Raw genomic sequence first — 115,343 nt, forward strand, 5'->3', positions numbered from 1 at the left:
CTATAGCCACTTTCAGTTCAAAATCCTCACCTCTAAATGTCTGCAGCTCGCTGTTCTTAATCTCGAAAGTGAATGGCGCTATGGGTGCATAAAATTTCTTATAGTGGATGATGCGCTCTGTGCCCTGCACAAAAATAGATGGATATACCAATGCAATTAATAGAGCAATAACAGCTGGCAAAGCCACATACTTAACTATAGGCTTATTCTCTTTATAGGTAACGGCATCTTTAAACCGGAAATGCAGCAACTGTCCTGTGCGTTGGTTTATACTTGCCGCGATAAGTTCGTTTGTTCTGTCTAGATTGTTTAATTGTATGGCATTCAGTAATTTATCTTTTATTTCGGGGTAATAACTACCAACACGTAAGGCTGCCTGCTCATCGGACAAAATCTTGCTTAAATTGGTGAGAGCTGCAACAGGCATGGCGATCCAGCGCACGAAAGCGTAGATGATAATGCCTATAAAAGAGAAGAGAAGTATAGCCCGGACTGCCTGCGGAAAGTAAAAGAGGTACTCGAGTAAACTATAGATGATATAAATGGAAAGTAACAGGCCGACAGCAAATAAGCTGCCCCGCAGCAACAGGTTCAGGTAGAATTTCTTCTTGAACGCCTGCAGCTGATGCATCAGTTGGGTAAGTGCATCCTGTTCTCTCATAGGTAGTTGTTACTATAACGCTAACGAATTTGAGCGGTTACAGCTATAGATAAAGCAAGAGCACCTAATTATCTGTATATGAAACTATAAGATTGATAATCAGGTGCTCTACATATAACTATAAAGTCAGGTACTTTGGTATGTGCCTCAGTCTATTTCCAGTAATACCGGGCAGTGATCAGAATGTTTGGCTTCGGTAAGTATAGCCGACCGTTTTAGCCTGTCACTCAGGTTAGTAGTTGCCATGTTGTAATCAATACGCCAGCCCAGGTTCTTGGTGCGTGCGCCGGCGCGATAACTCCACCAGGTATAGTTGTGCGGCTCTTTGTTAAAATGCCTGAACGTATCTGTAAAACCGCTATCAATAAATTTGCTGAGCCAGTTACGCTCTTCCGGTAAAAAGCCCGAGCTCTTGGCATTCGATTTCGGGTTATGGATATCGATGGGTTGATGGCAGATATTATAATCGCCGCTAACTATAAGGCCGGGCAGCGTTTGCTTCAGGTCGCCCATGTACCCATAAAAGTCATCCATCCACTGAAACTTAAAACCCTGACGCTCCTCCCCGCTCGAGCCGGAAGGCATGTATACGCTCATCACCGAATAATCGTCGTAGTCTGCACGAATTACACGGCCTTCATTATCATAGCAATCCATACCGCAGCCAATCTCTACATGGTTTGGTTTAGATTTTGAAAGTATAGCCACACCACTATAGCCTTTCTTAACAGCCGGGTGCAGGTACACGTTGTAACCAAGGTCTTCAAAAACAGCACGGTCAAATTTGTCTTCGCAAGCTTTTATCTCCTGCAGGCACAGCACATCAGGGTTCGCCGCTTTTACCCAATCCTGAAAACCCTTGCTAATGGCGGCGCGAATGCCGTTAACGTTGTAAGTAATAATCTTCATTTAAATCTTTGACTAGATGACAATGGACTTAATGACAAAAGACCCTTAACTATAGTTCTTTGTCTTTCATCAGGAAAATCCTTTGTCGAAAATTTTAAAGTTGATCTGCTTGGGTAAAATATTCCAGAATATGCCATTTCAGCATTTTTTCCTGCTCTTTAAGGTTGGCAAACGGAATTGGTTTTACAGCGCGGTAATGAGGCCAGCCATCTTCGTCAATCTTTTCCAGTTCGTAATACCCCGACAAGCTGAAAACCTTACAAGTGGCGATGTGCATCAGGTCCTGCTTTTCTTCTTTGGTAAAATCAGTAATGCCTTTGCCGAGCTCCTGTATACCGATTAGGAAAAGGATGGTGTTTAGGTCAGGCTTTTTCCCGAATTGCTTCATCATAAAAGCCCGAAGCTGCGTCCATCTATGTTCTAAGTTATCTGATTCTTCTATCATAAGTTAAATTGCTGCATGGCTAAATTGTTAAATGGTTTTATACTTTGGAGTTCAACAATTTAACCGTGCAACCATTACACAATTAAGCTTTTTGCGCTTTCAGTTCTTCCCAGTATTCTACAGCCCTTCTAAAGTGCGGGATCACGATGGAGCCGCCTACCAGGTTAGCGATGGAGAAAACCTCGAATACTTCTTCATCGGTAACGCCTTCTTCAAAGCTTTTGCCTAAGTGGTATTTAATGCAGTCGTCGCAGCGCAGCACCATAGAGGCAACCAGGCCCAGCATTTCTTTGGTTTTTACATCAAGTGCTCCTTCTGCGTATGTGTTGGTATCTAAGTTAAAGAAACGCTTGATCACTTTATTGTCGTATGACATGATGCGCTCGTTCATGCGCGAGCGATATTCGTTGAATTCTTCTATTTGACTCATTGTTGAAATTTAATTAGCTGAAAAAGCTTAAGTATAAGTATAAAATTACGGCAAAAAAATAACAATACCTTAACCACTAAGCCCCTACTATGTTTCAGGACCTGCTTGCGCTATTTTTCCCGGAAAGTTGCTTTGCCTGTAATAAAGTGTTGGTCAGGGGCGAGCAATTTATCTGTACCGATTGCAACATAAAGCTCCCCTACACAGACTTTCATGAGCATGGGGCAACAGAGCTAAACCCGTTGCAACGCAGATTTTGGGGCAAGGTGCCGGTAAGGTTTGCGTTCTCTTATTTATACTTCCGCTCGAAGGGGCGTGTGCAACGGTTGCTGCACCAACTAAAGTATAAAGGAGCAAAAGACCTTGGCGAGCATTTAGGGCAACGGTATGGAAGCATATTACAGGAATATCAGTATCACGACCAGTTTGATCTTATAGTTCCGGTGCCCCTGCACAAACTAAAACTTCGGAAGCGCGGCTATAACCAGTCGGAGCATTTTGCGGTGGGTTTAGCTTCCGCTATGAGCGTACCTACAAAAGCAGATGTATTGAAAAGAACTATAAACACCACTACCCAAACACAAAAAAACAGATTGAGTCGCTGGCAAAACGTGGAGCAGGTTTTTGAAGTTACCAAACCCGAACAGGTAAAAGGCAAACGTATACTTATAGTTGATGATGTGCTGACAACCGGAGCTACCCTGGAAGCCTGTGCTGTTACGTTATTAGCCGCCGGAGCCTCCGAAGTAAGTATCGCAACTATAGCTGCCGCTTAAACTATAGTTTTTGTCCGATGCCCTCGCTTGCGTCCCGCGAGTGTAAGCTATTTTGCGGACTCCGGCCGCTTTGTGCTATAGTTTACTTATTATACTTGCCAAGGAACGTGGTGGGACGCCACTGGTAACTCACACTCACGGGACGCGAGCGAGGACACTTTAGTCTTATGTCATCAAGTCCTTTGTCTGGTTGTCCAAATTATCCTTCCGTTTGTTTACGGTGCACGTCAGATAAACTAGGCTCGGCGTATTCTATCTTCTCTTCCCCTTCCAGTTTGTCCAGTTCGGTTTTTACCTGCTTATAGTCTACATCATCCGGAATATCCATTACAAAAAAGTCATCGTTCACTACTTCCGACACGCAACGCATCTTACTAAAAATATCACGTATATCGTCCATAGCTATAGTTTCATCGCTCATCACAACTTGTATAGTTGAGTGTCCACTGTAGCTAACTGTTTTCTGGTAAACCAGCTGTTTTGTTTCCGGGTCTATATCAGCAAACACAATATCGTTAGAAGCTATCAACGAAGTATAGAACGGAATACTATCGATCTGGTAAAGGCGGTTTTCCTTATCCAGCACAAAAGCCCAGAGTGGTTCTTCTATTTCCTGTTCCAGCAGGTCGCTAAAACTTTTAAAGATAATCTGTACGTGTTCAGTAGTTTCTTCTTTCATGGGATATGTATAAAGAATAAAGCCCGGATGTTGGTCCGGGCTTTAAAACTATAGTTTGGTTTGAATTACTTCTTAGTGGTTTGAACCAGCATTGATCATAGCGCAACGGAAACCGATAGTTGCAGTTGATGAATCCTGCGTCATGAAACGACGTGTGCCCGGAGATAACCAGTAAGCAACGTCTTTCCAGGAACCGCCTTTGTAAACGCGAACCTCATCGTTGATCAGGGAGTGGAAGTCTCTTGCATCTGAGTTAGCATAGTTCTCTTTCTCATCCAGGAAACCATCTCTACGGAATGGGTTCAGGTCTTCAACGTCTTCAAAAGAAAGCGGACGGTAAACGTCTTGCACCCATTCGTTTACGTTACCAGCCATGTTATACAGACCGAAGTCGTTTGGTGGGTAAGCATAGATATAATCTGTGATCATCGCACCGTCGTTCAGGGCACCGGCAATACCGGCATAGTCACCACGGCCACGCTTAAAGTTAGCCATAAACTTACCCATTTGTCTGCCATACGGGTTACGTACCTGGTGGCCATCCCAAGGGTAAAGTCTGCGGTTGTTCTGGTTTTCGTCTTCAGAATATTGTGTACCGATCATCGCCTGTGCAGCATATTCCCACTCCGCCTCTGTTGGGAGACGATAGTTCGGAAGCACGTAGCCCGACTCGATAGATGGTTTTGCGCCTTCAGCAGGTGCAGCTTCTTCGCCACCTTTCTTTCGGCCAAAAAGGCCTCTTCTGCCACCACCGCCTTCAGCTTCTTTAGCCAGGTTTTCATTAACCTTGGCTGTACGCCAGATGGCATAGTTGTTAGCCTGTAACCAGCTTACACCTACTACCGGGAAAAAGCGGAAACCAGGGTAACGCAGGTAATATGTTACATAAGGGTCGTTGAAAGAAAGCTGACGCGACCAAACAGTTGTATCTGGTAAGGCAGCCTGGTATACTTCCGGCACCGAATCCTGCTTAATGTAGTGCAGGTACTCCAGCCAGTGAATATTAGCTACTTCAGTTTCATCCATATAGAAAGATGCTACCGTTACTGTACGCTCGATATTGTCGCGCGTCATAGCAACGTCTTCTTCCATAGAACCTAGCACAGTACGGCCACCTTCAATAAAAATCAATCCCGGACCACCCTGAATATCAGCGTAATCCTCTACAGCGAAAGCTTTTTCATCTTCGCCATATTCTATACCTGTGGCGGAGCTGTAGTCTCCCGGGTTTGTGCTGGTAGGCTGTCCTCCTCTATTGCAGGCAGTGAGAAGCAAGCCTCCCATAACTACAGCCGATAAATACTTAGCAAATTTCATAAAATAGCACCCAATTTAGATAAGGTTCTTGTAACGTAATTTAATGTGCAATTATAATTAAAATTAGAATGCCGGACAAACAATGCCTTGGCTTATTTTTGACCGCGAGCGGCTTCGGAACACTTTATTTGTATCAAGTCGTTCAAAAATGATAGAAATTTCGGTGGCCCCTCCGCTTTGCCGGTAAAAATCGCTTATTCCAACGTCGTGGCTAAAGCCCACTTTTACCTGGTTTAGCTGCAGCCCTGCTATTACGGCAAGTGCTTTTTCATTGTTTGTGCCGCCAGTTAACGGTACTCCTTTATATAATAATCCTAACGAAACAGGAGAATAATTAGTGTATAAGCCCGCATCCAGCCGATTAAAATTTTTCTGATGTGTAAACGTAGCCGTCGGGGAAATGCTGAACGCTGCTGCCCTGTCGTTGGTTCGGTAGCTGCTAACGTAAAATTTGTAGCCCGTGTTTGCCGTAAAGCGTATTGGTAACGAAGTTTTTTCTCCGAAGCCGTAAGCAGGCTTGTTTAAATGCGCTGCCGAAAGGCCCAGCCATAGTTGGTTGGTATATAGTAAAGCACCGGTAGTAAAGCTAACATAATTTGTTGGCTCAAAGGAGTTTGCTTCTGCTGAAGTAACAGCTACCTGCCCGTTGTCGCTGAGCTGATCGCCGAAAACAAGGTTGTTATAGTTTATACTTAGGCGGGCCACAGTAGTTTGCAAGCCTGCTGACAAAGCCAAATTATTGGTTAAAGGTGTGTGGTAAGCATAGCCTGCTGAGGCAGCCAGTTTTTGTAATCCGCCAATGCCGGCCTTGTCCTGCTGCAGCACCAAACTAATTGCACTTTTTGTATTCGGGAGCAATAAATCGGCTGCTAACTGGTTGGTAACAAAGGCTCCGTTTAGTGCAGGCCATTGGGTGCGATGGTTTATGCTCACGCTCCAGTCGTGGTTTAAACCGGCAAAAGCAGGGTTTAGGTATAGGCGGTTAGCGTATTGCTGCGAGAAATGCACATCCTGTGCAGATGCCACAAAGCACCACAGGCAGGCTACTATACAAACGAACCGCTTTTTTAAAAACATACTTTATAGTTGATCAGAACAGGCAAAAACCGAAAAATTATGCGTTGCTATACTTTGCCTTTAAACTTTTGCATAGTTTTGGCTATACCTTTACAGTATACACATTATTAATAAGATACCCTTACCTATCCCGATATGAAAAAAGTAGTTATTGGCTTCTTTGTCTTTCTGGCGGTGTTGCTGGCTGTAGCAGCGTTAGTGCCTGTTCTGTTCAAAGATAAAATCAAACAAACCCTCGACAAAGAGATCGCAAAAAATATTAATGCCAACGTACTCTATCAGACCGATGATGTAAGCCTGTCGCTGTTCCGCGATTTCCCGGATGTGTCGCTGGGTGTAGAGAACCTGGCTATAGTTGGGATTGATTCTTTTGCAACCGACACCCTGGCACAGGTTCCGTCTTTTAGAATGGGCCTTGACCTGATGAGCGTGATTGCCGGCGACGAACTGGAGATTAACTCCGTAACGATGGACGAGCCAAAGATCAGGCTTATAGTTTTAAAGAGCGGCAAAGCCAACTGGGACATTATGAAGCCTGACACGGCCGCTCCTACCCCAACGGATACCACTGCCAGCGACTTTGCTATTGCCATTAAGAAGTGGGAAGTAACCAACGGTACGCTTTTTTATGATGACCTGAGCATTCCGTTTGGCATGGCTGCCTATAACGTAAACCATACCGGCTCCGGCGATTTTGCCAAAGACGTGTTTGATATGAAGTCGCAGACCACCTCAGACCGCTTTACCATGACCTACGATGGCGTAAACTATATAGAGAACGGAAAGCTGGATGCTGATGTAACTATGGCAATGGATCTAGCTAAATCGCTTTATACTTTTAAGGATAACAATATCAGGCTAAACGAGCTGCCTTTCCAGTTTGCCGGAACTATACTTATGCCCGACGAGGCTATGGACTTTGACCTGACCTTTAAAGCTACCGAAACTGATTTCAAAAATGTGCTGTCGGTGGTGCCGGGTATGTATACCGAGCAGTTCAAGGATATTAAAACGGAAGGTAAGCTGAGCTTTGATGGTTATTTTAAAGGCCGCATGATCGATACCCTGATGCCAGGCTTTGGTACAGAGCTGAAGATCATCAACGGTTTCTTTAAATACCCTGACCTGCCACAGGCTGCCCGTAACATTAACGTAGATATGCGCATCGATAACAAAGATGGCAATCCGAACAACACTATAGTTAATGTACGCCAGTTGCACCTGGACCTGGGCAAAAACCCTGTAGATGCCAAAATGCTGGTTGAAGGCCTGGAGCCGATGAAGGTAGACGGTAATGTAAAAGCAAGTATAGACCTGACCGAAATGACCAAAGTGTTCCCGATTGAAGGAATGACGCTGCGTGGTTTATTAAAGGTTGATGCCGATGCGAAAGGTGTTTATTCTAAAACGAGTATGCCTGTTATTGATGCCGACATGCGCCTGACCAATGGGTATGTAAAGTCCAAGGATTTCCCGGCTCCGATTGAGAACCTGAACATGGTAACCAACATCCTGAACAAAACCGGCAACACCGATGATACCCGCATTAATGTAGAGCGCTTTAACATGACCCTGGATGGGGAACCACTTTCGGGTAGAGCCTTAATTGCAGGTATAGATAAGCCGGCTTTCGATTTCGATATTAAAGGTATCCTAGACCTGACCAAACTGACCAAGATTTTCCCACAGGAAGGAATGACCGTTTCGGGTAGAATAAATGCGAATGTGGCGGCTAAAGGCAAACTAAGCGATGTGGAAGCGGAGAAGTATAACAACATCTCGGCAAACGGAACTATGGCTATAAGCAACCTTAACTTTGTGAGCACCGATTTGCCGCAGGGTATAAAAATCAGTAAAGCCAACGCTGTGTTTAACAACGAGCGCATAGAGCTGAAGGACATGAGCGGCTACCTTGGCAAAAGCGATATTCAGGCAAACGGCAGCATCTCGAACTACCTGGGCTATGCCTTAGCCGATAACCAGAGCCTGCGCGGTAACTTTAACCTGAGCTCCAACAACTTTAACGTGAACGAGTGGATGGTAGAAGAAACCGGCGAACCGGTAGCAGCTACTCCGGAAGCCGAAGGTGTAGTAGAAGTACCGGCAAATTTAGACATCACCTTAAATGTAAATGCCAAGCAAGTGCTTTATGATAACCTGAAGCTGAACAACATTAATGGCCGCGTGCTGGTTAAAGATAAAGTAGCCAAGCTAGATAAGGTTACCTTTAACACACTGGGCGCGACGTTTGCTACCAGCGGTACTTACAACACCACCGACATCTCTAAGCCCTTGTTCGATATGAACCTGGATATCCAGAACCTGAATTTCCGGCAGGCCTTTAATGCTTTTAATACGATTAAAGCCATAGCACCAATTGCTGGTTTGCTGGATGGTACCTTTAATACCAAGTTCAACTTTGCCGGTGAAATGGCCCCGGACATGACCCCGGTATTTAAGACCATGGATGGTGAAGGTATAATTAAGGTTTTAAAAGCTGCTGTGCGCGATGTGAAGATTGTGCAGCAGATAAGTACCCTGACGCACCTGGAGCAGTTGAAGAATTTTGTAGTGGAAAATAAAATGATAGATGCCCAGATCATAGACGGTAGCCTGGTTATTAAACCTTTCGATATGAAGATAGGCGATATGCAGATGACCGTTGGAGGTAGCAACAACGTGAACGGGCAAATTGATTATGTAACTGCCCTGAACGTGCCAACCGGTAAAGTAGGCCAGGAATTAAATTCGCGACTGGCCGGTATAGTTGGCGGAAACCAGTTAAAAGCAGCAGAGCGTGTAACCCTGAACCTGAAAATTGGTGGTACCCTTGCTGACCCACGGGTAAGTTTAGCTGGCGGAAGCGTAAAAGAGCAGGCAGCTAACCTGGTTAAAGAGGCAGTGCAAAGCAAGCTGAACGATGCCAAACTAAAACTGGACCAACGCAAACAACTGGCAGAAGACAGCATCCGGAACGAACTGAACAGAAGGAAACTGGAAGCTGAACAGAAAGCCCGCCTGGAACTGGAAAAGAAACGAAAGGAAGCTGAACTGAACATTAAGAAGCAGGCAACCGACAAGATTAATGATTTTCTGAAGCCAAAAACCAAACCGGCACCCAAGCCTACACCTACTGACACCACTAAAACAGGTGCAAAATAATGCAATTTATAGCAATGCTATAATATATAATTGTTGTATTTGAAGAAAGATGCCTGAAGTAGCTGCTTTAGGCATCTTTCATATATAGGCTTACGTAATTTCCTGCGGTTATCAGCGTTCTAACCCAACAAATGCTAACGTAGCATTACCGAACAACAAATATTCGGATATAAAAGATAGACTATTTCAGATCTTCATGTTGTCTTCATCTTTGTATCAGATATTTGAGCTGTAACTTTTAAATACAATAATTATGAAAAGAAAACTGATTATTCCTTTCCTTTTAGGAGCTCTTACTTTTGGCTTTAGCTCATGCGACAGCGATTCTGATACAGACGGCAGCGGCACTTCTAAACTGCAGGTACGCATGACCGATGCACCCGGCGACTATGAAGAAGTGAATGTAGAAGTTGTATCGGTGCAGGTAAACAGAGAAAACACAGATGGTGAGGAAGGCTGGATAACACTGGATGAAATTCATCCGGGTATCTATAACCTGCTTGATTTTGCCAACGGAAAAGACACACTGCTTGCAAGCGCAGAACTGCCTGCAGGTTCTATCTCTCAGATCAGACTTATACTTGGCGACGAGAACACAGTAAAGCTGAAAAGTGGCGAAGTGATCGATCTTAAAACGCCAAGCGGCCAGACATCAGGCGTTAAATTATCAGTAAATGCAACTTTGGAAGAAGATGTAACTTATGTAATGCTGCTGGACTTTGATGCTGCTAAATCGGTCGTGGCAAAAGGCAACGGCGGTTATAACCTGAAGCCGGTTATCCGTGTGATTTCGCAGGCTGTGGCTGGTGGCATTAAAGGTAAAGTAGCCCCTGCCGAATATAAGCCAGGCATCTACGTTATCTCATCTGCTAATGACACGCTGGGTGGTTTTGCTAACGAAGCCGGTGATTTTATGATCAAAGGTGTACCTGCCGGTTCTTACACGGTTAAATTTTATACCGAAGCCGCCGCGCACGACACGACACTTACTGACATAGTTGTATCGCAGGATGCGATTAAAGACTTAGGCACAGTGCAACTGCCTGAGTAAATAAACTTCTTCGGCTAAGTCCGGAAGATTTTAAATGAATTAATTTGTGAACCCCCATGTAAAAAGGAGCTCTTTCTGGAGCTCCTTTTTATTTGTAGTAACTATAGTTCGTTTGCCTATAGTTGTATTTATTGTGAGGTTTTAACCCACCCCTTACCCCTCCAGGGAGGCAGGGCCGTTAAGTTCTGCCGAGAACTATCCCCTTGAGGGGATTATAGGGGTGTTATTCAGGGCCAAAATGCCAATTGTTAGCCAGTTTTAAATTCACCCGCTAATGCAAACACCCCTCTGCGCTCCCCTCAAGGGGAGAATTTGCTAGAACTTAACGGCCCTGCCTCCAGGGAGGGGAATGATTATCTTGCAGTTTAAGAAATTATAGTTTCATAGATAGTATTTGCAGTAACTATATAACTATAGCTGAATGATAGCTTAAAGAGCAATTCCCCTCCTCGGAGGGGTTAGGGGTGGGTTGAATATTGATTGTCTATTGTCTTATTCACTCTTAGTATACCTGGCCCATCAGCTCACGCACGTAGGTCACATAATCGGTGTTTGGTGGCGTGTGGCCGTTTTTGCGCAGGTCGGTGGCAACCTGGGCGCGGTGGTAAGTAGCATGGTTAAAAGCATGCGTTAAAATATCGAGTACACGGGTGCTGTACTTGTTGCCCTGGCTGTTAGTATAATCTATCAGGCGGTTAAATTCGGCCTCATCAGAGTTGGCCACCAACTCGGCAATTTTGTAAGAGGCGCTTTTGTGAAGTTCTTTTAACTGCTCCAGGTTATGCTCCTGCCATACTTTAACCGGGCTTGTTGTGCCGGTGATGCGGGCGATCCAGATGGCCTGTGCGTTCAGGGCATGGCTCATCAGGCGGGCAGCATTGTTTGGTACGCTCGGTAAGCTGCTGAAAACATCCAGCATGGTCTGGTTTGCCCAGATGTTATATTCTGATAAGTTCTTTAATACGTCGTTTCCTGTCATTTCTAAATTAGCTTTCGCGTTTATCTTCCCAAATTATCGTTTCGTTTGTGCGCTTCTCAAAAAAGTCTGCGCAGCGGCCATCTCCCCTGCCTGTTATGCCGCCATCCGGTTCGCAAAGCTGGTTGCCATCGTTATCAAACAGTTTAGAAGGAATATCGCAGCAGCGGCTGGTCAGGTAATATACTTGCTGGCCGTTATAAGTATAGCTGTAAATTTTAGCGGGTGGGTTAGCGGGTGCTTCCTTTTCCAGTTGCTGTATCAGGTCGGTTAACCAGGGAACCTGCGCATTTGTTGTTTCCGGCGTAGCAGTTGGTTTGCAGGATACAGCCATGCAGAACAAAACTATAGGTATGATGCGGGTCAGTGTTGTATACATATCCGTTTTTTTGAAGCGGCTGCAAAGGTAACCATTTTAATTCTGAATAAAGAAGTACGCATAAACTATAGCTAAAGGTGTTTAACGGCTATAGTTGGCTACCCGGCATTTACCAGGTCCAGCACGTAAGGGGTGAAAATGAGGAGCCCAACTATAGCTGCCGTGATGGCGGCCACCAGAACAGCTGCCGCGGCCAGGTCTTTGGTTTTGCCGGCAAGCGGGTTGTGATGTGGTGATACCAGGTTGGTAAGTGTTTCGATGGCGGTGTTAAAGATCTCGGCTGTAATAACCAGGCCTATACTCCCGGCCAGCAGGCACCATTCTGTTGCAGTAACATCAAACAGGAGACCGGCAACTATAACTCCAATAGCTGACAACACGTGCAGGCGCATGTGCGGCTCCGACCGCACAGCCGAGTTCAGACCCTGTAAGGCAAACTTAAAACTGTTGTAGCGCTTCTTAAAGTAGCTGTCCAAGTGGGATGACTAATGTAGAATGATTAATGACTATAGTTCGTGTATTGGGTTTCGTGTTAATTCAAAAATACATTAGCAAAACGAAACACCAAACACAATATATTAAACACGATCAACTATACTCCGGCTTCAGTTTGTCTTTAAATACTTTCCGGAACTTGTCAACTTTGGGGCGCACTACAAACGCGCAGTAGGGCTGGCTACCGTTTCTCAGGAAGTAGTTCTGGTGGTACTTTTCGGCTGGGTAATAGTTGGTGAACGGTTCTATAGTTGTCACGATCGGGTCATCAAAAGCGCCGGATTCGTCTAAAGCCAGTTTATAGTTTTCGGCCAGCTGCTTTTGCTCCTCGTTGTGGTAGAATATGACCGAACGGTACTGCGGACCAACGTCGTTACCCTGACGATTTAAAGTGGTTGGGTCGTGGGTTTCCCAGAACACGCGCAGTAGCTCTTCATAACTGATCTGTTGTGGATCGTAGGTTATCTGTAACACCTCTGCGTGGCCGGTTGTAGCGGTGCAAACCTGCTCATAGGTTGGGTTTTCCACATGGCCGCCTGCATAGCCCGATTCTACTTTTTCCACACCTTTTAATTGTTGAAAAACTGCCTCTGTGCACCAGAAACATCCATTCCCGAACGTTGCTATTTCCATTTATCTGTTTTCTTAAGTAAGCTATAGTTTATACTTCAGCGCATCGGCATTTATGCAGTAGCGCACGTTGGTTGGTGTACGGTTATCATCAAACAAATGGCCCAGGTGCTGCTCGCATTGGCTGCATAACAGCTGTATACGCTCCCGGCCATACGTGTGTAAGGGGTTTTGCCGTACATTCTCCCCTACCTGCTTCCAGAAACTCGGGAAACCGGAGCCAACTTCAAATTTAGCACTCGCTTCAAACAAAACCTGTCCGCAACCGGAGCAAGTATAAAGCCCTCGCTCGTTTCCTGTCAAATCTATCTTCTGATTGCGTACGAATGTCATTTAATTTATCTGCAAAAGCTGTCATCCCCCTGCCCCCTTCCAAGGGAGACTTTGTCTACTAACGTCAAACTAAAAATGTGAATTACGCATTGCTGAATGTCCCCCTTGGAAGGGGGCAGGGAGATGATCTACGTTAACAGAAACTAATCTTCCTTCTCCAGGTCTTCCACCGGCACAAACTTCATCGAAAGCGAATTTACGCAGTGACGGATGTTCTTTGGTGTAAGATACTCGCCTTCGAACACATGGCCCAGGTGACCGCCGCAGTTGGCACACACAATTTCGGTACGGCGTCCATCTGCATCGGGAACGCGTTTTACGGCACCGCTTATCTCGTCATCAAAACTTGGCCAGCCACAGCTCGACTCAAACTTGTATTCTGAAGTATAAAGCGGGGCATTGCAGCGACGGCATAAATACACGCCTTCAGCTTTGTTCGTATAGTATTCGCCGGTGCCCGGGTATTCTGTTCCTTTGTTAACTATAATGCGGGCTTCTTCCGGGGTAAGTACGTTGTAATCGGATGGGTCTTTCGCTATTTTCATAATCTATAGTTGTGCTGTTTTCTGGTTATACGTGTGGTTTTAAGAACAGCGGAAAGGTAAGAAGGTTTTCGGGAAACCATGCTGCCAACTATAGCACAATTACTCTATCGCTGGTATAGGGCTACTAACTATAGTTTGATAACCTTCCCGGCGGTTGCCTGTTGTTTAAGAATATCGTAATCAATAAATCGACAACCTAAATTTAGTAAACAACATGAAGATAGGAATAACCGGAGCCACCGGGCAACTTGGCCGTCTTGTGGTTAGCAAGCTCAAAAATAAAGTATCGGCAGATAACATAGTAGCACTTGCACGCTTGCAGCAAAAGGGTGCAGACTTAGGCGTAACCGTGCGCGAAGCCGATTACACAAAACCAGAAACGCTAAACAAGGCACTGGAAGGCATAGACACGCTGCTGCTGATCTCATCGAGTGAAGTAGGGCAACGTGCCACGCAGCACCACAATGTAATTGAAGCAGCAAAAAAAGCAGGCGTTAAATGGATCGTCTATACCAGCCTGCTGCACGCTGATACGTCGTCGCTGAGCCTGGCAGAAGAGCATCGCCACACAGAAGCAGAGCTGAAAAAATCCGGTATTCCGCACACTATCCTCAGAAACGGCTGGTACACCGAAAACTATGCAGGCTCTATACCAGGTGCACTTGCCGGTGGTGCTCTTATAGGTAGTGCAGGTGAAGGCAAAATCTCATCTGCCTCGCGCGAAGACTTTGCTGATGCGGCAGTTGCTGTGTTGACCGGAGAAGGCCACGAGGGCAAAATTTACGAACTGGCCGGCGACGAAGCCTACACGCTCAGCGACTTGGCTGCAGAAATCTCCCGCCAAACCGGAAAAGACATACCTTACAAAAACCTGCCTGAAACAGATTATGCAACCGCGCTTGCCGGCTTCGGCTTACCGGAAGGACTGGCACATGCTATTGCCGGCTGGGATGTGTCTGCATCAAAAGGGGATCTGTATGACGACAGCCGCCAGTTATCGAAACTTATCGGCCACCCGACCACGCCTATGAAAGAAACAGTAGCGCAAGCGCTGAAAGCAACCTCAAATGCCGGGTAATTTTATAGTTAAACTATAGCTACTCCTGATTAATAAAAAGCTACTTCGGTAGCTTTTTGCTTTTGTACCAACGCTCAAACTATAGCATTACGACTATGGATTAACTATAGCGCCCATTAGTTTAAAGGCAGCCTTTCCTATGTTGTCATTTCGAACAGTGTGAGAAATCTAATTAAGCTATACCGGGGTGTTTTAAATAGATCTCTCCTTTTGTCGAGATGACAGTTTCAGTTGATGGCATTCTATAGCCGCCTGCTAAACTATAGTTAATGGCAATAAAAAATCTGGCAGCAACTATAACTATGGGTTACGCTGCTGCCAGATCTATATCAAAAGGTAATCTTAAAGGTTCTGATTCTCCTGGCCGTTTATCTTGTTTTCCTTTCTGGTTTTCAGGAAAGATAGCACCACACTAAACACCAGGATCAGCGCAATTACAAGCAGGGAGATGAATGTAGGGATCTTGTAAATATCAACCATTACCATTTTTAGCCCTACAAATACAAGTATAATGGCCAGCCCGTATGACAGGTAAACGAAGCGATCTACGACGTGGGCAAGGGCAAAATACAGTGAACGCAGACCCAGAATAGCAAACACGTTGGAGGTATAAACTATAAACTGGTCCTGGGTAATGGCAAGGATGGCCGGAATACTGTCGACTGCAAAAATAAGGTCAGTGGCTTCGATCAGTATCAGCACCAGGAAAAGAGGAGTTGCAAACCGTTTGCCGTCCTGCTTTACAAAGAATTTATCGCCGTGTAACTGATTGGTTACCGGCATTATTCGTCTGAAGAACTTTATAACCGGGTTGTTTTCAGGATCTATAGCGGTACCCTTCTCGGTAAACATTTTGTAGCCGGTATAGATCAGGAAGATACCGAAGATGTAAACGCTCCAGTGGAATTTCTGGATAAGGGCAACACCGGCGAAAATAAAGATGATTCTCATGACCAACGCGCCCAGGATACCCCAGAATAGGATCTTGTGCTGATAAATGGCCGGTATCTTGAAGTAGCCAAACACAAGCACGAACACGAAGATATTATCGATGCTCAGGGATTTCTCGATCAGGTAACCAGTCAGGAATTCTACCGCTTTAGCCTCCCCGAACCAGTAATAAATAAGCCCGTTAAAAATTAAGGCAAGACTGATCCAGACACCCGACCAGGTTAATGCTTCTTTTACCGATACGACATGTGCTTTCCGGTTAAATACACCTAAGTCGAGCGCAAGCATAAGAAGTACAAATGCATTAAACCCAATCCAGAATGTGGCATTTACTTCCATAAAGTGTTGCTATAGTTTGATTAAAATACAATTGTTGCCGGGTGTTTGTTATAAGTAAACCCGTTTTTAGTTACAAATTTAACCAGATAGCGTTCTAAGAAGTTAGTATGTTTAGCTATTGGCCTTAATACAAGATAGAAAGCATAATATGCAGCCCATACAACAGCTACTTTTCCTTTAACTGTAGTTCCTGTAAGTACCTGCCAGCACCGGTTCAGGGCCGCACCGCTACTAGTAACCCTGGTTTCCAGATGCCCGGTTAAGGATTTCCGTACATATTTGACTCGCCACCATCAATTGCTATAGTTTGCCCATTTACATAAGAGGCCGCCTCACTTAACAGAAAGGCTACTACTTTAGCTACTTCTTCGGGTAGGCCCAGGCGCCTGGTTGGGTTGTGTTGGGCATAGTCGGCCTCGGCAGCTTTGGGGTCTTTGGGGTTTACTTCTCTAAAGGCTTCGGCAACCATAGGCGTAAGGATGGCGCCTGGGGCAATGGCATTGGTTATGATGCCGTCTTTGCCATATTCCAAGGCGGCGTTTTTTGTCATGCCCGACACGGCGTGTTTGCTGGCTACATAGGCTACCTGGTTCAGCACACCCCGTATACCACCCACCGATGCCACATTTACAATACGGCCATACTTCTGCTTCTGCATAACCGGAATTACATAGCGCATGCCGTAATAAACGCCCATCAGGTTAATGTCGATCACCTTTTTAAACATCTTGATATCGTACTCGATCATAGGCGCCTGTTTGCCTTCTATTCCAGCGTTGTTATACAGGCCATCTATCCGGCCAAAAGCTTTCTCTGTTTCAGAAACATACCTTTTAACGTCTTCCTCATTCGATTCATCGCCCACCACTGTTATGATCTTTGAAGAAGAAAATTCTTTGGTCAGGTTGTTGGCCGCTTCCGAAAGCTGCTCTTTGTTGAAGTCCATTAAGGTTAGGTTCGCCCCCTGACTTGCGAGCTCCTTTGCTGCCGCCAGCCCCAGACCCATAGCAGCCCCCGTGATAATAATAGATTTCTGGTCGAATGTTTTCATAGTAACTTATAGTTAAGTGTAAAACTCGGTGCGTGAGGCAGGCTCCTTTATCTGCTTTTCAGAAGTGCAGTGTAGAAGCCCGAAAATAACCTGGGGTGATGAAGGGAAACTATAGGGATGTGTGAACTATGGAGTATACGATGGAAGGCAAGTTTCCGGTAGAGCAAACTATAGTTGGGCGCTTTGAGAGTAGTGTTGCGCAGCTATGAAGAGTACTCATCTCCTTGCCGGCCCATGTTGGCGCGAGCTTGTAGCTCGTGCCTTACTTTATAATGTAAATAAGTACGAGCTACAAGCTCGCACTAGCGGGAAAAGTAAGAACATGAAAAAGGTCAGTTACAAACTGGCTTCAAAGCTTACCCACAAGTTGCGCTGACGCTAAACTTGCAGGATGGGAATAACTGTAATTAAATCCTTGTAACCTTAAGCGTGTCAATTTTATTACTTTCTGCAATAGAGGCTATATCTTCTATTGAACCTATTTCTAAGATTAAAGGATGAGTTTCTTTTCTTTTTATGAAGAACCTAAACTCGCTTTGATAAGAGTAGCGAAGAGGTTTCTTGAAGACTGACCATTTCCCATGGAATTGTTTCAGATCAAAATATTCTACAGGTGAATAAATTAATTCGTACCCTGCGCTCTCAGCAGCTTTTTTAACTCTACTAATGAACTCGTTTATATCAAGTATGAAAACACATGTATCTCCAAACTTTTTACACTCCTCATCTATTTTTATATCTGTTAAATTTTCACGTGTCTTTAAAGCATACATAGAAAAGATATTTCCCATAGGCTTATCATACCAAAGCTGAAAAAGGCCTTTCTCAGCAACTCCTATTTTATTCTCCCCTAGGAAAATTCTAACATTATTAATCTCGCTTTGCTTGTATAAAGCTTCGTATTTATCCCCTCTTAAATCACCATCTTCAGTTTTTCTAAATACATCCAAGTTATTCATAAAGATGACTCCCTTCTCATAGAAGCTTTTCATATGAGGTTCTTCACCAAACTTAATTAAAGAGCAGACATCTATTTTCATGGTTGAGGCTTACCGGTTATTGATTATCAAATAAATATAACAAAAAAGCAGCCCCAAACGGAGCTGCTTTTCCTTTATGTATCAAGACGCAAAGCATTGCGGCTCTACAGTTCTTACTTCTTTAAGCTGCCGATCATGTCTTCCGGCTTCACCCACTCGTCATACTGCTCGTTGGTTAGCAGGTCAAGGGCGATAGCTGCCTGGCGAAGGGTTGTGCCTTCTTTGTGGGCTTTCTTCGCAATTTTGGCGGCGTTGTCGTAACCGATGTGTGGGTTAAGGGCCGTTACCAGCATCAGCGAGTTCTCTAAATTCTCTTTAATGCGGGCCGTGTTTGGCTCTATACCTATGGCGCAGTGCTTATCGAATGAGTCGCAGGCGTCGCCGATCAGCTGGGCGCTCATCAGCAGGTTAAAGATCATTACCGGCTTAAACACGTTCAGCTCGAAATGGCCGTTCATGCCACCAACCGAAATAGCCACATCGTTACCGATAACCTGAGCACACACCATGGTCATGGCCTCTGCCTGCGTTGGGTTAACTTTACCCGGCATGATAGAAGAACCCGGCTCGTTCTCAGGGATCAGGATCTCAGCAATACCGGAACGCGGACCAGAAGCCAGTAAACGGATGTCGTTGGCGATCTTCATTAAAGAAACAGCCAGTTGCTTCAGCGCGCCAGACGTCTCAACTATAGCATCGTGTGCAGCAAGTGCCTCGAATTTGTTTGGAGCTGTTATGAACTCATGGCCAGCGTACTGAGAGATCTTTTCAGCAACCAGTACATCGTAACCAGCCGGTGTGTTAAGGCCTGTACCTACTGCAGAACCGCCAAGCGCCAGTGTGCTCAGGTGTGGCAATGTGTTGCGAAGCGCCTTCATGCCATAATCCAGCTGGGCTACGTAACCAGAAATCTCCTGGCCCAGTGTAAGCGGCGTAGCATCCATCAGGTGCGTACGACCGATCTTCACCACATCCATGTAAGCTTCGGCTTTGCTGTTCAGCGTGTCGCGCAGTTTCTTAACTAATGGCAAGGTATGCTCTACCACTTTTTTGTAAGCGGCAATGTGCATCGCCGTCGGGAAGGTATCGTTAGACGACTGCGACTTGTTTACGTCGTCGTTCGGGTGGATCTTCTTTTTCTCATCCATCAGGTTGCCGCCCAGCAGTACGTGCGCGCGGTTAGCCACCACTTCGTTCACGTTCATGTTCGACTGTGTGCCCGAACCTGTCTGCCAAACTACCAGCGGGAATTCGTCAGCCAGTTTGCCCTCTAAAATCTCGTCGCAAACCTGCGAAATGATATCTGCTTTATCCTGAGCTAAAACGCCAAGTTGTGCGTTAGCCTGAGCAGCCGATTTTTTAAGAATAGCAAAAGCCTCGATCACTTCTTTCGGCATCAGTTGGCCACCGATGGTAAAGTTTTCTTTAGAGCGCTGCGTCTGAGCACCCCAGTATTTGTCTGCAGGCACCTCTACAGGGCCCATCGTGTCTTTCTCTACGCGAACTTGCATATCGATTTATGTTTGGTTTAATGGATCAGTTTGATTGCGGCAATATTACGAAAAAGAGTTAAGACTTATAATTTGTCATTACTCCCACATTTGTCATTTCGAGCCAAAGCGAGAAATCTTAATCGGATTTTATCTGAGATAGATCTCTCCTATCGTCGAGATGACATTAAAGGACTGCCAACTCGTAACTCAGCATTCGTGGCTAAGAACTATAGTTACTCTCCGAAAAAAGGTATCTGCCGTTGCTCTATTTTAACCGGTTTGCGCACCTGCTTGTTTACGTACTTCTTTTCCTGCTCAAAGGCTACAATCTTTAATGTTATATCCAGGCCGGTTACCGTGTTGCTGTTCCGGAAAGTGGCGTACAGCGTGCCGTCGGTAGTTTTAGGTGTTTCGGAGGACAATACTTTTTTATAGTCTGAGATAATGCCCGTGCCCTGTGCAAACGTGTAAGGTTTCCAGCCCTCCTCATCGGCCACAAACTTCTCTGCCGACTGCTTATTCATAAAGTAATAATCAATATTTCCGCTGGCGTTAACCTGTGGCAAACTTGGGATCAGTCCCAACCCAAACCCAACCACAGGGCTCACCGTGGAGGACGCAAGCACAGAAGCGCCTTTTGTAACCAGTTTAGTCATGTTCTTCAGGTCCTCAACCGACTGCTGTCCCACACCAACCCAGTAAACCCAGTGCACCGTATTGGCCGGTAACTTAAATGGCACCGACACACGGCTTGGGTTCAGGTTAGTCATAGAAGCCACCCGAAATGTTTTATCAACTATAGTTACCGGTGTCAGTTCACCTTTTACCAGCACTTTTTCGGTGGTAGTGGCCCAGGTGGTGTCGGCTATAGTTTGCCAGGTAATGTTGGAATTGAAGTGGCGGGTTTCGTTTTTTTCAGGAAGGCGTTTAATGCTTAGGCGGGCTGGAGTGGCCTTGTCGGAGGTGGATGAAACTATAAACTTATACACCAGCTTTTGCGGCAGGGTCAGCTTGAGTTCTTTCACCTTTTTTACCGGCTGCGAACTATAAACTATAGCCCCTGAAGTATACTCCTGCACTTCCAGGTTAATTGTTTGTCCGGGCTTGTCAGGTTCTATGGTTATAACCGCTACATCGCCCTTCTGGAAACCATAAAAGTACACTGCCTTCTGGCCAGCCGCTGGTATGGCTATAGTTTGCTCGGTTACCGTAATTGCTTTCTTCTGCGCTATAGTTGCCACGCTCCATAGCAACATCAGCATCAGTAATTTATATTTCATTTCAGATGTTCAGAAATCCGGGTGCAAAGATAAGCGGTAGGAATTTTAAGATGGAAATATTTTAAGAATTACCTCACCCCAGCCCTCTCCTTTTAAAGAGGGCCCCTACCCCCAAAACAGGAGAGGGAGTTTTTCTACTATTCCTTCCCCTTTTTTGTCATCCTGGAAGGATCTTGTGCGAAGGGGGAATTTAGCCTTTGCTTTAACACACCCCTACCCCTCTCAAGAGGGGACTTTCTGCCTCAGCTATAGTTACAGACCATGCGCGGACAGGTCGCGACCTGTCCCTACGAAACTATAGCCATGATAAAAGTCAAAGCGAAGAAAGTTAAAACGATAGCTACAGGTAGCTATCGAACTGATATCAGTCTTTGGGTTGAGCGCCTCGAGAGGTTCCGGTGCCGTTAGGCATTGCGACGTTAGGAGCAAAGGAAGCGAAAGCAGCGCGATGCCCGAAGACGGGGCCTCCCGGCCCGGGAGGGAGCCAAGGTAGAAATGAAACTTTAGGTAAATAGAGCTCCCAGGATTGAAAGAGACTATGGAACAACGGCTTGTTTCCAACAGTAGGCAAAGTTAACTATAGGACTTATAAGATCCCTCGACTAACGCTCGGGATGACATTAGTGGAAACTATAGCTTCAACTATTGTCTTAAATAGATTTCTCACGTTGTCCGAAATGACAAAAGAGAAACTTTACTCCTAATCCTTTAACGAATCACTTTTTTCCCTGATTTTTCAGATAGCAGCGCGATCATCTCTAATTGCACCGGCTTCAGATAAGTAGTATTGATGTTAGAGTTGTCGTTAAAAGTGATCAGGTACTCCCCTTCATTGCCAAGATATTCGATCTTATCTATCTGAGACATACTATAGCTGCGTTCTTCCGAAAGGATGTTGGTAACTGTAAGTGTGTTCTCAAAAATCCGGACATGCCATTGCATAACATACCATATAACTATACCAGATAAAGCCAGCATCACCAGAAAGAGAATCCGATATAGCTTGATGGAACCTCGTCCTTCGGATTGCAGCAGGTAGTTTTGGTACAGTTCATAATCGTGGCCTAGCAACGATCTTTGTACTAGCCTTAGCGGAAGCACAGCTAAAGTTAGGCCCAGAAGTAAGCCCGGCGCAAAAAAAGCCCTGAAGTTAGGAGTAAGCAGGTGAATCCACCCTCCGGTTGAAGCATGAATAATACTTGAGAACATAGCCAATATACCAGCACTGAACACGGCAAGCACGCAGGCAAAAAAGAAGTACGCAATGGTTAGTTTCCACTCCTTTTTCTGGATGTACTGTTGCTCGTCTCTGGTTAACTTTTCTCCTGTTGTACCGGTCAGCAAACGGCGCATTGCAAAACGCACAACAGGCAATAAAACAGCAATAGCAAAGAAGCTGATCAACAGGCTTCGTAAGATCTCAAGCATAAGCGGGTATTTTCTGCAAAGTTAATAGGGTATACCCAATTTCCGGTAAATAAAACCGAGTAACCACGCCGGGCCTATCAGTAAAAATTGCAGGTCTTTCAGAAACGACGGCTTTTTGCCTTCTACCTTATGTCCGTAAAACTGCCCCACCCAGGCCAGCACAAAAACAACAAGGCATACCAGCCATAAAGGCGTTTCCAGGTTTACGTCAACTACATACACCAGCCAAAGCACAAGGCTGCAAACTATAGCCATGCCTAAAAACATGGTAAACGATAGCCGCAGGTAAAAAAGCAGCCCCAGCAGTATAACTATAGTTCCGAAATGCACAAAAGGCCGCAATTGCTCCGGGAAAAGCATTTTAAGTGGTCCCGCTGGTATGCTTGCCAGCAACCCGACAATACTGAAGAAGATAAGCGGCACACATATCCAGTGGATCAGTTTATTTGTATGATTCTGGTGGCTCTGACCATATTCATCAAACCATTGTTGTATCGGTCTCATTTGTAGTTTTTAAGGATAGTAAGTTTCAGGTAAACAATGTAAACTTTTTATAGTTAAGTTACAAGATGTGCTTTTAAACCGTATGCTAAAGATAACTACAGCCTTGCAAGTGCTTTAAGTAGTAGCGCATGGCTTGTTTTTTTGTATATTTGAGTAAATACATACTTTACATTTTAACGTACTATTACAGCCTGAAGCAGACTACAAACTTTTGTATTGTTTGCTTTATTAACAAAAGCATATGAGAGCAGCAAAAATTGTTTCTTTTATCCGGGATCATATTATTGCTGTATCTTCCTTCCTGCTCATTTTTCTGGTAACCATCTTCCTGTATTCTGAAACAAAAAAGAAAGCTGCGGAGCGTAACGTCAAGTTATTTGAGCTGCGCGCAGACCAGGCCACACAGGATATAAAAACAAGGCTAAACGATTATATACAGATACTGGTAGGAGGCAAAGCGCTATTTACGGCATCCGATACTGTAGAGCGTAAAGCCTGGCATACCTACTACCAGGGGCTTGACCTTGAAAAGAAATATCCGGGTATACAAGGCTTAGGTTATACGCATTTTATAAGGCCTGATGAAATGCAGAAGCACCTCCAGCAAATACGTAACGAGGGGTTTAAAGACTATAAGGTTACACCCGAGGGCGACAGGCCAATCTATAGTTCCATCATTTACCTGGAGCCTTTTACCGGCCGTAACCTGCGTGCTTTTGGTTATGATATGTTCAGCGAACCGATCAGGCAGTCGGCGATGCGCATTGCCCGCGACACTAAACAGCCAACTATGTCCGGCAAAGTGCGCCTGAAGCAGGAAACAGGCAAAGACGAGCAGGCAGGTTTCCTGATTTACCTCCCGGTTTACCGTAACAACGCCGACCCCGAATCGATAAAGGACCGCCAGTACCTTATAAAAGGGTTTGTTTACAGCCCCTTCCGGGCCAAGGATTTTATGTCGTATGCCCTGGGTGCAGACTATAATGACATAGACATTGAAGTATACGATGGCACCACCATGAACGAGGAAACGGTGCTTTACAGTACCGATTCGGTATTACATTATAACAAAGATGAGAAGCGACTGCGCAAAATAAACACCATTACAGTTGGCAATGCTACCTGGCGCATTTTAAGCACGGCCAAACCAAAATTTGCACAAACCTCCGACGCAGGCCTGCCCTACTTTATTTTGCTTGGTGGTACCATCATCAGCTTCCTGATGTTTTTTATTATCTGGTCCTTGTCCAGCACGCGCCGCTCTAACCGCTTAAAACAAACTATAACAGATAACTCCACTGCTGCCCTGTTTATACTAGACCCACAGGGTTACTGCACGTTTATGAACCCCGCCGCCGAAGAAATGACCGGTTACATGTTTGAGGAGTTACAGCAAAAGACCCTGCATGAAATGGTGCATTATAAGCGGCCCGATGGAACAAGCCTGCCTGTATCAGAATGCCATATTTACAATGCATTAAAGTCAAGGCAACCGGTACGCGCCCTCGAAGATGTTTTTGTCCGGAAAGACGGAACATTTTTTAACGTGCTGTGTGCCGTGCGTCCTATTATTGAGAACGACGAGGTAAGCTATACGATAGTAGAGATCAGGGATATAACCGACGAAAAGCGCACCCAGCAGGCTATTATAGAAAGCGAAGCCCGCTTCAGGGCCATGGCCGATAACGCACCGGTAATAATTGCGATAAATGATGAGACCGGGCAGTTTGTATATGTAAACAAGCAGTGGATAGATTTTACGGGACATTCCCTGAAAACCACGTTAGGCATGCAATGGGTTAACTACCTGCACCCCGACGACAGGGAACTTGCCGCTCAAAAATATAAGAAAGCAGTTGATGAAGGTCGTAGTTTCAGGATGGAGGTGCGCATGCTGCGCCTGGATGGGCAATACCGTTGGGTAGCTACTACCAGCACACCACGTTTTGGTGGTAACGGCGAGTTTATGGGCCACATCAGCTCTATTATTGATATTTCGGAAATAAAGGAAGCCGAGCGCCGGGTAAAACAGAATGCCGAACTGTTGCAGAAACTCTTCCTGGAGGTGCCTGCCCTGGTGGGGCTGGTTCGCTCTCCGGACATGCAGTACGTGCTGGCTAACCCACTATACCGCAGCCTGTACGGCAACCGCCCCTTGGTAGGCAAAACCATTTACGAAGCACACTCCGGGCAGGAAGGCGATGGTTTCTTTGATAAAATAGAAGAAGTATTTAAAACCGGCGAGCCCTACATTGGTAACGAAGTGCCCGTAACTATAACCCCCGCTTTTGATGGCCCACCGATGCAGGCTTATTTTAACCTGGTATACCAACCCCTGAAAGATGTAAATGGCATTGTAGAAGCGGTATTGGTTTTTGCTATAGAAGTAACAGAACTGGTAACTGCCCGGTCGGGTTTGTTGGGGGCTAACGCAGAGTTGAGCGAAAAGAACAACGAGCTACTCCGCATCAACAACGACCTCGATAATTTTGTGTATACCGCCTCCCACGACCTTAAATCGCCGATTGCTAATATTGAGGGCCTGGTAACGCTGCTGCGCGATATACTGCAAGGCAAAATGGACGCTGAAGATGAAAGAGTGCTGGATATGGTAACCAACTCGGTTAACAAACTGAAGCAAACAATAGGCGACCTTACCGAGATAACAAAAGTACAGAAAGACCTGCAGTCTAAACTGGAGCCGCTTAAATTTAACGAAACGCTGCGCGACGTTCTCTCCGATATTAACGGCCTGGTATATGAGACCGGAACCCTTATTAAAACCGATTTTGAGGTGGATGCTATACTTTATGCCCGTAAGAACCTGCGCAGCATTATGTATAACCTGGTATCAAACGCAGTAAAGTACAGATCGCCGGAGCGAACACCCGAGGTAAATGTTAAAACCTACCGGCAGGATGGCTATATAGTACTGGAAGTGGCCGACAATGGGTTAGGTATAAAGCCCGAGCATCAGCACAAACTGTTCAGTATGTTTAAGCGCCTGCACACACACGTAGAGGGCACCGGTATAGGGTTATACATTGTAAAACGCATTATAGAGAACAACGGCGGCCGCATAAAAGTAGAGAGTGAACTGGGTAAAGGCACTACCTTTAGGGTATACTTTAAAGAGGTGCCCGTTGAGGCCAAAGTATAGATTTTACCTCCTGAAAAATAGTATATTTAAGCTGCAATTATTGACCGTTTTATACCCAAAAGTTGTTTTAGTCTGATGGGAAATAAATCCCTTTACCAACTATAAAAACAACGACAACCAACCTTAGATGGCTAAAATAAAAACATCCTACTTCTGCCAGAACTGTGGCGCCCAATCAGCAAAATGGATTGGCAAATGCCCGGCCTGCGGCGAGTGGAATACCTACGTAGAAGAAGTAGTACAGCGCGAAGAATTAACGCCAACCAGCATCTGGAAAGTAGGCAGCAGCTCGGGACAGGTGGCTAGCAAACCAAAACCTATCGCCGACATTACTTTTCAGGAGCAGCAACGCATTAACACCACCGACCAGGAACTGAACCGTGTACTGGGTGGTGGCATTGTGCCTGGGTCTATGGTACTGATAGGCGGCGAGCCAGGTATAGGTAAATCTACCTTGATGCTGCAGATAGCGCTGAGTTTGCGTAGCCTGCGCGTGTTGTATGTAAGCGGCGAGGAAAGCGAGCAACAGATTAAAATGCGTGCCGAACGCATTGGAGCCCCTACCTCCGACTGCTTTATACTTACCGAAACCGGCACCCAGAACATCTTTAAACAGATAGAGCAACTACAGCCACAAGTACTGATCATAGACTCCATCCAGACGCTGCATTCATCTTTTATAGAGGCGGGTGCAGGCAGCGTGAGCCAGGTGCGGGAGTGTACAGCAGAGCTTCTGAAATTTGCCAAGGAGAGCGGAACGCCTGTATTTCTGATAGGCCATATAACCAAAGAAGGAAGCCTGGCAGGTCCTAAAATACTGGAACACATGGTGGATACGGTGTTGCAGTTTGAAGGCGACCGCCATATGACCTACCGTATCTTACGCACTACCAAAAACCGCTTTGGCTCTACTTCTGAGCTGGGTATTTACGAAATGATGGGCGCCGGCCTGCGCGAAGTAAGCAACCCTTCGGAGATATTGATAACGCAGCGCGAGGATTCGTTTAGCGGCATTTCGATTGGTGGAACCCTGGAAGGCAACCGACCGCTTTTAATTGAGGTGCAAAGCCTTGTTAGTCCGGCTACGTACGGCACGCCGCAACGAGCCAGCACGGGCTTCGACGCGAAACGCTTAAATATGCTATTGGCTGTACTGGAAAAACGCGGTGGTTACAGATTGGGCGCCCAGGATGTGTTCCTGAATATTGCCGGCGGCCTGAAAGTGGAAGACCCTGCCCTGGATTTAGCCGTTTGTGCGTCTATACTTTCGTCGTTTGAAGATATGCCTATACCGGGTACGTCTTGTTTTGCAGCCGAAGTTGGTTTGGGTGGTGAGATACGCGCTGTAAATCGTGTCGAGAACCGCATCACCGAAGCCGAAAAGCTAGGCTTTACCGATATCTACATCTCCAAGTATAACAAGAAAGGCCTCGACTTCAGCAAGTTCAACATTAAAGTGCATGCTTTCAGTAAACTGGAAGATGTTTTCAGCGAACTATTTGGGTAACAGCTTGCAGTTATAAAAGAGAAACTATAGCAATTCTGGTTTTCTGAAGTAAAATTTATACTTCCCGGAATTTATAGGTAGGAGGTTGGTGTTCAGCTACATAACTTTTAATATCTTAAGGTTACGTAGCTTAACATTTCACTTCCTATCTTTTTTATGAAGCGCATACACTTACTGCTTTTGCTGGCTGCATTGCTTGTTGTGAACTATAGTTTCGGGCAAGGGAAAGCCGTTATTACCGGCAAAATAACCAATCCGCTCTCCGACGAAATTACGATTATCACCTATCCTAATCCGCTTATCCCGCAAGAAAAAGAAACTACAGTGGAGTTATCCGGAAATAGCTTTAAACTGGAGGTTCCGGTTACTGAAACTACCCTGGCGGAGTTGGTGCATGGCAACGAAGTGGTGCCTGTTTACCTGGAGCCTGGCTATAGTTTAGAGCTGAACTTTAACGGTGATAAATTCCTGAAAACGATAAAATTTGAAGGCAAAGGCGCTAACGAGAACAACTACCTGGCACAGTACACCCGACGTTTCGACGAAGTGGAAGATTACCAGGTGTTGCCTGAAAACATTAAACTGAACGAAAAGGAGTTTACCGAATTCCTGGATTACCGCAAAAAAGATCAGCTGAAGAACCTGGAGAAGTATAGCAGCAAAAGTCCGGTTTCAGATAAGTTTAAAACGTTTGCGCTTTCCGAGATCGAGTATGGTTATACCAATGATAAAGTAACATACCCGGCCTTGCGCCAGCGCGTGGGTGCCAGCAAAGGCTATGTTGCCCCTACCGCAGCATTCTATACTTTCCTGAACGAGCTGGATATGCAGAAAGGGTTGGCCATTAGCCCGGCGTATATCGCTTTTCTTCGCAATTATGTAGCACACTATACCCAAACCGCAGGCCTCTCTGAAACCGATAAACTATACTTTAAACAAAGCTATGCAATAGCCGCTCAAAAATTACAGGGTAATGCCCGTTTATTAGCGCAAGCCAATATTCTGAAACAAGCTATCCAGAAAGGTCACATCGGTTACACTGAGGAAATACTAAACAACTATAAAAACAGCGGCGCAAAACCTGAAGTAGTTACTTACCTGGAAAACTACATGGCGCAAAACAGCAAAAATGCGTTGGGTAGCCTGGCTCCGGATTTTAAACTGAAAAGTATAGATGGTACTGACGTTACCCTGAGCGATTTTAAAGGTAAGCTGGTATATCTTAATTTCTGGCAGGTTGGCTGCGGGTTGTGTATGATTGAATTGCCACATATACAGGCCTTAACCAAACAGTTGCAAGGTAAAAATGTGGTAGTAGTAAATGTTGGCTTGGATGAGGATGAAGCAAAATGGCGCAAAACGGTAACTTCGAAGCAACTGTTAGGCACGCATTTATACATGAAAGGTTTGGATGCAGAGCTCGTGAAAAAGTATGACCTGAAAGAAGTACCTGCCTATTTCCTGCTTGATGAAGAAGGCCGTTTTTTAACCACAAAAGCCCGCCGCCCCAGCGACCGCGAAGCTATAAATGATATTCTGCATCACCTGAACCAGGAACAGGCCAGTACAAAATAATACCAACTAACCCTTTAACCCCGTTCAACTGCCCGCTGCCTTTGGTTTCGGGCAGTTTTGTTTTAACTATAGTTAGAAGGATAATTCTATAGTTACCGTTGGTTCAACCAACTCCTCCTTGTCTAAGGCGGAGAGCTTTCTGCATTTACTATAGTTACAGTTATAGTTTCATAGTTGCTGCTGGTCATCCCCCTACCCCCTTCAAAGGGGGACTTTTCGGTCTTTACCACTTCACAAACTATAGTTTCATAATTATAGACCACGAATCGGACAGGTCGCGACCTGTCCCTACAGAACTATAACCACGATAATTCTCGAAGCGAGCAAGTTTAAACTATAGTTACAGGTCAATAGTAGAAAGATCACAGTCTTTGGGTTGAGCGCCTTTGACTTGTTGCGGTGGCGTGAGCCAATCCGAGGCACGAGGATAGCAAGAAGGCAGCAGCGCGATGCCCGAAGACGGGGCCTCCCGGCCGTGAGGGCACCAAAGCTATAGTTGAAACGATAGGTCAGTAAAGCTCCCAGGAATATAGAAAGTTTGAAAAGAAGGCTTGGTTTTGATAGCAAGTAAAGTCAACTATAGGCTGCGATAGATTTCTCCTTTCGTCGAAATGACAAAGAAGGAAATATAGGGCAATTAGGATACCTCGACTAACGAGTGGGATAACAATATAGAAACTGTAGAACTATAGTTCTGACGCTAGCAGGAGCTACGCACACTGCTAGGTCTTCGAAACCTCAGATTTCTCGCTGCATTCGAAATGACAGAAGAGAAACTATAAACCAACATTTAAATCCAAAATAACCGTTGCTACTGCTACTGCGTACTTAAAATTCACACCTCTGAAAAAATACGGGGGTTTTGATGAACAGAATTAGTACCACTATCAATTCTTAAAAGGCAAAGCATATGGCATTAATCCACAAAAAAGACATTGAGAAATTGCTCAATGTGCAGCATAACACGCAGAATGCACTGTGCATCTCTATTTTTATACCTACACACCGCGCCGGCCACGAAACCCTGAATGGCAACGACCAGATACTGTTTAAAAACAAGATAAGGGAAGCTAAAACGTTACTGGCAAAGCACGATGTGCCCGAAACAGAAATAGAGGCTTACCTGAAACCAGCCGAGGAATTATTGGCAGATGGGAATTTCTGGCGTCATCAGGCAGAAGGATTAGCGGTATTTATCACCAAAGGCTTCTCGGCGCATTATGTGTTGCCAGTTACGATGCCCGATGTGGTGTATGTACTCGACCAGTTCTACTTCACACCTATCATCCCGTTGCTGAGCCAGAATGGCCGCTTCTTTATACTTTGCCTGAACCGTGAAAAGATCGGTTTCTATGAAGCTACCCTTGATAAAATGCGCCCGGTAGATATCAGCGCTTTTGTGCCGGAAAGTATGAACAAAGCCCTGAAATTCGATATAAAAGGACACGACCAGGATTTCACGAACTCGACAGCTACGGTAAACGGCTCTAACATTGTGCACGGGGCAGGCTCTAATAAAAGCGACGAAGAATATGAGCGCGTACGTGAGTTTATGAATGAAGTGGACAAAGGCCTGCAGCAAATACTACACGACGAACATGTACCGCTGGTACTGGCTGGTGTAGACCATTACTGCAGCATATTTAAAGCCAACAGTAAGTATAAAAACATAGTACCGCAAAACGTGCATATAAACGAGAATGCAGATGCAGCCAATGGCAACGCCCTGCACGAAAAAGCACTGGCTATAGTTAAGCCACTAATGCAGCAAAGCCATACCGATTCGCTTTCGCGTTACGAAAATGTGGCAGGAACCGGCGTAACGTCCGAAGACCTGGCAACCGTAGCAGCCGAAGCGGTACATGGCCGCGTAGAAACCCTGTTTATAGCACCAGGCCAGCCGGTTTGGGGTAAATACGATGCAAAAAATGCCGTAGCGGTTATACACGACGAGTACCACCGCGGCGATGATGACCTTGTAAACCTGGCAGCCATGAAGACACTTGCGCAGGGTGGCAGGGTGTTCGTGAGTAGTTACAATGGCTTAACCGAAGGTGCAGAAGGCAGTGCCAACGTAAAAGCATTGTTCAGATACTAACTTGTAGAAATTGGGCTTTAAAGTCTAATAGTTTATCTTAGGGGCAGCCGGAAAAGGTTGCCCCTTCTTTTTTCGATCTGGTTACTGTGCAAAGCTACACCCATGAAACTATACTTGACAGACGGTTTTAATTTTTTGTCGAAGATGACGTGGAAGCGGGCGTTTAACGCAGTGCAGGTAGTAAGCAGTTATTTGTATGCCAAAGCTACAGGCAAAGCAGTGCACTGGGGTATGCCGGTCAGTATTTCCTTAGAGCCAACTACCTCCTGTAACCTGCGCTGCCCCGAATGCCCCAGCGGTCTCCGCTCCTTTACGCGCCCAACAGGCATGCTAAACGAAACGCTCTATCGCCACATTATAGACCAGCTACACAGCAAACTTTTATACCTGATCTTTTACTTTCAGGGCGAGCCATACCTGCACAAGCAGTTTTTAGAGATGGTGCACTACGCCAGCAAAAAAGGAATTTATACGGCCACCTCTACCAACGCACATTACCTGGATGATGAAACCGCCCGCAAAACTGTAGAGTCGGGGCTGGACAGGCTGATCGTATCTATAGATGGCACTACCCAGGAAACATATGCTGCTTACCGTGTAGGTGGCAAGCTGGATAAGGTGCTGGAAGGCACACGCAATGTGGTAAAATGGAAGAAAGCCCTGAAATCTAAAACGCCGCATATCATGTTCCAGTACCTGGTGGTCAGGCCAAACGAGCATCAGCTGGAAGATGTAAAAGTACTGGCTAAAGAGCTGGGTGTAGATGAAGTAGTATTTAAAACTGCTCAGATCTACGATTACCAGCATGGCTCCCCGCTTATTCCAACTATAGATTATTACTCGAGGTATAAAAATAACGGCAACGGAAACTATAGCATCAAAAACAAACTGCTGAATCACTGCTGGAAAATGTGGCACTCCTGTGTCATCACCTGGGATGGGTTGGTAGTGCCCTGCTGCTTCGATAAAGATGCCCAGTACCGTTTCGGAGACCTGAAAGAAGAGCAGTTTGGACAAGTATGGCGTGGGCCGAAGTATAGCCAGTTCAGGCAAACGGTGCTGCGCTCCAGGGCTGAAGTAGAGATGTGCCGTAACTGTACAGAGGGAACTAGAGTATGGGCTTAGATACCGTCACCATCCTCCGGTAAAAGACCTCTACTTTATGAATGACATTGACAAGGCCTTAGAACTGCTGCTTACCAAGCTGGAACTATGGGGCAGGCACCTGGTACTCATGCTCCCGAACCTGTTCCTAGCTCTTCTCATCTTAATTATTACCTTTTATGTTGCCCGGCTTATCCGGAACGGGCTGGATAAGGTAATAACCCGCTTTTCCCATAGCCCTGCCCTCAACAACCTGATCTCTACGCTGCTGTACCTGGCCATTGTAATGGTAGGCTGCCTGCTGGTGCTGAGCGTACTGAAGCTGGATAACGTGGTGGTATCATTGCTGGCTGGTGTGGGTATAGTTGGTCTGGCATTGGGTTTTGCTTTTCAGGATATAGCGGCCAACTTTATTTCGGGTACCATTATAGCCGTGCAAAAGCCGTTTGGCGTGGGCGATATGATCGAAACAAACGACTATTTTGGTGTGATAGAACGCATCACTCTCCGGACTATAAATATCCGGAAAGTGACCGGCGAACTGGTTATGCTGCCTAATAAAATGGTGTTCGAGAACCCGGTCACCAACTTTTCTTTCCACGGTATCCGGCGCATCGACCTGGACGTAGGCATTTCGTATGGCGAAGACCTGGAGCAGGTACAGCAAATTGTAATAGAGGCGCTGCAGGATGTAAAGAACCGTGTAAAGACCCGCGATATAGAAGTGATGTATGATGAATTTGATGAGAGCTCGATTAATTTTAAAGCGCGTTTCTGGGTAACCTACTCCCGGCAGTTCGATTATGTGAGTGCTAAAAGCGACGCCATTATCCGCATAAAAAAGGCTTTTGACGAACGAGGCGTTATTATCCCGTTCCCGGTTCGTACCCTGGATTTCAATATTAAGCGTGGCGAAAGATTATCAGATCACCTGGGTGCTATTAAAGTGGCGATAAGATCAGATGATACACCAAAAAAGGACTGAAGCGTAAGTGCTGCAAGTATAAAACAAAAGAGCCGGTTACTGCTAACCGGCTCTTTTGTTTATTTGTCTCTTTTGTCAAGGTTCTTACCTAAGTCCTCTACCTGTTTCAGGAAGCTGTCTACGCCGGTGTCGGCATACGGGCCGTAAGAGTTGGATATAGTACCTTTCAGGCCGCTGCTGGTTTCCACAGCATATAGTATCGACATATCATCTGGGTCGCTTTCACCTTCGAAACGGTAAAAGTCTACGATGCGCACCTGGTCTGGCCCAAACTCGTCTTTGTTATCCATGTTACAAAGCTTGCCCTCTCCGGATACTTTAAAATCATACTTGTAGCCATCTTTACGCAGGCGGTTAAGTACGTTTACCAGAGATCTTTCTTCTACTTTATCTTGCATAATATCTTCAGTTAAGATGATTAAATTCTATAGTTATGTTACAGATTGTGGCTATAGAACTATACGCAAAAAATAGCTTTGGTTATGTACTGGAGTATAAATTTTACGGATAGGGCAAAGTATAAACGTACCTATAAAAGAAAGGCGCCACCCTGTACGAGGTAGCGCCTTTTATAGTTTACAACCTAAGCTATAGTTTATACGTTGGGTAATGCAGCCTTTTTCCTGCGCTCCATCTCCTGCTCTATCTTTTTAAAGTCGATACCGCCACAAGCGCCGCAGCTTTTGGCACAACCTTCGGCTTTGCTGCTAAAGGTGCGGTAAAGCATACGAACCATGTACGCGACTGCAACTATAAAAAGTAGGAGAATGATGATTTGCTGTACCATATTGTTACAACTATAAGCAAGTATAAAAAGTTTAGGGTTGCGGCTTTTTCCAGTGCTGGGCTATAGTTTGCAGCATTTCGGAGTGTATGTTGCCGTTGCTGGCTACAATCTCCCGGCCAAAAACATAATCGCCGCCCTCGGTAAATTTAGAAAGTTTTCCGCCCGCTTCCTGCACTATAACTGCGCCGGCAGCCACGTCCCAGGCATTCAGGTTATACTCAAAAAAACCCTCGAAACGGCCGGCAGCTACATAAGCCAAATCTAAGGCGGCAGAGCCTATACGACGGACTCCATGCGAGGTAGCCATAAAAGCGCCCAATACCTGTAAATACTGTTGCGTCAGGCTAAAATCATAGTATGGGAAGCCGGTAGCGATCAGCGAATCTTTTAACGCAGGAGCATCAGATACCTTGATCTGTCTATCGTTCAGGTAGGCGCCGTTGCCCTTGGTAGCATAAAAGCATTCGTCCTGCATGGGGGCATAAATTACGCCCAGCACCATTTCATCTCCTTCCATCAGCCCTATACTTACGCCAAAGTGCAGCAAGCCGTGAGTAAAATTTGTGGTGCCATCCAGCGGGTCGATGATCCAGTTATAGGTTTCGCCGCGCTCGGTGGCTGTTTCTTCTTCGGTTATAAAGCCAGCTTCAGGCAGTAGTTTCTGCAGGTCGTTTACCAGTTGGGCTTCGGCCTGTTTATCTACATACGATACCAGGTCGTTAAAGCCTTTCATTTCTATTTTAGAGCGATCGAAGGTGGCGGCTTCCTGTTTAATAAAAGCCCCGGCGCTTCGGGCAATTTCAGTTACGCTTTGGCAAAGTTGCTGCAGATCCATAGTTTATAGTTTGGTTGGCAAAGCTTATAGTTACGTAGCTTAGGCGCGTGTTGCTACTTTTGCTGCAGGAGTTTGTTTTTTTCTGTTTACAAAACCGGCAACTATAGCCACCACAAATAGCAGCAATGCCAACCACAAAGCTGAGTTGCCAATGTACTCGCCCATGCGGGTATAAAAAGTAAGATCCGTGTTGGCAAGTATAGTTTGCGACAACGACGCCTGTACCCACCAGCCAGATCGGTCGGTTATCTCCCCTTTCTGGTTAATAAAGGCAGAGATACCGGTATTGGCAGCACGGGCTATACTTCGGCGTGTTTCGATGGCGCGGAGTGTGGCGTATTGTAAATGCTGTTTATAGCCTGGTGAGTCGCTCCACCAGCCATCGTTCGTGATCACAAATATCAAACTGGCCCCGTTCTTCACATACTCCGATACATATTCACCATAGATAGACTCGTAACAGATAACCGGCGCTGCACCTAAAGCTGCATTTTGTGAATGCTTAAACACATCGCGGGTTTCCTGACTTCCCTGGCTGCCAACTGTTCCGCCCAAGTCTATCGCTAATGGCCCCAGAAATTTGAAAACCTCCGGATAGGGCAGCTTCTCTACACCAGGCACCAGTTTAGACTTATGGTACAGATCTATCTCATTTTTGCGATTTATGTGCATGGCCGTATTAAAGGAGTCGTAGTACCCAAAGCCCTCCAAGTGGCGTATAGTTGGGCTGGCGTCCTTGTTATCGCCATAGAAAGTATAGCTATCTAGGCCAGTGACCAGTTCTATATCCGGGTGGCGCTGCACAAACTCTTTTAACTCTTGTATTGACTGATAACTGTGCAGTTGCTCTTCCCAGTAACCGTTATCCTGGCGCAAAGCTGTTTCGGGCCAGACCACAAATTTCGTTTTCGGCGTGATCTTTTGCTCCGAAAGGCTGATCATGCGCTGCTGCTGCTCCTCGTAAGGTATAAAGTTGTCGTGGCCGGAGAATTTCTCGTGATAAGGATCTATGTTCGGTTGTACCACCACTACTTCAGTAGGCGTACCTTTCTCTTCGTAACCGGCAAGTATAGCATAAGAGATAACGATAGGCACAACTATAAGCACCAATGGCAACCATAGCTTTTTAAACTCCACGCGTTGCTGAGGGTAATCTTTGATGATTAAAAAGATAAGCAGGTTAACCAGCAGCACCCATACCGAGCCTCCTAAAAAGCCAGTATACTCATACCATTGCACCCATGTGTTAAGCGTTGCAAAACCATTGCCCAGCGTAAGCCAGGGCCACGACAGATCCCAGTTCAGGTGAAATTGCTCGAAAGCTACCCAGTAAACTATAAAAGAAATGTAGCCAAGGGTATTGCCCAGGTATTTGCGGGTAAAGTAAAAGGCCGTTAGCGGAATGCACATCAGCAGCGCATTAAGCAACACGGCAAAAATACCTCCTGGTAAAGTAGAGTGCATCACCCACCAGGTTGTAAATAGGTTCCAGAGCATCATGGCCAGGAATGACCACTTAAAAAAAGTAAAGCCCGGCGATCTATACTTGCCACTTTCAACTATAAGCTTCTCCATGTAAAGCACAGGCACAAACCCGACAAACAGGAAAAAAGCCAGCGGCTTGGTAGGCCAGCCGAGCCAAAGTATAAGCCCTGATAAAAGAGCGAGGAACGGAAGTATATAAGGGCTATTTACTACCCTGTACAACAATGACGAATTCACCTTTGATTGCTTTGGTTGTAAAGATTTGTATTAGTTCGTCGAGGGTGCCGTTTATGGTCTCTTCGAACATTTTTGAGATTTCACGTGAAACGGAAGCCATGCGCTCGCCGCCAAAATATTCTTTAAACTGGGTTAAAGTCTTTAATAAACGGTGCGGCGACTCATAAAAGATCATCGTGCGCTCTTCTTCGGCCAGGCTTTGCAGGCGTGTCTGGCGTCCTTTCTTTATGGGAAGAAATCCTTCAAACGTAAACCTATCGGTGCTGAAACCTGATTTTACCAATGCTGGCACAAATGCAGTAGCTCCCGGCAAACATTCTACTTTCAAGTCGTTCTTCAAACACTCACGTACCAGGAAAAAACCAGGATCAGAAATACCCGGCGTGCCTGCATCCGAAATAAGGGCCATCACTTCTCCGGCTTTCAGACGGTCTATTAGATGTGAAGTAGCTTTGTGTTCGTTGTGCAGGTGGTGGCTGTGCATGCGTTTTTCAATACCCAGGTGCTGCAGCAGTTTGCCACTGGTCCGGGTATCTTCTGCCAGTATCACGTCCACTTCTTTCAGTATTCTGATGGCACGCAGCGTTATATCTTCCAGGTTACCAATAGGTGTAGGCACCAGGTATAGGTTTGTTTTTTCGGGTTCCTGCATGCTGCAAAGATACTACTTAATTGCTGATTGTTAATTGCTAGCTGCCAAAGCGACTGTAAGCGAAGTATAGCCATAATGTTTGTATTTATCCACAACTATAAACTATACCTCCAACTATAGCCTACTCCTCCGTAGCTGTCATCTGATCGTAAATCTCATCGATGCGCTGGGCAAGTTTCAGGTCTCGTTTGGTTACCGTATTACCGGCATCGTGGGTAGTCAGCTCAATTTCTATTTTGTTGTACACATTGCTCCACCACGGATGATGGTCCATTTCCTCGGCTACTTCGGCTACCTGCTGCATAAATGCCATCGCTTGTTTAAAATCTTTGAAGGTGAGGCTGCGGTGCAATTTATTGTCTTCTTCTTTCCACATAGTTTGTAGGTCTATAGTTGCTTATACTCTGTAACCTGATTTAACGATGAGTTTGCATCGCTGGCAACGCATTAAAAATGGCTGGCGTATAGCATAACGCAACATTTAACTGCATCTATACTTTGTTAAAGCTACTAAAACTATGGAAAACAAACCGAAAAAGCTGCCGGCACAAAAGCAGAAAACCCAGCCCGGCAAAGAGCATAAAATGACCCCGCAGCCCGAATTTATCCGGGACAACTATAAAGGCAGCGACAAGCTTAAAGATAAAGTAGCCCTTATAACCGGCGGCGATAGCGGTATTGGCCGGGCGGTAGCTGTACACTTTGCACGAGAAGGAGCCGACATAGCTATAGTGTACCTGAACGAAGATCAAGATGCTGAAGACACAAAAGAACTGGTGGAACAGGAAGGAAGAAAATGCCTGTTGATTTCAGGTGATATCGGGAATGAAAAGTTTTGCCAGAAAGCGGTTGACCAAACTATAAAAAAGCTGGGCAAACTGGATGTACTGGTTAACAATGCCGCCGAGCAACACGAGCAATCCGAGCTGCAGGATATTACAAAAGCACAGCTGGAGAAAACATTCCAGACCAATATATTCTCGATGTTCTATTTCACCAAAGCTGCTTTGGGACACATGAAAGAAGGCAGCGCCATTATCAATACTACCTCAGTTACCTCTTACCGTGGCAGCCATCACCTCATGGATTATGCCTCTACCAAAGGAGCCATTACGGCCTTTACAAGATCATTATCCGCTAACCTGGCCGAGAAAAAGATACGTGTAAACGGCGTAGCTCCCGGCCCTATCTGGACCCCACTCATACCAGCCTCTTTTGATGCCAAGGAAGTAAAAGAATTTGGCCAAAATGTACCACTTAAGCGCCCTGGTCAGCCTTCTGAAGTAGCTCCCGCCTATGTGTTACTGGCCTCTGAAGATGGCTCTTATATTACCGGGCAAATAATTCACGTTAATGGTGGCGAGCAGGTAGGCTCGTAGATTTTACTCAACCATAACTATAGAAATGGAGTAAAAAGAGTTATGCTAAAGAATACCTAAGACACATAAATTTGATTGATTATGGCTGATAATAAAGAAGATAAAAACTCGCAGAAAGATGTTGGGCATAACCGCCCGGTGCGGGTAATAGAAGACGATACAAGCGAACTGGAGATGCGCGCAGGGCACATTATACCAGGTGCAGATCCGCCAAAGAATGAGCACCAGCGAGGTGGCTTTGGTAACCGCGATGGCAAAGAAGGTTTTGGTAGCGATACCGCTTCCGAAGGTCCATCTGCCACAGGGGTTAACGACTTCGCTGACGACGGAACACCACCACCAGATAACATGCGCACCGAAGACGAAGGAAGAGGAACCTGATCTAGGGATAGATTTATACTTGCCGAATAGAAGTGGCGAGCAATTTTAAATTTAAAGAAGGAGGACAAGATGCCATCATATAAGCACACCAAACCAAGCGGTGAAAACAAAGGTAACCCGGCAGGCAAAGGCCAGGACAAAGCAGGCGTAAAACCAACTGGACAGACAGACGATAAGTTAAAAAATAAGTACACCGAAGGAGCAGATGAAAAAGCAGCTCAGACAGGTAACGTACTTAAAAACAACGACAACCGTAATACAAACAAGCCTGACCTGGATAAAGGAAAGTATAACTAAGCATAACTGATATGCATAAAAATAGCACCTGCCCACAACAGGTGCTATTTTTATGATACATTTGCTATACTTAACCTTATAAGTTTCTGATGGCCCGTTACGCCCTAACTGATATACACGGTTGCGCTCAAACACTGAAAGCATTGGTGCTGGAGCAACTTAAGCTACAGAAAAAAGACGAGTTGTATATTCTTGGCGACCTGGTAAATAAAGGCCCCGACAGCAAAGGCGTTATTGATTTTATAGTTCATCTACAAAAACAGAACTATAATGTGCAGTGCCTTCGTGGCAATCACGACCAAATGCTCTTGAAGGCTGCTACCAAAGGAGAAGCAGCCTTGAACCTCTCCCCCTCAGAAAAAGAATTAGCTCTGCAAAGCTTCGGAATACGAACATTCGAACACCTCTCTCCCAAATATGTAGCTTTCCTGAAAAACCTTCCCTATTACCTTGAGCTATCAGATTATTTCTTAGTACATGCAGGCTTCGATTTTAAGCAAACAGATATTTTTAAAGATAAAGAAGCCATGCTGAATATACGAGGCTTTAAACCTGATCCGGCCAAAGTAAATAACAAGAGGTTAGTACATGGTCACACACCAATTGCTTTGCATAGTATCAAAAAGGCAGTCGCGCATAATGATTATGCTTTGAACCTGGATGCTGGTTGTGTATATTATAAAAATGCGAGCTTTGGTAACCTAGTAGCACTTGATTTAGATACACAGGAGTTATTCTCACAGCCCAATATAGATCGCCCATATCCTGTCCGCAGGAAAAGCTAGGCTATGCAATAGTTTTTCCAGGTAGTGCACTTCTACCATAGCTAAATTTCATGATTTATGTTCACTCATTCTAAGAAGGCATACCTACAATTGGGTATAATCTCTTGCTATTTAGAATTGCATAAACTTTCTATACTACAATTCTATATTCAAAATTCATATTAAGATTTTTTTTTGTACTTTTTATGTTTCATGTTGTGAGATATTTTTTTTTACTTCTTTTCTAGGAGCTAAAGTAAGACAGCTAAAAGATTTTATTTTAATAGTTAATGGTTTGATACACAGTATTATGTAGTCTTTTATTAGTGGCTAATATAGCTGTTATATAATATGCTGTATAATATATATTAAATATTATACTTTGTCGCTATGGGGGTGGTTTGTATAAAAAAATAGTTATAAAGACTTGCAATGATAAGGAATAAATTATCTTATTTTGCAAATAATTATCCGATCATAAGAGGCTAACTGACAATAAATTAATACTTGCTACAATTTTCAAGCTATGGCACGTTTCTACACTCACCCTTTTAACTCACCGCTGGTAAGAACGCTGCTTATTACAGTCTTATTAATGTTTGTTGCAGGCGTAAGCTCATATGCACAAACTGTTACTTCTTTTACACCATTATCAGGGCCAGTAGGAACGGAGATTACTATAACTGGTTCTGGTTTCACAGAAGCTCATACAGTAGTAATAGGCTCAGGTTCTACTTATGATTTTACGATCGTTAGTGATTCTGAAATAAAAGTCAAAGTTCCAGCTTCAGCTTCCAGCGGTGTAGTTCGTGTTAGCTCTAATCAAGGTTCTGGCACAGGTTCAGGAACCTACTCAGTAGTTAATGCACCAGCAATCACTTCTATTACACCTTCCTCTGGTCCGGTAGGAACAGAAGTAACCATTACAGGTTCGAATTTTTCAACAGTAATGGCAGTTTCAATTGGTAGTGGATCTACGACAAACTTCACTAAAATTAGTGATTCTGAAATCAAAGTTACAGTTCCGTCTTCAGCTTCAAACGGAAGTATAAGACTAAGTTCAAGTCAGGGATCTAGTAACAATTCTTCAAGTTTTACATTAGTCAATGCCCCTATTATTACATCTTTTTCTCCTTCTTCGGGTCCTATCGGAACAGAGGTGGTAATTACCGGTACTAATTTTGCAGGAATTAGCCAAATTTATGTAGGCAATGGTCTTGTTTCAACTTTTACTGTTGAAAGCAGCACGCAGTTACGCCTTAACGTGCCTTCAACAGCTTCTATAGGAAAGATTCAAATACAGTCTGCTCAGGGTTATGCATACAGTTCTGGAATCTTTAATATAACAGGAGTACCTGTAATTACATCTTTTACTCCTGCATCAGGCCAAGTTGGAACAGAGATCACAATTATAGGGCAAAAATTTACTGGAACTAGTAAGGTTCATGTCGGCGGTTCTGCTACCAGCTTTACAGTAGTTAGCGACACAGAAATAATAGCAACAGTACCAACCACAGCTTCTACAGGAACAGTGCAGGTGCAAGCGCCAAACGGTATAGCTTACTCCTCGACCTACTTTACTGTTATAGGGGCGCCGGTGGTAAATTCTTATTCTCCGGCTTTAGGCCCTGTAGGCACTGAGGTAACAATAAAGGGTAGTAATTTCACAGGAGTAAGTAGATTATATCTGGGAAGTATATCAATATTGGCTAGCGCATTTAGTTCGTTAACTGATACAGAAATAAAGTTTAATATACCTGCCAATGCATCATCTGGCTATATAACAATATTTTCCTCCACAGGTAATGTGGGTGTAGGACAGTTTACTGTTACAGGCACACCAACTATAACATCATTTAATCCATCTTCTGGGCCTGTAGGTGCAGAAGTAACGATTCTAGGTACAAACCTTGCTGAGGTTTCCAGTATTTATGTGGGTGGAGCACTAGTAACTAGTTTCAATATAGTTAACAGTACTGAAATAAAAGCGATTGTTCCTGCAGCTGCTTCTACAGGTGCCATAAAATTATCATCTAGCAAGGGGGGGAGTACTAGTAGTAATATTTTCACCGTTACAGGGGCGCCGATGGTAAATTCTTATTCTCCGGCTTTAGGCCCTGTAGGCACTGAGGTAACAATAAAGGGTAGTAATTTCACAGGAGTAAGTAGATTATATCTGGGAAGTATATCAATATTGGCTAGCGCATTTAGTTCGTTAACTGATACAGAAATAAAGTTTAATATACCTGCCAATGCATCATCTGGCTATATAACAATATTTTCCTCCACAGGTAATGTGGGTGTAGGACAGTTTACTGTTACCGCACCTGCCATTTTTCTTACTGCAAGTGAAATCAACTTTGCAGACATTCCAGTTGGCAGTACACAGGTTAAAGAATACCAAGTAAGTGGCTTAGGTCTTAAGAATGGAGAATCTGTAACTATCAACTTAGGCGTATCGAGCCCTTATACTATTTCTACAAATGCAGGTTCAGGGTTTGGTAAATCTGTTACATTAAATACGGTTAGCAACAACAAGTTAAATGCTACATCTATTTTTGTAAAGTATACGGCAGCAATTGCTGGAGAAAACACTGATGTGATCTTACACCAGCAAGGATCAACAGCTTCTAAATCTCTTAATATTAGAGGTAATGCTATTTCTCCTCTCCCAGTAGAGCTCGTAGCATTTACAGCTAACTTGAAAAATGGTCAGGTTAACTTAAACTGGACCACCGCATCTGAAAGAGACAACTCTCATTTTGAAATAGAGAAAGCAGGTGGTTCTTCAAGTAACTTCAGAAAAATAGATACTGTTAAGAGTAAAGTAGGCACTAGCTTTACTACAACGAACTATAGCTTCTCTACTTATTATAACAGCAATGGTGCAACTGAATATTACCGTTTGAAGCAAGTAGATTTAGACGGTACTCCAAAGTATAGTAAAGTAGTTTCGGTTAAGCCTTCTGGTATTGTAAAACAGATGGAAGTAGCACCGAACCCGATAACCGAAGATTCTAAAATTTACTTTACTGCTGAGATTGAGGGCAAGGCAATTATAAGAGTTACTTCAGTTACTGGTAAGCAAGTCTACTTTGAGCAAATTGATGTGCATGGGGGAGAGAATGCAGTGCAGTTGTCTAAGTATAACAAACTTATGCCTAGTGTTTATATTGTAACAGTGGAACACGATGGAAAACGAGAATCAGTAAGAATAGAAAAGAAGTAAAAACAACTACATAACAAGAAAGCCAGGTACCTTAGAAGTGCCTGGTTTTTTGTTTTAGGGCAATCAACGTATAGAATACCCGATTTATAAAGCGATTAAATCCGATTGCTTTACTCGCAGCGTATATAAAGTTCTTAATCATTGGTTTATTGCGGGGCATGCTTTAATTTTGAATGATCATAATTCCACTAAAACGATGCAGAAAGACACCGCTATATTCGACCTTATTGCTAAAGAAAAAGCCCGCCAAATACATGGTATAGAGCTTATTGCCTCTGAGAACTTTGTTTCGGAACAGGTAATGCGTGCTATGGGCAGCGAAATGACCAACAAGTATGCGGAAGGCCTGCCTGGCAAACGGTACTATGGCGGCTGTGAAATAGTAGATCAGTCAGAGCAATTGGCTATTGACAGAGCAAAGGAGTTATTTGGAGTTGAGTGGGTAAACGTACAGCCTCACTCAGGGGCGCAGGCAAATGCAGCTGTTATGCTGGCTGTTTTGCAGCCCGGCGATAAAATTCTTGGTTTCGACTTGTCGCATGGTGGTCATTTAACACATGGTTCCCCGGTTAACTTCTCTGGTAAACTATACCAGCCTTCTTTCTATGGTGTAGAGCAGGAAACAGGCCTGATCGATTTTGACAAAGTTGTAGAAACTGCCAGAAGAGAAAAACCAAAACTGATAATCTGTGGTGCTTCTGCTTATAGCCGCGATTGGGACTATAAAAAACTGCGTGCCGCTGCAGACGAAGTAGGAGCCCTGTTGCTAGCCGATATCTCGCACCCATCAGGCCTGATAGCAAAAGGTTTGCTGAATAACCCGTTTGAGCATTGCCATATTGTTACAACTACTACCCACAAAACATTGCGTGGCCCACGTGGCGGTATGATTATGATGGGGAAAGACTTCGAGAACCCATTTGGCTTAAAAACTCCGAAAGGCGAAACACGCATGATGTCATCGTTATTGGATGGTGCTGTATTTCCGGGTACACAAGGCGGGCCATTAGAGCATGTGATTGCAGCTAAAGCAGTAGCATATTTTGAAGCTCTGTCTGATGACTATTTAGGTTATGTGAAGCAGGTGCAGCAAAACGCACAGGCTATGGCAAAAGCATTTGTAGAGCGTGGCTATAATATCATATCTGGCGGTACTGATAACCACATGATGCTGATCGATCTTCGCTCAAAAGGCTTAACCGGTAAACTAGCAGAGAACACATTGGTTAAAGCGGATATCACGATTAACAAAAACATGGTGCCGTTTGATGACAAATCTCCGTTTGTAACGTCTGGCATGCGTGTTGGTACGGCTGCTATAACTACGCGTGGTTTAAAAGAGAATGACATGATGCGTATAGTTGAGCTGATAGACGATGTGCTGATGAACCATGAAAATGAGTCGAAGCTTACCGCTGTTCGCAACGAAGTAAATAACTGGATGCAGCAATACCCGCTGTTCGCTTACTAATTACTGGATTCTAATTGATGGATCAACAATTCCTGGATGAGGAACCGAAAGAGATGTCCTTTGTGGACCATCTCGAAGAGTTGAGATGGCATCTTATAAGAGCGGTCGCCTCTATTGTAGTATTTTCGATTATTGCTTTTCTAGCCAAAGATATTGTCTTTCATGACATTATACTGGCCCCTGCCCGCACAGACTTTTTAAGCTATAGACTGCTGTGTGAGTTTGGCCAGTCGCTTGGCATGGATGCATTTTGTATAGACGAGATAGGCTTTACGTTGCAAAGCAGGCAAATGAGTGGGCAGCTGTCCATGCACATGCTTGTTTCGGGGGTAATAGGATTGGCTTGTGCTTTCCCATATGCTTTCTGGGAAATATGGCGATTTGTAAGTCCGGGGTTATATCAACAGGAGCGAAATAACTCGCGCGGTGCAGTTTTCTTTGTATCCGTTTTATTCATATTAGGTTTGCTGTTCGGATACTTTGTGGTGTCGCCCATATCTATCAATTTCCTGGCAGGGTATCAGGTAGACCCATCTATTGTAAACGAGTTTGACCTGAACTCCTATGTTTCTACGCTCACAACACTTTGCCTTTCTTGTGCGCTGATGTTCCAGATGCCGGTTATAGTATTCTTCTTTACAAAAGCGGGCCTGTTGTCGCCGGAAGTAATGAAACTATACCGCAGGCATGCTATTATCGTAATATTGGTTGTAGGCGCTATTATTACCCCTCCGGATGTTGTCAGCCAACTGCTGATATCTATACCACTGGTAATGCTTTATGAAGCAAGTATATTGGTGTCGCGCTATATCCGGAAAAGTGATTTAAAGAAACTGAACGAAAACAATACGATCTGATGGCTTATATTATAGCAATAGGTGGCGACCATGCTGGCTATACTTACAAAAAGATGCTGATTAAACTGCTGACTGAGCTTGGACACCAGGTGCAGGATTTTGGACCAGGTTCTGAGGCGTCTGTTGATTACCCGGACCATGTGCATCCTTTAGCAAAAGCTATAGTTAATAAAGAAGCGGATTATGGGATACTTATTTGCGGAAGTGGTAACGGAGTAGCCATGACGGCTAATAAGTACAAACAAATAAGAGCCGCCCTTTGCTGGAAGCCCGAGTTAGCTAAACTTTCGCGGGAGCACAACGATGCAAACGTACTATGCATACCGGCCCGTTTTGTTTCGGAAGAGGAAGCCGAAGAAATGGTAAGGGTTTTCCTGAGTACAGCATTTGAAGGTGGCCGACACCAGAACAGAGTAAACAAGATTGCCGACTGCTAAGCAGCGGCAATTATTGTTTTAGCTCATAAATGTTAGGCTGTGCGGTAGGGTTATACCTGCCGAAAACAGCTGGAATTTTATACTTCAGCTCTTTCATTAACCCAGCCTCATCTATAATGTAAGCTGGCATTTCTACTTTCAGGTTAAGGTAGATATTATACACCGCGTCATATTCGTTGAGGTTACCAAAGTCTTGTTGCGCCAGTTGCCAGTTCAGGTATGGAGTGGCTGGTTTATTTTGAAGGTAATACTTGGTCTGGTTTCCTAATACAAGTACAGATTGACCTTTTGGTGCTTCAGGTAAAGAGGTTTCGGTCAGTAACTGCGAATCGGAAAGCTGCAGCAGGTTGCTGATCCCAAACAGGTCGCGGTAGCGAATAAGCAGCGTGCCCACTAAAAGTAACACAAAAGCGACGCTAAGCATCCACTTCTTCACGCTGATGCTGAACAAATACTCCCCAAAATAAGCAATAGCAGGTAGCAGCAGTAAAAACGTGTTGGCTGAGATCTCATCGCGGGTAATGATGAGGATGATACTGACCAAGAGCCAGATCCACATTACCTGCTGGAATTTAACCTGGAACACCAATCGCTGCGGCAGCGATAAGCTTGATAAAACGGCAAACAGAAGAACGATTAAAGGTAACGCCATTAACTTGGCCAGATCAGCGGGTGGCAAGGCTAAGGCAACTTTAAACTGCCAGGGGCGCAGCAAGTGCATGGTGGCAAACTCATCCAGGGTGCCGGTGTAAAAATAAAAAGTAAGCAGCACGGCATACGGAAACAAGAACCCGCAAAGCATGAGCAGTATACTCCGGAAGGTATTAGAGGCAAAAAGCAGCACCGCAAAAACACCAACTGCCAGGTATAAGCCAAGCGGCAAATAACACAAAGCGGCCAGGCCAAGTATAAATCCGCCCACAAAAAGCCGGTTACTCTCAATCCCCTCTCTTGAAACTGTAATCAGATACGGCAACGAAAGTATAACAAAAGTATGGCCTATAAGCAGTGGTGTCAGCATCCCGAACTCATAAGTTATACTTCCGAGAACCAGGTATAGCAGGGCTGGTATATACGTGCGGGTGGCAAAAACCTGGTGGCGGTTAAGTATAAAGTTAAAAGTTAGGGCCTGCACCAACACTAACGTAAGCGCAACTATACGGTAAGCTAACACAGATCGTCCCGTTATCAGGTCTATAAGCCAGTAAACCATGGCAGAAAGCGGCGCCGTGTTATCGTAAATCTGCTGGTACATGGTATACCCGTCAGCCATGCGCTCGCCTATCAGCATGTATAAAAGCTCCTGTACCGTGCCAGATGTAAGCAACAGGTATAAAGGCAACTGAATAGCCAGAAACAGGAAAACCAGCGATGAAAGTCGGGAAAGTCGTACGCTTCTGAAGTAACTAACCAAGGAAAGAGAGAGTTAGAGAGAACTATAAACCTGTGCGCCCGAAATGAATAAGGCGCTTTTGGGGTAAAAATGCGAAATTAATATGATATTTGCATCTTCGTATGGAAAGTAAAAGACAACAGAAATTCTCACGCCTGATACAAAAAGAGATGGCGGAAATCTTTCAGAGAGAGACCACGCACCTTTTTGGCGGTGCCTACATCTCTGTAAGTACCGTTCGGGTATCTCCTGACCTGGGCCTGGCACGCATTTATTTAAGTGTAATGCTGGCACCTAACAAGGAGGAACTGCTGCAGGAGCTGCGCGTGAACACCAAAACAATTCGCCATTTTCTGGCACAGCGCATTAAAAGCCAGGTAAGGGTTATACCGGAACTGGTATTTTATTTGGATGACAGCGCCGATTATGCTGCAAACATTGATAAGCTTTTCACTGGAATCGAGATTCCGCCAGCAGATAAAGACTACAATACAGACGACTATATCGAGGACATCGATAACGACAAATAACAGCTATAGTTCCTACTCACCCTTATGCATTACGACCCAATAAAGCGGGTGCTTGGAGATGTTTTCAACAAAACTCCGTTCCTGCGTCGTGTATTTTTTAACCTGTTAGATTTATTGCTGCTGCGTACCTGGCATGTGCACAAAGAGCTGCGCCAGTGGGCCGGGAACCGCCGTAATCAGGAGCAAAACATTTTAGATGCCGGTGCCGGCTTCGGGCAGTATACGTACCATTTATCCAGCATGAGCCCGAAGTGGAACATACTGGCTGTAGATGTAAAAGAAGAGCAGGTGTCGGATAACAACCAGTTTATGCGCGCGCTTGGCCGCCAGAATGTGCTGTTCAAGATCGCTGATTTAGTGCACTTCCGCCAGCCCGAGAGCTACAATCTGATCCTTTCGGTAGACGTGATGGAGCATATCCTGGAAGATGTGGATGTGTTCAAAAACTTCTATAGTTCGCTAAAGCCGGGCGGCATGCTGCTGATCTCTACACCATCGGACCAGGGTGGCTCGGATGTGCACGGCGACGATGAAACATCTTTTATAGAAGAACACGTGCGCGATGGCTACAACATAAACGAAATACAGGATAAACTACGCACGGCAGGTTTCAGTAAAATGGAAGCACGTTACTCGTATGGCAAGCCAGGACAGATTTCCTGGAGGTTATCGATGAAGTACCCGATGCTGATGCTGAACACCTCGAAATTGTTCTTTATCCTGCTGCCGTTTTACTATCTTGTTACGTTCCCGTTCAGCCTGGTACTTAACTGGTTGGATGTGAATAATACCCATGCATCTGGTACCGGCCTTATAGTAAAAGCCTGGAAATAGATTTAATTGTTGAATGGCTGATTGTTAAATTGTTGATCGGGAATATTAGAAAGAGCAATTTAACAGTTTAACCATTTAACCATAGTTAACTAAATGAACGTCCCTTTTCTCATAGCAAAGCGCTACTTCTTCTCTAAAAAGAAGCGGAACATCATCAGCATTATATCTAATATTGCGATGATAGGCGTAGCTGTGGGCTCTATGGCGCTTATTATAGTTCTGTCTGTTTTTAACGGGCTCGAGGATCTCATCCGGAAAATATACTCCAGTTTTGACCCTGACCTGAAGATAACTATAGTTGAAGGCAAGGCTTTTGAAACAGACACCGAGTTTATGAACCGAATACGCCGGATGCCGGGCGTGGCGGTGGTTTCGGAAGTGATTGAAGATAATGCCCTGCTGCGTTACAACGACCGCCAGATGGTGGTGAAAATAAAAGGCGTAAGCGAGAATTTCTTTCAGCAGAACGATATAGATACTTCTATAGTTGAAGGTGATTACCACCTGATAAAAGACGACACCTACTATGCTTTGGTGGGCCGTGGGGTGCAATTCCAGTTATCTATAAAACCGGGCAGCCAGTTTGTGCCGATGCAGTTTTTATACCCGCGCAACACTAAGTTTAACCCCATGAACCCCGAAGGGGCCTTTAACAGCATTCCTATATTGCCGGGTGGGGTGTTTGCCATTGAGCGCCAGTACGACGATGCCTATGTATTTGTGCCCCTAAACTATGCTGCCGAGTTGCTGGAGTATGGCCGCAAGCGTACCGCCCTTGAGATTAAAGTAGAGGATGGCTACCGCATAGAGCAGGTAAAACAAGCATTACAGAAGCTACTGGGCGAAAAGTTCAGGATACAGAACAGCGACGAACAACATACCAGTTTGCTGCGGGCTGTTAAAGTAGAAAAGCTTTTTGTATTCGTGACGTTTGCTTTCATACTTTTCATTGCCTCGCTTAACATTTTCTTCTCCCTTTCGATGCTCGTGATAGATAAGAAGAAAGACATTGCTATACTTGCCTCTATGGGTGCAACGGCTACCACTATCCGGAACATCTTCTTAATGGAAGGCGCCTTGGTGGCTTTTATCGGTGCGGCTTATGGGCTGTCGATGGGTATGTTGATCTGCAATCTGCAGCAGACATTTGGTGTGATATCAATGGGGATGGCGACGTCGCTGGTTGAGGCCTATCCTATTAAAATGGAAATACAGGACTTTGTATTTACCGGTGTAGCTATAGTTGTGATTACGCTGCTGGTTTCTATCAGGCCGGCACGCAAAGCTGCTGCTATGTCTGTTACCGAAAATATTTAACCCCACCCCACTTACTTTACTATAGTTACTGCCCTGGCGGCAGGCAATTTTTAAACATTAGCCTGATACTTCAGGTTATTGACTGAAAAATTGCTTTCTGGCCCCTGAAAAGCCCGATTTTGATAGGTTATGACCTTTAAAATGGATAGATTCGTGGCCCGAAATAGAATCTGTAATGAAAGTTTTTACCACGCAGCCTTTTCAGGTAGTTTATTCCCTTTTCGAACACGAGTACCTGGGCTATTTGTTCGAGTCTTTTGTGGTGCAGATAAACTCGCGTGGGCAGCTTACTTTACAGCACCAGAACATATCAGCTAAAAACGCTTCAGAATTTGCCTCCCGCCTCGATGCAGATGACTTTAAGTTGATGCCACTGATTGACCAGATTCAGCAGGACGCCGTGCTTAAGCGGTTTTCGCCTAAAAAAATGTCTCCCGTAGATTTCTTTTTGAAAGTATACGACCCTGAAAAAGGAGATAAAGCTCTGCAGGAAACTATAAGCCACTACATACAAGGGCGCATGGGCAAAATACTGGAGCTGCTGCGTACCAAGCAGACCTTTATTATGGGCAAAGATGGCGAACCTACCTGGCGCAAAGTTTCTATTGCCCCCGAAAAAGCATCGGTGCTGTTCCACTTCCACCGGCAGCAGGATGGCAACACGCATTACTTCCCAACTATAAAGTATGCCGGCCAAAAGCTGGAGTTCATGTTTAAGAACGCCGCCCTGATCTGTTATGAGCCTGCGTGGCTGATGCTGAATGGCGTGATTTATAGTTTCGAGAAACCTATTGATGGGAAAAAGCTACAGCCTTTCCTGAATAAGCGGCAGATCATTATACCGCAAACTATAGAGGATAATTATTTTAGCAAGTTTGTTGCCCCACTGCTGGAGTCGTTTGATGTTTATGCCACTGCTTTCGAGATCAGGAAGGAAAAGTATAGCCCTACACCGCAATTAGTTTTCTCAACTATAAAAGCGGCCAACGTACCCGGCCTGCTTGCCCGAACCCAACCTGATACCAAAATAGACCGCGAGCCTGATAAGATACTGTTTGAGCTAAGCTACAAGTATGGCGACCAGGAAGTGCAGGCTGCTGAAAATAAAAAGATAAGTGTAAGCCTCGAAAAAACGGCTGGTAACTATGTTTTCCATAGGCTGGTGCGCGATGCCGTGCGCGAGAAAGAGCTTTGCAAAGAGCTTAATGCGCGTGGCCTGGAGCTGAAGAGTGGCAAAACAGTGCTGGAAAAAGGCGCTGCCTTTGCGTGGTTAGGCACTCATATTACTGAGCTGGAAGAGAAAGGCTATACGATAAAGCAGTCTGATGTAAGCGGTAAAAATTACTTTATCGGCGATGTGGCCGTGGAAGTAGGCATAACCGAGAAAAACGACTGGTTCGATATTTACGGCATTGTGCGGTTTGGGGAGTTCGAGATTCCGTTTATAAAGCTGAAGAATAATATCCTCACCAAAAATAACGAGTTCCTGTTGCCAAACGGGCAGGTCGCCATTATTCCGGATGAGTGGTTTACGCAGTATATTGAGTTGTTTGCTTTTTCGGAAGGCGAAGACCAACTGACACTGCGCAAGCACCACATGGCTTTGGTAAACGACCTTTATAATGGCAATCTGGCTACGGTAACTATGAGCCGCAAGCTGGAAAAGCTACGCGAGTTCGAAACCATAGAAGACCACCCATTGCCAGCAGGATTTAAAGGCGAGCTGCGCCCTTACCAGAAAGCTGGCTACAACTGGCTGCATTTTGTGCAGAACTATAAGTTTGGTGGCTGCCTTGCCGATGACATGGGTTTGGGTAAAACAGTGCAAACGCTGGCCATGCTGCAACACCGCAAAGAACATGGCGCTGAGTCGGCTACCTTACTGGTAATGCCTACCTCGCTTATCTATAACTGGCTGTCCGAGGCGCAGAAATTTACACCGGATTTGCGCGTGCTGAGCTATACCGGCACGTACCGCAACAAAGATATGGCGCAGTTCCAGGACTATGATGTGGTGCTTACATCGTATGGCATTGTGCGCCTTGATGCAGAGTTACTGAAACAATATTACTTCGATTATATTATCCTGGATGAGTCGCAGGCCATTAAAAACCCGGATTCGACAACGTCTAAAGCAGTTCGCTCGCTTAAATCGAAACACCGGTTGATACTTACCGGCACGCCTGTTGAGAACAGCACCATGGACCTCTGGTCGCAGATGTCGTTCATTAACCCTGGCTTGTTGGGTAACCAGCATTTCTTCCGGAAGGAGTTTTTGAAGCCGATAGAGAAAAATAAAGACGAGCAGAAAACCCGCAAACTACACGCACTTATCAAGCCATTTATACTTCGCAGGCATAAATCGCAGGTAGCAAAAGAATTGCCTGAAAAGATTGAGCATACTACCTTCTGTAAAATGACGGAAGAGCAGGAACATGCTTACGAAGAAACAAAGTCTTATTACCGCAACAAGATACTGACCAACCTGGAAGAGAACGGCCCAGCCAATACACAGTTTATGCTCTTACAGGGTTTGATGAAGCTGCGCCAGATCGCGAATCACCCCCTGATGGCTGACCCGAACTATGAGGGAGAGTCTGGCAAGATAAAGGAGGTGTTGCGTATGACAAAGAATGTAGTTGGTAAAGGGCATAAAGTTTTGATATTCAGCCAGTTTGTGAGGCACCTGGAGATTGTGCGCACTGCCCTGGATGAACGCGGTATAACCTATGCTTACCTGGATGGTAACACCCGCAACAGGCAGGAACAGGTTGCGCTATTCCAGAACGATGAAACTATACAGGTATTCCTGATATCGCTGAAAGCAGGTGGTGTGGGCCTAAACCTGACAGCTGCCGACTATGTGTTTATACTTGACCCTTGGTGGAACCCGGCTGTAGAGGCGCAAGCCGTTGACAGGGCACACCGTATCGGGCAGCAGAACACGGTATTTACTTATAAATTCATCACCAAAAACTCGGTAGAAGAAAAAATTCTGGCCCTGCAAAACCGCAAACTGCAACTGGTAAACGACCTCATCAGCACCGATGAAAACGTGATCAAGAGCCTGACCAGAGAAGATATTGATAACCTGCTCAGTTAAATTGATGATCTGATAAACAAAAAGGCCGCTGCAACTATAAATGCAGCGGCCTTTTTGTTTGAGTTAACTATAACTTTTATAGTTGCAGGTAGTTAATCATCAAATACCGTCATTTGTCATGTCTAGGTCAGGAGATATCTATTCAGAATTCTAATTACATTTATCGCAGCACTCGAAATGACAGATAAGCGATTGATAACCAGCAATCAGCCAGCACCAAATGCAGATCCATCTTAAAACCAACGTTGCGCAAAACTATAGGCAGGTGTTTGAGGCTTTTGATGAGCAGCTATTCCGGAAACTGGCGCCGCCTTACCCAAAACTGAAACTGATACGGTTTGATGGCTCGGAGCCCGGCGATGTGGTGGAAGTGGAGTTGCAGACAGGCATAAAATCTTTCCGTTGGACCAGCATGATAACCGAGCGAACTATAACTGAAAGAGAAGCCTGGTTCATAGATGAAGGCCAGATCCTTCCGTCTCCGCTCAAACTATGGCACCATAAACACCTGGTTACTGCTAACAGCACAGGCACTATAATCCACGACATTATAAACTATAGTTCAGGTAATAAGGTGTTAGATTTGGTGCTTTACCCTTTCATGGTGGCGGCATTTGGCATGCGCAAACCAATTTACCAGGGGGTATTTGGGAAACTATAAATCCCGAAAACCTTTCTGTTCTGTTTCAGTTTAGCACACAGGAAGTATAAATCTGTAAATTAAGGAATGGCAACAGCAGCAGTTATAGGGGCAGGCATTGGTGGCATTGCAGCAAGCATCCGGCTGGCTGTAAAAGGCTACGATGTTACTGTTTTTGAAGCCAACGAAAGCTTTGGCGGCAAGATGCACGAATTCTGGCTGGGCAACTATAGGTTTGATGCCGGGCCCTCGCTGTTTACGCTGCCGCATTTGGTAGATGAGCTTTTTACCCTTGCTAACCGAAACCCAGCAGATTATTTTACCTATACCCGTTTAGACCCGATCACGCATTATTTCTGGCCCGATGGCAGTACGTTAAAAGCCTACGCCGACCCTGAAAAGTTTGCTAGTGAAGCAGAAAAGCAACTAGGTGTACCGCAGCAAACCGTACGTCAGGCCCTGAACAAAAGCGCGCGGCTTTATAAAGGCACCGCCGATACCTTCCTGCACAAATCGCTGCATAAGCTGGATACTTACCTGAGTGCGGATGTACTGAAATCGTTGCAATGTTTGCCTGACCTGGGTTTGACAACTACAATGCACGAAGCCAACTATAGTTTGTTTAAAGATACAAGGTTTGTGCAGCTACTCGACAGGTTTGCGACCTACAATGGCTCTGACCCTTACCAGGCACCGGCTACACTCAATATCATTCCACATTTAGAGCATGGCATTGGCGCTTTTTACCCTAAAGGTGGCATCTATAGTATAGCGGCAAGTTTGGTAAAGCTAGCAGAAGAGTTGGGTGTGGAGTTTAAGTATAATGAGAAAGTAAAGCAGATTACAGTGCGTGGCAGCAAGGTAACTGGCCTGCAAACTGCAAAAGCAAAATATAGCGCCGATGTGGTTGTGAGCAACATGGATGTAATGCCAACATACCGCAAACTTCTGCCTGGCCAGCCAGCCCCCGAAACTACGCTGCAACAACCTCGTTCCAGTTCGGCGCTCATTTTTTACTGGGGCATAAAAAAAGAATTTCCGCAACTGCACCTGCACAACATCTTCTTTAGCCAGGACTATAAAACCGAATTTGAACATATTTTTCAGCACAAAACTATAAGCCCCGACCCTACGGTGTATGTAAACATTACCTCTAAACTGGAACCGCAGGATGCCCCAGCCGGCAGCGAGAACTGGTTTGTAATGGTAAACGTGCCACACAACCAGGGGCAGGACTGGCAAGAACTAACTGCCGTTATACGTGAAACAGTAATCCAAAAACTGAGCAAGCAGTTAAACACTGATATAAGAGCGCTGATAGAACAGGAACAGGTATTGGACCCGCTAACTATAGAAAGCCGAACTTCGTCGTTTGCAGGTGCGCTTTACGGAAGCAGTTCTAATAACAGGTTGGCAGCGTTCTTACGGCATCCTAACTTTAGCAATAAACTTAAGGGTCTATACTTTTGCGGCGGCAGCGTGCATCCGGGGGGTGGCATTCCGCTTTGTTTGTTGTCGGCTAAAATAGTGGCGGACCTGGCTCCTGCAATTAAACAACACGAATCATGATCAGAACGATAGAAGATAACGCTACAACTGTAACCAATAAGCCTGCTCGGGCGATAGGTTTCTGGGTTTGCCTGGCTGTGTTGGTTATTTTTCATGCAGTTGGTTTCTGGGGATTGATGTTCAGCGGGCGGCCTATGTACTTTCAGGAGCTTACACCGCTTAATCTGTTGCTTACCAATGCACTGCTTTTTAGCCTGCACCGCACCTGGAATGCGCAGTTTTTAGTTTTTGCCGTAGTCGTAACTATAGCCAGCTTTCTGGCAGAGGTACTAGGTATACATACCGGTCTGCTTTTCGGAAACTATAGTTACGGCGCCGCGCTGGGCCTGAAACTATGGGATGTGCCTCTCCTGATCGGGTTAAACTGGCTTATGCTGGTGTACAGCACCGGAACTATAGTTACTACTTTAAAAGTAAACCCGGTTGTAAAAGCGTTGGCTGGCGCAGGATTGATGGTGTTGCTTGACTTTTTCCTGGAGCCCGTAGCCATGCGTTTCGATTTCTGGGTCTGGCAGGACGGCGTTATACCTGTATCTAATTTTGTAGGCTGGTTTGGGCTGGCGTTTCTGTTGCAGCTATATTTTCATACTATTGCCGTATACAAGCAAAACCCGTTGACACTGTTTGTGTATTTGGTGCAGTTATTATTTTTTATCGGGTTGTACCTGATGCTTTAAACTTAAAGAAAGCAGGGTGTGTTGTGCGCTTGTACTTACCGCAAACTATATCTAATTTGCAGGCAGGTAATTATACCGGGTACAGTGTTCGTGCCTGCTTTTAATGACGATGCTAAATGCTTTTGCTGCTACAGATAAAGGAATGACATTTTTAGAAACAATACTGGGGGAAATACTGCAGCTTTTTAAACGTGAAGGAATAGAAGCTAATTCGGAAGCCGACATTATCCGGAAGCTGGATATCAGGCAATCTACCTACCACGAGCTTTTTGCCAGTAAGCAGGACATGGTTTTACAAGTAGTAAGGTATGATATTGAGCAGCAGAACCAGAAGCAGAAAGATCTACTGAAAACGGCAAATAACCCGGTAGAGGAAATTATGCTACTGCTGGCCGATGGTATTAAAAGCATGAAGGAGATAAGCCCGGTGTATATCGCTGACCTGCAACTATACCCTGAGGCATGGCGTGCAAGCCTGGAGAATGTAACTAATAATAACCAGCAGGTAAACGCTGAAATTCTGAACAGAGGTATTTTGCAAGGTTATTTCCGGAGAGATATCAACCTGCAGCTGGTAACCAAAATTATCCTGGAGCAATTCTTCATGATGATAAACCCAGTTGTTTTTCCGCCAGATAAATATGACCTAGCAGAGGTTTTCAGGAGCATTTACCTGTACTATGTGCGCGGTATCTGCACCGACCATGGTGGCAAAATAGCCGAAGAGTTTTTCGCCAAAAATAACTTATAATAACAAAGGCCCGGAAGTTAACCCCGGGCCTTTATTGTTATAGCATAAACAGGTTTTTAGCTGATAGAGACGCGTACCTTTTTAGTGTACTCGCGCAACGATGTTTTAAAGTCTTCGCCGGTATCCTGCATGTGGTTCAGAATCCAGATGGCGGCTAAAATATGTGTCAGCTGCTCGCCTTCATCCTCTCCTTCTACTTCAATCGCTAAAGGTTGCTCATCAATAATAGCAGCTTCTGCAGCCATTAACGCATCTACTTCCTGTGTTTCTACTAATTTTTTAATCGCGGGTATCTTCATAATCAAGCGTCCAGTTTATGAATAAGTGAAAGAACAGCCTCTTCTTTGCTGGCGGCTATAGTATCAACTAATTTACCATCTTTAAAAACGGCAAAGAAAGGCAAATTGGTAACGCCGGCCATTTTACGTGCCTCGGGGCTGGTTTCTGCATTCACATCTACAAAGGCAATGCTGTTAAACTGCTCATCGTCTGACAAACGCTTGAACTTAGGAGAGAACAAACGGCAGTTGCCACACCAATCGGCGTAATATTTTACCAGAACTTTTTTGTTTGAGCTTACAATGCTCGCAAAATCATTATCTGTTGCTTTTATAACAGCCATGTCGTATCGTTTATTTTTATGCGTAATTAGGTTTAAGACTACTTATAAACTCCTGTCAAAAGTAAATGTTTCAACTGAAAGTAAAGTAATAGGTTAGATAGATTTAATTTATGGCTTTATAGCTTTTGTCTATAATAGTAGTAGCTATAGTTGACAGTACCATTCTGAAACTATACGCAAGGGTTTAAAGTTATAGCTTTGAACTCATAATGATGTTACAATTACAGGATGTGGCAAAATGGATATAAAAATCTAGACGCCAATTTTGTATCTTTGCAGCCAATAACCAGAAAAACCCGATGTTAGATAAATTAGAAGCCATAAACCAGCGTTTTGAAGAGGTAAGCCAGTTGCTTATTCAGCCGGATGTGGTCAGCGACATGAAGAAGTATAAGGCGCTGAACAAAGAGTATAAAGACCTTGATAAGATTGTAGTTGAATATAAGAAGTACCTGAACATCCTGAGCAACATCGACAATGCCAAGCAGGTAATTGCTACCGAAAAGGATGAAGATTTCAGGGAGATGGCAAAGGAAGAGCTGGATGAGCTACTGCCGCAGCGTGAGGCGATGGAAGATGCCCTGAAAGAGCTTCTGATACCAAAAGACCCGAACGACAGCAAAGATATTATCATGGAAATACGTGCTGGTGCTGGTGGCGACGAGGCTTCTATTTTTGCCGGCGACCTTTACCGTATGTATACCCGCTTTGCCGAGAAAATGGGTTGGCGTACCGAACTGATCGATGCGACAGAAGGGACATCGGGCGGTTATAAAGAAATTATAGTTGGCATGTCGGGTGAGGACGTGTATGGCAAACTGAAATTTGAGTCGGGTGTGCACCGCGTGCAGCGTGTACCAGCCACTGAAACGCAGGGCCGTATCCATACATCGGTAGCTTCAGTGGTTGTATTGCCTGAGGTGGAGGAATTTGACATTGAGCTGGACATGAACGACATCCGTAAGGACCTTTTCTGTTCTTCAGGCCCGGGTGGTCAGTCGGTAAACACGACGTACTCTGCTGTTCGTTTAACGCACTTACCAACAGGCCTTGTAGCCCAGTGCCAGGACCAGAAATCGCAGCTAAAGAACTTTGATAAAGCATTAGCGGTACTTCGTTCGCGTATTTACGAGCAGGAGCTTGCCAAAAAGCAGGAAGAAGAAGGCGCGCAGCGTAAGTCCATGGTTGGCGGTGGCGACCGTTCTGATAAGATCCGTACCTACAACTATCCGCAGGGCCGTGTTACCGATCACCGTATCGGGTACACTGTTTACAACCTGCCAAACGTAATGGATGGTGGTATAGAGAACTTTGTAGAAGAGCTTCGTATTGCAGAAAACGCCGAAAGACTGAAAGAAGGCGCAACAGCAGAATAATTGCTGTAACAGCGATAAACTATAAAAGGATGCAGGAAGGCAGAATCGCCAAAACTGCATCCTTTTTCTTTTTAATTGTTAAATTGTTTGATGGCTAAATGGTTAAATTGCTGAACTGTTGTATAAGAATAGCTCTAAATCTATAGTTTGAGATAACGAATAAAGAATAACGAATAACGAACCTTGAGATACCTGCTCGCCATCTTGCCCCTGCTGTTTCTGCTCTCAATGTTTAGTTGCGAGCCGAAGGACGAAGTGCTGACGACAGACCCGGGCGCTATACTTGAGTTTTCGCAGGATACGGTTTTGTTCGATACTGTTTTTGTGACGCAGGGAAGTGTAACCAAGCGGCTGAAAGTTTATAATCCTAACAAAAAGGCTGTCCGCATCAGCAACATTACATTGGTAGGTGCTGCAGCATCTCCTTACAACCTCATCATTAACGGCCAGGAAACTATAGTTCGCAATAACCTCGAGCTACGTGGCAAAGACAGCCTGTACATTCTGGTTAAAGTAAACATCAACCCCAACGATGTAAACTTGCCATTCCTGGTAGCCGATTCTATCCTTTTCGAAACAAACGGGCAACGGCAAACTATAAAACTGGTAGCTTACGGGCAAAACGCCGTTTTCCATAGGAAAGAAACGATAGGAACCACCACCTGGACCAGCGACCTGCCACACGTGTTACTGGATACTGTTTTGCTGCGCGAAGGAGCGACACTAACTATAAATAAAGGCGCACGCATTGTGGCTGGTAGTAAAGGCGTGTTGCTGATTAATGGCACATTAAACGTAAATGGCACCCCTGAAGAGCGCGTAACATTTATTGGCTACCGTCGCGAGCCGGAATATGTACGGGCTCCCGGGCAGTGGGAAGGAATCCGGATACTGACCAAAAGCAGCAACAATAGCATTAAGTACGCTGATATCCGGAACACAACTTATGGATTGCGCATTGGTAACCCGGGTAAAGGCGGTACGCTGGTTGAAGGATGCATCATCTCACATGCGTTTCTGGATGGTATCATCGCGTTTACGTCGGATGTGCAGGTTATAAATTCGCTGATTTATAATTGTGGGCAGTTTGGTTTTGGTGGCTTGGGGGGTGGCAACTATGAAGTGCTTTACTCCACTATCGTAAACTATAACAACTCGCTTCCCCGCGAGAACTCTGCTTTTGTAGTTACAGATTACATCCCGGATACCGAGATAAAAGATAAACCCACAAGCCTGCGACTGGTAAATACTATCGTTTATTCAGATAACTTTAGTGCCGAAGATGAGCTGTTGCTGGACGTAAAAGAAGGTACAGGTCTAGACATTGCTAATAACCTGCTGCGCACCGCAAAGTATAAAGATGCGCTGAACAGGAATGGCAATATCCTTAACAAAGAGCCTAAATTTAAAGATATCGGCAAATTTATTTTCAGGTTAGATACACTATCGCCAGCCAGTAATGCAGCCAGGGTTTTGCCAACTATAACCAAAGATATTACCGGCACAAATCGCCATGCCACTACTCCGGATATCGGCGCCTACGAACGAACGATAGACTGATTTGGAGTTAGAAAGTTAGAAAAGGGTAAGTTAGAAAGTTAAAGACCCTCTAACTCAAAAACTATAAATCACTTTCTAACATTCTAACTTACCAACTTTCAAACTATAAAAAATGATTTGGCACCAGAAAGAGATACGATTACCGGCTGTGCAGCGGGGTTTCCATTTGATAACAGACCTGATAGAAGCCCAGTTGCCTGAGTTGGAGGATATTAAAGTAGGATTGGCGCACATCTTTATAAGACATACCTCGGCAAGCTTAACTATAAACGAAGATGTTGATCCCACTGTGCGCCAGGATTTTGAAAGCCACTTTAACCAAATGGTGCCCGAAAATGCCAGCTACTATCGCCACACCTCCGAAGGACCTGATGATATGCCTGCGCATTTAAAAGCAGCCATATTGGGTAGTTCGGTAACAGTGCCCATCACTAACGGGAAGTTTAACCTGGGAACCTGGCAGGGCATTTACCTGTGCGAGCACCGTAACCATGCCTCTAAACGCTGGATAGTCGTAACCTTAACCGGCACAACAGCTTAATTTACCGAACTATAGTTACTTTTTTAGTTTCTGTTCCTGCTGAGCTGGTAATGCGCATAAAGTATACACCACTTGGCAGGTTTGCTGTGCTCAGTTCGGCGGTTCTGGTTGTTACATCCTGGCTAAGCATTACTTTTCCTACCCTGTCTATCAGTTCCACGTGGCGCAGCTCTACATGGGCTGGCTGTTCTATTATAACATGGTCTTTAGCCGGAACCGGGTAAACAGTTACTTCAGTTGGAGTTACTTCAATAAACTGGCTTTTGGTTTCGGTGCTGCTCATCTGGGTGTTTGAGATGGTCAGGGTAACTTTATACTTGCCGGGTTTTTTGTAGGTAACAGTTGGGTTCCGGTCTGTAGATGTTGCCGGTGTGCCGCCTTCAAATTCCCATAACCAGGTTGTAGGCTTCACTCCGACTGATTTGTCCTGGAAGTTCATTGCTTCGCCGGCCTGTATCAAAGCTTCGGTAGCAGCTTCAAAGTCGGCACGCAGGCCACCGTTACAAGCCACCGATATCAGCAGTTTGCTCCTGGACGAATTTAGCACCGCCTGCATATAAGCGATCTGGTCATTGGTAAACATATTCATGCAGGCATCGTTGCTGTAATCCATGTAATTCTGCCACATATCGCCGTAAGGGCCGTTCTGGCACGAAACTATAGTTCCGGTTGGGCAGCCATAGTTTGGCTCGTACTGGTTTGGGGTGTCGTCTATGCCATCCGAATCGGAACAGGAAGCGTTGCCAGTGCCCCAGATATGCTGCAACCCAAGCCAGTGGCCAATTTCGTGTGTGGCAGTGCGGCCTTTGTTATATTCCCAGTTAAAGGGATTGTATGGGGCGGCACCAACTGTTTGGTAATGCAGCACCACACCATCGTATTGTGAAGAGGATAAAGCACCCGGGAAAGTAGCCCAGCCCAGCACATCGTCCGAAATATTGCCTACCCAGATATTCAGGTACTGGTCGCGGTCCCAGGCAGCGGCTCCGCCTCTATCCTGGCGCTTAATGTTATTGTTGGCAACACTAAAAGAACTGGCTGTAGTTTTGGTGCGGGTAATGCCATTGGTCAGTTCGCCGTTAGGGTCAGTAGAGGCCAGGCAAAACTCTATGCCGGCATCGCCAGCCAACGATGCAAAGTGGCTGGGAGTGTTTACTTTATCAGCATTCGTTCTCCTGAAATCGGCATTAAGTACAGCAAGCTGCGAATAGATCTGCTCATCCGAAATATTTTGGGAGGCGGCATTATACACCACATGGAACACTACCGGAATAGTAATGCTACCAGCCCGGCGCATTTCCTGCCCTTTCTTCTGTTTGCTGATGTAGTGCTGTGCGACCTCTCTAGCCTGCTGCTGTAGTTGCTTTATACCGGGCCGTAGTTGCTCCAGTGTTTCCTGGTAGGCATCAGTTGCGCAGGTGCGGCCTTTTGGCTGGGTAACAGGAGTAATTTGGCCAAACCCCGGCAATGCTGCAAATAACAGCAATGCAAAGCATACAAGTGCACGAAATCGCATGAGAGGAGTGTAAAAGTATAAAATAAAATACGGTTAAAACTGAAGCAGGATAAAGTACAAATCTATAAAAATTATAGTTGTTAGCGCGCTTTGTGCAAGGCTTTTATGTGTTTATAGATTAGCCTGAACGCTGTAATGCAACGAATCCCCGAAGATCAGTTTTTGTACGCCTGTAACCTGGTAACTTTCGAGGTTGCCGCTTTGCGGGTTTGCGTCAAGCATAGCTTTCCGGCGGGAGTAAAATAAAATGTTCTGGTCCAGTAATGTGGCTTCCAGGTGCTGTACTTTCTTTTCGGGGCTTAGAACTAAGTATAAATGTTCTACCGGTGCTTCAGCATCCTGCTTTTTAAAGTAGGTTACAGCTATGCTGCCATCTGGTAGGGACTCTTCCTCACGGGTGTAGTATTCGCGCAGGGTTGGCTTGCTGATATCGGCTTCTTCAAAAACGGTAAGCTCTTCATCCCAGTTCAGGCTGTCGGTCTGTAAGGTTTCGGCTGGTTCGTTTTCTGTCTGCACTGATTTAAGTACAGCAGGCTGCGTAGCCTGCAGGCGTTGCTTTTCCTGCTGTACATAAGCCGTCAGGTTATAGTAGTCATCGTCGGCAGAAGTACTGCGTGGCACAGGCTGCTCGCAGGCTACCAGCGCCAGAACTATACTTCCCAATAAGACTAAACTATAGTTTCTCACAGGTTTTAGTGTTTTATGAGTGATACACCGGTCATTTCGGCTGGCTGCGCAATCCCCATCAGCTCCAGTATAGTTGGGGCAATGTCGCCTAATTTGCCATTGTTCAGCTCACCTTTAAACGTATCACTTACCAGTATAAATGGTACCAGGTTAGTGGTGTGCGCTGTGTTTGGTGTACCGTCTTCGTTTATCATGCAGTCGGCGTTGCCATGGTCCGCTATAACTATAGTATCATACCCATTTTCGAGGGCGGTGGTTATAACGGCAGCGGCACAGGCATCTACCACTTCGCAGGCTTTTACGGCTGCTTCAAACACGCCGGTGTGGCCCACCATATCCGGGTTTGCAAAGTTAAGGCAAATAAAGTCGGCACTTTTCTGTTGTAGTTCCGGTACCAGTACATCGCGCAGGTCATAAGCACTCATTTCCGGTTTCAGGTCGTAGGTAGCTACTTTGGGCGATGGGCACAGCAAACGGCGCTCACCTTTAAACTCGGTTTCGCGGCCCCCTGAAAAGAAGAAGGTAACGTGCGGGTATTTTTCGGTCTCTGCAATACGGATCTGCGTTTTACCGGCTTTCTCCAGCACTTCGCCCAGCGTGTTGTTCAGATTATCCTTATCGAAAATCGGCGTTACATTCTCAAACGTGTCATCATAGTTGGTCATGGTAACGTAGTGCAGGTTTAGTTTGTGCATGTCCTGCTCCGGGAAGTCGCGCTGCGTTAATGCCTGCGTAATTTCGCGGCCACGGTCTGTCCTGAAGTTAAAACAGATCACCACATCGCCATCGTTTATAGTTGCTACCGGCTCCCCGTTATTATCTACGCGAACTATAGGTTTGATGAACTCATCGGTTACGCCATTGTTGTAAGACTCCAGTATAGAGCCAATTATGTTCTGAGAAGGAGTGCCCTCGCCTTTTACCATCAGGTCGTAAGCTAGTTTTACACGCTCCCAGCGGTTGTCGCGGTCCATGGCATAATAGCGGCCGATTACCGATGCTACTGTGCCGGTGGTGCGCTCCAGGTGTTCGCTCAGGTCGTTCATGTACTTTACGCCTCCTTTTGGGTCGGTGTCGCGGCCATCGGTAAAAGCATGGATGTATACATTCTGCAAACCAGCATCAAAAGCAGCAGTGCAAAGTGCTTTCAGGTGCTCGATATGTGAGTGTACCCCACCATCCGAAACTAAACCTATCAGGTGAGCAGGCTTCTTGTTTTCTTTGGCATATTGGTAAGCGCTTGCCAACGCAGGCATACTGCTTAGTTTGTGCTCGGCAATCGTTTTGTTTATCAGCACCAGGTCCTGGTACACAACACGGCCGGCGCCCAGGTTCATGTGGCCTACTTCCGAGTTGCCCATCTGCCCTTCCGGCAAACCAACTGCCTCGCCCGATGCCTGCAAGTGGGCGTGCGGGTATTTTGATAGGATAGAGTCGTAGAAAGGAGTATTGGCTTTATGGATAGCCGAAACTGCTGGGTTGGTGGCAATTCCCCACCCGTCCAGGATCACTAAAAGTACCTGCTTGTTCATGGTGCAAATATAAGTATAATATGGCAATGGCAGCTTAATTTAGGTATACCTCATAACTATAGCTTGTCGTATCTCAGGTATCAGGGCCAGCGAAATGTGGCGGATTGGCAAACGCGGTAATTTTATATATCTCTTAAAACATGCTAACTTTAACACCCTAAACTATTGTGCATTAGTTGGCATAGTTTTAGCTTTAGGTGTGCAAGGTTACAAACAACATTTATGAAAAATCTAAAACAGTTTGCTGTAGTATTCTTTTTGCTTGTAGGGGTTGTGTTTATGTCTGCTGGTCAGGCGGTAGCACAAGGTGGCGTAATGGATGGCGTAAAGTCTGCAATGAAGGCCGGCTCCTCTAAAGACCTGTCGCGCAACTTTAGTAGTGTGGTAGAACTAACCTTAAGCGGTAAGGATGCTACCAGTTACAGTAACACGCAGGCTGAGTTTGTGATGAAGAACTTTTTCAGCAAAAATGCGCCTGTCGACTTCACCTATAGCCATCAGGGGTCATCAGATAAAGGCCAGCAATACGCCATTGGTACCTATACTTCCAAGGCCGGAAGCTATACCGTGCTGGTGCGTATGAAGGATTCGAAGATACAATCGATGAATTTTATAAAAGATTAACTATAAAGTGGATATTTTTACAAAGGCTCGGGGTTTATCCCGAGCCTTTTTTTATTTTTGCACTGTGAGACTTACCTACCTGACCGAAAAAAGTATAAGCGATTTTATCGCGATGGCACTTGCCGAAGATATCGGCGATGGCGACCATTCGTCGCTGGCTTCTATTCCGGCCGATGCGCAGAACCAGGCGCGCCTGCTTGTAAAAGGAGACGGCATACTGGCGGGCGTAGAGCTGGCCGGTTATATTTTTAACGCCGTAGACCCTACCCTGCAGGTAGAAGTGCTGATGCAGGATGGCGCAACTATAAAACATGGCGATGTAGCCCTGACCGTTAAAGGCAAAGCGCAAAGCATACTTACCGCCGAGCGACTGGTGCTTAACTGCATGCAGCGCATGAGCGGCATTTCCACCTACACACATCATCTTACAGACCTTATTAAAGGCACCAACGCCAAATTGCTGGATACCCGCAAAACAACCCCTAACTTCCGGATCATGGAAAAATGGGCAGTTGTGATTGGAGGAGGCCATAACCACCGATTTGGTCTGTTTGATATGATCATCCTGAAAGATAACCACGTGGACTATGCCGGCGGCATTAAAGAAGCTATAGTTGCAACACAGCGTTACCTGCAGCAAAAAGGTAAAGACCTGCGCATAGAAGTAGAGACCCGCAACCTGGACGAAGTAAAACAAGCGATAGAAACAGGCGGCATTCACAGAATTATGCTCGATAACATGACCCCTGAAATGATGCGCGAAGCCGTAGCCATGATCGGTGGAAAGTTTGAAACAGAAGCATCGGGTGGCATAACTGAAACAACTATAAGATCTGTGGCCGAATGTGGTGTAGATTATATTTCGGTGGGGGCGTTAACACACTCTATTAAAAGTATTGACCTGAGCCTGAAGGCTTATAAACTATAATTTTGGCATCGCCCTGCAGCCAGAGAAAAGAAGCAGAAGAAACAGCAGGGCAACAAAATCTGATTTTACAAGAATGCAACAACCAAACAGAGGTGGCTTTCGGGCACAACAGGGACCTACCCCAGGCACGATCCGCACTAAAAAGTACCAGTTAGATAAAGACATGTTTACCAAGGTAGCCCTTGGCAAAGTATGGCGCCGCGAGTGGTGGTATGCCATGATCCCGTTTGTGCTATTAATGTTACCCGCGGTGTTCAGCTTTTCGTGGTGGTGGGTAGCAGCAGCAGTTATAGTTACTATTTTATTTGTTGCGCTTCGTTCGGCCCAGATAGTTGGGGTAACGCGTGTTGAGCAGGGTAACGTGTTGTTCGAGAAACTGACGTATGATATTGACTCGCGCCAGATAATTATGAAACGCAACGAGCGCGAAGGCATGACCATGACCTGGGACATGATAGAAAAAGCGGAACGTAATGGTGATGCATTTTTACTTTGGCTACAACCGCCAACAGCAGCACAGTTACCAGGTGGCTGGAAAGGCTGGGTAGCCCGCACGTTCCAGGCGCCGGTGTTCATACATTTGCCTTACCGTATATTTGTAGGTGCAAACGATGTAAAACTGATGGAAAGCCTGCTGCGCCGTAAAAACCTGCTGGCTTAACAAGTATAAAAACCTAAGCAGGTTAAAGAAGTTAAAGTATAAGATGTTGCTTGTTTTAATGCAGGCTCCATATCTATAGATGAAGTATAAAAACGTACAAAAATGAATAAGAACGTAATAGCAGTATTTGCCGCAGCGTGCGGTTTGTTTATGGCTTCGTGCGACACACCAAAGGACCAGAGACCAGGTGAAAAAGTATCTACAGACTATGTAGAGCCAGGTACCCGCAAAACTTTTAACGTATCGGATGCAGGTACTGCAGAAGTTGCTGAAGGTGGCGCTGTGCAAGGCGAAACTACCCACCAGGAAGTAATGCCAAACCATGATGCAGGTGCAAATACCATCCAGCCAGGCGACAGCGTAAGCGAAGCAGCTGAAACAAACACTGCTGCTGGTGCCATTAAGCCAGGAACTACAAAACCATAAGGTTACCCAACCTTCTAAAAGCAAAGTCTGCCGTTGCTGTATAATCAGTAACGGCAGACTTTTTTATATTATGGCCTGCGTATAGTTGGTCTACCTACGGGCAAATTCTGCGTAGTACCCACCATCAGATAATTTAGCCTATATTTGCAACTCATTTGCCTTTAGAACAAACTGCGATGGCCCAACCGGAACAAGAGTGGTTCAGTACCTGGTTCGACTCTCCTTATTACCATATACTATATAATAACCGCGACGAGCAGGAAGCAGAGCTGTTTATGGATAAGCTGTTAGCCTACCTGCACCCCAAACCGCACGAAAAGGTATTAGACCTGGCCTGCGGTAAAGGCCGCCACTCCGTTTACCTGAACCAAAAAGGATTTGATGTAACTGGTATTGACCTTTCGGAGCAAAGTATAGCCTATGCCAAGCAGTTCGAGAATGAACGCCTGCACTTTGCCGTGCACGACATGCGTGAAGTATACCAGCCCGAAACCTTCGATTTTATATTGAATATGTTTACCAGTTTCGGGTATTTCGAGAACGAAACGGAGAACGTAGTGGCATTGTGCGCGGTAGCCAAATCGCTGAAGTATGGCGGCAAGCTGGTGATTGACTTTATGAATACCGACCTGACCATCGCCAACCTGGTAGCTGAAGAAACGAAAGAAGTGCAGGGCATCACGTTTAACATACACCGTGGCGTAGAGAATGACTTTATAGTTAAAACGATCCGGTTTTCAGATAAAGGCAAGGATTATTGTTTTGAAGAAAGAGTGCGTGCCTTGCGCCAGGAAGATTTTATGGAATACTTCGGGATGGCACAGTTGCGCCTGGCCGAGGTATTCGGCGATTACGACCTGCAGCCTTTTAACCCGGCAAGCAGCGAACGTATGATATTTGTTTTAAAGAAATAAGCGCTCGGCATGTTTATAGCCATACTGGTTTTGTTTTTTACCGTGCTGCTATCGGGCTTCCTGGTTAAGCTTTTTCCGCCGGATAATGTGCGGTGGCTTAAAATGGCGCTGGCTTTTAGTGGGGCCTACCTGTTTACCATAACTATAACCCATTTGCTGCCTGATGTGCTGCTCAGTAACAAAGAGCCGCATGTGGTAGGTTACTGGGTACTGGCCGGATTTTTTCTGCAGCTTATTTTAGAGCTTTTCTCGCATGGGGTAGAGCACGGCCACATGCACACACACGCCCACGATCATCACACCGATACCATTCCGTTTCTATTGCTTGGCTCCTTGTTTGTGCATTCTTTTCTGGAGGGGAGTATACTGGTAGACCGCGATTACAGGGATGTTGGCCATATGCACCACCAGGGTAGTTTTTATTCTGTTTTACTGGGCGTAGCATTGCACCACGTTCCGGCAGCTTTTGCGCTTATGTCGGTGCTGTTGTCGCGGGTAAAGAACTTCAGAAAAGCGTTGAGTTGGCTGCTTATTTTTGCGGTAGGTTCGCCGTTAGGTATTCTGGTTAGTAATTCGCTGCTCGCACACGAGGCGCCGGGCGGCATGGTATACACGGCACTTACGGGTTTGGTAGCCGGTAACTTCCTGCATATTTCCACCACCATCCTTTTCGAGACAAGCCCGGAGCACAGTTTTAACCGCAACAAACTTATTGCTACGTTGCTCGGCCTGGTGCTAGCCCTGCTCACTGATTTTATATAAACCCGCACTGGCTCAACTATAGTTGAAAGTATAGTCGTAATTGTGTAAGTTGATAGTAATATACCTGATCAACTATGGCAGATGCATCTAAACCTGAGCGCTATACTTCGTTTCGTGCGTTTTATCCTTATTATTTATCAGAGCACCAGCATACCACCTCGCGGGTGCTGCATTTTACAGGTACAGCCCTACTGATTTTAGTGGCTATAGTTGCGTTAAGTACGGGGAGGTATAACTTGCTGTGGGCTCTTCCGGTTATTGGCTATGGCTTTGCATGGGTAGGGCACTTCTTCTTTGAGCGTAACAAACCGGCTACATTCAAATACCCGTTCTATAGCCTGGCATCAGACTTCAAGCTGTTTTTTGATATACTGACCGGGAAGGAAGGCTTCAGAAGCCGGAAATGAAACTATAGTACAGTGGATAGCAGCGTAGCAACAAGCGCCTTTACTGTATTAACTACGGTTGGGGAATCGCTGCTGTTACTGTCTTCTTCTGATGTGAATGCCTCTTTAAAGTAAGATAACGGGCTGTCTAAAACATCGGCATCCAATACAGATTTGTCTCTTGCTTTAGCTATAACAGGCTTGGCTTTCGTCTTGGTAGCAGCTTTTGCAGATGTGGCGTTATCTTCAGAGGTTACTGTGGCTTGTGTAGTAGCAGTACCGTTATGGGCTTCAACGGCAGGGCATGGCATCGAGAGCAATAGTGCTATAATCGCTACAGGTACTATCATCCGGATATGTTGCCACATATTTTTCACGCTCAAATGTACATTTAAATTCTCTGTAATACAATTACTGGATTGTATATTTTAGAGAAAGATTGTTTTTTTAAGGTTAACGTATTGTTACGTCAGGTAAGTATAGCTAAATAACTATTTATTTTTTGGCTGCTGGTTTTATCACTTTCATTTTAACCGGCGCTACACCGTTATCAATATAGCCCAGCTTTTTGGCTGCTGCCTCCGAAAGATCAACTATGCGGCCGCGTACAAAAGGGCCCCGGTCCGTAATCTTCACTTTCACTGATCTGTTGTTAGCCAGGTTGGTCACTTTTACTTTGGTGCCCATGGGCAGTTTTTTGTGCGCTGCTGTAAGCTTATGCCTTTTATAGGGCTCGCCATTGGCCATTTTGCGGCCCTGCAACTTTCGGCTATAATAAGATGCTTTGCCTTCTTCAGTGTAGCCCTTTTGCCCGAAATTAGCTTTGCTGCCGGCACACGACACCAGGCTAAGGCTGATAGCAAGTACAAGTAAACAGGTAAAGAAAGATGGTAAACGTGTTATCCTTAAAATCATACGGAATTAAACTGGTAAAAGGGCCGATACACTGGCCATAAATATATCAATCTCGTGCTTTAACCGGGTAATAGCTATCGTTTCCAGGGGATGTTGTGTGGCTGGTAAAACGATAAGGCGGGCATTGGGCAGGTTGCGGTATGCCTGTATAGTCTCTTCTATTGCAACCATGTTGTCCTGGTCGCCGACGGCTACCTGAACGGGCTGCGGTATGTGCGCAAGTATAGCTGTAGTTAGTAAAGGCTGGCGGCCAAGCTGCTGCATCATATCTGCGGTTTTATGCATTACCTGTTCCCACAGTTGTGGCGTATGCCGGTCGGCAAGCATGGCTGCAAAACGGGGTACTTTCTCTTTTATCTTTTCAGGGTTCAGGAGCTTTACTTCTTTAACAGCAGCTTCTTCAGACCACGCAAATTTAGTGGCCAGCGTAAAAACGCTCTTAATACGTGTTGGGTGCTGCTGCGCCAGGTATAACCCCACATAACCACCCATACTATAACCAAAAATGTGAGCCTGCTGCAGCTGGTGCTGTTCCATAAAGCTGAGTACATTTTGGGCAAACAGTTCTATACTATAGCCCTGTTCCGGAATAGCCTGCCCGCCATGACCAGCAAAATCTAAGGTATACACATGGTACGTGCCTGCTAATGCCTGTTGCAGCGCACCAAGGGTAGCCGCTGCGCCCAGCGCCCCATGTAACAGTATTAGGTTCTCCAAGGTGTTTAAAGTATAGCCGTTAGTTTCTGTAATGCAAAAAAGCGCAGTTTATTGTTGCACCTGGTAATTATAAACCTGCACTGCCTGCGTAAGCTTATCTTTCTGGAACAGGTTAATCACGAAATGAGCCCCCACTACACCGGCACCCACATATAACAGCGGCGATAGCTTAACCGAGCCATTAGGCGATTGCTGCGAGTTGATAACGCCCAGTGCCATAAGCCCTGCACCAACTATAGTAACCCCCGTGCTGATGTATTTTTCGCGTTTGTAGCGTTGTAAAAGCGTTAAGCTGGCAGCATTATCGCCGAGCGCTTCCTGCAGGTTTTCGTGGGTAAACAAGTATAAAGGACCACCATCTTTAGAGAAGTAGTAAATGCGCCGGCGGCTGGTGCGCGGCATACCGTAACCATAGCCATACGGCGAGTAGCCATAGTTCTCATAGGTAGTGCGCGACGTATAGAATTTTTCGACCCGAGGGCCTTCCAGGATGCGCTTGGCAAATGCCTCAGAACTGCTGCCTGGCTCTACACGTGCATAGTAGCCGTCTTCGTTCTGGTACGTGCTTACCTGTGCCGGGCTATACTTCAGCGTGTCGTCTACTAAAAAGTAATTTGATTTAAACAGCGGCGACTTAAACTGTAGTTTGTTGGCTTCTATTACTTCTCCGTTCTGTAGCTTTAAAAAGTAGCGTTGTGTGCGTTGTGCCGCTGCCTCTGCGCTGGTAAGCAGGCAAAATACAAGCAGCAGGTAAAGTTGTTTTCTCATAACATTAAAGTATAAACTATAATCCTTAACGAATATACGCAGCTATAGTAATATGTTAATTAAAAAGCAGGAGAAGCATAACCGGCAAACCGAGCAAAGCCATGTACACCCACCGCATTAGCTGGCCTCTGTGCTTGTTGGGCACCATGTTGCTTACTACCATAATAGCTATGAGCAGGCTTAGCAGGTATAAAAGTATAAAAACCACAGCTTTAACCCAGTTAGGCACCACTGTGTTTTCGGCCTGTAGCTGGTTGCTCTCGCCAAGTCCCGACAGCAGGTAGCTCAGCCCCATGTAAACCACTACCTCAAACAGGATAAAGTAAAAAAGCCACACCCAGAAACTATACTTGCCTTGCTCCATTACAGTGTTTTGTAAAAATGATAGCCCTTTATATGAAATCCTTCCCTGAAATAAAATTTATGAGCCGCTGCATTGGTAGCATAGGCATCGAGCATAATGGTTTCGCAGCCTTCCTGTTCAGCTATAGTATGCAACCAATCCGATAGTTGTTTACCCAGCCGCTGCGACCGGTAATTTGAGTCCACCACAAAGTTATCTATCTCCAGGTATTTGCCACTGTACAACTTTGTACCTATCCAGAAACCCGATAAGCCAACACACGCATCACCTGTAAATACAGCAGCCATGCGGTAGCCGTTCGGCAGCATCTGAAGCAGAAGCTCTTCGTACCGGGCCAGACTCATGGTAGGGTTAAGCTGCTGTATAAGAGCGTGCTGTGCAAGCATTTCAGGTAGTGTAACAAGCTCTCTTATAGTTGTTTCTGACATATAAGTTGCAAACTGGTATAGTTTATGATTTGTATTAAAAGCAAGGCAATAGGGTTGCTAATATAACTATATTTAAACGCTAACTATATAGGATTCAGGAGTATAATTATTTTTAGGAATGCCTTGTATATGTATGATATTTGAAACAATCTACCCGGTTATACCCGTTTAAAATACCAGATGATAGTAGGGATATGAGATTATTGCGAAATATTGAATTAGATAAATATAATTTTCTTGGAAATACAAGTAAGCGGAAGATCTATAGTATCGGCTATGAAGATCTGACGACGCTTATTTATTACCAGGATGCGAAAAGCAAGTTTACCCTGGTAGTTGCTAAAAAAGACGACCCGCCCCTGATTCTTGAAAAAAAGATATCCAGAGCGGAAGCATTCAGATTAATGAATACCCGGCCTTAAGTGCCGGGTTTTTTTATGATAATTAAACCAACCTATAGTTCTGGAATTTTAAGCAGTAAAGCGCCCTAACTTATGTCGTTTTATAGTTGTGCCTTTTATAGCTATAGTTTGCCTTTCTAATCCCAAGCAGTAAGCCTGTTTGCTGATTTTAAAAGCTTGCCTGCTAACCATTTAAACGGAATATTAGGTCTGGATGGCACTATTTTGGCAATTATGGGTTTATAGTATAAAACTAAAGCCAAAGTAAAAAACAAGTGCCTATGTCTGATCAGGAAATAATGACGGATGTAAACCATGTGCAGCACATGTTCCTGCACGTAGAAACCAGCGACTCGATCTGCATCCTGAATGTTGCGGGCCACCCGTATCGCCTGCGCGAGCTGATTTATATGATGGTAAATAATGGTTGCAGGGTATCTCAGACTACAGCCGACCAGTACAATACCTTCCCTTACGACCAGGAAACTGTAGAGGTACACGACTACATGACCTCTATTATTAAAGCAAAGTTTATAAAAGAGCAGCAGTAACTAGAGCAGCACTAACTATAAAAAAGAAGGGCTACCAGTTAGGTAGCCCTCTTTTTTATAGTTGCTTAATTTCAATCTCTTTCGGCCTGATGGCTGCATTGTGGTAAGGTAACCTTACCTGTATCCGGCCATCCTGGTAAACAGCCTCAATATTGCTGATGTCTACTTGTGGCGGTATTACAAACACGCGGTTAAACATAGGCACTGTCAGCTCTTCGTTATCATGGCTATGTAGCAGCGAGTAAATAGTAAGCTGGTTTTTATGTACCATTACCTTAAAAGACTCCGGGCTTACGCTGGCAGCCCATACCTGAATTACCGCTCCTTTTCTGTATTTGTCTATAGTTACGTTTGTCTCGCTTATACCGCCTGCAATGGTGTTAAACAGGTTCAGGTGCTGCGCTACATTCTTCAGGAAATCATTATTATTAATCAGGTTCATATCCTTCCTCCTCAAATCTTAATCTTTTAATACTTATACAAACCACGTGCCATACCTTACAAAGCTAATGGTGCTGTAAAGCATTGTCATTATGGCTTGTTAGCGTACAATGTTATCATAATTAAGAGCCATATTGGCAGCATTGCGAAACAATATAGTTCAATTTTATTAGAAACTAAACTTGCACCTGATGTTACTTTTATAAATACAATAACAGCTGCATTTTATAGTAAGCTCAGGGATAAAATCTATAGTTATTCTGGGCAAATCAGTTTTCCCGATTCCCAATCCTATTTCCCAATAATGGAAAAAATGTTTGGTTAGGTTATAACAACTATAGTTGGTTAAAAAGTTTTAAGGGAATAGTTTATAGTTGATACTTGTAGTTAAGGTGTTGATAATCAATAAGTATAAATTAATATATAGAGAAAAATAGAATTTGAGGAGTTAGAGAATAGCGCAGCAGTAACTAAAACATGCTGTTGGCACAGTTATTTCATAGTGCGTGGCAGTTAGCAGGTATATATGAAACAACTTTACACTACCCTTCTTACATTACTGGTTTTTACTTTTACAGCATCAGCTCAGGTGTTGCTTTACCACGAGAATTTTGTTGAAACTAATGGTAGCATACCAGGCGTCTTTGTAGAGCCGGCTGGTGCATGGGTGTTTTCAAATGCTGCTCCAACCAGTACATTATCTCAGTCTTCAAAAGGTAATTATGCCAGAACCTCAAACGATGTAACAACCAATGAGCGAAGGCTATTTATTGACGTTTCGACGTTGGGCTATAGTGCTGCAACTATAACTTGGGAGCAATTCCGGAATCCATTTAAAACGTCAGGGGCGCTTACAGCAGCAGTAGAACTACAGTATAGTATAAACGGTGGTGCAACCCGCACAACTTTTTATACCACCACCAATAACACCAACAACACCTGGAACAAAGTAAACAATGGTGCACCAATTGCCTTGCCTGCTGCTATTATGGGCTTGCCAACTGTAAGGCTGTATTGGAGAATAACGTACGCGGCCCAAAATAAGAATGAGACGGCTTATTACGCTATAGATGACATAACTATAACAGGAACTCCCGAAACCGGCATCTCTACTTTTGACTGGGCCACCCGCCCGCTTGACGAGAACCCTTTTACAGTTTCTGGTATAAACGCTGCCACTCCGTACATGGTAGATGGTGTAACCATGCGCTGGTCTTCTTCCCAAAGCGCAGGTGTAGCTTACGAAACGTCTAAAGTAGACGACAAATCTTATAAAACGAACACCAAATCTTTTACCCTGATCCAGACTGGCGCCTCTTCTACTTCTACTTCAGTAATACAGCTTGACCTTAACAAACCGATAGAGGACCTGACCTTTACTATTTTTGATATTGATGTGGCCGCAAACCAGTTCTCCGACAAGTTGGTGATTACAGGATACAATAATGGTACAGCGGTGCCGCTTGTTAAGAATAAGGTTAAAACAACATCTTATAACCAGTTTGCTTCCTCAACGCTTTCAGGTATCATAGCAAGCGACAATGCATCTAGCGAAGGCGATGTGACCATAACGTTTTCAAAGGCTGTTACAAAAGTAATTATCCAGTATAGCAACACGGCAACTATTCGTAACGCCAGCGGCCGGCAGGGTATCGCCATCCATAACCTTACCTGGAGAAAAGAGCAGGTAATTGCGCCGCTTCCGGTTGAGCTGGTATCCTTTAAAGTAGCCAACACAAACGGTACATCGGTGCTTAGCTGGAGCACAGCTTCTGAAAAGGACAACGAAAAATTTGAGGTAGAACGTAGCGTAGACGGCAAGCATTTCAGTAAGCTGGGTGAGGTTGCTGGCAATGGTACAAGCAGCAGAAAGCTAACGTACACCTTTACCGATAAGCGCCCAGCCAGCGGCAAGAACTACTACCGCCTGCGCCAGGTTGACTTTGATGGTACATTTGCTTACTCTAAAACAGTTACTGTAAACTTTGCTGCACCTAAAACCGGCGAAGCCATTGCGCAGGTTTACCCAACTATGGCTACCACCCAGGTAACTATAGGTTTAACTATAGCAGCCGGCCCCTCAGACATAACCATACAGGATGCAGCCGGTCGAACTATAGCCCGTTATGCACAAGTAACAGAAAGGGAGCAGCTTGTACCGGTTCAGGGCTTACAGGCAGGTATTTACTTTGTTACCGTAACCAACGGCCAGGTGCGCGAAACATATCGTTTCCTTAAGAAATAAGAAATCATCCAGAAACTAATCTATTCTATATATGGAAAGCCCAGGTTATTTTAGCCTGGGTTTTTTGTTCCGGTTAGTTTGTGTGTTGTGGTTGTCGGCAGCACCGTGCCCTTCCCCCTAAAGGTAAACCTGTTCTGCCGTAGCCTTATATGTTAGCAACTAACCGCATAACTTGTTTACCCGTAAAAGTTTTTAATTTCCCTGATTTACGCCATGTAGCCAGGTATAGCCCGATTTAAACGATGATACATACTTATTTCGAAAACGACGCTGCAAAAATAACTTTTGATGATGAGCTGCTGCTGGGGAGGTTAGTAGCACGTGGTTTTTTGAGTGGCCAATAGTTTCGGGAGGTAATTATAGCTGCGCTTAACGTACTTGAAGAGCATAAACCTCTTAGGTGGGTGGCTGATAATCGCAAACTAAGAGCCATACGGCAGGCTGACCAGGACTGGTTTTCCGAAACTGTCTTTCCGCGCCTGGCCGTTAGTTCTATCAGGCGCAATGCAACTATAGTTTCGGAAGATGTTTTTAATAAAATGGCTGTAGAGCAACTGTTAGAGCGCGCCGGAGACCTGGGTGATATGCTGTTAAAAGATTTTGAGAACGAAGAAGATGCGCTTTCCTGGGTTTGCGAACCGATTAGTATGCAAAAGCTGGGTTAGTTACACTATAGTTTGTTCGGTTTTAATGCCTGGCCGTTCCTCCCTTAAAATTATGTTACCTTATAGTTGGCTGCAAACAAGCTGTTGGCGTATTATGTGTGCGCACCTGTAGTTTGCGCACTTAATGCATAACTATAAAACTATGAAACGAACAGCACTTTGTATGGCATGTGCCATAACTATGGCTTTTACGGCCTGCAATAACGTAGACGAAAAAACTGAAGCTACTCATGATGAAGCTACTGAAGCAACCGCTGACACCGCTGTAGCTTTCGAAAACGAAAACTCTCCTGACTCTGCAGCGGATGGAACTATAGTTGACATAGATGCCAGTGGCGACGCCGACTGGAATAACCTGGACGCAGACCTGCCAACCGTAGACTGGCCCGAATTTAAAGATACCGATGTAGATGTGCGCAGCAACGACAAGTATAGCGTATATGCCTTAGGCGAAAACGTATTATTTGATACCGACAAAGCAACCATCAGGAAAAGTGCCGAAGCCAACCTGCAAAAGATAAGTGCCTCTATAGCACAGCGCAGCAAAGATGCCCCAATACGAGTGTATGGTTACACCGATGCCAAAGGCAGCGCCGGATACAACGAAGGCTTAGCCAAACAACGTGCCGAAGCTGTAAAGAACTGGTTAGTTAAGAACGGTAACATAGATGCATCACGTATTTCTGTTCACCCGGTTGGAGAGGCTAAGCCAGTAAGATCTAATGCAACAGCTGCAGGCCGCCAGCAAAACCGCCGTGTAGAAATTGCCGTGCGTAATAGCTAAGCAAGTATAAAGAGTATAGCTTGCAAAAAGGCACTTGGGAGATGTCTTGGGTGCCTTTTATTTTATAGCTCAGACGCTAGTAGGAGCTGCGCACGGTGCTAGCGTCTTTTATAGTTCGTCGTATTCAACAAGGGGAACTATACTTGCAAAGTCGGCTGCATTTTTTTTGCCCGCCGCTGTTGGTGTTTTCTCCAACAGCACTTCTGAAGAATTTAATCTAAATAATGCGTTAAGAAGCCGAAGTTATCTTTGTTGTTATGATAAAATTTGGCAGAAGAGTAAGAATAATCCTCAGGTAGAGCAGCTAATTGCCACTTCTCCTGAATTGGGTTATTATGTATATAAGCTAGCTTTTGCTCCGTAACAGCAACCGAATAGCAGTAGATTGAAAGTGGATTGCGCTCCCATAGTTGATATTGTCGGTCTTTCGCATTTACCCGGAATTTTTCCAATACTAGTGGGTGGTTTTTAACTAAATCATACTTTATCAGCTGTGCCGTATACTTTAGAAAATCCCGCTGTACATCTTCCCGCTTGTATGGTTCCTCCATTTTCCAGAGTAAGTGCAGGTGGTTTGGCATGATTACGAAAGCATAAACTTTTACCCGTTTCTGCTCTACCAGATAGCGTAAGCTATTGATGATGATTTGTTTATACTTGTCAGGCTTTAGCAGGTGCTTCCATTCAAGTATAGTAGCTGTAAAGAAGGCAATATGCTGTTGCTCATGCATCTGCTAACATACTGCTAAATATACTTTGGTGTTGTTTGGCTCTTCCCTGCTTTATTTGATGCTTTTTTCCCTCTATGCCGCTTGCCGTTGTTGGTGTTTTCACCAACAACCACTATAGGGTAGCTTATGGGACCAACCTATATTTCCTGAGGTGCGGAGTTTGTATGGCTTAGCTTCGTTGCTGGCGTTTATTTGTTGGTGAAAACACCAACAACGGCGGAAATAGAAGACGACGAACTATAGTTGCAACTATAGCCTCTCAGCACCCAAACCATAAATACAAAAAAGGGAAGCCTCGCAGCCTCCCTTTCCTGTTATCTATAGTTATACTTTATACTTTTTTACGATCCGCAAGCTTCGCAAGCGTCTGGATTGTCCAGTGAGCAGGCCATGTCGCTTCGGTTCTGGTCCTGGTTGTAAACCGGCGACAGGGTTTCGGCGGCTTGTTTCTCTACTGTAAACTTAATGGCATCTACAGCGGCTTTGGTACGCAGGTAATACATACCTGTTTTCAGGCCACGCTTCCACGCATGGAAGTGCATTGATGTCAGCTTACCGAAGTTCACGTTCATTACGTGCAGGTTCAGCGACTGGCTCTGGCAGATGTAAGCACCACGGTCGGCGCTCATATCAATTACCGTACGCTGGCTTATCTCCCAAACCGTTTTGTACAGATCCTTAATGTTCTGCGGAATGTTCGGGATATCCTGTACCGAACCGTTTGCAGCAATGATTGCATTCTTCATGTTATCATTCCACAGGCCAAGCGCGATAAGGTCTTTTAGCAGGTGCTTGTTCACCACCATAAACTCACCAGACAGCACGCGGCGTAGGTAGATGTTTGAAGTATAAGGCTCAAACGATTCGTTGTTACCCAAGATCTGTGCCGTAGAAGCTGTAGGCATAGGCGCTAATAACAGTGAGTTACGCACACCGTGCTCCATTACTTCTTTGCGCAGCTCTTCCCAGTCCCAACGGCCCGACTTAGGCGTTACACCCCACATATCGAACTGGAACTGACCTTTTGATAACGGAGAACCCGGGAAAGTTTCGTAAGCACCCTGCTTCTTAGCCAGGTCTTTAGAAGCTGTCATCGAAGCAAAGTAGATCGTCTCGAAGATATCCTCATTCAGGCGTTTAGCTTCTTCGCTCTCGAAAGGCATGCGCAGCGCAATAAAGGTATCTGCCAAACCCTGTACACCTAAACCAATAGGTCTGTGGCGCATGTTAGAGTTGCGGGCTTCCTCTACAGGGTAATAGTTAATGTCAATTACCTTGTTCAGGTTAAGCGTAACGTGGTACGTTACATCAAACAGTTTCTGGTGATCAAATATCTTATGGTTCCCGTTCTCTTTTACATAGCGTGGCAGGGCCAGCGAGGCAAGGTTACAAACAGCTACTTCGTTCTCGTCGGTGTACTCCATAATTTCGGTGCATAGGTTCGAGCTTTTTATAGTTCCCAGGTTTTGTTGGTTGCTCTTGCTGTTGGCAGCATCTTTATAAAGCATATAAGGTGTACCCGTCTCGATCTGCGACTCCAGGATATGGAACCACAGGTCCTGTGCTTTCACCGTTTTGCGGGCACGGCCTTCACGCTCGTACTTCTCATACAGACGCTCAAAATCCTGTCCCCAGCACTCAGCCAGGCCGGGTGCTTCGTTCGGGCAGAACAGGCTCCAGTCACCGTTCTCTTCCACGCGCTTCATAAACAGGTCTGGTGTCCAAAGGGCATAGAACAGGTCGCGGGCGCGGTTTTCTTCTTTACCGTGGTTCTTCTTCAGTTCCAGGAAATCAAAGATATCGGCATGCCATGGCTCCAGGTAAATGGCGAAAGCACCTTTACGCTTTCCGCCACCTTGGTCTACGTAGCGGGCCGTGTCGTTAAACACCTTCAGCATCGGGATAATACCGTTAGATGTACCGTTTGTGCCTTTAATATAAGAACCAGTAGCGCGAATGTTATGAATGCTCAGACCAATACCACCAGCGCTCTGCGAGATCTGTGCGCATTGTTTCAGGGTATCGTAAATGCCTGGTATGCTGTCGTCTTTCATGGCAAGCAGGAAGCACGAAGAAAGCTGTGGTTTAGGAGTACCGGCATTGAAAAGTGTTGGAGTTGCATGTGTAAACCACTTCTCCGACATCAGGTTGTAAGTTTCGATAGCAGACTCGATATCTTCTTTGTGTATACCAACAGCTACACGCATCAGCATATGTTGCGGGCGCTCCACAATCTTGCCATCTAAACGCAGCAGGTAAGAACGCTCTAGTGTTTTATAACCGAAGTAGTCGTAGTTATAGTCGCGGTCGTAAATTATAGTTGAGTCAAGGGTAGCGGCGTGCTTACGGATGATCTCATAAACGTCTTTAGCCAGCAGCGATGCATTTTCACCGGTTTTAGGGTCGGTGTAAGTATACAGGCGCTTCATTGTATTAGAGAACGACTTGCTGGTAACCTTGTGCAGGTTTGAGATCGCAATGCGTGCTGCCAGTACCGCATAATCCGGGTGCTTGGTAGTAAGCGATGCGGCAGTTTCAGCGGCCAGGTTATCCAGCTCTACAGTGGTAACGCCATCGTAAATACCATCAATTACCTTTTTGGCAACTTCAATCGGCGATACATAATCAGCATGTAAGCCATAGCACAGCTTCTCAATTCGGGCTGTGATCTTGTCGAATTTAACGGATTCGCGCCGGCCGTCTCTTTTAACAACTAACATAGTGGTATACAATTAGCGAGGTTAAAGGCCTCGGGTGTTTAACAGATATATTTTGGAAGCCACTGCCTGTGCAGTAAGCATTAAATATTTAAAGTATAAGATACAGTCAGCTAATACGCGGAGTGGTATAAGCCGTTGCAATACAATAGTTTATAGGTAAAGCCAAATGCTTCTACTATATAGTAGGGATGAGATTCCCTGTTAGGTGGCGCAATGGCCAGTTTGGTACCGGTTCAGACGAGCTTTTATACTTTAGCTGATGGCCGGTAAAGTGTAAGTATAGTTAAGCGGCATCAGGAGTGTAGTCCCTTTGCCACTTAAATATATAGAAGTTCTGATATTATTAAAAGTCTTCGTCCAGCGAAAAAACATTTTTATCAGAGCCACCCAGTACGCCGGCTTTCTGGTACTCGCCCACGCGCTTTTCGAAGAAGTTTGTTTTGCCCTGCAGCGAGATCATTTCCATAAAGTCGAATGGGTTGGCTGCGTTGTAGATCTTGTTGTAACCAAGTGCTACTAACAGGCGGTCAGCTACGAACTCAATATACTGGCTCATCAGCTTGGCATTCATTCCTATCAGGTCAACCGGCAATGCATCAGTTACAAACTCCTGCTCTATAGTTACTGCATCACGGATAATATCGTGCACGCGGCTTTCAGGCAGTTTATTAACCAGCATAGAGTACAACAGGCAGGCAAAATCGCAGTGCAAGCCTTCGTCGCGGCTGATAAGTTCGTTAGAGAAGGTTAAGCCTGGCATTAAACCACGCTTCTTCATCCAGAAAATAGAGCAGAACGAGCCAGAGAAGAAAATTCCTTCCACGGCAGCAAACGCGATCAGGCGTTCTGTAAAGTTCTCGCTCTCGATCCATTTAAGTGCCCACTCGCCTTTTTTGGCAACGGCAGGCACGTTCTCAAGTGCGTTAAACAGGAAGTCTTTCTCGCTTTGCTTTTTTACATACGTATCTATAAGGAGCGAATAGGTTTCGGCGTGGATATTCTCCATCATGATCTGGAAACCATAGAAACAACGCGCTTCCGGTATCTGCACTTCGTTCATGAAGTTAACAGCCAGGTTCTCGTTCACAATACCATCTGAGGCGGCAAAGAACGCCAACACGTGGCTAATGAAGTGACGTTCGCCATCGTTCAGGTTTTCCCAGTCTTTCAGGTCTTGACTCAGGTCAATCTCTTCAGCAGTCCAGAAGCTGGCCTCGGCCTTTTTATACATTTGCCATACTTCATCGTGCTGTATCGGGAACAGTACAAAGCGGTTCGGGTTCTCTTGTAGTATTGGCTCCATAATCTTGTAAATAAGCGTTTTATTGGTTGAAGGGGTAAGCCGTTTAGCTTAGAAAACACCCCGATGTAATTTATAGGTATAGGTCGGTGCCGAACAGGCATCCGGTAATATCGTGACTTCAAATATAGACAAATGAACTTGAAAGTGGGGGCTAAAGTTGTTCAATTTATGCACAAATTAGTAAGTAGTTGTTGCTGTGTTATTTACAAGGAAATTAACATCGTTATGCACATAGTGTTTATACTATATTAGCATGTTAACATATTGTTATCAAACTATAAATAATGTGTTAAGTGCAATGTTTTTAGGCTTTATAGTGTTTAAACAAGTTGTTTGGCGCTTCAGGTAAAATAAAAGTGCAAAAGATGTTATTTAGTGCCAGGCAAAAAATGGGTCTAACGGGAAGGTAAAAATTGTTTTGTGGATAAGTGTGGAAAAGTGTTTTTGTCGCAACTGTTTGCCTGTTATGTTGTTATGGCCTTTTTGTGAGGGTGTGATAAGCTGTGAGTGATGTTTCAACAGTGTTATCCACAGTGTGTAAAATTGCGGCTATAGTTGCAGAACATTTTAAATGACAAGTGTTTGCATATTTAATTTAAGCACCGTACTTTTGCAGACTAAATTTTAAACATACATTGAAGCTGATGTACGCAATTGTAGAAATCGCAGGTCAACAGACCAAAGTAGAGAGCGGTAAGTTCGTCTACGCTAACAAGCTTTCCGGCAATGAAGGTGACGCCGTTGAGTTCGCCAATGTTCTTCTTACAGATGATAACGGTACCATTACTCTTGGTGCTCCTTTCGTAAGCGGTGTTAAAGTGGTTGGTAAAATCCTTGGCAACGTGAGAGGCGAGAAAGTTCGCATTTTCAAGAAGAAGAGAAGAAAAGGGTATAGAAAGTCGAGAGGTTATCGTTCTGACTATACGAAAGTTCTGATCGAGAGCATTGGATAAGCAGTAAGAGGAAATTTATCGTAGAACCATTTCGGGCCTCGGGCCTGATTAAATAGTAAAACAAAATGGCACACAAAAAAGGAGCTGGTAGTTCTAACAACGGTCGTGAGTCGCACTCAAAACGACTGGGCGTTAAGATTTATGGTGGCCAGGACATCATTGCTGGTAACATCATTGTAAGACAAAGAGGTACAGCGCACCACCCAAGCAAAAACGTAGGTATCGGTAAAGACCATACTTTGTTTGCACTGGTTGACGGTGTTGTAGAATTCAAGAAAGGTAAGAAAAACCGTTCTTACGTTTCTGTAATTCCTAACGCAGTAGAAGCTGAGGCTTAATTCGTTAGCTTACAAAAACAAAAGGAAGGGATGCCGCAAGGTGTCCCTTTTTTATTTCAGCAAACTATAAACTATAGTTTAACAACCCACGTATAATAAACTAAGAAAGAGTTATAGTTAATACAATTAAACTCTTTTTAGGAAAGGGACACTTTATGTGTCCTTTTCTGTTTTATGGCCATTCCCTCTATAAATTCACAACTATAGTTATATTCTAATGAAACAAAAATTGGCGTTTTGCCGATAAGTGTAGTAACTTGCAGCTTCTTATCAAGAAAGACCGAGGGAAAGGGCCCTGTGACGTCTTAGCAACCTTGGCAAACTTGGTGCTAACTCCCTTCCGGAAGCGTGCTGTCCGGAAAAGATAAGATAGTCCATCCTTTACTTCGGGTGTCCTTTCTTGATGAGCGGTAGCAAAAAGCAAGCGAGAGAAGGATACCAACATGAAAAAGAACAACCATCCCATTTACAGTTTATTAAAAGAGCGCGTGCTGGTGCTCGATGGCGCCATGGGCACCATGATTCAGCGTTACCAGCTTTCAGAAGCCGATTTCCGTGGCGAGCGTTTCAAAGATCATCCATCCGACCTGAAAGGCAACAACGACCTGCTTTCCATTACCCGCCCGGATATTATCAAAGCCATTCATACAGAGTACCTGGAAGCTGGTGCCGATATTATTGAAACCAACACCTTCAGCGGTACAACTATAGCCATGGCCGATTATGCGCTGGAGCATATCGTGTATGAGCTGAACTATGAATCGGCGAAGATAGCCCGTGAAGCTGCTGATGAAATAGAAGCCAAAGATCCTTCCCATAAACGATTTGTAGCTGGTGCCATTGGCCCGACCAACCGTACCGCTTCGCTTTCACCGGATGTAAACAACCCGGGTTACCGCGCTATAACTTTTGACCAACTGGTAGAGGCCTACTATGAGCAGGTGCGTGGTTTGGTAGATGGTGGTTCTGACTTGCTATTAGTAGAAACGGTGTTTGATACCTTGAACTGTAAGGCAGCCCTATTTGCGATACAGCAGTTTGTGAATGATGGTGGTAAAGAACTGCCGATCATGATCTCCGGAACTATAACCGATGCCAGTGGTCGAACCTTATCCGGCCAGACAGTAGAGGCCTTCTACAATTCTATCTCGCATGCGCCAATCCTGAGCGTAGGTTTTAACTGTGCCCTTGGTGCCCGCCAGCTGAAAACACACATCCAGGAACTGTCCAGAATATCGGATTGCTATATTAGTGCTTATCCGAATGCCGGCCTGCCGAATGCGTTTGGCGGCTACGACGAAACAGCCCAGCAAATGGGTGCTATAGTTGAAGAATATCTTAAGGAGGGTCTGGTAAATATATTGGGTGGTTGTTGTGGGACTACGCCTGTTCATACTAAAGTAATTGCAGACCTAGTGCGAAAGTATAAACCGCATGTTCCTACCCCGGTTGCCCCACTTCCACGCTACAGCGGCCTCGAACCACTAACTATAACCCCAGAAAGCCTTTTTGTAAATGTCGGTGAACGCACCAATGTAACCGGCTCAAAAATGTTTGCGCGGCTTATTGTAAATGGTCAGTTTGAAGAAGCTTTGACCGTTGCCAGACAGCAGGTAGAAGGTGGTGCGCAGATCATAGACGTGAACATGGACGAAGGCATGCTCGATTCAGAGCAGGCTATGACCAACTTCCTGAACCTGATCGCCTCTGAACCCGACATTGCTAAACTGCCAATCATGATCGACTCTTCGAAATGGAGCGTAATTGAAGCTGGCTTGAAATGTGTGCAGGGCAAATCTATAGTTAACTCCATCAGCCTAAAAGAAGGGGAAGAAGCCTTTAAGAAAGTAGCTCGCAAAGTACGCCAGTATGGTGCGGCTGTAGTAGTGATGGCTTTTGACGAAACAGGTCAGGCTGACACGTTGGAGCGTCGGAAAGAAATCTGCGAACGCTCATACCGCATTCTGGTAGATGAAGTAGGCTTCCCGCCGCAGGACATCATTTTCGACCCGAACATACTGGCCATTGCTACCGGTATAGAAGAGCATAACAACTATGCCGTAGATTTTATAGAAGTAGTAAAGTGGATTAAAGCGAACCTGCCGCACGCACTAATCAGTGGTGGGGTAAGTAACCTTTCGTTCTCATTCCGTGGGAATGATCTAGTGCGTGAAGCGATGCATACCGTGTTTTTATACTATGCCGTGCATGCCGGTATGGACATGGGTATCGTGAATGCCGGTATGCTGGGTGTTTACAGCGAAATACCAACCGAGCTGCTCGATCTGATCGAAGACGTGATCTTTAACCGCCACCCGGATGCTACCGAAAAGCTGGTAACCTACGCTGAAACGATAAAAGGCAAAGGCAAAACAGCCACTGCAGCCGACACCGCCTGGCGTGATGCACCAGTAAAAGAGCGTTTGGAGCATGCGCTGGTGCGTGGTATAGTTGATTACATAGAAGAAGATACGGAAGTAGCCCGGCAGGAAGCAGTAAAAACCCTGGACGTGATTGAAGGGCCATTGATGGCAGGTATGACTGTAGTTGGGGACTTATTTGGTGCAGGTAAAATGTTTCTGCCGCAGGTAGTAAAAAGCGCCCGTGTGATGAAGAAATCGGTGGCCTACCTGTTGCCGTTTATGGAGCAGGAAAAGCTGGCTGGCGATACGTCTAAATCTACAGCAGGAACCATACTGATGGCTACCGTTAAAGGCGACGTACACGACATTGGTAAAAATATAGTTGGCGTAGTGCTGGCCTGTAACAACTATGAAGTAATAGACCTGGGCGTGATGGTACAGCTGGATAAGATACTATCAGAAGCCGAAGCGCATAAAGTAGATATCATTGGCTTAAGTGGTTTGATCACGCCATCACTGGACGAAATGGTGTATGTAGCGCAGGAAATGGAACGCCGTGGTATGAAAATTCCGCTACTGATTGGTGGGGCTACTACCTCGCGGGTACATACCGCCGTTAAGATTGCGCCACAATATAGCGGGCCGGTAGTGCATGTGCACGATGCATCGCGCAGCGTAACGGTGGTAAGCAGCCTGTTAAGTAGTGAACGGGATGCGTACATTGCCGAGATCAAAGCAGAATATGATAAGCTGCGCGAAGATCACTTTGGGCGCATCAAAGAGCGTGCTTTTGCAACTATAGAAGAAGCCCGCGCCAACAAGTATAAAGTAGATTGGAATACAACCCAGCCAACCAAGCCAAGCTTTATTGGTAACAAAACATACAAGAATTACCCGTTATCGGAGATTGTGCCTTACATCGACTGGACGCCGTTCTTCCATGCATGGGAACTTAAGCGACAGTACCCGAAAATCCTGAACGACCCTGAGTTAGGCGCAGAAGCAACCAAACTGTTTAACGATGCACAGGCGATGCTACAGGAGATTGTAGATAAGCAATTACTGGAAGCGCGCGCTGTGGTTGGTTTTTACCCTGCCAACGTGGAAGCCGATGATACGATTGAAGTATACACCGATGATTCACGTGAAAACGTGCTGACCGAATTCCATACCTTAAGGCAACAGGGCAAGAAGGGTGCAAATGTACCAAACCTGGCTTTCTCTGATTTCCTGGCGCCCAAAGAAACCGGCGTAAAGGATTATATTGGTGGCTTTGTGGTGTCGGCTGGTTTTGGCATTGAGCAATTGCTGGAGAAATACCAGGCAGACCACGACGACTATAAATCCATTATGGTAAAAGCCCTGGCTGACAGGCTGGCAGAAGCTTTTGCTGAGCTGATGCACGCTAAAGTTAGAAAAGAACTATGGGGCTATGCACCGGATGAAAACCTGACCAATGAAGACCTGATCAAAGAGAACTATAAAGGCATTCGACCTGCGCCAGGCTACCCTGGCTGCCCGGACCATACCGAAAAGATCACGCTGTTTAATTTGCTGGATGCGGAGAGATCGTCTGGGGTTATACTTACCGAGAACCTGGCCATGTACCCGACCGCAGCGGTGAGCGGTTTATACTTCTCGCATCCGGAGTCTAAATATTTTGGCTTGGGTAAAATAGGCGAAGACCAGGTGGCCGACATTGCGCAGCGTAAGGGTATGGCAAAAGAAGAACTGGAACGCTGGTTATCGCCGAACCTGAACTATGACCCGAAGCCTGTAGCACAGCAGGCGGTGTGATCAAACCACCCCTAGACCCTCCTTGTCTAAGGAGGGGAACTTCGGCATTACTCTTATAAAGTATAAGATTTTTAGTAACTGCTTAACCTCCCTTCCACTAAGATCCTTTCAGGATGACAAAAAGGAGAAACAGAAGCTATTGGTATCGCAGTTGAAGTAGTAAGTAAAAATTCCCCGCCTTAGACAAGGAGGGGTTAGGGGTGGTTGGACCCGGCGCTGCAAAACCAGCCATGTAACAATTTAACCATCTAACAATTTACCAAATAAATTGAAAGTAACAGACCACTTCAAAAATGCGAATGGCAAAACGCTGTTCACTTTTGAAATACTGCCTCCGCTGAAAGGCGAGAACATGCGCACCCTATTCAACCACATCGACCCGCTGATGGAGTTTAATCCACCGTTTATTGATGTAACCTACCACCGGGAAGAATATGTGTACAAGCAGCGCGAAAATGGCCTTTTAGAGAAAATAACCACACGCAAGCGCCCGGGAACGGTAGGTATTTGTGCGGCTATCCAGAACAACTATAAAGTAGATACGGTGCCACACCTGATTTGCGGAGGCTTTAACAAAGAGGAAACCGAAAACGCGCTGATAGACCTGCATTTTTTAGGCATAGACAATGTATTGGTACTGCGTGGCGACTGCGTGAAAAGCGAACAACGTTTTGTGCCGGAGCCGGGCGGGCACCATTATGCAACCGAACTGATAGGGCAAGTGGTGAACATGAACTGCGGACGTTACCTGGACGAGGAACAGGTGTACAATAGTGGCACAGATTTTTGCATTGGGGTAGCTGGTTACCCGGAGAAGCACTTTGAAGCGCCAAACCAGAAATCGGATTTGCGGTGGCTGAAGAAGAAAGTAGAACTGGGTGCAGAATACATTGTAACACAAATGTTTTTCGATAACCAGAAGTATTTTGATTTTGTGAACCGTTGCCGCGAAGAAGGTATAAATGTGCCAATCATTCCGGGGCTAAAGCCAATGACTACCAAATCGCAGCTAACCTTATTGCCAAGCCTATTCCATATTGAGGTGCCATGCGAACTGGCCGACGCGATTGAAGATTGCGCCGACAACAAAGCAGCTGCACAAGTAGGCATAGAATGGGCTATTAAGCAATCAAGGGAGCTGATGGAATTTGGGGTGCCGTGCCTGCATTACTACTCGATGGGCAAATCAGAATCGGTTAGAAAAGTAGCTGAGGCTCTATTTTAAACTACACACCTACAAACAACTAAACTGCTTGGGGCCGGGGCTAATGCTCCGGCTTTTAAGTTTATAGGTGTTCGGGCCTGAATAGCTCAGCTATCATGCAGCGTACGCTACCGCCGCCACATTGCTCTATCAGGTGTATCGGCAAGTGCAGCAAGTAGTTGTTTTGCCTTTTGAGTTTGGTAAGCTGCTCATCGGTAAGCGAACGAAAAGCCGCTTCTGACATTACCAGTAGCGTTTCGTTTTGCTTGTTACGCAGCTGCAGCATGTTTCCGGCAAAATGGTAGTGCGTTTGCGTAGCGGTAAGTTCGATGATCTCTTTGCCGGTGCTTTCCAGTTGCTGGCGCAGCTTCTCTTTGTCCTGTGCATCCACTACATCCATACCAACTATAGCAAAGCTTTCGCCTAAGCACATCATAACGTTGGTGTGGTAAATAAGCTCGTTTGTGGGGCCATAAGCACGGAAAGTAACAGGCCTGTAGTTTAACTTGTTGCAAAACTCCTGTAGTGGTTCCAGTTCAGTGCGCGGCGATAAAGCGGCGTAGGCAATTTTGTTTACCCGGTCCAGAATCATACTGCCGGTACCCTCCAGAAACTTCGGCTCAGGTAGATTTTCGAAATGCTCCAGATGCACATGTTCCTTGTAACTATAGTTCTCTTTCAGGAAATCGGTAATATCCTGCCGGCGCTCTTGGCGACGATTAGCCGGTGCCATCGGGTAGGTTACCAATTCACCACTCTGGTGTGTCGAGAACCAGTTGTTCGGGAAGATAGAGTCCGGGGTGCGGGAGTTTTCTACATCCCGGATCACATTTACTTCAACACCCGCTTCTATTAAGTGCTGCACCATCTTCCTGAACTCCTGCAACGCCCTGTTCTGAACTTCCGCTGGTGTTAAGCCCTCGGCCTGCTGCTGGAATTTGTTTGTCTCGGCTGCATCCGGGTTATAGCCAAAACTGGTAGGCTCGATCATCAGAATAGTGTCGGTAGTCTGCATTATAACTCAAACTATAGTTGCGGAAATACTGGTGATAAACTATAAAGCACAGGTTTACTTGGGCTGGCGTCTAATTGCAGGCTTGCTATCTGCAGATTAAGTAAGTATAGACCGTCGGCAATATGAGTTGGTACATAGATGAGTTCGGTAATGGTAGCACCACAGCGGGTGTTTTTCGGATATTGCCAGAACGCGTGGTGGCATAAAAGCTTGCCTTCATCCAGTTCGCGGTCTACAGAGGGTAAGTCTAAAAGTAAATGCTGCACGCCTTTCTCTGCCAGGTACTGACCTATAGTATGCTCCAGGTAAGGCGGGTTGGAGCCGGAATAATGACGCGTAAGTTTAGCATCTGTATTTGGTAACGTACGAAGTATAACTGCCTCACATTTTATACCATCTAATTGCTTTTTTACATCTTCCAGTAGCACCACTCCATCGCCATTTTGCTGTTTTTGCGGAGCTATAGTTATAACTTGGGCAACAAATAAAAAGCGCTTCAGGCAGTTGTGGATAGTGGCATGCTCGTCTGCAGAAATGTGACCGTAGCACTCGGTGTGGGTGCCGTTGCCGTGTGGGGTTACGTGTACGCGTTTATAGTTGGTGCTGCCGCCTTCCGCCACGCTCCCTACAAAATCCCCTACTCTTATCACGTCAAACTGAACCGGCTCTGCCCAGAAGCACTCGGGTTGTGGCTCACGGTTATGCAACGGCATCGAAATATCCAGCGGTTGCAGCGGGTTAAAAGTATAGGTTTGGTCGTGGTAGGTAATGGTGGCTTCCATAGTTGGCGGACTTTTAGACAAGTATAGCAGAAAATCCTCAAACTATAGTTGCTATTCTTCCAGCAGCCAGCGCACGGCTTCTTCTTCCGAGGCAAAATCCTGGATGTCGTAATTAAGCGAGCCGGTTGCATCTGCCCTTGCCACCACCGACGCCAGCGCTAGTTTTTTAAAGAGGTTATCGGGCATAACGCGGGCCATCTTTTTGAGTGCTGTAGCCGAAAACAAACTATAGTAAGTATTAGAAAGCCAGTCTTTGGTTTCGGGACCAAGTATAGACACCAGTTGTGAATTAACCAGCACCTTTTCGGCCTTTTTGGTGGCAATAGTATGGTACGCCTCCATTGCCTCAGACTGAAACTGCGCATCAGTTAAGGGGCGCAACCATTCCGTCCTGACAAAGCTAAGGCTGTCGGCAACTTCAATTTTAAGACCATCAGATTTGTAAACCGTAGTCAGCGGGAGCGTCTGCATTTATAGGTACGTATTTGGCAACACTACCCTGTACGGAAACTATAACCGAATGTGTACTGCCACAATAAAGTTTAACCAGTCTTTATAAAGTTACTCCATAAACAGGTCCAGCGTGATCTGGTCGGCGAGCAGTTTGCCTTTGTCGGTTAGGTGCAATACATTGTTTTGTATGGTGGCCAGTTCTTTTTGCTGTAGTTGCTGCAAGTATAGGTGGTGTGTAGCCAGCACATCGTAGTTATACTTGTTGCGGAGTTGGTTAAGGTCGCAGCCCCAGATCGTGCGAAGCGTGGTAAGCAGATAATCGTTGGCCTGGTCAGCTATAGTTAGCTCTTCTATTACGGTAGGGATAAGCTGCTGGCTGATGGCCTCGGTATATTTGCGGTTGTTGGCAACATTGTATTGCCTGCTGTGTCCGTTAAAAGAATGTGCACTTGGCCCTACGCCCAGGTAATGCACGCTGCGCCAGTAGTTGCTGTTGTGCCTCGATTCGTAGCCCGGTTGGCAGAAGTTGGAAATCTCGTACTGTACAAAGCCATGCTGCGCCATCTGGTCCAGTAAAATCTCGAACTGTTGTGCTGTAAAATCATCTTCTGAAGGTATAAACTTACCTTTTTTGCTCCAGCGGCCCAGCGCGGTATCAGGTTCTATAGTTAGTGCATAGCACGATACATGCTGCACCTTAAGCGCAAAAAGCGTTCTTAGATCCTGTAACCAGATGCTGTGATCCGGCGCCGGAATACCGTAAATTAAATCAACGGTAATGTTGCTGAAGCCGGCAGCCTGGGCATCTTTTACGCACTGTAAACTTTCGGTAGCGTTGTGGGCACGGTTCATCATGCGCAGGTGCGGCTCATGGAAACTTTGCAAACCTATACTTAAGCGGTTAATGCCGGCGGCTTTCAACTCCTGTAGTTTTGCTGGTTTCAGGTCGTCGGGGTTAGCTTCCAGGGTAATTTCAGCATCATCCGAAACTATAGCTAATGATCTTATAGTTTGCAGTAACAACTCCAGCTCTGCCTGGGTAAGCAACGAAGGGGTGCCGCCGCCAAAGTAAATGGTTTCTATTTGCTGGCCCTGCAGGTAATCTTTCCGGAGCTCCAGTTCGCGGGCAATGGCAGCTATAGTTGCCGTTTTGTGCCCCATACTGGTACTGAAATGGAAATCGCAGTAATGGCAGGCTTGTTTGCAGAACGGGATATGTAGGTAAATTCCGGCCAAGGGTTAATTGCTAAATTGTTGGATTATAAATTGTTGATGAACTATAAATCTGTAAAACAGAACCCGTTACATTTGTATAATTGCAATGATTATCAGATAACGTAAATCATCCCTTGCCCCCTTCAAAGGGACTTTCCCGAATTACGTAAAACTATAGTTAGAATTACGCATTGTGAGTGTCCCCCTTTGAAGGGGGCAAGGGGGATCAGCTTAGGAGATCATCTATAGCTAAACAATTTAGCCGTTAAACAATTCAACTAGTAATAACACAAATGTATAAAATAGCTGCCGTAGTTTGGTGTTTGCTTTTGTGGCTGCCGTTGGCACAGGCCCAATCGCAACCTGCTGCGCCGGCACAGCCCAATGTTATACTGCGTATTCATGCCACCCCCGAAGATGCTCCAAGACTACGCAACTATAGTTACCAAAGCACCCACCCAGATTCTGTAGAGGCCAGCGAAGAAGTGAAAAACCTGGTGTACCAGATGCAGCAGGATGCTTATTTGCTCACATCAGCCGACAGCCTGTATATGCGCAACGACACGCTTCACGTGAAACTATACATTGGCCAGCGGTTTGAGTATGCCAGTTTGCGGAACGGTAACTTAAGCGAAGGTATTTTGATAGAGTCCGGGCTCAGGGAGAAATTTTACCGCAATGTGCCCTTTAAGCCCGCCGAGTATGTAAAACTGCAACAGCGCATACTGGATTATGCCGAGCGCAACGGCTACCCCTTTGCCAGTGTGTGGCTGGATACCATAACTATAAAAGACAATAAAATTGAGGCTGCCCTGATGGTAGAAAAAGCTTTTATAGTTACCTATGACTCGGTGCAGGTGATGGGTGGTAGTAAAACAAAGCCAAAATTTTTGATGCGCTACCTGCAACTATACCCCGGCCAGCCTTATAACCAGGACCAGATAGAGGCTACCCAGCGCATGCTTACCCAGTTGCCTTATATACGCGTTACCAGGCCGCCACAGGTACGTTTCGCCCGCGACAAGGCAAGGGTATATTATTTTCTGGAGGATAGGCAAGCAAACCAGGTGGATGGTGTAGTGGGCTTTTTACCTGACCCTACCCGCAAAGACAAACTACTGATAACTGGCGAGGCCAACCTGAATATCCGGAATATTAAAGGCACAGGCAAAAGTGTGGCTTTGCAGTGGCGGCGCGTAAATAAAGGCTCGGTAATACTAAATGGCGAATACCTGCACCCCAACCTGTTAGGTACGCCGTTTGAGCTGGGCACGCGTTTTAATTTACTTAAGCAGGACTCGTCGTTTATAACCATACAGCCGCGCCTACAATTGGGCTACTATACCTTAAAGTATGGCAAGTTTACTGTTTACGGCGAGTGGCGCAACTCCCGCATATTGGGCGATGCCAGCAACCAAAGCCTGCGCAATTTAGACCTGGCCGATGCCCGCACAACCACCTATGGCTTTAACTACCTTTGGAACAACCTCGACGATTTTTACTTTCCGAGGCGTGGCCGTTTGGTAGAACTGGAACTGGCAGCTGGTACTAAAAATCTGCTGCGCAACCCTGCCCTCGAGAAAAGCTTTTACGATACCCTGGATATGCGCACCTCACAATTGCGGTTAGGCCTACGTGCCGAAAACTTTTTCAGGTTAAGTAAAAACAGTGCCCTGCTGGCCCGGTTACAAGGAAATGCCTTGCTCAACGACCAGATCTTCCTGAACGACATGTACCGCTTAGGTGGGCTTACTTCTATCCGGGGTTTCGACGATTATTTCTTTTATGCCTCTTCTTACGCCATCGGAACTATAGAATACCGCCTGTTTACGGCTTCCGACTCATACGTGCTACTTTTCTATGACCAGGCCTACTACCGCAGCGACCTGGAGAAATCTAAAGCAAGCGGTTGGCCGTCGGGGTTGGGTGGCGGAATTAGTTTTAGCACCGGCGCCGGAATTTTTCAGCTAGTGTATTCCGTTGGACGCTCTGAGCAACAGCCACTTTCGCTTAAATACTCTAAAATACACTTCGGGGTAACCAGCAAATTTTAACTTTTTTTGACCTTTTTAGGTATAATCCCTTGCAAGGTAAGTTTAGATGTACTACTTTTGTAACACAATAACAGTGCGGGATGGAGCAGTTGGTAGCTCGTTGGGCTCATAACCCAAAGGTCACAGGTTCGAGTCCTGTTCCCGCTACCTAATAAGAAGCCTGATTCAGAAATGAGTCAGGCTTCTTTGTTTTATAGTTACCTGCCAAACTATAAATAGCTGATAATCATCTGCAAACTTGGATTTTTACAGTAAGTTAGCCTTTTCTTAATATACTGACGATGTGATAAATCTTCTTTAATAAAGTACCTTTGCGGCATCAACCCTTAGTTACTTTTCATGAAGAGAATTTTACTCGCTTTCAGTATTTTGCTGTCTGCTACGCTACAGCTTGTAGCACAAACGGCCCCACCCTCCAACCTTTCGGGAGAAGAATTAAAAGCCTGGCTGCGTACCAACTGGTATGATGGCAAACGTGTTGTGTTAAGTTACGATGCAGCACGTGGCAAAATGTATAACTATGTAGATAACTATGATAGCAAGGTAACCTGCGTTTACTCTGGCTATCAGGAAGCAAAGCCTTACAGCGAAAGCAATACATCTACGAGTATGGCCAACATTAACTGTGAGCATACGGTGCCGCAGTCGTGGTTTAACGAAGTGGTGCGCATGCGCTCCGATATACATCACCTCTTCCCGACTGTAATACAATGGAACAGCGACCGTGGCAGCGATCCGTTTGCTGAAATACCTGACAACCAGACCACAAAGTGGATGCGTGGTACAAGCTCACAGAGTACAATTCCGACTTCTAACATAGATGAGTATAGCGAAGATACCAATACCCAGTTTGAGCCCCGCGAAGACCACAAAGGCAACCTGGCCCGTTCGGTATTTTATTTCTACACCATGCACGCCGGCCAGAGTTTTGACAGCGGCAAAGGGGTGATCTCGGCAGTGGCAGATATAAATACCCTTTACCAGTGGCATATTAAAGACCCTGTTGATGACCGCGAACGCGAGCGTAACCGCCGTGTAGAGATAGCGCAAGGTAACCGTAACCCATATATCGATTACCCGGAACTGGTAGCCAAAGCCTGGGGGCTGGCACCAGTAAACTGCTCTCCTGCCACCCAGATCAGCAACCTTAGCGTTTCTCAGAAAACTACATCAACTATAACTTTAAACTGGGCAAACGGCTCCGGCGACAGAAGACTTATAGTTGTGAAAGAAGGCAGCGCGGTAAACTTTACGCCAACCGGATCTTATAACGGTATTAATTCCGATTTTACGGCTGCCACAGACCAGGGCAACGGCCAGCGTATCGTTTATTATAACAGCGGCAACAGCGTAACTATAACCGGCCTTAAAGCAAACACTACCTATTATGTGCAGGCTTTTGAGTCGTGTGCAACAGGCAATACCTATAATACAACCAGTGCGCCAACTATAAATGCAACCACTCCGGATTACGCCTGCACAGGTACACCAACTGCTGCTACAGCACTTGCATCAGCTAACATTGCACAAAACGGTTTTACCCTTAACTGGACCAATGGCTCCGGCGATGGCAGAATAGTAGTGATCCGTAAAGATGAAGCTCCGGCATTTGTGCCTGTAGCGGGTACGACTTACAACAGCGCTTCGGCAAACTATAGCTTGGCAGCGTCTTTAGCTGATGGCAGCAAACTGGTATACAGCGGCACAGGCAATAATGTGGCCATTACAGGTTTGCAGGCTGGCAGTTTATACTTTGTGAAGGTATACGAAAGCTGCTCTAATGGCAACCAGTACGAAACAGCCGCCGCACAAACATTAGCAGTTACAACTACAGCAGCCAGCAGCACACCTGTAGGCGATGGCAATGTGTTGGTGATGCAGGATTTTAACGGAACGGCTAACGATGGCTGGGTAGTTACATCTGGTTTCGACGACACCAAAATATCAGCTTTAAACACTGGTTACCCGGATGGGCAGCGTTTAAGAAGTGGAAAAAGCTTACAGATTACCGCAGCAGCTACAGCCCACACGTTAGAACTAAGCGACGTAAATGTTACAGGTAAGCAGGATGTGTACCTGCAACTTTATAACTCATCTGTAGCAACTACCTCAGGTAACGGTATCGAGAATTCAGATTTGTTTGAAGTATATGTAGCCCTGAACGGTGCAGATTACAGCGCAACTCCTGAGATTAAGATTACCGGTACTACCACATCAAACAACATACAGTATGGCATGAACGGTACGGCAACTATAACTACAGCAGCCGGCACGCCTGTCGAAAAGATTTTCTCAGAAACAGGTGCACTTCCTGTTGATAAGGCGCCGTCCATACTTCGTGTAACTATACCAAACGGTACTACCTCAGTAAAAGCAAAGCTTGTAATTAAAGCAAACAGCGATAAAGAGATTTGGAATGTGGATGATATAGCCTTGTTAAGCGCTGCTGCAACTACCCCAACTGACTGCGATGAGTTTGCTTTGGAAGGCCATGCAGGTGAGAGCAAAACATTTTATACGGGCCAGTCGGTAACGATAGGTGCCGAAGCAAAGGAAGGTTATAGTTATAGTTGGTCTCCTGTGGCAGGTTTGTCTGATGCTACAGCAGCAAACCCAACACTTACATTAACCACGCCAGGCACCTATGTATACACCGTTACAGCAACTAAAAACGGTTGCGCATCTACTGCCCAGGTAACCCTTACCGTACAGGCACTTGCAGCACCGGTGGTTGCTGATGTCGCAATCTGCTCTGGCCAGTCTGCTACGTTAGAAGTTTCTAATCTGGATCCTGTAATGGTTTACAACTGGTACCAATCGGAAACATCAAATATTGCGGTAGGCAGAGGAGGTGTTTATTATACAGGCCAGCTTACAGCAACAAGATCTTATTACGTAGAAGCGGTAAATCCAGAAGGTATTGCAAGCACTCGCACAAAAGTAAAGGTAACTGTAGGTGGTCCGGTAGCTGTAGCACTAACAGGCCCAACTACTGCTTGTGCCGGCGAAACTATAACTTACACATCAGCAGTTCAGGGAGGCGTAACCAACTATACATGGTCAGTACCTGCAAACTGGACGATCGTAGCTGGTGCCGGAACAGCAACTATAACCGTAAAGGCAACCGGTAACTCTGGTAATGTGACACTTAACGTAGCCAACAATTGCGGCGAAAGCAAAACTACAGCCTATGCGGTAACTATAAATGAAGTGCCTGCCAAAGCGGTTATCACGCAGACAGGTAACCAGCTTACAGCAAGCACTACCGGCACAACGTATGAGTGGAAAAAAGACGGTATAACTATAGCAGATGCCAAAACGCAAACTATAACTATAACTGAAGCCGGCAACTATACAGTAAGTGTGGTGGGTGCAGGTAACTGTGCGTCGGTTGTATCTGATGTGTTTGCGGCAACTTTACAGCCAACAGCTATAGAAGATGAAATAGCAGCAGGTGTAGTGGTAGCGCCAAACCCGGCTCGCGGCAAATTCAGCATCACGACAGAAGAACAGTTGCAGCACGCAGAAATTGTTATCACCAACCTGTTGGGTAGTGTTGTTTACCGCACTTCAATGGCCGTGCTAAACGACAAACTTGAGGTAGATCTGAGCAAGCTTCCGGCTGGTTTATACCTGGTGCAGTTGCAGGCTAAAAAGATCAGGTTGGTGCGTAAAGTGCTTCTGACAAAATAACCATAATAATTTATACTTACCGAAGGCCCTGCAGCTAACCTGCAGGGCCTTTTTGCGTTTATATGCTGTACGCCAGACTTTTTATACTTGCTTACCCTTTTTTGGCGTTTTTTAAGTACGTTTTGTAAATATCAAAGCTGTTGTGCAACCTTTTAGGGCATTTTGCATTAGAGGTAGGTTCGGTGGTGTGCGTATTGCCGGCAGCTAAAACTGGTGCCGGGTATAAGGCCTCCATCTGATACTGAAGCTATACTTTTAAACTGCTTTGTGCAGCAAACGAGATGGCTCCGTAGCTACTAACCACGTACCCGGAGAGATATACCTAATGGTAGCTGGCCATTGCAGCGCAGTGGCATAGCTGGGAGTTCACCCTTTTAAACCTGACTTGATGCGCTTACCTTTATTAACGCACATTTACTGGCCCCTGCTTTTACTGTGCCTGCTGTTTTCGAAAACCGCTGTTGCCCAGACCCAGCCCGCATGCCAGGTAACTATAGATGCAGAAGGTTCATCCTCACTCTGCCAGGGCGAGTCTGTTACCTTACGGGCTGTATCATCAAACCAGCTTTCTTCTTTCCAGTGGTTTTTAAACGGTGCGCCCCTAGCAGGCCAAACCAATGCTACCATTTCGGTAAGTATAGCCGGGGATTATACCGTGCGGGTGTCAGGTGCGACTTGCCAGGCTGCAACGTCTACACCATTTCAGGTAACAGTAAGTCCTAGGCCGGCTAATCCCAGCTTTTTAGTAACCCCAACTACAACACAATGTGCCGGTACACCGCTTGCGTTTCAGGTAAATGCACCGCAGCCCGACATTTTTTATACCTGGATTTTTGGAGATGGTGGTTCGGCAAAAGGCGATTCGGTAGGCCACACCTACACCGATAAAGGAATAAACTTTGCAAACTATAATGTAAAAGTAATTGCGACCAGCGCGCAGGGCTGCCAGTCCGATACCGTAACGCAGCAGGTGCGTGTAGCCCGTATGCCCGAAGCAGCTTTTGCAGATAGCTCCGATTTTCAGACCTGTTTGCCCGATACTATAGAAGATGACGAAATTAAGGTCTTCGCTTACATCGAAAATAAAACCGTAGAACCTTACTTATCTGATATCCGAACTTATATAGTGAACTGGGGCGATGGGGGCCCGGATGTACAGTATACCCGCAACGAATTCCCGATCAAAAATCCCAACCCTTATACAAAAGTTGGCGACTACCCGATAACTATACGCGCTGTTGCCAGCAACGGCTGCGAGTTTGTATTTGAGCAGAACTACAATGTAAGCAAAGAACCGAAAGCCAATTTTACGCTCAGTAAGCAGCCTGCAGCAACACCATCGTCCTGTTTGCCGGTTATAGTTGCGCTGGGTGATAGCTCTACCGGTGGCAACCTTACCTACAAATGGACTGTGCAGCCGAGTACAGGCTTTACCATAGAGTTTGGTGGCCTCGATCAGGATACCCTCTCGCTGTTATTTACTGAAAGCGGTATTTACCAGATAGAACTTATAGTTGAAAATGGCTGCGACGATGATACCACTTCTCAATCGGTGGTTGTGGGCTGGCCACAGGTGCAGCTTCCTCCTGATACAACCTCCTGCGGGCCGATAGACTTTAAGTATACAACAGGTGCTATTCCGGGTACAGGTAACGTATTTGTAGACCCGAACCTGGGCAAAATAAAAACAGCCGTCTGGACAGTGGTAGGCCCCACAGGCGGCACCCGCACGCTCAGCGGGCAAAACCAGACCATACGCTTTACTGAAGAAGGCGTGCACGAGGTCACGCTCACCGTCGAGAACGAATGCGGCTCTTCTGAAGAACTGGCAGGTACTTTCCCGGTAGTGCAGCGGATAACGATATTGCCAATCCCCGAAGCCCCAACTATACAGGATATTACCGTTTGTAGCGGCGACTCTGTTACGCTGGAGCCAACCGGCCCGGGCGGCAACTATAACTTTTACGATGCTGCAGGAACCTTGCTCTCTACAGGGCCAAGCTATACGACCACGGGCATTACCCAAACCACCGATTTTACGGTAGAAACAATAGGCGATAACGACTGCCCGAGTGAGCGCGTGCCGGTAAAAGTAACCGTAGTGCCGCCGCTTGCCAACAACACCATACAAGGCGACCAGAGCCTTTGCCAGGGCGATGCGCCTGCGCCCTTAACCGGCAGCACTCCTACCGGCGGTACTGGCGGCGGCTACATCTATACTTGGCTAAGCAGCACCTCTGGTCCGGATGGCGGATTTGTGCCGGCAGCGGGTGTAAACAACGATGTAAACTATACACCACAACCGTTAATCCAGCGCACCTGGTTCAGAAGACTGATAACGGTAGCCAGCTGTTCCCCAGATACCAGTAATGCCGTGTTGGTAAACGCAGTGCCAAAGATTCAGAATAATACTATTTCGGCAGCGCAGGATATTTGCGAAGGTCAACAACCGGCTACTTTGGTAGGCACGCGTGTAACGGGCGGCGATGGTGCTGTATATGAGTTCAGATGGGAGGTAAGTACCGAAGGCCCAGGAACAGGCTTTGTGCCAGCACCTGGCAATAATACCAGCGAGAACTATAGCCCGGGTGTACTAACACAAGCTTCCTGGTTCAGGCGGGTAGTAACGTCGGCGGGTTGTGTGGTTTTCTCAGAGCCTGTGATGATCGACATTGTGCCACCATTAGATAACAATACCATTGCCTCTGCACAAACCATCTGCGCGGGCAGTACGCCGACCCCGCTTACAGGTTCTGCGCCAACGGGCGGTTCGGGGCCGTATACTTACCTCTGGGAAAGCAGCATTACCAGTGCTACCGGTGGTTTCTCGCCGGCTGCAGGTACCAACAACGGGCAAAGCTACACACCGGGCAACTTAAAAGTAAATACTTGGTTCCGGAGAACAGTAACCTCGCAAGGCTGCGAAGCCGATGTAAGTGAAGCCATACTTATAACCGTTAACCAGGCTGTAACCAACAACAGTATTGGGGCGCCACAAACCATCTGCGCCGGCGACGTGCCGGCAGCGTTAACAGGTACTACGCCTAACGGGGGCAGTGGCACTTATACATATCTGTGGCAAAGCAGCATTTCTGGTCCTGATTCCGGTTTTGGGTCGGCGGCCGGCACGAATACCGGTATAAACTATACGCCACAGGCGCTTACACAAAATACGTGGTTCAGGAGAGTAGTAGATTCGCAAGGGTGTAAAACAACTTCAGAGCCTGTACTTATCACCGTAAACCCGCGGCCATCGCCACCTATACTTACCGTGAAAGATGCCACAACCTGCCCCGGAGGCTCGGCTACCTTATCTATTCAGAACCCGAACGGAGGAATATATCAATGGTTTGCCGATGCTACCGGTGGAGAGCCGGTCTTTGAGGGACCTGTGTTCCGGACTCCGAACTTAACGCAGCCAACCACCTATTATGTGGAGGCTGTTAATACCAATGGTTGCTCCAGCGCAACCCGCACCACAGTAGCTGTGCGTATTGTAGAGCCGGTAGCAGATGCAGGCCAGGATGTAACAATTATACAAGGCAAAACCGTGGAGCTGCGGGCAACAGGTGGCGATACCTATGTTTGGGAGCCGGCTGAGAGTTTAAGCAATCCGAATGTGGCCAACCCAGTGGCCAGACCGAACGAGACCACCACCTACCGTGTAACAGTGAGTACTGAAGAAGGCTGTACCGCTACCGATGAAGTAACTATAACTGTTATTCCGGCTATAGTTGTACCCAACGCCTTTACCCCGAACCGCGACAACGTGAACGAAGTCTGGGAGATCCAGAACATCGAGAATTACCCGGATGTGCGTGTAGAGATATTTAACCGCTGGGGCAATATCGTGTTTACTTCCAATGGCTACGGTACCCCCTGGGATGGCACTCTGAACGGCGAAGACCTGCCGGTGGCAACTTACTACTACATGATTTACCTTAACAAGTCAGAGAAACCTATCTCGGGCAACGTTACCATTATCCGATAACTATGAAAAGGCCATACCTATACCTGCTGATACTTTTTTGGGTGGTTTGTGTGCAGGCAGCTTTTGCACAGCAGCGGCCACAGTATAGCCAGTACATGCTCAACAATTTTATACTTAACCCCGCCATTACAGGTATAGAAGATTACGCCGATATACGCGTGAGCAACAGGCGGCAGTGGGTTGGCTTAGATGGTGCCCCGGTTACGTATTACCTTACAGCACATACGCCCCTTAATAAAGGCATGGGCAGTACACAGTACCACCGGGCCCTTGCCCACCACGGTATAGGCGCCACCTTCCATACCGACAAAACCGGGCCGCTGCGCCGCACAGGTGTTAACTTTGCCTATGCCTATCATCTGCCGCTTACCAATGTTATCAATCTTTCGGGGGGAGCTTCGGTGGGTATTATCCGCAATGCTATAAATGCCAACGACCTGGAGTTTGGGAATGGAAAAGGTAACGACCCTTTGGTAGGAGGCGGAACGCTAAACAACAACATATTAGACCTGAACCTGGGGCTTTGGCTTTATTCCCGCAATTTTTCGGTGGGCGTGGCCGGGGCGCAACTTTTGGAGAATGTAGGCAGCTTTAGTGCTGCCGAAGAGGAACGTGCCGCCATGGACCTGCAACGCCATTATTTTGCCACAGCCAGCTACCGTTTCGAACCTACCTCTACCCTGGATGTGATACCTTCTGTAATGGTGAAACTGGCCGACCCGAGTCCTACGTCGGTAGATGTAAGTTTGCGCACTATTTACGATGAACGGTTCTGGATAGGGGCCGCGTACCGCCATAACGATGCTATAATTGGGATGGTAGGAGTTTATGTCAGCCCGTTGATTGATGTGTCGTACTCTTACGATGCCACCACCTCAAACCTAAATAAAGTTAGCGCAGGCACACACGAAGTGGTCATTGGGTTTAAACTGCTTAACGACAGGGGTATACTTTGTCCGCAATGGATATGGTAGCAATGTCTGTATATTACAAATAAAAAGCTAAGGAGGCGCAGCGTAAGTTGCGCCTTTTTATTTCCGGTTCCTGTCCCCAACTATAGCTGCGTAATTGCACCGTTTTCTTCTCTATCTCCGGCTACAAATTTTAAGATTTTTATAACATTCTTTATCAGAATGTTAGGCTGTATTTATAATTTTCTTATATTAGTGTACATCTATGTACCTTGCCTATGTGGTGTTTATATTATAATGAATACTATAATTTGTATTTATTCAACATAATTGCAAGCGTGTGAACGATATTTGAAAATTGGATGTAACTTTCTGACAACTAGCATTTGGCGAAAGAAACTGTTGCACTGTATTGACTTACTTATCTGTAGTAAACTGCCTGTGTAACAACTATAAAGTGGCTTAGGCGGGTGCTGTTAAAATACAATCTATCTACAAACTTAATCAGTCCTATTGTAAAACATTTACTTTTTACTAAATGGGGAGCTTAGTAAAGAAGTTACTGCTGTTTACGGTGGTCTTCTTCAGTGTATTTGCCAGTGCTATGGCGCAGGGGCTTTCCCTGGGTTCTGCTGCTGCGTTTAATTTGTTGGCCAGTCAGAAGGTAATAAACAAAGGCAGCACTATAGTTCAGGGCAATGTGGGTGTTGGTACCGGGGCAGTTATCTCCGGTTTTGCAGCCGGAAGTATAAAAGGCCAGCAGCACATCAACGACGCAGTAGCACTTAACGCACTTTCAGATCTTTCCGCAGCTTATACTACTTATTTCCAGCGAGCAGCCACCAGGGTGCTTCCGGCCACCATCGGCAACGAGACTTTTACAGCAGGCGTTTATAAATTTAATGCGGCAGGCACTATCACTGGCTCCGTCGTGCTGGACGCCAATTACGACCCAAATGCTACATTCATATTTCAAGTAAGTAAAAGCCTGCAGGTAAACGCGAATATCACCATTGCGCTTATAAACGGGGCAAAAGTAAACAACGTGCTTTGGCTGGTTGCCGAAGATGCCGTTATCGGGCAGGGTGCTTACATGAAGGGCAATATAGTTGCCAACAACAACATTACGCTACAGGATGATGCCGCGGTGCTTGGCCGGGTAATGAGCATTAAAAATACCGTAAATCTGAGCAACAGCATTCTGTCGTTGCCAACCGACCTTAGCATTATAAAAACCAAAGTAGCCGATTCTCCTTCCCAGAAATATGCTGTCGGTGACCTGGTTACCTATAAAATTGAAGCCAGGAACCTGGGCCCGATAGATGACGAGGGCGTGATGATACGCGATGTGCTGCCTGCGGGCTTAAGCTACGTTTCGTCTACAACCACCAAAACCGGCACATACTACGACCCTTCTTTCGGCCTCTGGATAATAGATCAGCTTAAAGTGGGCGAGGTGCAGTCGCTGACTATAACGGCCCGCGCTACTATGGCTGGCTATATTGTGAACACCGCAACTATAGCAGGCACTACCGTAGACGAAAACCTGAACAACAATAAATCGGATGCAGACCTGTGCGTGGTGCTTTCGGATGCCGGGCAGATACAAGGCCCTGTAGCCGCCTGTGCCGGCAGTACCAACACCTATAACATTAAGCAGATAGCCGGTGCCACCTATACCTGGACCGTTCCATCGGATTGGGTAATAACAGCCGGAAACAGAAACTCATCTGAGATAACAGTAAAAGTTGGAAATACATCTGGGTCCATATCGGTAACAGTTAACAATATTTGTGGTGCTAGCCCACCCAGCAGGCTTACCGTAGAGGTAGTGCAGGATGTACCGCCAAAGCCAGGCCCTATAAATGGTACGCTGGAACTTTGCTCTGGTAAAGCTACCACCTATAGTATAGCCCCTGTAGCAGGAGCCATTGGCTACCACTGGACCCTGCCTGCCGGCTGGACCATGGTAAGCGATAACGGCACATCGATAACCGTAACTACAGACGGCGACGCCACCACAAAACGCCTTAGCGTAGCAGCCTATAATATGTGCGGCGACGGACAACCAAGCTTTTTAGATGTAACACCGGTGCTTAAAGTGCCAAATACACCCGGGGCCATTAGTGGCCCTTCTGCCGTTTGTGCTACCGTAGCAACCGCCACCTATAGTATTGGTAAAGTAGCCAATGCCAGCAGTTATACCTGGACGGTGCCCACTGGTTGGACCATCCTTAGCGGACAAGGCACATCAACTATAACCGTAAAGCCAACTGCACAGGCCGGAGACATTACTGTAAAAGCAATTAACGACTGCGGCGAAAGCACAGCACAGAAATTAACAGTAACTCCTGTCGAGAATCCTCCGCTGGCTCCGGACGCAATTAAAGGTCCGGATGTGGTTTGTGCCAGCACAGCGGGCAATGTGTATAGTATAGATGCCGTACCAAATGCAAAAGGCTATAACTGGTCGGTGCCAACCGGCTGGACAATTGTTTCTGGGCAGAACACGCCAACTATAACGGTTACGGCCGGTACCGGTAATGGCAAAATAACAGTAGTAGCTTTAAACGATTGCGGCTCTAACGGAAGCAGCTCCAAAGATGTACAGGTAACCAGCGGGCCTCCTGCGGCTCCGTCAGCTATAAAAGGTACGCCATACGGTTGTGCCACCCAAACAGCTACCTATACTATTGACCCGGTAGCGGGTGCACAAAGTTATACATGGGCAGTACCAGCAGGTTGGTCTATCGTTTCAGGGCAGGGCACAACAACTATAACCGTAAAAGTAGGTTCTGGCGCAGGTACGATCTCAGTAAAAGCAAAAGGCACCTGCGGCGAAGGCCCGGCCCGCACTCTGAACGTGCAGCCGCAAGTAACCTTACCAACTGCACCAGCTGCCATTACAGGACCTGCCGAAGTTTGTAAGAGCCAGACTGACCTAACCTATAGTGTTGCTGCTATTACAGGCGTAACAAGCTATACCTGGTCGGTGCCAACAGGCTGGGTAATTGTGAGTGGGCAAGGCACTACAATTATAAAAGTAACAGCAGGCACAACTAACGGTAACATATCGGTAACAGCAACTAACGATTGCGGCACCAGCTCAGCCACTACCTTACCCGTAAAAGTATCTACAGAAGCTCCTGCCACACCGGGCCCTATCTCAGGGCTTGCAACGGTTTGCGGCAACCAGGCAGGTGTAACCTATAGTATCGCTGCCGTTGCAGGGGCAACCTCTTATACCTGGAGTGTTCCGGGCTGGACTATTGTTTCTGGTCAGGGTACGACAACTATAACCGTAAATGCGGCAACAACCAACACAACTATAACCGTAACTGCCAAGAATGCCTGCGGCAACACAAGCAGCACTACAAAGCCAGTACAGGTAACTACAGCAGTTCCGGCAGCGCCAACTGCTATAAAAGGAACACCTTACGGTTGCACCACACAAACGGCTACCTATACAATTGATGCGGTAGCAGGAGCTGAAAGTTACACATGGGCTATACCAAATGGTTGGACAATTGTTTCAGGACAGGGTACCACCAGCATCAACGTAAAAGTAGGCTCAGGATCAGGTACGATTTCGGTAAAAGCAAAAGGCCCGTGCGGCGAAGGCCCTGCGACAACACTTACCGTACAACCTCAGGTAACTTTGCCTGCAACTCCTGCAACTATAACAGGCCCTGCAGAAGTGTGCAAGAGCCAAACCGGTTTAACTTATAGTGTGGCTCCTATAGCAGGTGTTACCACATATACCTGGGCAGTACCAACCGGCTGGACAATAACCGGAGGACAGGGCACTACAACTATAACGGTTACAGCAGGCACAACAAACGGAAATGTAAGTGTAACCGCTACCAACGATTGCGGCACGAGCAACGCCCAGACCAAACCAGTAACTGTATCAACGGCAGTACCAGCTAACCCGGGCACTATAAACGGAGTAGCAACGGCATGTTCAAACCAATCAAACTTAACTTATAGTATAGCTGCAGTTGCAGGTGCCACCTCCTACGAATGGACCGGCCCAGGCTGGACAATTGTAAGCGGCCAGGGCACGACAACTATAACCGTAGCAGCAGGCACAGCTAACACAACTATAACTGTAATCGCTAAAAATGCCTGCGGCAATGCCAGCAGCAGCACCAAAGCAGTACAGATAACCAACACCCTTCCGGCAGCACCTACAGCTATAAAAGGAACACCTTATGGTTGCGCTACTCAGACAGCTACCTATTCGATCGACCCGGTGGCGGGTGCGCAGGGCTATACCTGGGCAGTGCCGGCAGGCTGGTCTATTATAAGCGGCCAGGGCACAACAAGTATAACTGTAAAAGTAAGCTCAGAACCAGGCACCATATCAGTAAAAGCAAAAGGCGGTTGCGGCGACGGACCAGCTACTACGTTAAATGTGCAGCCACAGGTAACCTTGCCAACTGCACCAGCAACTATAACCGGTCCCGATGAGGTTTGTAAAGCACAGACTGATCTTACCTATAGTGTAGCAGCCATCACGGGCGTGACAAGCTATACCTGGTCGGTGCCAAGCGGCTGGGTAATTGTAAGCGGACAGGGTACTACTTCCATTAAAGTAAATGCAGGCACTACTAACGGGAACATCTCGGTAACAGCTACCAACGATTGCGGTACCAGTGCAGCCAAAACTATGGCCGTAAAAGTATCTACAGATATACCGGCCACTCCGGGAGCTATTACCGGTCCGGCTACTGTTTGCGGAGGCCAGGCAAGTATAACCTATAGCATTGCTGCCGTTCAGGGGGCAACATCCTATACCTGGAGCGCACCAGGCTGGACTATTGTTTCGGGGCAGGGCACTACAAGCATCACGGTAAATTCGGGCAACACCGGAACAACCATTTCGGTTATCGCGAAGAATGCCTGCGGCAACACAAGTGCTGCGCAGATAGCGGCAGTTGTAACACAATCGATTCCAGCCAAACCGGGAACTATAACCGGAACTACAGCTGCCTGCGTGGGCAAAGACCAAACTTATACTGTGCCGGTTGTAGCAGGCGCCACCAGCTATACCTGGGCTGTGCCAACCGGCTGGAGCATCGTATCGCAGAACAATAACAGCATTGTAGTAAAAACAGGAACAACAGCAGGCAACATCAGCGTAACAGCTACAAACGGTTGTGGTACCGGCCCTGCATCAACATTAGCAGTAAGCCCTATAACCGGAGCCATCTCTGGTATAACCGGCATAAGCGGCAATACTACTACGTGTACGACAGGCAATATAACCTTTACCGTACCAGCAGGCACAAACGTGTCGGGTTATAGTTGGGAAGTACCGGCTGGCTGGGCTATTGTTTCGGGGCAGGGCACCACACAGGTAACCGTAAAGGCAGGTGCTACATCCGGAACTATAAAACTGACAGCCTCTAACGATTGCGGTGCTGTAACAGTAACCAAACAGGTGGAGGTAAACACAACGGTACCGGCTACCCCGGGCGCTATAACCGGCAACGCAAGCGCCTGTTCGGGCAGCACACAAAAGTATAGCATTGCACCTGTAAGCGGCGCGGTAAGCTATACCTGGTCGGTGCCGCAGGGCTGGACTATAACAGCAGGGCAGGGAACGACAACGATTGATGTGAAGGCCGGAACTACCACAGGCCAAGTTACAGTAACAGCCACCAACGATTGCGGAAGCAGCAGCTCATCATCAACTAAAACCATAACCATAACAAGCAGCGCACCTGTGGCAGGAAACATTGCCGGGCCAACTGCGCTTTGTAACACAACTACCGGACTGGTTTACAGCATAACACAGGTAAGTGGCGCAACAGCTTATACCTGGGCTGTGCCGCAAGGCTGGACTATTGTTTCTGGTCAGGGTACTACAAGCATCACTGTAAATGCCGGTGCCAATGGCGGGGAGATAAAAGTAGCTGCAGAAAATGCCTGCGGTAAAGGAGCTAACAGCGCATTGGCAGTAAGCACAGCTGCGCCACTGGCCGCACCGGGCCCGATAGCCGGTAACATGGATGCCTGCAGCTCGATACCAACCACTATTTATAGTATAGATGCCGTGCCGGGCGCGACGGGCTATGCATGGGAAGTGCCGCTTGGCTGGACGCTGATAGCCGGACAGGGATCTACAACAATAACGGTTGGCGTAACCAGCGCTCCGGGCACTATAAAAGTAAAAGCAGTAAACGCCTGTAGCCAGAGCACCTTTACCACACTAAATGTAAACCCGGTAGCAAACACACCATTAAAGCCGGCAACTATAACAGGTCCTAACGAAGCATGCATCGGGCGCAATGTGGTTTACAGCGTGGCTGCCATTCCGGAGGCCTCATCTTACACCTGGATAGTACCGGCAACCTGGCAGATCATAACGGGGCAGGGCACAAACCACATCACGGTTATGGCAGGTCCGTTGAGCGGTACAGTGGAGGTAATGGCCAACAACGGTTGTGGCTCCAGTGCAACCACCAAAATTCAGGTACGGGCTGTAGAAATGGGCTCGATTGGTGAGATAAAAGACCTGAGCTCGCCATGCGATGGATTGAAATACATGGTGGACCCTGTAGTGGGAGCTACCTCATATACCTGGACGCTGCCGGACGGCTGGACTATAATTGCCGGCGAGGGGACCAACATTATTATGGTAAACGCCGGTAAATGGGACGGAACTATAAGTGTGGTAGCTGATAACGGAACCTGCGGCACAGTACCTTCAACTATAAAGTCAGACAAATCGAAGGCCGAGACCCTGATCGAATTCCCGAATGTGTTCTCACCGAACAACGATGGCAACCACGATACCTGGGTTATCTCCAGCCTCGAAAGATTCCCGGATAACGACATTACTATCCTGAACAGGTGGGGTACCGAAGTATTTAAAGCAAAATCATACAAAAATAACTGGACCGGTGATAACTTAGCGGAAGGCACTTACTACTATGTAGCGCGCGTGAGGTTATGCGATGGCACCGACAGGACGCTTAAAGGTTACGTGATGATTGTAAGATAAACAACACAGCCATATACCCAATGAAAACAAAACTACCCTATTTACTTACCTTACTCGTTGCATTGGTTGTGCAGGAGGCCACCGCACAGCAGGCCCCGCAATACACCCAGTACATTTTTAACGAGCTGGTAATTAACCCGGGCTACTCAGGTAGTAAAGACATCGTAAACGTAAATGCTACTTACCGCACCCAATGGACCGGCCTCGAAGGAGCCCCTACCACGCAAACTATAAGTGTAGACGGCCCCGCTAAAGATGCACGCATAGGATGGGGAGCCCATCTGATAAACGATGTGGCCGGGGCGCAATCGCAGACCGGGGCTTATGCCAACATAGCTATGCGCATTAATACCAGCCGCACCTCGCAGTTATCACTAGGCATAGCCGGTGGCATTTCGCAGTATACCCTGGATGGCACCAAATTCAGAAAAGGCGACGACACACCCGATACAGCGATCCCTGAAAACCGCGAATCGCAGATACTGCCAGATGCCAAGATTGGGATGTTCTTTAACACAGAGCGCTTTTATACAGGCTTATCTATTGCCAACCTGGTGCCTTTTAAGGATGACAAAACTATAATTGCGACACCGCGCCGGCATTACTTCCTCTCTTCGGGGTACATGTTTGACCTGGGGCCATGGGTGCGCCTGAAACCTAGTTTCCTCTGGAAAGAAGACTTTAAAGGCCCTGCCAACCTGGACCTGAATGCTTTTTTGCTGCTTTATAACCGTGTATGGCTGGGGGGCTCTTACCGCACTGCTGTGCCCGTTTTTACGGATGTGAAAATGGATGATATAAAAAAGCGGAATGCCTGGGCAGCGCTGGTACAGGTATATGCGACACCTAAGTTCAGGATCGGTTATTCGTATGATGTAAGCCTTACAAAACTGCGCGATTATTCCTCGCATGAAGTATCTTTGGGCTATTCTTTCTTCAAAAAACAAAACGGCCGTACCATTACGCCGCGTAACTTATGATGCACCCTTTTACCCTTAAAAACTGCCTGTCAGCTATCCTGTTATGTGTTGTGTTGAGCTTCGCGTTTCAGGTAAAAGCACAGGATACCCAACAGGCCGATAAACACTTTAACGAGTTTGAATTCAGCCTGGCCCTGGACGAGTACAAAGCCATACTTGACCAGGGAGAGCCGAGCTTAAATGTAGTGCAGCGCATTGCAGATATCTACCGCATCTTAAACAATAGCAAAGAGGCAGAGTTCTGGTACGCCCAGGTAATTACGTTTGCCGGCGCCGATCCGTCGGTTTACTATTTATATGCCGAGTCGGCGAAGCGAAACGGGAACTATGCCAAGGCAAAGCAACTGTTTATGGAGTATAGCCGCCGCGTGCCGGGGCAGGCAGCGTTGGCGCAGCGCATGGCCGCCTCCTGCGATACGTCGATGAAGTGGATGCGCAACCCCAAGCCTTACCGAATAAAAAAAGTAAATAACCTGAACTCCAAAGGTGTTGATTTTAGCCCGTTTAAAGCAAAAGACGGTGTATACTTTGCCTCTGACCGCCTGGAAGGCAACACTAAGGAAAAAGTGGAGCAATACGCCTGGACGGGCAACGGCTACATCCAGATGTACTTTGCACCTGCCAAATCCGATACCTCGTGGGGCGCACCAGAAATATTGCCATCAGCTATAAACACACGTTACCACAACGGTCCGGGTGTATTTCACGAAAAAGATAAGGCGCTATACTTTACCCGAACCCACGCTGTACGCCGCGAAGTGAAAAAAAACAGCGACCCTACCAGCTGGTTCCAGGGTACGGAGGGCGGCACACACATAAACCGGCTTGGCATATATATAGCTGCTAAAAAGGGGAATAAATGGAAAAAGGTAAAAGCATTTAAGTATAACAAAACCGAAGAATACTCGATTGGCCACCCCGCCATAACCGAAGATGGCAACACCCTGTACTTTGTGTCGGATATGCCCGGCGGCTTTGGCGAAACTGATATATACTATAGCGAACGACAGCCAAACGGCGAATGGGGCCAGCCTATAAATGCAGGTAATAAAGTTAACACGGCCGGCCGCGAAAGTTTCCCGAGTTTAGGTGCTGATGGGGTGTTATACTTTTCGTCGGACGGGCACATGGGCATGGGCGGCCTGGACCTGTTTAAAGCGGTAGGTACACACAAAGCCTGGACCGGAGTTGAGAACCTGAAATACCCGTTCAATACCTCGCACGATGACCTAGGCTTTGAAATGGACGCAAACGGCAAAACCGGCCTGATCTCGTCTGGCAGATTTTCGGAGGAGGGTTATGATGATATTTTGTCATTTGTAGAGAATCGCATCCCGTGCACTATAACAGGTAAAACGATAGAGTATGTGGCGGATAGCCAGAATCGTGGAAAGAAGAAAGAGATGGCGGTTGGCAATGTAAGGCTTACGGTTACCGAAGTTGGCAGCGATGCCCGTCCTATTGAGGTGATCTCAAACGCTGATGGTACTTTTATGCTGCCGGTATATGGCGGAATGACCTATACCATTCGTGGTTCCAAACCAAACTACCTGACACAAACTATAACTGTGCCAGCAGACTGCCGCAAAACCGAAGACTCAGTGCGAGTAGAGATGGTGTTTAACCGCGATACCCCTAACAAACCAATCGTGCTGGAAAATATCTACTACGACCTGGACAAGTACGATCTGACACCGCAGGCAGCTGCTGAGTTGGATAAACTGGTGCAGACTCTGAAAGATAACCCACATATCCGCATAGAGCTTAGCTCGCATACCGATAGCCGACAGACCAACTACTATAACCAGATGTTGTCGGAACTGAGAGCCAAATCGGCGGTAGATTACCTGGTAGCAAAAGGCATAGAGCGCAGCCGCGTAGAAGCCAAAGGCTACGGCGAAACCCAGCTGATAAACAAATGTGCAGATGGGGTATCGTGTTCAGAAGACATGCACCAGGAAAACCGCCGTACCGAATTTAAGATACTGGCACGCTAAGAAACTGACTTCAGTAGCATAAAAATAAAAAGAGCGGCACTATACCAGTGCCGCTCTTTTTATTGAAACTATAGTTTATAGTTTACTGCGCCGACCAACCACCATCTATAGGCAACATAGCGCCGGTAAGCTGGCTGGCAGTATCTGTGGCCAAATACAAAGCCAAGTTGGCAATAGCATCTATCGTTACAAACTGCTTTACAGCCTGCTTTTTCAGCATTACTTTCTCTATCACCTCCGACTCCGACATTTGGTGGGCTTTGGCCTGGTCAGCTATCTGGGCTTCTACTAAAGGCGTACGTACATAACCAGGGCAGATAGCGTTGCAAGTAATGTTGTGCGGTGCACCTTCCAGGGCCAGTACTTTTGTTAAGCCGGCAATGCCGTGCTTGGCTGTTACGTAAGCAATTTTATACTCTGACGCACGCAAGGCATGCGCCGATGCTATGTTGATGATACGGCCAAAACCTCGGGACTTCATACCAGGCCATACTGCCTTAGCCGCATGAAATGACGCCGACATGTTAACTGATATTATCGCATCCCATTTGTCTTCCGGAAACTCATCTACAGGTGCCACATACTGTATGCCTGCATTGTTGACAAGGATATCTACCTGGCCAAGTTCCTGCTCGGCTAAGCTTACCATTTCGCGTATCTGCTCCGGCTTCATCAGGTTGGCAGGGGAGTGTAGTACCTTAACGCTGTGCTCGGCAGCCAGTTCTTTTGCTATTTCAGGCCCGTTTGGCTCGAGGCCGTTAAGTAACAGGTTGTAGCCTTTTGCTGCAAAAGCCCGGGCAATGCCTAAGCCAATGCCGCTGGTGCCTCCGGTTATCAAAACATTTTTCATATGCTGGTAATCTATAGTTGGTGTAAAAAACCAGAGCGCCCTATAAGAGCGCTCTGGACAAATCTAACTTTAACTGATCTACTTATTTTCTTTCTTTCCACCAAAATTGAAGAGTAACTCTACAGAGTACAGGCGACCGATATTTGGAGAATACACATACTCGCGCTGCTCATCATCAAACAGGTTAGATACGCTTGCACCCAACGTTACCCAGTCTGTAAACTTATAGCCACCGCTCAGGTCTACAGATGTAAAACCACCCAGCGGGCCGTAGTTATAGTTTGAGCCCAGCACACGAGTACCGGCACCTTTTTCGGCTGCTATCTGCTGGCCGGAGTAGAAGTTGAACTCAGGCAACCAGCGCACATTAAGCGACATGAACAGCTTTTCGTTTGCCAGGTTGCGGGCCGTAAAGTTAAAGTTAGCACGGTGCTTGGCGGCGTTCAGGCTGCTCTCTGCATCCGATACCTTACCATCTCTGTTGGCATCGTTATCCAGGTTGTCCTGGTCTGTAATGTCGGAGTTGAAGTAAGAGTATTTTACCCCGATGCTATAGTTGTCGTCGATGTAATAGTTAAGGCCAAGGTCAGTACCCCACGAGTTTACTTTACCATAGTTCAGGTAGGTCAGGTAGTAGTTCAGCACAGTTGCTGCTGACTCGGTTACATCTACATCTCCTTTTTTGATCACACGCTCTTTACCCATAATTGGTGTTATAGCGGTAAGCGGCGAGATAAAGTCTTTTGACTTAGAGTACCAGCTGCTGATGTCGAAATACAGGTTTTCAACTGGAGTGCCTTTGTAACCTACTTCAAACGTCTGCACTTTTTCTACTTTCAGCTTTTCTATTGTTCTGATATCGCCTGTTTCGGTGTTCTTTATAGTTAGGCCGGCACCGTTACCAAGTATGGCCAGCAAACCGGTGTTGGCATAAAACTCCTGGAACTGGATAGACGGAGCCGAGAAAGCTTTGCCATAAGTAGCTCTGAACGTACCGCCCAGCGCGTTGTAAGTTAAAGCTGCTTTAGGGCTGAACTGTGTGCCATAGTTGTCGTGGTTATCTACGCGGCCACCCACCAGGGCG

Annotated in this window: 100 protein-coding genes, 1 tRNA gene and 1 riboswitch (2 of these 102 cut by a window edge); of the genes, 53 read left to right on the forward strand and 48 right to left on the reverse strand. The window is 46.0% G+C overall.

Annotated elements, in window-relative coordinates:
- From GWO68_RS02950 to GWO68_RS02965, 4 genes are all read right to left on the reverse strand, one after another.
- Window positions 1–661 carry the beginning of a DUF4175 family protein gene (locus tag GWO68_RS02950; protein ID WP_162344918.1) on the reverse strand. The gene continues 2,651 nt to the left of window position 1, outside the view, so 661 of the gene's 3,312 nt are visible here — the first part of the coding sequence; the start codon lies at window positions 659–661; its stop codon lies off the left edge, out of view.
- 147 nt (window positions 662–808) lie between these two features.
- A complete protein-coding gene (locus GWO68_RS02955) occupies window positions 809–1,570 on the reverse strand; it encodes an exodeoxyribonuclease III (protein WP_162344919.1) in 762 nt (253 codons plus the stop codon).
- 94 nt (window positions 1,571–1,664) lie between these two features.
- A complete protein-coding gene (locus GWO68_RS02960) occupies window positions 1,665–2,015 on the reverse strand; it encodes a hypothetical protein (RefSeq protein ID WP_162344920.1) in 351 nt (116 codons plus the stop codon).
- An 82-nt stretch (window positions 2,016–2,097) separates the two neighbouring features.
- A complete protein-coding gene (locus tag GWO68_RS02965; protein WP_162344921.1) occupies window positions 2,098–2,445 on the reverse strand; it encodes a carboxymuconolactone decarboxylase family protein in 348 nt (115 codons plus the stop codon).
- An 89-nt stretch (window positions 2,446–2,534) separates the two neighbouring features.
- On the opposite strand from GWO68_RS02965, the gene GWO68_RS02970 reads away from it, so the two are divergent.
- Entirely contained in the window at window positions 2,535–3,221 is a 687-nt protein-coding gene (locus GWO68_RS02970) for a ComF family protein (protein WP_235941917.1), read from the forward strand.
- Between the two features lie 199 nt (window positions 3,222–3,420).
- Here the strand turns inward: GWO68_RS02970 and GWO68_RS02975 are convergent, their stop codons facing one another.
- The 3 genes from GWO68_RS02975 to GWO68_RS02985 all read right to left on the reverse strand — a co-directional run bounded on the left by GWO68_RS02975 (window position 3,421) and on the right by GWO68_RS02985 (window position 6,294).
- Window positions 3,421–3,900 (reverse strand): DUF4265 domain-containing protein, encoded by a 480-nt coding sequence (locus GWO68_RS02975; RefSeq protein ID WP_162344922.1) that lies wholly within the window; start codon window positions 3,898–3,900, stop codon window positions 3,421–3,423.
- A gap of 72 nt (window positions 3,901–3,972) precedes the next feature.
- Complete coding sequence (gene gldJ / locus GWO68_RS02980) at window positions 3,973–5,217, reverse strand: gliding motility lipoprotein GldJ (RefSeq protein WP_162344923.1); 1,245 nt, start codon at window positions 5,215–5,217, stop codon at window positions 3,973–3,975.
- A gap of 63 nt (window positions 5,218–5,280) precedes the next feature.
- Window positions 5,281–6,294 (reverse strand): PorP/SprF family type IX secretion system membrane protein, encoded by a 1,014-nt coding sequence (locus GWO68_RS02985; protein WP_162344924.1) that lies wholly within the window; start codon window positions 6,292–6,294, stop codon window positions 5,281–5,283.
- A 135-nt stretch (window positions 6,295–6,429) separates the two neighbouring features.
- Here GWO68_RS02985 and GWO68_RS02990 point away from each other — a divergent pair, with 135 nt between their 5' ends.
- Window positions 6,430–9,456, forward strand: a complete 3,027-nt coding sequence (locus GWO68_RS02990; protein WP_162344925.1) for an AsmA-like C-terminal region-containing protein — start codon at window positions 6,430–6,432, stop codon at window positions 9,454–9,456.
- A 253-nt stretch (window positions 9,457–9,709) separates the two neighbouring features.
- The gene (locus tag GWO68_RS02995; RefSeq protein WP_162344926.1) at window positions 9,710–10,507 is read left to right on the forward strand and encodes a DUF4382 domain-containing protein; all 798 of its coding nucleotides are present in this window, start codon (window positions 9,710–9,712) and stop codon (window positions 10,505–10,507) included.
- A gap of 502 nt (window positions 10,508–11,009) precedes the next feature.
- On the opposite strand, the gene GWO68_RS03000 is transcribed toward GWO68_RS02995, so the two are convergent.
- From GWO68_RS03000 to GWO68_RS03025, 6 genes are all read right to left on the reverse strand, one after another.
- Window positions 11,010–11,486, reverse strand: a complete 477-nt coding sequence (locus tag GWO68_RS03000) for a DinB family protein (RefSeq protein WP_162344927.1) — start codon at window positions 11,484–11,486, stop codon at window positions 11,010–11,012.
- Window positions 11,487–11,493: 7 nt separating this feature from the next.
- On the reverse strand, window positions 11,494–11,862 hold the full coding sequence (locus GWO68_RS03005; RefSeq protein WP_235941918.1) for a DUF6970 domain-containing protein: 369 nt from the start codon (window positions 11,860–11,862) through the stop codon (window positions 11,494–11,496).
- A 98-nt stretch (window positions 11,863–11,960) separates the two neighbouring features.
- Window positions 11,961–12,338, reverse strand: a complete 378-nt coding sequence (locus GWO68_RS03010; RefSeq protein WP_162344928.1) for a diacylglycerol kinase — start codon at window positions 12,336–12,338, stop codon at window positions 11,961–11,963.
- Between the two features lie 112 nt (window positions 12,339–12,450).
- Window positions 12,451–12,990: a peptide-methionine (S)-S-oxide reductase MsrA gene (gene msrA, locus GWO68_RS03015; RefSeq protein WP_162344929.1), complete on the reverse strand. Its 540-nt coding sequence runs from the start codon at window positions 12,988–12,990 to the stop codon at window positions 12,451–12,453.
- Window positions 12,991–13,011: 21 nt separating this feature from the next.
- Window positions 13,012–13,320, reverse strand: coding sequence for a peptide-methionine (R)-S-oxide reductase (locus GWO68_RS03020; protein WP_162344930.1), 309 nt, complete (start codon window positions 13,318–13,320; stop codon window positions 13,012–13,014).
- A gap of 143 nt (window positions 13,321–13,463) precedes the next feature.
- Window positions 13,464–13,865, reverse strand: coding sequence for a methionine-R-sulfoxide reductase (locus GWO68_RS03025; RefSeq protein WP_162344931.1), 402 nt, complete (start codon window positions 13,863–13,865; stop codon window positions 13,464–13,466).
- A gap of 214 nt (window positions 13,866–14,079) precedes the next feature.
- Between GWO68_RS03025 and GWO68_RS03030 the strand changes: the two genes are divergently transcribed.
- The gene (locus GWO68_RS03030; RefSeq protein WP_162344932.1) at window positions 14,080–14,943 is read left to right on the forward strand and encodes an SDR family oxidoreductase; all 864 of its coding nucleotides are present in this window, start codon (window positions 14,080–14,082) and stop codon (window positions 14,941–14,943) included.
- 342 nt (window positions 14,944–15,285) lie between these two features.
- Here the strand turns inward: GWO68_RS03030 and GWO68_RS03035 are convergent, their stop codons facing one another.
- From GWO68_RS03035 to GWO68_RS03065, 7 genes are all read right to left on the reverse strand, one after another.
- Window positions 15,286–16,233 (reverse strand): TerC family protein, encoded by a 948-nt coding sequence (locus GWO68_RS03035; protein ID WP_162344933.1) that lies wholly within the window; start codon window positions 16,231–16,233, stop codon window positions 15,286–15,288.
- 259 nt (window positions 16,234–16,492) lie between these two features.
- The gene (locus tag GWO68_RS03040; protein ID WP_162344934.1) at window positions 16,493–17,284 is read right to left on the reverse strand and encodes a glucose 1-dehydrogenase; all 792 of its coding nucleotides are present in this window, start codon (window positions 17,282–17,284) and stop codon (window positions 16,493–16,495) included.
- 407 nt (window positions 17,285–17,691) lie between these two features.
- Window positions 17,692–18,324, reverse strand: a complete 633-nt coding sequence (locus GWO68_RS03045) for a hypothetical protein (protein WP_162344935.1) — start codon at window positions 18,322–18,324, stop codon at window positions 17,692–17,694.
- A gap of 113 nt (window positions 18,325–18,437) precedes the next feature.
- A complete protein-coding gene (fumC, locus tag GWO68_RS03050; RefSeq protein WP_162344936.1) occupies window positions 18,438–19,835 on the reverse strand; it encodes a class II fumarate hydratase in 1,398 nt (465 codons plus the stop codon).
- A 215-nt stretch (window positions 19,836–20,050) separates the two neighbouring features.
- Window positions 20,051–21,097 (reverse strand): hypothetical protein, encoded by a 1,047-nt coding sequence (locus GWO68_RS03055; RefSeq protein WP_162344937.1) that lies wholly within the window; start codon window positions 21,095–21,097, stop codon window positions 20,051–20,053.
- Between the two features lie 708 nt (window positions 21,098–21,805).
- Window positions 21,806–22,525, reverse strand: a complete 720-nt coding sequence (locus GWO68_RS03060; protein ID WP_162344938.1) for a hypothetical protein — start codon at window positions 22,523–22,525, stop codon at window positions 21,806–21,808.
- A gap of 21 nt (window positions 22,526–22,546) precedes the next feature.
- Window positions 22,547–23,029 (reverse strand): Mpo1 family 2-hydroxy fatty acid dioxygenase, encoded by a 483-nt coding sequence (locus GWO68_RS03065; RefSeq protein WP_162344939.1) that lies wholly within the window; start codon window positions 23,027–23,029, stop codon window positions 22,547–22,549.
- Between the two features lie 241 nt (window positions 23,030–23,270).
- Here GWO68_RS03065 and GWO68_RS03070 point away from each other — a divergent pair, with 241 nt between their 5' ends.
- The 6 genes from GWO68_RS03070 to GWO68_RS03095 all read left to right on the forward strand — a co-directional run bounded on the left by GWO68_RS03070 (window position 23,271) and on the right by GWO68_RS03095 (window position 33,458).
- Complete coding sequence (locus GWO68_RS03070; RefSeq protein ID WP_162344940.1) at window positions 23,271–26,189, forward strand: CHASE domain-containing protein; 2,919 nt, start codon at window positions 23,271–23,273, stop codon at window positions 26,187–26,189.
- A 127-nt stretch (window positions 26,190–26,316) separates the two neighbouring features.
- Window positions 26,317–27,696 carry a DNA repair protein RadA gene (radA, locus tag GWO68_RS03075; protein ID WP_162344941.1) on the forward strand — a complete coding sequence of 460 codons (1,380 nt, stop codon included), beginning with the start codon at window positions 26,317–26,319 and terminating at the stop codon, window positions 27,694–27,696.
- Window positions 27,697–27,852: 156 nt separating this feature from the next.
- Window positions 27,853–29,271, forward strand: a complete 1,419-nt coding sequence (locus tag GWO68_RS17995) for a TlpA disulfide reductase family protein (protein ID WP_317164481.1) — start codon at window positions 27,853–27,855, stop codon at window positions 29,269–29,271.
- Window positions 29,272–30,181: 910 nt separating this feature from the next.
- On the forward strand, window positions 30,182–31,369 hold the full coding sequence (locus GWO68_RS03085; RefSeq protein ID WP_162344942.1) for a baeRF3 domain-containing protein: 1,188 nt from the start codon (window positions 30,182–30,184) through the stop codon (window positions 31,367–31,369).
- A 102-nt stretch (window positions 31,370–31,471) separates the two neighbouring features.
- The gene (locus GWO68_RS03090) at window positions 31,472–32,494 is read left to right on the forward strand and encodes an SPASM domain-containing protein (RefSeq protein ID WP_162344943.1); all 1,023 of its coding nucleotides are present in this window, start codon (window positions 31,472–31,474) and stop codon (window positions 32,492–32,494) included.
- Between the two features lie 37 nt (window positions 32,495–32,531).
- Complete coding sequence (locus GWO68_RS03095; protein ID WP_162344944.1) at window positions 32,532–33,458, forward strand: mechanosensitive ion channel family protein; 927 nt, start codon at window positions 32,532–32,534, stop codon at window positions 33,456–33,458.
- Window positions 33,459–33,517: 59 nt separating this feature from the next.
- On the opposite strand, the gene GWO68_RS03100 is transcribed toward GWO68_RS03095, so the two are convergent.
- The 6 genes from GWO68_RS03100 to GWO68_RS03125 all read right to left on the reverse strand — a co-directional run bounded on the left by GWO68_RS03100 (window position 33,518) and on the right by GWO68_RS03125 (window position 37,830).
- Window positions 33,518–33,856, reverse strand: a complete 339-nt coding sequence (locus tag GWO68_RS03100; RefSeq protein WP_162344945.1) for a hypothetical protein — start codon at window positions 33,854–33,856, stop codon at window positions 33,518–33,520.
- Window positions 33,857–34,053: 197 nt separating this feature from the next.
- Entirely contained in the window at window positions 34,054–34,245 is a 192-nt protein-coding gene (locus GWO68_RS03105) for a FeoB-associated Cys-rich membrane protein (protein ID WP_162344946.1), read from the reverse strand.
- A 31-nt stretch (window positions 34,246–34,276) separates the two neighbouring features.
- The gene (locus GWO68_RS03110) at window positions 34,277–35,080 is read right to left on the reverse strand and encodes an inositol monophosphatase family protein (RefSeq protein WP_162344947.1); all 804 of its coding nucleotides are present in this window, start codon (window positions 35,078–35,080) and stop codon (window positions 34,277–34,279) included.
- Window positions 35,081–35,119: 39 nt separating this feature from the next.
- Complete coding sequence (gene lnt, locus GWO68_RS03115; protein ID WP_317164482.1) at window positions 35,120–36,802, reverse strand: apolipoprotein N-acyltransferase; 1,683 nt, start codon at window positions 36,800–36,802, stop codon at window positions 35,120–35,122.
- Entirely contained in the window at window positions 36,768–37,454 is a 687-nt protein-coding gene (gene rsmI, locus GWO68_RS03120; protein WP_162344948.1) for a 16S rRNA (cytidine(1402)-2'-O)-methyltransferase, read from the reverse strand. Before rsmI ends, lnt begins: the two co-directional genes overlap by 35 nt.
- 121 nt (window positions 37,455–37,575) lie before the next feature.
- Window positions 37,576–37,830, reverse strand: coding sequence for a 4a-hydroxytetrahydrobiopterin dehydratase (locus GWO68_RS03125; RefSeq protein WP_162344949.1), 255 nt, complete (start codon window positions 37,828–37,830; stop codon window positions 37,576–37,578).
- Between the two features lie 142 nt (window positions 37,831–37,972).
- Here GWO68_RS03125 and GWO68_RS03130 point away from each other — a divergent pair, with 142 nt between their 5' ends.
- The 8 genes from GWO68_RS03130 (at window position 37,973) to rpiB (ending at window position 46,269) form a co-directional block, all read left to right on the forward strand.
- Window positions 37,973–38,833, forward strand: coding sequence for an SDR family oxidoreductase (locus GWO68_RS03130; protein ID WP_162344950.1), 861 nt, complete (start codon window positions 37,973–37,975; stop codon window positions 38,831–38,833).
- 81 nt (window positions 38,834–38,914) lie between these two features.
- Window positions 38,915–39,214: a hypothetical protein gene (locus tag GWO68_RS03135; protein WP_162344951.1), complete on the forward strand. Its 300-nt coding sequence runs from the start codon at window positions 38,915–38,917 to the stop codon at window positions 39,212–39,214.
- Between the two features lie 69 nt (window positions 39,215–39,283).
- The gene (locus GWO68_RS03140; RefSeq protein ID WP_162344952.1) at window positions 39,284–39,511 is read left to right on the forward strand and encodes a hypothetical protein; all 228 of its coding nucleotides are present in this window, start codon (window positions 39,284–39,286) and stop codon (window positions 39,509–39,511) included.
- Window positions 39,512–39,600: 89 nt separating this feature from the next.
- A complete protein-coding gene (locus tag GWO68_RS03145) occupies window positions 39,601–40,296 on the forward strand; it encodes a metallophosphoesterase family protein (RefSeq protein ID WP_162344953.1) in 696 nt (231 codons plus the stop codon).
- A gap of 505 nt (window positions 40,297–40,801) precedes the next feature.
- Complete coding sequence (locus tag GWO68_RS03150) at window positions 40,802–43,504, forward strand: IPT/TIG domain-containing protein (RefSeq protein ID WP_162344954.1); 2,703 nt, start codon at window positions 40,802–40,804, stop codon at window positions 43,502–43,504.
- A 196-nt stretch (window positions 43,505–43,700) separates the two neighbouring features.
- Window positions 43,701–44,975, forward strand: a complete 1,275-nt coding sequence (locus GWO68_RS03155; protein ID WP_162344955.1) for a serine hydroxymethyltransferase — start codon at window positions 43,701–43,703, stop codon at window positions 44,973–44,975.
- 17 nt (window positions 44,976–44,992) lie between these two features.
- On the forward strand, window positions 44,993–45,832 hold the full coding sequence (gene tatC, locus GWO68_RS03160; RefSeq protein ID WP_162344956.1) for a twin-arginine translocase subunit TatC: 840 nt from the start codon (window positions 44,993–44,995) through the stop codon (window positions 45,830–45,832).
- Window positions 45,832–46,269 carry a ribose 5-phosphate isomerase B gene (gene rpiB / locus GWO68_RS03165; protein ID WP_162344957.1) on the forward strand — a complete coding sequence of 146 codons (438 nt, stop codon included), beginning with the start codon at window positions 45,832–45,834 and terminating at the stop codon, window positions 46,267–46,269. Before tatC ends, rpiB begins: the two co-directional genes overlap by 1 nt.
- 10 nt (window positions 46,270–46,279) lie before the next feature.
- Here the strand turns inward: rpiB and GWO68_RS03170 are convergent, their stop codons facing one another.
- On the reverse strand, window positions 46,280–47,683 hold the full coding sequence (locus GWO68_RS03170) for a hypothetical protein (protein ID WP_162344958.1): 1,404 nt from the start codon (window positions 47,681–47,683) through the stop codon (window positions 46,280–46,282).
- A 101-nt stretch (window positions 47,684–47,784) separates the two neighbouring features.
- Here GWO68_RS03170 and rbfA point away from each other — a divergent pair, with 101 nt between their 5' ends.
- From rbfA to GWO68_RS03210, 8 genes are all read left to right on the forward strand, one after another.
- Window positions 47,785–48,192, forward strand: a complete 408-nt coding sequence (rbfA, locus tag GWO68_RS03175) for a 30S ribosome-binding factor RbfA (protein ID WP_162344959.1) — start codon at window positions 47,785–47,787, stop codon at window positions 48,190–48,192.
- A gap of 24 nt (window positions 48,193–48,216) precedes the next feature.
- The gene (locus GWO68_RS03180) at window positions 48,217–49,026 is read left to right on the forward strand and encodes a class I SAM-dependent methyltransferase (protein WP_162344960.1); all 810 of its coding nucleotides are present in this window, start codon (window positions 48,217–48,219) and stop codon (window positions 49,024–49,026) included.
- A gap of 93 nt (window positions 49,027–49,119) precedes the next feature.
- Window positions 49,120–50,343, forward strand: coding sequence for an ABC transporter permease (locus GWO68_RS03185; protein WP_162344961.1), 1,224 nt, complete (start codon window positions 49,120–49,122; stop codon window positions 50,341–50,343).
- Between the two features lie 175 nt (window positions 50,344–50,518).
- Window positions 50,519–53,446 (forward strand): DEAD/DEAH box helicase, encoded by a 2,928-nt coding sequence (locus GWO68_RS03190; protein WP_162344962.1) that lies wholly within the window; start codon window positions 50,519–50,521, stop codon window positions 53,444–53,446.
- Window positions 53,447–53,666: 220 nt separating this feature from the next.
- Window positions 53,667–54,107, forward strand: a complete 441-nt coding sequence (locus tag GWO68_RS03195; RefSeq protein ID WP_162344963.1) for an SRPBCC family protein — start codon at window positions 53,667–53,669, stop codon at window positions 54,105–54,107.
- Window positions 54,108–54,173: 66 nt separating this feature from the next.
- Window positions 54,174–55,655 (forward strand): 1-hydroxycarotenoid 3,4-desaturase CrtD, encoded by a 1,482-nt coding sequence (gene crtD, locus GWO68_RS03200; RefSeq protein WP_162344964.1) that lies wholly within the window; start codon window positions 54,174–54,176, stop codon window positions 55,653–55,655.
- Complete coding sequence (locus tag GWO68_RS03205) at window positions 55,652–56,332, forward strand: carotenoid biosynthesis protein (RefSeq protein ID WP_162344965.1); 681 nt, start codon at window positions 55,652–55,654, stop codon at window positions 56,330–56,332. Before crtD ends, GWO68_RS03205 begins: the two co-directional genes overlap by 4 nt.
- A gap of 142 nt (window positions 56,333–56,474) precedes the next feature.
- A complete protein-coding gene (locus GWO68_RS03210) occupies window positions 56,475–57,083 on the forward strand; it encodes a TetR/AcrR family transcriptional regulator (protein ID WP_162344966.1) in 609 nt (202 codons plus the stop codon).
- A 56-nt stretch (window positions 57,084–57,139) separates the two neighbouring features.
- On the opposite strand, the gene GWO68_RS03215 is transcribed toward GWO68_RS03210, so the two are convergent.
- Complete coding sequence (locus GWO68_RS03215; RefSeq protein WP_162344967.1) at window positions 57,140–57,382, reverse strand: DUF6952 family protein; 243 nt, start codon at window positions 57,380–57,382, stop codon at window positions 57,140–57,142.
- A gap of 2 nt (window positions 57,383–57,384) precedes the next feature.
- Window positions 57,385–57,705, reverse strand: a complete 321-nt coding sequence (locus GWO68_RS03220) for a thioredoxin family protein (RefSeq protein WP_162344968.1) — start codon at window positions 57,703–57,705, stop codon at window positions 57,385–57,387.
- 299 nt (window positions 57,706–58,004) lie between these two features.
- Between GWO68_RS03220 and prfA the strand changes: the two genes are divergently transcribed.
- From prfA to GWO68_RS03235, 3 genes are all read left to right on the forward strand, one after another.
- On the forward strand, window positions 58,005–59,081 hold the full coding sequence (gene prfA, locus GWO68_RS03225; protein WP_162344969.1) for a peptide chain release factor 1: 1,077 nt from the start codon (window positions 58,005–58,007) through the stop codon (window positions 59,079–59,081).
- 183 nt (window positions 59,082–59,264) lie between these two features.
- Window positions 59,265–60,641 (forward strand): right-handed parallel beta-helix repeat-containing protein, encoded by a 1,377-nt coding sequence (locus GWO68_RS03230; RefSeq protein WP_162344970.1) that lies wholly within the window; start codon window positions 59,265–59,267, stop codon window positions 60,639–60,641.
- A gap of 112 nt (window positions 60,642–60,753) precedes the next feature.
- Window positions 60,754–61,182, forward strand: a complete 429-nt coding sequence (locus GWO68_RS03235) for a secondary thiamine-phosphate synthase enzyme YjbQ (protein WP_202923652.1) — start codon at window positions 60,754–60,756, stop codon at window positions 61,180–61,182.
- Between the two features lies 1 nt (window position 61,183).
- On the opposite strand, the gene GWO68_RS03240 is transcribed toward GWO68_RS03235, so the two are convergent.
- The 3 genes from GWO68_RS03240 to gpmI all read right to left on the reverse strand — a co-directional run bounded on the left by GWO68_RS03240 (window position 61,184) and on the right by gpmI (window position 64,917).
- Window positions 61,184–62,698, reverse strand: a complete 1,515-nt coding sequence (locus GWO68_RS03240; protein ID WP_162344971.1) for a M43 family zinc metalloprotease — start codon at window positions 62,696–62,698, stop codon at window positions 61,184–61,186.
- Between the two features lie 111 nt (window positions 62,699–62,809).
- Window positions 62,810–63,385, reverse strand: coding sequence for a DENN domain-containing protein (locus GWO68_RS03245; protein WP_162344972.1), 576 nt, complete (start codon window positions 63,383–63,385; stop codon window positions 62,810–62,812).
- Between the two features lie 5 nt (window positions 63,386–63,390).
- Window positions 63,391–64,917, reverse strand: a complete 1,527-nt coding sequence (gpmI, locus tag GWO68_RS03250) for a 2,3-bisphosphoglycerate-independent phosphoglycerate mutase (RefSeq protein WP_162344973.1) — start codon at window positions 64,915–64,917, stop codon at window positions 63,391–63,393.
- A 222-nt stretch (window positions 64,918–65,139) separates the two neighbouring features.
- On the opposite strand from gpmI, the gene GWO68_RS03255 reads away from it, so the two are divergent.
- The 7 genes from GWO68_RS03255 to GWO68_RS03285 all read left to right on the forward strand — a co-directional run bounded on the left by GWO68_RS03255 (window position 65,140) and on the right by GWO68_RS03285 (window position 69,639).
- Window positions 65,140–65,541: a DUF4783 domain-containing protein gene (locus tag GWO68_RS03255; RefSeq protein WP_162344974.1), complete on the forward strand. Its 402-nt coding sequence runs from the start codon at window positions 65,140–65,142 to the stop codon at window positions 65,539–65,541.
- Window positions 65,542–65,605: 64 nt separating this feature from the next.
- On the forward strand, window positions 65,606–66,469 hold the full coding sequence (gene nadC, locus GWO68_RS03260; protein ID WP_162344975.1) for a carboxylating nicotinate-nucleotide diphosphorylase: 864 nt from the start codon (window positions 65,606–65,608) through the stop codon (window positions 66,467–66,469).
- A gap of 73 nt (window positions 66,470–66,542) precedes the next feature.
- On the forward strand, window positions 66,543–67,130 hold the full coding sequence (locus GWO68_RS03265; RefSeq protein ID WP_162344976.1) for a hypothetical protein: 588 nt from the start codon (window positions 66,543–66,545) through the stop codon (window positions 67,128–67,130).
- Between the two features lie 102 nt (window positions 67,131–67,232).
- A complete protein-coding gene (locus GWO68_RS03270) occupies window positions 67,233–67,556 on the forward strand; it encodes a hypothetical protein (protein ID WP_162344977.1) in 324 nt (107 codons plus the stop codon).
- A gap of 176 nt (window positions 67,557–67,732) precedes the next feature.
- Complete coding sequence (locus GWO68_RS03275; protein WP_162344978.1) at window positions 67,733–68,470, forward strand: SAM-dependent methyltransferase; 738 nt, start codon at window positions 67,733–67,735, stop codon at window positions 68,468–68,470.
- A 9-nt stretch (window positions 68,471–68,479) separates the two neighbouring features.
- Window positions 68,480–69,232 (forward strand): ZIP family metal transporter, encoded by a 753-nt coding sequence (locus GWO68_RS03280; RefSeq protein ID WP_162344979.1) that lies wholly within the window; start codon window positions 68,480–68,482, stop codon window positions 69,230–69,232.
- A gap of 74 nt (window positions 69,233–69,306) precedes the next feature.
- Window positions 69,307–69,639: a DUF962 domain-containing protein gene (locus GWO68_RS03285; RefSeq protein WP_162344980.1), complete on the forward strand. Its 333-nt coding sequence runs from the start codon at window positions 69,307–69,309 to the stop codon at window positions 69,637–69,639.
- Between the two features lie 2 nt (window positions 69,640–69,641).
- On the opposite strand, the gene GWO68_RS03290 is transcribed toward GWO68_RS03285, so the two are convergent.
- From GWO68_RS03290 to GWO68_RS03315, 6 genes are all read right to left on the reverse strand, one after another.
- The gene (locus GWO68_RS03290; protein ID WP_162344981.1) at window positions 69,642–70,001 is read right to left on the reverse strand and encodes a hypothetical protein; all 360 of its coding nucleotides are present in this window, start codon (window positions 69,999–70,001) and stop codon (window positions 69,642–69,644) included.
- A gap of 112 nt (window positions 70,002–70,113) precedes the next feature.
- A complete protein-coding gene (locus tag GWO68_RS03295; protein ID WP_162344982.1) occupies window positions 70,114–70,533 on the reverse strand; it encodes a septal ring lytic transglycosylase RlpA family protein in 420 nt (139 codons plus the stop codon).
- 6 nt (window positions 70,534–70,539) lie between these two features.
- Window positions 70,540–71,250 carry an alpha/beta fold hydrolase gene (locus GWO68_RS03300; protein ID WP_162344983.1) on the reverse strand — a complete coding sequence of 237 codons (711 nt, stop codon included), beginning with the start codon at window positions 71,248–71,250 and terminating at the stop codon, window positions 70,540–70,542.
- 48 nt (window positions 71,251–71,298) lie between these two features.
- Window positions 71,299–72,018, reverse strand: coding sequence for a hypothetical protein (locus tag GWO68_RS03305; RefSeq protein ID WP_162344984.1), 720 nt, complete (start codon window positions 72,016–72,018; stop codon window positions 71,299–71,301).
- A 55-nt stretch (window positions 72,019–72,073) separates the two neighbouring features.
- Window positions 72,074–72,382: a hypothetical protein gene (locus tag GWO68_RS03310; protein WP_162344985.1), complete on the reverse strand. Its 309-nt coding sequence runs from the start codon at window positions 72,380–72,382 to the stop codon at window positions 72,074–72,076.
- Window positions 72,382–72,810: a GNAT family N-acetyltransferase gene (locus GWO68_RS03315; protein ID WP_162344986.1), complete on the reverse strand. Its 429-nt coding sequence runs from the start codon at window positions 72,808–72,810 to the stop codon at window positions 72,382–72,384. The genes GWO68_RS03310 and GWO68_RS03315 overlap by 1 nt, the downstream gene beginning before the upstream one ends.
- A 194-nt stretch (window positions 72,811–73,004) precedes the next feature.
- Between GWO68_RS03315 and GWO68_RS03320 the strand changes: the two genes are divergently transcribed.
- Window positions 73,005–73,232 (forward strand): hypothetical protein, encoded by a 228-nt coding sequence (locus GWO68_RS03320; RefSeq protein ID WP_162344987.1) that lies wholly within the window; start codon window positions 73,005–73,007, stop codon window positions 73,230–73,232.
- Window positions 73,233–73,492: 260 nt separating this feature from the next.
- The gene (locus GWO68_RS03325) at window positions 73,493–73,762 is read left to right on the forward strand and encodes a hypothetical protein (protein WP_162344988.1); all 270 of its coding nucleotides are present in this window, start codon (window positions 73,493–73,495) and stop codon (window positions 73,760–73,762) included.
- Window positions 73,763–73,817: 55 nt separating this feature from the next.
- Here the strand turns inward: GWO68_RS03325 and GWO68_RS03330 are convergent, their stop codons facing one another.
- A complete protein-coding gene (locus GWO68_RS03330) occupies window positions 73,818–74,204 on the reverse strand; it encodes an Hsp20/alpha crystallin family protein (protein WP_162344989.1) in 387 nt (128 codons plus the stop codon).
- Window positions 74,205–74,729: 525 nt separating this feature from the next.
- Here GWO68_RS03330 and GWO68_RS03335 point away from each other — a divergent pair.
- From GWO68_RS03335 to GWO68_RS03345, 3 genes are all read left to right on the forward strand, one after another.
- Entirely contained in the window at window positions 74,730–76,448 is a 1,719-nt protein-coding gene (locus GWO68_RS03335; RefSeq protein ID WP_162344990.1) for a T9SS type A sorting domain-containing protein, read from the forward strand.
- Window positions 76,449–76,852: 404 nt separating this feature from the next.
- The gene (locus tag GWO68_RS03340) at window positions 76,853–77,113 is read left to right on the forward strand and encodes a hypothetical protein (protein WP_162344991.1); all 261 of its coding nucleotides are present in this window, start codon (window positions 76,853–76,855) and stop codon (window positions 77,111–77,113) included.
- 142 nt (window positions 77,114–77,255) lie between these two features.
- Window positions 77,256–77,897 carry an OmpA family protein gene (locus GWO68_RS03345; protein WP_162344992.1) on the forward strand — a complete coding sequence of 214 codons (642 nt, stop codon included), beginning with the start codon at window positions 77,256–77,258 and terminating at the stop codon, window positions 77,895–77,897.
- Between the two features lie 212 nt (window positions 77,898–78,109).
- Here the strand turns inward: GWO68_RS03345 and GWO68_RS03350 are convergent, their stop codons facing one another.
- The 3 genes from GWO68_RS03350 to GWO68_RS03360 all read right to left on the reverse strand — a co-directional run bounded on the left by GWO68_RS03350 (window position 78,110) and on the right by GWO68_RS03360 (window position 82,651).
- Window positions 78,110–78,628, reverse strand: coding sequence for a transposase (locus GWO68_RS03350; protein ID WP_162344993.1), 519 nt, complete (start codon window positions 78,626–78,628; stop codon window positions 78,110–78,112).
- A 341-nt stretch (window positions 78,629–78,969) separates the two neighbouring features.
- Window positions 78,970–81,348 carry a ribonucleoside-diphosphate reductase subunit alpha gene (locus GWO68_RS03355; protein ID WP_162344994.1) on the reverse strand — a complete coding sequence of 793 codons (2,379 nt, stop codon included), beginning with the start codon at window positions 81,346–81,348 and terminating at the stop codon, window positions 78,970–78,972.
- Between the two features lie 343 nt (window positions 81,349–81,691).
- Window positions 81,692–82,651: a ribonucleoside-diphosphate reductase small subunit gene (locus tag GWO68_RS03360; protein WP_202923653.1), complete on the reverse strand. Its 960-nt coding sequence runs from the start codon at window positions 82,649–82,651 to the stop codon at window positions 81,692–81,694.
- Between the two features lie 644 nt (window positions 82,652–83,295).
- Between GWO68_RS03360 and rplU the strand changes: the two genes are divergently transcribed.
- The 4 genes from rplU (at window position 83,296) to metF (ending at window position 89,327) form a co-directional block, all read left to right on the forward strand.
- On the forward strand, window positions 83,296–83,604 hold the full coding sequence (gene rplU / locus GWO68_RS03365) for a 50S ribosomal protein L21 (RefSeq protein WP_162344995.1): 309 nt from the start codon (window positions 83,296–83,298) through the stop codon (window positions 83,602–83,604).
- A gap of 65 nt (window positions 83,605–83,669) precedes the next feature.
- A complete protein-coding gene (rpmA, locus tag GWO68_RS03370) occupies window positions 83,670–83,942 on the forward strand; it encodes a 50S ribosomal protein L27 (RefSeq protein WP_162344996.1) in 273 nt (90 codons plus the stop codon).
- Between the two features lie 264 nt (window positions 83,943–84,206).
- A riboswitch (SAM riboswitch) is annotated at window positions 84,207–84,313 on the forward strand.
- A gap of 72 nt (window positions 84,314–84,385) precedes the next feature.
- Window positions 84,386–88,102, forward strand: a complete 3,717-nt coding sequence (metH, locus tag GWO68_RS03375) for a methionine synthase (RefSeq protein ID WP_162344997.1) — start codon at window positions 84,386–84,388, stop codon at window positions 88,100–88,102.
- Window positions 88,103–88,370: 268 nt separating this feature from the next.
- Entirely contained in the window at window positions 88,371–89,327 is a 957-nt protein-coding gene (metF, locus tag GWO68_RS03380; protein WP_162344998.1) for a methylenetetrahydrofolate reductase [NAD(P)H], read from the forward strand.
- A 61-nt stretch (window positions 89,328–89,388) separates the two neighbouring features.
- Here metF and ctlX read toward each other — a convergent pair whose 3' ends face one another.
- From ctlX to hemW, 4 genes are all read right to left on the reverse strand, one after another.
- The gene (gene ctlX, locus GWO68_RS03385) at window positions 89,389–90,321 is read right to left on the reverse strand and encodes a citrulline utilization hydrolase CtlX (protein WP_202923654.1); all 933 of its coding nucleotides are present in this window, start codon (window positions 90,319–90,321) and stop codon (window positions 89,389–89,391) included.
- 11 nt (window positions 90,322–90,332) lie between these two features.
- A complete protein-coding gene (locus tag GWO68_RS03390; RefSeq protein WP_162344999.1) occupies window positions 90,333–91,103 on the reverse strand; it encodes a cyclase family protein in 771 nt (256 codons plus the stop codon).
- Between the two features lie 51 nt (window positions 91,104–91,154).
- Window positions 91,155–91,574: a hypothetical protein gene (locus GWO68_RS03395; RefSeq protein ID WP_162345000.1), complete on the reverse strand. Its 420-nt coding sequence runs from the start codon at window positions 91,572–91,574 to the stop codon at window positions 91,155–91,157.
- 90 nt (window positions 91,575–91,664) lie between these two features.
- Window positions 91,665–92,792, reverse strand: coding sequence for a radical SAM family heme chaperone HemW (gene hemW / locus GWO68_RS03400; RefSeq protein WP_162345001.1), 1,128 nt, complete (start codon window positions 92,790–92,792; stop codon window positions 91,665–91,667).
- Between the two features lie 272 nt (window positions 92,793–93,064).
- Between hemW and GWO68_RS03405 the strand changes: the two genes are divergently transcribed.
- The 8 genes from GWO68_RS03405 (at window position 93,065) to GWO68_RS18000 (ending at window position 113,409) form a co-directional block, all read left to right on the forward strand.
- Entirely contained in the window at window positions 93,065–94,825 is a 1,761-nt protein-coding gene (locus GWO68_RS03405) for a BamA/TamA family outer membrane protein (RefSeq protein WP_162345002.1), read from the forward strand.
- A 74-nt stretch (window positions 94,826–94,899) separates the two neighbouring features.
- Window positions 94,900–94,972: transfer RNA gene (locus GWO68_RS03410), tRNA-Met, on the forward strand.
- A gap of 192 nt (window positions 94,973–95,164) precedes the next feature.
- Window positions 95,165–98,518 carry an endonuclease gene (locus tag GWO68_RS03415; protein ID WP_162345003.1) on the forward strand — a complete coding sequence of 1,118 codons (3,354 nt, stop codon included), beginning with the start codon at window positions 95,165–95,167 and terminating at the stop codon, window positions 98,516–98,518.
- Between the two features lie 388 nt (window positions 98,519–98,906).
- Window positions 98,907–102,509: an Ig-like domain-containing protein gene (locus GWO68_RS03425; RefSeq protein ID WP_162345005.1), complete on the forward strand. Its 3,603-nt coding sequence runs from the start codon at window positions 98,907–98,909 to the stop codon at window positions 102,507–102,509.
- Window positions 102,510–102,511: 2 nt separating this feature from the next.
- The gene (locus tag GWO68_RS03430) at window positions 102,512–103,483 is read left to right on the forward strand and encodes a PorP/SprF family type IX secretion system membrane protein (protein ID WP_162345006.1); all 972 of its coding nucleotides are present in this window, start codon (window positions 102,512–102,514) and stop codon (window positions 103,481–103,483) included.
- 475 nt (window positions 103,484–103,958) lie between these two features.
- Window positions 103,959–110,432, forward strand: coding sequence for an ice-binding family protein (locus GWO68_RS03435; protein WP_162345007.1), 6,474 nt, complete (start codon window positions 103,959–103,961; stop codon window positions 110,430–110,432).
- 20 nt (window positions 110,433–110,452) lie between these two features.
- Window positions 110,453–111,412: a PorP/SprF family type IX secretion system membrane protein gene (locus tag GWO68_RS03440; RefSeq protein WP_162345008.1), complete on the forward strand. Its 960-nt coding sequence runs from the start codon at window positions 110,453–110,455 to the stop codon at window positions 111,410–111,412.
- Complete coding sequence (locus tag GWO68_RS18000; RefSeq protein WP_317164483.1) at window positions 111,409–113,409, forward strand: OmpA family protein; 2,001 nt, start codon at window positions 111,409–111,411, stop codon at window positions 113,407–113,409. Before GWO68_RS03440 ends, GWO68_RS18000 begins: the two co-directional genes overlap by 4 nt.
- Window positions 113,410–113,491: 82 nt before the next feature.
- On the opposite strand, the gene GWO68_RS03450 is transcribed toward GWO68_RS18000, so the two are convergent.
- Together GWO68_RS03450 and GWO68_RS03455 are read right to left on the reverse strand one after the other, a co-directional pair.
- Complete coding sequence (locus GWO68_RS03450; protein WP_162345009.1) at window positions 113,492–114,259, reverse strand: 3-hydroxybutyrate dehydrogenase; 768 nt, start codon at window positions 114,257–114,259, stop codon at window positions 113,492–113,494.
- A gap of 78 nt (window positions 114,260–114,337) precedes the next feature.
- Window positions 114,338–115,343 carry the 3' portion of a TonB-dependent receptor gene (locus tag GWO68_RS03455; RefSeq protein ID WP_162345010.1) on the reverse strand. The gene runs 1,484 nt beyond the window's last position, so the window shows 1,006 of its 2,490 coding nt (coding positions 1,485–2,490); its start codon lies off the right edge, out of view — the gene reads right to left on this strand; it ends in the stop codon at window positions 114,338–114,340.

This window comes from Pontibacter fetidus, from assembly GCF_010119545.1.
Lineage (GTDB): Bacteria > Bacteroidota > Bacteroidia > Cytophagales > Hymenobacteraceae > Pontibacter > Pontibacter fetidus.

Bases quoted from the DNA above. Each gene is read 5' to 3' on its own strand.
- GWO68_RS02955 (WP_162344919.1), bottom strand. From the start codon at position 1,570: ATGAAGATTATTACTTACAACGTTAACGGCATTCGCGCCGCCATTAGC.
- GWO68_RS02960 (WP_162344920.1), bottom strand. From the start codon at position 2,015: ATGATAGAAGAATCAGATAACTTAGAACATAGATGGACGCAGCTTCGG.
- GWO68_RS02965 (WP_162344921.1), bottom strand. From the start codon at position 2,445: ATGAGTCAAATAGAAGAATTCAACGAATATCGCTCGCGCATGAACGAG.
- GWO68_RS02970 (WP_235941917.1), top strand. From the start codon at position 2,535: ATGTTTCAGGACCTGCTTGCGCTATTTTTCCCGGAAAGTTGCTTTGCC.
- GWO68_RS02975 (WP_162344922.1), bottom strand. From the start codon at position 3,900: ATGAAAGAAGAAACTACTGAACACGTACAGATTATCTTTAAAAGTTTT.
- gldJ (WP_162344923.1), bottom strand. From the start codon at position 5,217: ATGAAATTTGCTAAGTATTTATCGGCTGTAGTTATGGGAGGCTTGCTT.
- GWO68_RS02985 (WP_162344924.1), bottom strand. From the start codon at position 6,294: ATGTTTTTAAAAAAGCGGTTCGTTTGTATAGTAGCCTGCCTGTGGTGC.
- GWO68_RS02990 (WP_162344925.1), top strand. From the start codon at position 6,430: ATGAAAAAAGTAGTTATTGGCTTCTTTGTCTTTCTGGCGGTGTTGCTG.
- GWO68_RS02995 (WP_162344926.1), top strand. From the start codon at position 9,710: ATGAAAAGAAAACTGATTATTCCTTTCCTTTTAGGAGCTCTTACTTTT.
- GWO68_RS03000 (WP_162344927.1), bottom strand. From the start codon at position 11,486: ATGACAGGAAACGACGTATTAAAGAACTTATCAGAATATAACATCTGG.
- GWO68_RS03005 (WP_235941918.1), bottom strand. From the start codon at position 11,862: ATGTATACAACACTGACCCGCATCATACCTATAGTTTTGTTCTGCATG.
- msrA (WP_162344929.1), bottom strand. From the start codon at position 12,990: ATGGAAATAGCAACGTTCGGGAATGGATGTTTCTGGTGCACAGAGGCA.
- GWO68_RS03020 (WP_162344930.1), bottom strand. From the start codon at position 13,320: ATGACATTCGTACGCAATCAGAAGATAGATTTGACAGGAAACGAGCGA.
- GWO68_RS03025 (WP_162344931.1), bottom strand. From the start codon at position 13,865: ATGAAAATAGCGAAAGACCCATCCGATTACAACGTACTTACCCCGGAA.
- GWO68_RS03030 (WP_162344932.1), top strand. From the start codon at position 14,080: ATGAAGATAGGAATAACCGGAGCCACCGGGCAACTTGGCCGTCTTGTG.
- GWO68_RS03035 (WP_162344933.1), bottom strand. From the start codon at position 16,233: ATGGAAGTAAATGCCACATTCTGGATTGGGTTTAATGCATTTGTACTT.
- GWO68_RS03040 (WP_162344934.1), bottom strand. From the start codon at position 17,284: ATGAAAACATTCGACCAGAAATCTATTATTATCACGGGGGCTGCTATG.
- GWO68_RS03045 (WP_162344935.1), bottom strand. From the start codon at position 18,324: ATGAAAATAGATGTCTGCTCTTTAATTAAGTTTGGTGAAGAACCTCAT.
- fumC (WP_162344936.1), bottom strand. From the start codon at position 19,835: ATGCAAGTTCGCGTAGAGAAAGACACGATGGGCCCTGTAGAGGTGCCT.
- GWO68_RS03055 (WP_162344937.1), bottom strand. From the start codon at position 21,097: ATGAAATATAAATTACTGATGCTGATGTTGCTATGGAGCGTGGCAACT.
- GWO68_RS03060 (WP_162344938.1), bottom strand. From the start codon at position 22,525: ATGCTTGAGATCTTACGAAGCCTGTTGATCAGCTTCTTTGCTATTGCT.
- GWO68_RS03065 (WP_162344939.1), bottom strand. From the start codon at position 23,029: ATGAGACCGATACAACAATGGTTTGATGAATATGGTCAGAGCCACCAG.
- GWO68_RS03070 (WP_162344940.1), top strand. From the start codon at position 23,271: ATGAGAGCAGCAAAAATTGTTTCTTTTATCCGGGATCATATTATTGCT.
- radA (WP_162344941.1), top strand. From the start codon at position 26,317: ATGGCTAAAATAAAAACATCCTACTTCTGCCAGAACTGTGGCGCCCAA.
- GWO68_RS17995 (WP_317164481.1), top strand. From the start codon at position 27,853: ATGAAGCGCATACACTTACTGCTTTTGCTGGCTGCATTGCTTGTTGTG.
- GWO68_RS03085 (WP_162344942.1), top strand. From the start codon at position 30,182: ATGGCATTAATCCACAAAAAAGACATTGAGAAATTGCTCAATGTGCAG.
- GWO68_RS03090 (WP_162344943.1), top strand. From the start codon at position 31,472: ATGAAACTATACTTGACAGACGGTTTTAATTTTTTGTCGAAGATGACG.
- GWO68_RS03095 (WP_162344944.1), top strand. From the start codon at position 32,532: ATGAATGACATTGACAAGGCCTTAGAACTGCTGCTTACCAAGCTGGAA.
- GWO68_RS03100 (WP_162344945.1), bottom strand. From the start codon at position 33,856: ATGCAAGATAAAGTAGAAGAAAGATCTCTGGTAAACGTACTTAACCGC.
- GWO68_RS03105 (WP_162344946.1), bottom strand. From the start codon at position 34,245: ATGGTACAGCAAATCATCATTCTCCTACTTTTTATAGTTGCAGTCGCG.
- GWO68_RS03110 (WP_162344947.1), bottom strand. From the start codon at position 35,080: ATGGATCTGCAGCAACTTTGCCAAAGCGTAACTGAAATTGCCCGAAGC.
- rsmI (WP_162344948.1), bottom strand. From the start codon at position 37,454: ATGCAGGAACCCGAAAAAACAAACCTATACCTGGTGCCTACACCTATT.
- GWO68_RS03125 (WP_162344949.1), bottom strand. From the start codon at position 37,830: ATGTGGAAAGAAGAAGACAATAAATTGCACCGCAGCCTCACCTTCAAA.
- GWO68_RS03130 (WP_162344950.1), top strand. From the start codon at position 37,973: ATGGAAAACAAACCGAAAAAGCTGCCGGCACAAAAGCAGAAAACCCAG.
- GWO68_RS03135 (WP_162344951.1), top strand. From the start codon at position 38,915: ATGGCTGATAATAAAGAAGATAAAAACTCGCAGAAAGATGTTGGGCAT.
- GWO68_RS03140 (WP_162344952.1), top strand. From the start codon at position 39,284: ATGCCATCATATAAGCACACCAAACCAAGCGGTGAAAACAAAGGTAAC.
- GWO68_RS03145 (WP_162344953.1), top strand. From the start codon at position 39,601: ATGGCCCGTTACGCCCTAACTGATATACACGGTTGCGCTCAAACACTG.
- GWO68_RS03150 (WP_162344954.1), top strand. From the start codon at position 40,802: ATGGCACGTTTCTACACTCACCCTTTTAACTCACCGCTGGTAAGAACG.
- GWO68_RS03155 (WP_162344955.1), top strand. From the start codon at position 43,701: ATGCAGAAAGACACCGCTATATTCGACCTTATTGCTAAAGAAAAAGCC.
- tatC (WP_162344956.1), top strand. From the start codon at position 44,993: ATGGATCAACAATTCCTGGATGAGGAACCGAAAGAGATGTCCTTTGTG.
- rpiB (WP_162344957.1), top strand. From the start codon at position 45,832: ATGGCTTATATTATAGCAATAGGTGGCGACCATGCTGGCTATACTTAC.
- rbfA (WP_162344959.1), top strand. From the start codon at position 47,785: ATGGAAAGTAAAAGACAACAGAAATTCTCACGCCTGATACAAAAAGAG.
- GWO68_RS03180 (WP_162344960.1), top strand. From the start codon at position 48,217: ATGCATTACGACCCAATAAAGCGGGTGCTTGGAGATGTTTTCAACAAA.
- GWO68_RS03185 (WP_162344961.1), top strand. From the start codon at position 49,120: ATGAACGTCCCTTTTCTCATAGCAAAGCGCTACTTCTTCTCTAAAAAG.
- GWO68_RS03190 (WP_162344962.1), top strand. From the start codon at position 50,519: ATGAAAGTTTTTACCACGCAGCCTTTTCAGGTAGTTTATTCCCTTTTC.
- GWO68_RS03195 (WP_162344963.1), top strand. From the start codon at position 53,667: ATGCAGATCCATCTTAAAACCAACGTTGCGCAAAACTATAGGCAGGTG.
- crtD (WP_162344964.1), top strand. From the start codon at position 54,174: ATGGCAACAGCAGCAGTTATAGGGGCAGGCATTGGTGGCATTGCAGCA.
- GWO68_RS03205 (WP_162344965.1), top strand. From the start codon at position 55,652: ATGATCAGAACGATAGAAGATAACGCTACAACTGTAACCAATAAGCCT.
- GWO68_RS03210 (WP_162344966.1), top strand. From the start codon at position 56,475: ATGACATTTTTAGAAACAATACTGGGGGAAATACTGCAGCTTTTTAAA.
- GWO68_RS03215 (WP_162344967.1), bottom strand. From the start codon at position 57,382: ATGAAGATACCCGCGATTAAAAAATTAGTAGAAACACAGGAAGTAGAT.
- GWO68_RS03220 (WP_162344968.1), bottom strand. From the start codon at position 57,705: ATGGCTGTTATAAAAGCAACAGATAATGATTTTGCGAGCATTGTAAGC.
- prfA (WP_162344969.1), top strand. From the start codon at position 58,005: ATGTTAGATAAATTAGAAGCCATAAACCAGCGTTTTGAAGAGGTAAGC.
- GWO68_RS03235 (WP_202923652.1), top strand. From the start codon at position 60,754: ATGATTTGGCACCAGAAAGAGATACGATTACCGGCTGTGCAGCGGGGT.
- GWO68_RS03240 (WP_162344971.1), bottom strand. From the start codon at position 62,698: ATGCGATTTCGTGCACTTGTATGCTTTGCATTGCTGTTATTTGCAGCA.
- gpmI (WP_162344973.1), bottom strand. From the start codon at position 64,917: ATGAACAAGCAGGTACTTTTAGTGATCCTGGACGGGTGGGGAATTGCC.
- GWO68_RS03255 (WP_162344974.1), top strand. From the start codon at position 65,140: ATGAAAAATCTAAAACAGTTTGCTGTAGTATTCTTTTTGCTTGTAGGG.
- GWO68_RS03265 (WP_162344976.1), top strand. From the start codon at position 66,543: ATGCAACAACCAAACAGAGGTGGCTTTCGGGCACAACAGGGACCTACC.
- GWO68_RS03270 (WP_162344977.1), top strand. From the start codon at position 67,233: ATGAATAAGAACGTAATAGCAGTATTTGCCGCAGCGTGCGGTTTGTTT.
- GWO68_RS03275 (WP_162344978.1), top strand. From the start codon at position 67,733: ATGGCCCAACCGGAACAAGAGTGGTTCAGTACCTGGTTCGACTCTCCT.
- GWO68_RS03280 (WP_162344979.1), top strand. From the start codon at position 68,480: ATGTTTATAGCCATACTGGTTTTGTTTTTTACCGTGCTGCTATCGGGC.
- GWO68_RS03285 (WP_162344980.1), top strand. From the start codon at position 69,307: ATGGCAGATGCATCTAAACCTGAGCGCTATACTTCGTTTCGTGCGTTT.
- GWO68_RS03295 (WP_162344982.1), bottom strand. From the start codon at position 70,533: ATGATTTTAAGGATAACACGTTTACCATCTTTCTTTACCTGTTTACTT.
- GWO68_RS03305 (WP_162344984.1), bottom strand. From the start codon at position 72,018: ATGAGAAAACAACTTTACCTGCTGCTTGTATTTTGCCTGCTTACCAGC.
- GWO68_RS03310 (WP_162344985.1), bottom strand. From the start codon at position 72,382: ATGGAGCAAGGCAAGTATAGTTTCTGGGTGTGGCTTTTTTACTTTATC.
- GWO68_RS03315 (WP_162344986.1), bottom strand. From the start codon at position 72,810: ATGTCAGAAACAACTATAAGAGAGCTTGTTACACTACCTGAAATGCTT.
- GWO68_RS03320 (WP_162344987.1), top strand. From the start codon at position 73,005: ATGAGATTATTGCGAAATATTGAATTAGATAAATATAATTTTCTTGGA.
- GWO68_RS03325 (WP_162344988.1), top strand. From the start codon at position 73,493: ATGTCTGATCAGGAAATAATGACGGATGTAAACCATGTGCAGCACATG.
- GWO68_RS03330 (WP_162344989.1), bottom strand. From the start codon at position 74,204: ATGAACCTGATTAATAATAATGATTTCCTGAAGAATGTAGCGCAGCAC.
- GWO68_RS03335 (WP_162344990.1), top strand. From the start codon at position 74,730: ATGAAACAACTTTACACTACCCTTCTTACATTACTGGTTTTTACTTTT.
- GWO68_RS03345 (WP_162344992.1), top strand. From the start codon at position 77,256: ATGAAACGAACAGCACTTTGTATGGCATGTGCCATAACTATGGCTTTT.
- GWO68_RS03350 (WP_162344993.1), bottom strand. From the start codon at position 78,628: ATGCATGAGCAACAGCATATTGCCTTCTTTACAGCTACTATACTTGAA.
- GWO68_RS03355 (WP_162344994.1), bottom strand. From the start codon at position 81,348: ATGTTAGTTGTTAAAAGAGACGGCCGGCGCGAATCCGTTAAATTCGAC.
- GWO68_RS03360 (WP_202923653.1), bottom strand. From the start codon at position 82,651: ATGGAGCCAATACTACAAGAGAACCCGAACCGCTTTGTACTGTTCCCG.
- rplU (WP_162344995.1), top strand. From the start codon at position 83,296: ATGTACGCAATTGTAGAAATCGCAGGTCAACAGACCAAAGTAGAGAGC.
- rpmA (WP_162344996.1), top strand. From the start codon at position 83,670: ATGGCACACAAAAAAGGAGCTGGTAGTTCTAACAACGGTCGTGAGTCG.
- metH (WP_162344997.1), top strand. From the start codon at position 84,386: ATGAAAAAGAACAACCATCCCATTTACAGTTTATTAAAAGAGCGCGTG.
- ctlX (WP_202923654.1), bottom strand. From the start codon at position 90,321: ATGCAGACTACCGACACTATTCTGATGATCGAGCCTACCAGTTTTGGC.
- GWO68_RS03390 (WP_162344999.1), bottom strand. From the start codon at position 91,103: ATGGAAGCCACCATTACCTACCACGACCAAACCTATACTTTTAACCCG.
- GWO68_RS03395 (WP_162345000.1), bottom strand. From the start codon at position 91,574: ATGCAGACGCTCCCGCTGACTACGGTTTACAAATCTGATGGTCTTAAA.
- GWO68_RS03405 (WP_162345002.1), top strand. From the start codon at position 93,065: ATGTATAAAATAGCTGCCGTAGTTTGGTGTTTGCTTTTGTGGCTGCCG.
- GWO68_RS03415 (WP_162345003.1), top strand. From the start codon at position 95,165: ATGAAGAGAATTTTACTCGCTTTCAGTATTTTGCTGTCTGCTACGCTA.
- GWO68_RS03425 (WP_162345005.1), top strand. From the start codon at position 98,907: ATGCGCTTACCTTTATTAACGCACATTTACTGGCCCCTGCTTTTACTG.
- GWO68_RS03430 (WP_162345006.1), top strand. From the start codon at position 102,512: ATGAAAAGGCCATACCTATACCTGCTGATACTTTTTTGGGTGGTTTGT.
- GWO68_RS03435 (WP_162345007.1), top strand. From the start codon at position 103,959: ATGGGGAGCTTAGTAAAGAAGTTACTGCTGTTTACGGTGGTCTTCTTC.
- GWO68_RS03440 (WP_162345008.1), top strand. From the start codon at position 110,453: ATGAAAACAAAACTACCCTATTTACTTACCTTACTCGTTGCATTGGTT.
- GWO68_RS18000 (WP_317164483.1), top strand. From the start codon at position 111,409: ATGATGCACCCTTTTACCCTTAAAAACTGCCTGTCAGCTATCCTGTTA.
- GWO68_RS03450 (WP_162345009.1), bottom strand. From the start codon at position 114,259: ATGAAAAATGTTTTGATAACCGGAGGCACCAGCGGCATTGGCTTAGGC.